The 95,516-nt window shown below is 35.4% G+C and carries 78 protein-coding genes, 2 tRNA genes, 1 pseudogene and 2 riboswitches (1 of these 83 running past the window's edge); of the genes and pseudogenes, 13 read left to right on the forward strand and 68 right to left on the reverse strand.

What is annotated here, in order from left to right:
• Window positions 1–701 carry the 5' portion of a helix-turn-helix domain-containing protein gene (locus JF76_RS07870; RefSeq protein WP_045928532.1) on the reverse strand. 130 nt of this gene lie to the left of the window's left edge, so the window shows 701 of its 831 coding nt (coding positions 1–701); its start codon is at window positions 699–701; the stop codon falls past the left edge of the window.
• 178 nt (window positions 702–879) lie between these two features.
• Between JF76_RS07870 and JF76_RS07875 the strand changes: the two genes are divergently transcribed.
• The gene (locus JF76_RS07875; RefSeq protein WP_045928533.1) at window positions 880–2,238 is read left to right on the forward strand and encodes an HD domain-containing protein; all 1,359 of its coding nucleotides are present in this window, start codon (window positions 880–882) and stop codon (window positions 2,236–2,238) included.
• A gap of 172 nt (window positions 2,239–2,410) precedes the next feature.
• On the opposite strand, the gene JF76_RS07880 is transcribed toward JF76_RS07875, so the two are convergent.
• The 5 genes from JF76_RS07880 to JF76_RS07900 are packed head-to-tail and all read right to left on the reverse strand — an operon-like array spanning window position 2,411 to window position 6,013.
• Window positions 2,411–3,238 carry a PTS system mannose/fructose/sorbose family transporter subunit IID gene (locus JF76_RS07880; protein ID WP_045928534.1) on the reverse strand — a complete coding sequence of 276 codons (828 nt, stop codon included), beginning with the start codon at window positions 3,236–3,238 and terminating at the stop codon, window positions 2,411–2,413.
• Complete coding sequence (locus tag JF76_RS07885) at window positions 3,228–4,031, reverse strand: PTS mannose/fructose/sorbose/N-acetylgalactosamine transporter subunit IIC (protein ID WP_045928535.1); 804 nt, start codon at window positions 4,029–4,031, stop codon at window positions 3,228–3,230. The genes JF76_RS07880 and JF76_RS07885 overlap by 11 nt, the downstream gene beginning before the upstream one ends.
• A 5-nt stretch (window positions 4,032–4,036) precedes the next feature.
• Entirely contained in the window at window positions 4,037–4,495 is a 459-nt protein-coding gene (locus JF76_RS07890) for a PTS sugar transporter subunit IIB (protein WP_045928536.1), read from the reverse strand.
• 22 nt (window positions 4,496–4,517) lie between these two features.
• Window positions 4,518–4,952: a PTS sugar transporter subunit IIA gene (locus JF76_RS07895; RefSeq protein ID WP_045928537.1), complete on the reverse strand. Its 435-nt coding sequence runs from the start codon at window positions 4,950–4,952 to the stop codon at window positions 4,518–4,520.
• A 2-nt stretch (window positions 4,953–4,954) separates the two neighbouring features.
• A complete protein-coding gene (locus tag JF76_RS07900) occupies window positions 4,955–6,013 on the reverse strand; it encodes an SIS domain-containing protein (protein WP_045928538.1) in 1,059 nt (352 codons plus the stop codon).
• Window positions 6,014–6,225: 212 nt separating this feature from the next.
• On the opposite strand from JF76_RS07900, the gene JF76_RS07905 reads away from it, so the two are divergent.
• Window positions 6,226–7,050: a MurR/RpiR family transcriptional regulator gene (locus JF76_RS07905; protein ID WP_052697105.1), complete on the forward strand. Its 825-nt coding sequence runs from the start codon at window positions 6,226–6,228 to the stop codon at window positions 7,048–7,050.
• 74 nt (window positions 7,051–7,124) lie between these two features.
• Here the strand turns inward: JF76_RS07905 and JF76_RS07910 are convergent, their stop codons facing one another.
• Genes JF76_RS07910 through JF76_RS07935 form a run of 6 tightly spaced genes read right to left on the reverse strand, consistent with a single transcriptional unit; the run spans window position 7,125 to window position 11,352 of the window.
• A complete protein-coding gene (locus JF76_RS07910; RefSeq protein WP_045928539.1) occupies window positions 7,125–8,222 on the reverse strand; it encodes an SIS domain-containing protein in 1,098 nt (365 codons plus the stop codon).
• Between the two features lie 3 nt (window positions 8,223–8,225).
• Complete coding sequence (locus JF76_RS07915) at window positions 8,226–8,858, reverse strand: hypothetical protein (RefSeq protein WP_045928540.1); 633 nt, start codon at window positions 8,856–8,858, stop codon at window positions 8,226–8,228.
• Window positions 8,859–8,867: 9 nt separating this feature from the next.
• Window positions 8,868–9,698: a PTS system mannose/fructose/sorbose family transporter subunit IID gene (locus JF76_RS07920; protein ID WP_045928541.1), complete on the reverse strand. Its 831-nt coding sequence runs from the start codon at window positions 9,696–9,698 to the stop codon at window positions 8,868–8,870.
• Complete coding sequence (locus JF76_RS07925; RefSeq protein ID WP_052697106.1) at window positions 9,698–10,444, reverse strand: PTS mannose/fructose/sorbose/N-acetylgalactosamine transporter subunit IIC; 747 nt, start codon at window positions 10,442–10,444, stop codon at window positions 9,698–9,700. Before JF76_RS07925 ends, JF76_RS07920 begins: the two co-directional genes overlap by 1 nt.
• A 19-nt stretch (window positions 10,445–10,463) precedes the next feature.
• On the reverse strand, window positions 10,464–10,952 hold the full coding sequence (locus JF76_RS07930) for a PTS sugar transporter subunit IIB (protein ID WP_045928542.1): 489 nt from the start codon (window positions 10,950–10,952) through the stop codon (window positions 10,464–10,466).
• A complete protein-coding gene (locus JF76_RS07935) occupies window positions 10,945–11,352 on the reverse strand; it encodes a PTS sugar transporter subunit IIA (protein WP_045928543.1) in 408 nt (135 codons plus the stop codon). The genes JF76_RS07930 and JF76_RS07935 overlap by 8 nt, the downstream gene beginning before the upstream one ends.
• A gap of 287 nt (window positions 11,353–11,639) precedes the next feature.
• On the opposite strand from JF76_RS07935, the gene JF76_RS07940 reads away from it, so the two are divergent.
• Window positions 11,640–12,353 carry a GntR family transcriptional regulator gene (locus JF76_RS07940; protein WP_045928544.1) on the forward strand — a complete coding sequence of 238 codons (714 nt, stop codon included), beginning with the start codon at window positions 11,640–11,642 and terminating at the stop codon, window positions 12,351–12,353.
• Window positions 12,354–12,415: 62 nt separating this feature from the next.
• Here JF76_RS07940 and JF76_RS07945 read toward each other — a convergent pair whose 3' ends face one another.
• The 10 genes from JF76_RS07945 to JF76_RS07990 form a co-directional block, all read right to left on the reverse strand.
• Window positions 12,416–13,228, reverse strand: coding sequence for a PTS system mannose/fructose/sorbose family transporter subunit IID (locus JF76_RS07945; protein WP_045928545.1), 813 nt, complete (start codon window positions 13,226–13,228; stop codon window positions 12,416–12,418).
• Window positions 13,228–14,034, reverse strand: coding sequence for a PTS mannose/fructose/sorbose/N-acetylgalactosamine transporter subunit IIC (locus tag JF76_RS07950; protein ID WP_045928546.1), 807 nt, complete (start codon window positions 14,032–14,034; stop codon window positions 13,228–13,230). The genes JF76_RS07945 and JF76_RS07950 overlap by 1 nt, the downstream gene beginning before the upstream one ends.
• Before the next feature lie 2 nt (window positions 14,035–14,036).
• Window positions 14,037–14,534: a PTS sugar transporter subunit IIB gene (locus JF76_RS07955; RefSeq protein ID WP_045928547.1), complete on the reverse strand. Its 498-nt coding sequence runs from the start codon at window positions 14,532–14,534 to the stop codon at window positions 14,037–14,039.
• A gap of 16 nt (window positions 14,535–14,550) precedes the next feature.
• Window positions 14,551–14,967, reverse strand: coding sequence for a PTS sugar transporter subunit IIA (locus JF76_RS07960; protein WP_045928548.1), 417 nt, complete (start codon window positions 14,965–14,967; stop codon window positions 14,551–14,553).
• Window positions 14,967–15,743, reverse strand: a complete 777-nt coding sequence (locus JF76_RS07965; RefSeq protein WP_045928549.1) for a ChbG/HpnK family deacetylase — start codon at window positions 15,741–15,743, stop codon at window positions 14,967–14,969. Before JF76_RS07965 ends, JF76_RS07960 begins: the two co-directional genes overlap by 1 nt.
• 135 nt (window positions 15,744–15,878) lie before the next feature.
• Complete coding sequence (locus JF76_RS07970; RefSeq protein ID WP_084600354.1) at window positions 15,879–18,452, reverse strand: sigma 54-interacting transcriptional regulator; 2,574 nt, start codon at window positions 18,450–18,452, stop codon at window positions 15,879–15,881.
• A gap of 123 nt (window positions 18,453–18,575) precedes the next feature.
• Window positions 18,576–20,180, reverse strand: a complete 1,605-nt coding sequence (locus JF76_RS07975; protein WP_045928551.1) for an ATP-binding cassette domain-containing protein — start codon at window positions 20,178–20,180, stop codon at window positions 18,576–18,578.
• A gap of 25 nt (window positions 20,181–20,205) precedes the next feature.
• Complete coding sequence (locus JF76_RS07980; RefSeq protein ID WP_045928552.1) at window positions 20,206–21,789, reverse strand: ATP-binding cassette domain-containing protein; 1,584 nt, start codon at window positions 21,787–21,789, stop codon at window positions 20,206–20,208.
• A complete protein-coding gene (locus JF76_RS07985; RefSeq protein WP_045928553.1) occupies window positions 21,779–23,380 on the reverse strand; it encodes an ATP-binding cassette domain-containing protein in 1,602 nt (533 codons plus the stop codon). The genes JF76_RS07980 and JF76_RS07985 overlap by 11 nt, the downstream gene beginning before the upstream one ends.
• A 164-nt stretch (window positions 23,381–23,544) precedes the next feature.
• A complete protein-coding gene (locus JF76_RS07990) occupies window positions 23,545–24,516 on the reverse strand; it encodes a ribose-phosphate diphosphokinase (protein ID WP_045928554.1) in 972 nt (323 codons plus the stop codon).
• Between the two features lie 362 nt (window positions 24,517–24,878).
• A riboswitch (purine riboswitch) is annotated at window positions 24,879–24,977 on the forward strand.
• A gap of 77 nt (window positions 24,978–25,054) precedes the next feature.
• Here JF76_RS07990 and JF76_RS07995 point away from each other — a divergent pair.
• Both JF76_RS07995 and JF76_RS08000 read left to right on the forward strand, forming a co-directional pair.
• Complete coding sequence (locus JF76_RS07995; protein WP_045928555.1) at window positions 25,055–26,443, forward strand: glycoside hydrolase family 1 protein; 1,389 nt, start codon at window positions 25,055–25,057, stop codon at window positions 26,441–26,443.
• A 15-nt stretch (window positions 26,444–26,458) separates the two neighbouring features.
• Window positions 26,459–27,745, forward strand: coding sequence for a PTS sugar transporter subunit IIC (locus JF76_RS08000; RefSeq protein ID WP_045928556.1), 1,287 nt, complete (start codon window positions 26,459–26,461; stop codon window positions 27,743–27,745).
• Window positions 27,746–27,960: 215 nt separating this feature from the next.
• Here the strand turns inward: JF76_RS08000 and murQ are convergent, their stop codons facing one another.
• The 13 genes from murQ to JF76_RS08060 all read right to left on the reverse strand — a co-directional run bounded on the left by murQ (window position 27,961) and on the right by JF76_RS08060 (window position 43,237).
• Complete coding sequence (gene murQ / locus JF76_RS08005) at window positions 27,961–28,860, reverse strand: N-acetylmuramic acid 6-phosphate etherase (RefSeq protein WP_045928557.1); 900 nt, start codon at window positions 28,858–28,860, stop codon at window positions 27,961–27,963.
• Window positions 28,861–28,874: 14 nt separating this feature from the next.
• Window positions 28,875–30,839 carry a glucose PTS transporter subunit IIA gene (locus JF76_RS08010; RefSeq protein WP_084600355.1) on the reverse strand — a complete coding sequence of 655 codons (1,965 nt, stop codon included), beginning with the start codon at window positions 30,837–30,839 and terminating at the stop codon, window positions 28,875–28,877.
• Window positions 30,840–31,001: 162 nt separating this feature from the next.
• Window positions 31,002–32,063: a DUF871 domain-containing protein gene (locus JF76_RS08015; protein ID WP_045928558.1), complete on the reverse strand. Its 1,062-nt coding sequence runs from the start codon at window positions 32,061–32,063 to the stop codon at window positions 31,002–31,004.
• A 125-nt stretch (window positions 32,064–32,188) separates the two neighbouring features.
• Window positions 32,189–33,286, reverse strand: coding sequence for a DUF871 domain-containing protein (locus tag JF76_RS08020; protein ID WP_045928559.1), 1,098 nt, complete (start codon window positions 33,284–33,286; stop codon window positions 32,189–32,191).
• 14 nt (window positions 33,287–33,300) lie between these two features.
• Window positions 33,301–34,665, reverse strand: a complete 1,365-nt coding sequence (locus JF76_RS08025; protein ID WP_045928560.1) for a PTS sugar transporter subunit IIC — start codon at window positions 34,663–34,665, stop codon at window positions 33,301–33,303.
• A 269-nt stretch (window positions 34,666–34,934) separates the two neighbouring features.
• On the reverse strand, window positions 34,935–35,333 hold the full coding sequence (locus tag JF76_RS08030) for a nuclear transport factor 2 family protein (RefSeq protein WP_045928561.1): 399 nt from the start codon (window positions 35,331–35,333) through the stop codon (window positions 34,935–34,937).
• Window positions 35,334–35,501: 168 nt separating this feature from the next.
• Entirely contained in the window at window positions 35,502–36,461 is a 960-nt protein-coding gene (locus JF76_RS08035; protein ID WP_244267935.1) for a PTS sugar transporter subunit IIC, read from the reverse strand.
• 86 nt (window positions 36,462–36,547) lie between these two features.
• The gene (locus JF76_RS10435) at window positions 36,548–36,826 is read right to left on the reverse strand and encodes a hypothetical protein (protein ID WP_244267936.1); all 279 of its coding nucleotides are present in this window, start codon (window positions 36,824–36,826) and stop codon (window positions 36,548–36,550) included.
• A 140-nt stretch (window positions 36,827–36,966) separates the two neighbouring features.
• On the reverse strand, window positions 36,967–38,289 hold the full coding sequence (locus JF76_RS08040) for an alpha-L-fucosidase (RefSeq protein WP_045928562.1): 1,323 nt from the start codon (window positions 38,287–38,289) through the stop codon (window positions 36,967–36,969).
• Entirely contained in the window at window positions 38,282–39,265 is a 984-nt protein-coding gene (locus JF76_RS08045) for a LacI family DNA-binding transcriptional regulator (protein WP_045928563.1), read from the reverse strand. The genes JF76_RS08040 and JF76_RS08045 overlap by 8 nt, the downstream gene beginning before the upstream one ends.
• Window positions 39,252–40,133, reverse strand: coding sequence for an ROK family protein (locus JF76_RS08050; protein ID WP_045928564.1), 882 nt, complete (start codon window positions 40,131–40,133; stop codon window positions 39,252–39,254). The genes JF76_RS08045 and JF76_RS08050 overlap by 14 nt, the downstream gene beginning before the upstream one ends.
• 15 nt (window positions 40,134–40,148) lie before the next feature.
• Complete coding sequence (locus tag JF76_RS08055) at window positions 40,149–41,525, reverse strand: glycoside hydrolase family 1 protein (RefSeq protein WP_045928565.1); 1,377 nt, start codon at window positions 41,523–41,525, stop codon at window positions 40,149–40,151.
• 152 nt (window positions 41,526–41,677) lie between these two features.
• On the reverse strand, window positions 41,678–43,237 hold the full coding sequence (locus JF76_RS08060) for an SLAP domain-containing protein (protein ID WP_045928566.1): 1,560 nt from the start codon (window positions 43,235–43,237) through the stop codon (window positions 41,678–41,680).
• Window positions 43,238–43,726: 489 nt separating this feature from the next.
• On the opposite strand from JF76_RS08060, the gene JF76_RS08065 reads away from it, so the two are divergent.
• On the forward strand, window positions 43,727–54,667 hold the full coding sequence (locus JF76_RS08065; RefSeq protein ID WP_045928567.1) for an SLAP domain-containing protein: 10,941 nt from the start codon (window positions 43,727–43,729) through the stop codon (window positions 54,665–54,667).
• Between the two features lie 105 nt (window positions 54,668–54,772).
• On the opposite strand, the gene glmU is transcribed toward JF76_RS08065, so the two are convergent.
• From glmU to trpS, 11 genes are all read right to left on the reverse strand, one after another.
• Window positions 54,773–56,158: a bifunctional UDP-N-acetylglucosamine diphosphorylase/glucosamine-1-phosphate N-acetyltransferase GlmU gene (gene glmU / locus JF76_RS08070; protein WP_045928568.1), complete on the reverse strand. Its 1,386-nt coding sequence runs from the start codon at window positions 56,156–56,158 to the stop codon at window positions 54,773–54,775.
• Window positions 56,159–56,219: 61 nt separating this feature from the next.
• Window positions 56,220–57,050 carry a pur operon repressor gene (gene purR, locus JF76_RS08075; RefSeq protein ID WP_045928569.1) on the reverse strand — a complete coding sequence of 277 codons (831 nt, stop codon included), beginning with the start codon at window positions 57,048–57,050 and terminating at the stop codon, window positions 56,220–56,222.
• Between the two features lie 122 nt (window positions 57,051–57,172).
• Entirely contained in the window at window positions 57,173–57,418 is a 246-nt protein-coding gene (locus JF76_RS08080) for a Veg family protein (RefSeq protein ID WP_034978009.1), read from the reverse strand.
• Window positions 57,419–57,502: 84 nt separating this feature from the next.
• On the reverse strand, window positions 57,503–58,396 hold the full coding sequence (gene rsmA / locus JF76_RS08085) for a 16S rRNA (adenine(1518)-N(6)/adenine(1519)-N(6))-dimethyltransferase RsmA (RefSeq protein WP_045928570.1): 894 nt from the start codon (window positions 58,394–58,396) through the stop codon (window positions 57,503–57,505).
• Window positions 58,386–58,952, reverse strand: coding sequence for a ribonuclease M5 (gene rnmV, locus JF76_RS08090; protein ID WP_045928571.1), 567 nt, complete (start codon window positions 58,950–58,952; stop codon window positions 58,386–58,388). The genes rsmA and rnmV overlap by 11 nt, the downstream gene beginning before the upstream one ends.
• Window positions 58,939–59,706 carry a TatD family hydrolase gene (locus JF76_RS08095; protein WP_045928572.1) on the reverse strand — a complete coding sequence of 256 codons (768 nt, stop codon included), beginning with the start codon at window positions 59,704–59,706 and terminating at the stop codon, window positions 58,939–58,941. The genes rnmV and JF76_RS08095 overlap by 14 nt, the downstream gene beginning before the upstream one ends.
• A complete protein-coding gene (gene metG / locus JF76_RS08100) occupies window positions 59,706–61,682 on the reverse strand; it encodes a methionine--tRNA ligase (protein WP_045928573.1) in 1,977 nt (658 codons plus the stop codon). Before metG ends, JF76_RS08095 begins: the two co-directional genes overlap by 1 nt.
• A 116-nt stretch (window positions 61,683–61,798) precedes the next feature.
• Window positions 61,799–64,489: a magnesium-translocating P-type ATPase gene (gene mgtA, locus JF76_RS08105; RefSeq protein WP_045928574.1), complete on the reverse strand. Its 2,691-nt coding sequence runs from the start codon at window positions 64,487–64,489 to the stop codon at window positions 61,799–61,801.
• Between the two features lie 88 nt (window positions 64,490–64,577).
• Window positions 64,578–64,743: riboswitch (M-box (ykoK) riboswitch) on the reverse strand.
• Between the two features lie 68 nt (window positions 64,744–64,811).
• Entirely contained in the window at window positions 64,812–65,474 is a 663-nt protein-coding gene (locus tag JF76_RS08110) for a TPM domain-containing protein (RefSeq protein ID WP_379854641.1), read from the reverse strand.
• Window positions 65,404–65,883, reverse strand: a complete 480-nt coding sequence (locus tag JF76_RS08115; protein ID WP_045928576.1) for a deoxycytidylate deaminase — start codon at window positions 65,881–65,883, stop codon at window positions 65,404–65,406. Before JF76_RS08115 ends, JF76_RS08110 begins: the two co-directional genes overlap by 71 nt.
• Window positions 65,884–65,887: 4 nt before the next feature.
• Window positions 65,888–66,907, reverse strand: a complete 1,020-nt coding sequence (gene trpS, locus JF76_RS08120; RefSeq protein WP_045928989.1) for a tryptophan--tRNA ligase — start codon at window positions 66,905–66,907, stop codon at window positions 65,888–65,890.
• Window positions 66,908–67,004: 97 nt separating this feature from the next.
• Here trpS and JF76_RS08125 point away from each other — a divergent pair, with 97 nt between their 5' ends.
• Both JF76_RS08125 and JF76_RS08130 read left to right on the forward strand, forming a co-directional pair.
• Complete coding sequence (locus tag JF76_RS08125) at window positions 67,005–67,610, forward strand: SOS response-associated peptidase family protein (protein ID WP_045928577.1); 606 nt, start codon at window positions 67,005–67,007, stop codon at window positions 67,608–67,610.
• A 187-nt stretch (window positions 67,611–67,797) separates the two neighbouring features.
• Window positions 67,798–67,868: transfer RNA gene (locus tag JF76_RS08130), tRNA-Gly, on the forward strand.
• Window positions 67,869–68,181: 313 nt separating this feature from the next.
• Here the strand turns inward: JF76_RS08130 and JF76_RS08135 are convergent.
• The 4 genes from JF76_RS08135 to greA form a co-directional block, all read right to left on the reverse strand.
• Complete coding sequence (locus JF76_RS08135) at window positions 68,182–68,844, reverse strand: CPBP family intramembrane glutamic endopeptidase (RefSeq protein ID WP_045928578.1); 663 nt, start codon at window positions 68,842–68,844, stop codon at window positions 68,182–68,184.
• Window positions 68,845–68,932: 88 nt separating this feature from the next.
• Window positions 68,933–69,304, reverse strand: coding sequence for a hypothetical protein (locus JF76_RS08140; protein WP_244267937.1), 372 nt, complete (start codon window positions 69,302–69,304; stop codon window positions 68,933–68,935).
• Entirely contained in the window at window positions 69,282–70,595 is a 1,314-nt protein-coding gene (locus JF76_RS08145) for a Y-family DNA polymerase (RefSeq protein ID WP_045928579.1), read from the reverse strand. The genes JF76_RS08140 and JF76_RS08145 overlap by 23 nt, the downstream gene beginning before the upstream one ends.
• Before the next feature lie 78 nt (window positions 70,596–70,673).
• Window positions 70,674–71,135 (reverse strand): transcription elongation factor GreA, encoded by a 462-nt coding sequence (gene greA, locus JF76_RS08150; protein ID WP_045928580.1) that lies wholly within the window; start codon window positions 71,133–71,135, stop codon window positions 70,674–70,676.
• 208 nt (window positions 71,136–71,343) lie between these two features.
• On the opposite strand from greA, the gene JF76_RS08155 reads away from it, so the two are divergent.
• From JF76_RS08155 to JF76_RS08165, 3 genes are all read left to right on the forward strand, one after another.
• The gene (locus tag JF76_RS08155; RefSeq protein WP_034978036.1) at window positions 71,344–71,766 is read left to right on the forward strand and encodes an Hsp20/alpha crystallin family protein; all 423 of its coding nucleotides are present in this window, start codon (window positions 71,344–71,346) and stop codon (window positions 71,764–71,766) included.
• Window positions 71,767–72,316: 550 nt separating this feature from the next.
• Window positions 72,317–72,928 (forward strand): PH domain-containing protein, encoded by a 612-nt coding sequence (locus tag JF76_RS08160; RefSeq protein ID WP_045928581.1) that lies wholly within the window; start codon window positions 72,317–72,319, stop codon window positions 72,926–72,928.
• Between the two features lie 92 nt (window positions 72,929–73,020).
• Window positions 73,021–74,337 (forward strand): C1 family peptidase, encoded by a 1,317-nt coding sequence (locus JF76_RS08165; RefSeq protein WP_045928582.1) that lies wholly within the window; start codon window positions 73,021–73,023, stop codon window positions 74,335–74,337.
• A 71-nt stretch (window positions 74,338–74,408) separates the two neighbouring features.
• Here the strand turns inward: JF76_RS08165 and JF76_RS08170 are convergent, their stop codons facing one another.
• The 6 genes from JF76_RS08170 to JF76_RS08195 form a co-directional block, all read right to left on the reverse strand.
• A complete protein-coding gene (locus tag JF76_RS08170) occupies window positions 74,409–75,347 on the reverse strand; it encodes a nucleoside hydrolase (RefSeq protein ID WP_045928583.1) in 939 nt (312 codons plus the stop codon).
• Between the two features lie 9 nt (window positions 75,348–75,356).
• The gene (locus tag JF76_RS08175; protein ID WP_045928584.1) at window positions 75,357–76,313 is read right to left on the reverse strand and encodes an ABC transporter permease; all 957 of its coding nucleotides are present in this window, start codon (window positions 76,311–76,313) and stop codon (window positions 75,357–75,359) included.
• Entirely contained in the window at window positions 76,310–77,458 is a 1,149-nt protein-coding gene (locus tag JF76_RS08180) for an ABC transporter permease (RefSeq protein ID WP_045928585.1), read from the reverse strand. Before JF76_RS08180 ends, JF76_RS08175 begins: the two co-directional genes overlap by 4 nt.
• Window positions 77,451–78,986, reverse strand: a complete 1,536-nt coding sequence (locus JF76_RS08185; protein WP_045928586.1) for an ABC transporter ATP-binding protein — start codon at window positions 78,984–78,986, stop codon at window positions 77,451–77,453. The genes JF76_RS08180 and JF76_RS08185 overlap by 8 nt, the downstream gene beginning before the upstream one ends.
• A gap of 74 nt (window positions 78,987–79,060) precedes the next feature.
• A complete protein-coding gene (locus tag JF76_RS08190; protein ID WP_045928587.1) occupies window positions 79,061–80,131 on the reverse strand; it encodes a BMP family lipoprotein in 1,071 nt (356 codons plus the stop codon).
• 120 nt (window positions 80,132–80,251) lie between these two features.
• Window positions 80,252–81,343 (reverse strand): BMP family lipoprotein, encoded by a 1,092-nt coding sequence (locus JF76_RS08195; RefSeq protein WP_045928588.1) that lies wholly within the window; start codon window positions 81,341–81,343, stop codon window positions 80,252–80,254.
• A gap of 294 nt (window positions 81,344–81,637) precedes the next feature.
• On the opposite strand from JF76_RS08195, the gene JF76_RS08200 reads away from it, so the two are divergent.
• Window positions 81,638–82,168, forward strand: coding sequence for a methylated-DNA--[protein]-cysteine S-methyltransferase (locus tag JF76_RS08200; protein ID WP_045928589.1), 531 nt, complete (start codon window positions 81,638–81,640; stop codon window positions 82,166–82,168).
• Between the two features lie 60 nt (window positions 82,169–82,228).
• Here JF76_RS08200 and JF76_RS08205 read toward each other — a convergent pair whose 3' ends face one another.
• From JF76_RS08205 to JF76_RS08260, 12 genes are all read right to left on the reverse strand, one after another.
• Entirely contained in the window at window positions 82,229–82,882 is a 654-nt protein-coding gene (locus tag JF76_RS08205; protein ID WP_045928590.1) for an HD domain-containing protein, read from the reverse strand.
• Window positions 82,883–83,184: 302 nt separating this feature from the next.
• Window positions 83,185–84,018, reverse strand: a complete 834-nt coding sequence (locus JF76_RS08210) for a hypothetical protein (protein ID WP_045928591.1) — start codon at window positions 84,016–84,018, stop codon at window positions 83,185–83,187.
• Between the two features lie 264 nt (window positions 84,019–84,282).
• Window positions 84,283–84,355 (reverse strand) — tRNA-Thr (locus JF76_RS08215).
• A gap of 63 nt (window positions 84,356–84,418) precedes the next feature.
• Window positions 84,419–84,742: a heavy metal-binding domain-containing protein gene (locus JF76_RS08220; protein ID WP_084600384.1), complete on the reverse strand. Its 324-nt coding sequence runs from the start codon at window positions 84,740–84,742 to the stop codon at window positions 84,419–84,421.
• A gap of 90 nt (window positions 84,743–84,832) precedes the next feature.
• On the reverse strand, window positions 84,833–85,228 hold the full coding sequence (locus JF76_RS08225) for an NUDIX domain-containing protein (RefSeq protein ID WP_045928593.1): 396 nt from the start codon (window positions 85,226–85,228) through the stop codon (window positions 84,833–84,835).
• Window positions 85,229–85,340: 112 nt separating this feature from the next.
• Window positions 85,341–86,606: a tyrosine--tRNA ligase gene (tyrS, locus tag JF76_RS08230; RefSeq protein ID WP_045928594.1), complete on the reverse strand. Its 1,266-nt coding sequence runs from the start codon at window positions 86,604–86,606 to the stop codon at window positions 85,341–85,343.
• Between the two features lie 270 nt (window positions 86,607–86,876).
• Window positions 86,877–89,849, reverse strand: a complete 2,973-nt coding sequence (locus JF76_RS08235) for an LTA synthase family protein (RefSeq protein ID WP_045928595.1) — start codon at window positions 89,847–89,849, stop codon at window positions 86,877–86,879.
• A 35-nt stretch (window positions 89,850–89,884) separates the two neighbouring features.
• Complete coding sequence (locus JF76_RS08240) at window positions 89,885–90,505, reverse strand: glycerol-3-phosphate acyltransferase (protein WP_156962796.1); 621 nt, start codon at window positions 90,503–90,505, stop codon at window positions 89,885–89,887.
• Window positions 90,505–91,626, reverse strand: a complete 1,122-nt coding sequence (locus JF76_RS08245; RefSeq protein ID WP_045928597.1) for an LCP family glycopolymer transferase — start codon at window positions 91,624–91,626, stop codon at window positions 90,505–90,507. Before JF76_RS08245 ends, JF76_RS08240 begins: the two co-directional genes overlap by 1 nt.
• A 103-nt stretch (window positions 91,627–91,729) precedes the next feature.
• Entirely contained in the window at window positions 91,730–92,296 is a 567-nt protein-coding gene (locus JF76_RS08250) for an aldose epimerase family protein (protein WP_045928598.1), read from the reverse strand.
• A gap of 346 nt (window positions 92,297–92,642) precedes the next feature.
• Complete coding sequence (locus JF76_RS08255; protein WP_045928599.1) at window positions 92,643–92,930, reverse strand: type II toxin-antitoxin system HicB family antitoxin; 288 nt, start codon at window positions 92,928–92,930, stop codon at window positions 92,643–92,645.
• 184 nt (window positions 92,931–93,114) lie between these two features.
• Window positions 93,115–94,548 (reverse strand): MFS transporter, encoded by a 1,434-nt coding sequence (locus tag JF76_RS08260; RefSeq protein WP_045928600.1) that lies wholly within the window; start codon window positions 94,546–94,548, stop codon window positions 93,115–93,117.
• 726 nt (window positions 94,549–95,274) lie between these two features.
• Between JF76_RS08260 and JF76_RS10250 the strand changes: the two are divergent.
• Window positions 95,275–95,516, forward strand: a pseudogene (locus JF76_RS10250) (HflX-like GTP-binding protein); the annotation flags it as partial.

Consider the following 95,516-nt stretch of genomic DNA (forward strand, 5'->3'; position numbering starts at 1 on the left):
AGTTCAATATCGTTTGGCAGTCTTTCTAAATATCTTAGCGGTTTATAACATAATTCAATTTTATTTCGTCTGTAACACCAATCTACATAATTTACAATTAACACACTTAAAGCTAACATTAATTTTTTATCAAGATTATCAATTTTTTGGTATCTTCTAAGAATGCTATTCATAAGAAAAGTTGCTTCTTCTAAACTATATATCTGAATAATATTAGCAATCAATATGATTCTATGATATTCATTTTCTTCAGTATCCTTTTGAAAAATGGCCCTCTTCAGTTCATTTTTTTGATTTTTGTTTAGGCTTTTAATTTTATTAATATTATTTGTATTTTTAATTAATTTTGCTTGCACTATAGAAAATTTTATAAAAGCTGTTCTGGGTTTTACTTGTTTTAATTCCACAATAATGTTATTTATTTCATTTTCGTCATTATTATAAGCAGCCCTGACAAATTTATGCATTAACATAGTTACTTTTCTCTTATTATCTTTTTCAAGTTTATAATCTCCAAAAAAATTTTGTGGACTCACATTATGCTTTTGCAAAATGTCTAAAAAGTCATTTACTCCAATATCATTTAGCCCTCTTTCGACCTTCGAGTAAAATGAAACAGAAATAACACCAGCTGCCATTTCTGTTTGGGTCAATCCTAATTCTTGACGTAAACTTTTTAATTTTTTACCTATATAGTTCATTTAATCTCCTATCTTTTTATGCTATATATGACTTCATAATTATGAGCACATTTGATAAAGCTGGCAAAACTTATTATTTAATTTTAATAAAATAAGCTAAAAGAACAAATGATGTTAAACTAAAGAGTCTAAGTTTGTTATAATTTAAGTTATTAATAACAGCTTTAGGGGATTCGACATGCCAAATTTTCATAACACTAAACTTAAAAAAGAAGTAGTTTTAAGAGATCCAGTTCACGAATACATCCACATTGAAGACAAAGTTATACTTGATATCCTGAAAACCAAGGAATTTCAAAGAATGCGCAGGATTAAGCAACTTGGTCCTATTGCCTATGTTTTTCCAGGTGCAACGCATACTAGATTCGAGCATAATCTAGGAGTTTATGAATTGACCCGCAGAATTTGTAATATTTTTGCAAAAAAATACCCATCGCAACGTTCAGGCGATGGACTTTGGGATGATAGCAACAGGCTTTTAGTAGAATGTGCTGGTCTCTTACATGATATTGGACATGGTCCGTATTCACATACCTTTGAACACCTTTTTGGCACTAATCATGAAAAAATTGGGCAAAAGATTATCACTGACGCCAGTACCGAAGTTAACCAAGTCTTGCAAACAGTTTCACCGAATTTTCCGAGTCTTGTAGCAAGTGTTATTGCCAAAACTTATCCCAATCCACAAGTAGTCAAAATGATCTCTAGTCAAGCAGACGCTGACAGAATGGACTACCTGCAGCGCGATGCCTATTTCACCGGGGTTACTTATGGGAAATTCGATTTATCCAGGATTTTGCAAGAAATTCGTCCATACAGTGAGGGAATTTGTTTTACTATGGCAGGAATGCATGCCGTTGAAGATTACATTGTTTCTCGTTATCAAATGTATCAACAGGTTTATTTCCACAGAGTCGGGCGCTCAATGGAAGTTATTTTGCAGCATTTACTTGAAAGAGCGAAAATCATTTACAAGCAAGGTAATTTGCCGGTAACTCCTAGTTTAGCAAAATTTCTGGCTAATGACTGGACACTTGATGATTACTTGAAGCTAGATGATGGCGTAATGGAAACCAATTTTTCAATGTGGACAAAAGCTAATGATCCGATTCTCTCCGATTTAGCAATGCGTTATCTCTTCAGAAAGCCTTTAGCCAGTGTGTGTATCAATCAAGAAACTAAAAATCTGTTGCCAAAATTAAAAGATTTAATCAAACAAGCTGGGTTTGATCCAAATTATTACACTGATACCAATTCAGCTTTCGATGAACCTTATGATGCTTATAAGCCAACTGGTAAAAATGCTAACAGTCAAATTGAAATCATGCAAGACGATGGACAATTAATCGAATTATCACATTTAAGCCCTCTTGTACGTTCATTGAATGGGACACTGCAAGGTGATGAACGCTTTTTCTTCCCTAAAATTATGATGTCAAATAGTGATGAGCCCCAAATTTTTGATCCGTTATATCAAAAATTTCAGCGCTATGTTAAAAATGGTACCTTAAGGTACTTGAGAAAGCCAAAAAAATAAAATAAATTATTAGACATGAAAACCCCGAATTGTTCAATTCGGGGTTTATATTGATTAAAAAAGGTTTCCAATTCTGATGTGCCCCCAAAAGTTGGACAACTCTTAGGGCACAGTACATAACTAATTTTTTACAATTCTATGACTCAATTTTTAAAATGATATCTTTTGTTAATCAGCCTAGAACTTTAAAATAAGCTCCTGCAATGCTGACTAACAGCATAATTAACATGATCCATAGGGGATTTAATTTCTTTTTTAGTAGCCAATAAGTTAAGCCAAAAACAATCAACACTGAAATACCAGGAAAAATGCCATCAAGTAGTGACTGAACAGTTGATCCACCAGCTTTAGTGCTACCTATTTTAGAAACAAACTTAACTTTTACCATATCCATGGTCATAGCGCCAACAACTATCATACCTACTATTGAAGCATATTTCGTAAGTTTTCCCATTAGACCAGATTGCTCAACTTCAGAAATTACGTTAGTTCCTAAACCATATCCTAAAAAAGTTCCATAGTATCTAAACAAGTAATGTACTGAATTAAAAATTAGAAAGAAGAGAATTGGTCCTAAAACATTTCCTTGTAAAGCCAAAGGTAAACTTATTCCAGTAGCTATAACACGAACTGTTCCCCAGAAAAAGCTGTCACCAATTCCACTAAGAGGACCCATTAATGCGGTTTTGACGTTTGAAATTGAGCTTTCATCAAAGTCTGAATTCAGTGAGTTTTCTTCTTCCATTGCTGCTGCAATTCCCATAGGAAAAGTTGATATATATTGCGTTACATTATATAGTTCCAGATGGCGTGTTAAAGCTTGAGAAAAATCCTTTTTCTTCGGGTATAATTTTTTCAATAGAGGCATTAGTGCCCATGCAAAGCCTACATTTGCCATTCTCTCATAATTCCAAGAATGGTTTAATGGTATACTTCTCCAAAAGATTTTTTGCAAATCATTCTTTTTAACTATTCTATTATATTGTGGTTTAAAATTCATCAAATCCGTCACCATCCGTTTCTGAACTGCTTACTTTACTAGATAGATTCTCTTCATTCTCTGGGATGTAAAATAACATGAATGCAACTATAATGAATGAAAATATTGCAACTTCCGTTACAGTAAACTTTGTAAAGGCAATAATGAAAAATCCAAAGAAGAAAAACAACAGATTTTTCTTGTTTACAATCATTTTCAGAAGCATTGCAAAACCTAATGCAGGTAGTATTCCTGCCGCTATATTCATACCTGATTGTACAAAATCAGGTATGAAATTCAGCATCTTCTCAACTGCGCCCGAACCAAAATAAAAAGCTAAAGGTATAAAAACCAGACCTGGCCAGCTTTGGGCCCATCCTGAAATTAACATGTCTACTGTAAATTTCCGCGTATTTGCCTGTGCCGCATCTCTATCACATTTGTGAATAAAAATCAGCATTACTGGTTGACCCAATGCTGTATTCAACGCCAACATCACGGTTGCAATTGGAATACCCATAGTTAGCGCGGCACCTACACTTGCATGACTTTGAATTGCCAGGGCAACTCCTAATACTGTACCGGCAACAGGATCTGGGGGATTATAAGCGCCAACTGAAATTGAACCAATCATAGCCAATTCAAGGGTTGCCCCCATAATTATTCCTGAAGTGAGATCTCCCATTGCTAATCCTACTAATGGACCAAGTACAATCGGTCTTTGAACATAACTAGTACCCAAAAACCATTCGCTATATCCCAAAAAGGTTAACAAAAAAATTAATATTGTTTTTACAATCAACTCTATCCCCATCCACTCTATTTAAATTGATGTTTTGTATCATCAGGTATCATTTGTGAAAAAATATTTGTTCCCTTATTCTTCATGTCTTTTAAGATTTTTGTTTCTTCATCATTTAAATAAACACTATTGCTAAACTTCATCGTGCCTTTTCTAAAAGGTACGTTTCCTAAATTCAAACTATTAAATCCAGTTGACTCAATAATTTTTTCCGCTATTTTAACAGTTTCACAAATAATTAATAGTGAATACTTATCCGTTTTTCCACTTTTCAGTTGAGCAATTGCTTCAGAAGTTGATTTAGCTACAACCTTTACCCCACTGGGTTTCGCTAAAGATATACTCTGCATTCTGATTTTATCTTTCTTCAAAGTTTCACTAACTAATAAAATTGCGTTTATACCTAGGCTTGATGTCCAAGAAACAGCCACCTGACCATGCAGTAAACGGTAATCTACTCTAACCATTTGTATCATTACATATCAGCTCCTTTGTGTTTCAAAATTCGTCTAGCTCATTTGAACCATTTTGGTTATCCAAAGCATTGCAATAAATTATTCCCTTTTGTGCTTCACTAACAGATATTTTTATTTCATTATCTATTTCTTTTCCTTTAACATTTACTATCAAAGACAAAATTAGTGGCAAATTGACACCGCAAATCAGGTGAATTCTGGCATCACTCTTAGTTAATTCTAAAAGATGGTTATTCACGCTGCCGCCAAAAATATCAGTAGTAATAATTATATAATCAGCCATAGAGTTTGAAATATAGTCATCAATCTTATTTTCAAAATCAAGGCAATGATTCACATAAGCAGTAAAGCAAGTTATATTTTTTTGCTTACCTGCAATAAATTCTATTGTAGATAATAAACCTGTAGCCAACTTGCTATGAGTAGCTATTACATATTCAATTTTGGGATCATTCATGTTTAATTACCCTGACTACCCATTTTTTGATGAAAATCTGGATCTTTTGGTATACAAGGATCAATGCCATTTTCCCCGGGTACTAAAGCAGCTATGACTTGAAACAGAATAGGATAAATAAATGTCTCAAATTGTCTTGGAACTTTAATATCATAACCAAACTTTTGCTGGTCACTAATATTAGAGCCATCAACAATGTATATTTTATTAGTCCACTCACTCAAAATTTTTATAATTCGGTTTAACTTGCCTTCTGAACCGTTATCAATGAAGAAAAGCGTTGATTGACTATTTATCGCATTGTAAACACCATGTATAAATTCATTAAATTCATATCCAGTTATTGGTAACCGACACGCCTCTAGAATTTTTAAAGTAGATTCTAATACATCCCCATATAATGATGCAGGACCACTAATTCTGATATCATGTGCATGTGCTAGATCCTTTTTATTTTCTTCTACCCAATTAATTGCTCTTTTCAATGAGTTTGGGAATTGCTTTAATGTAGTTTTCAGTTCCTTAACATCTTCATCAAAATCACTTCTAGATATATGACCATTATCTATGCCAATATATTCTGACAGTAAAAGCAAATTTAATTTTGTAGTGTAATAGCCTTTAGTTTTTGGACCTACGGTTTCCTTTCCCACTGCGACAGTTAGCTTTTCGTCGGCGACTTTATTGATATAAGCATCTTCGGTTCCTGACATTGACGCTATAATACAGCCATGTTTTTTAGCCATATTCATTGCATTAAAAGTTGTCAAGCTGCCTCCCTCTTGGGAAACTCCTATAAATAAAGTGTGTGAATTATCTTTTTGTGCATTAAATATTTCATCTGTTAACTTAAATGGGTAATATGCATCAACCGGCAGACCACTTTTTTGTCTCATTAATTGCTGCATTTGTTCTCCAGAATGATAACTGGTACCTGAGCCAGTAATCATTATCTTTTTTATTTTACGAGAAACGACATGTTCAAATAATTTTTGACTATCATCTAAAAGTTTTAATAATTGTTCTGGTGTTTCTTCTAAATTTTCAATAATACCATTCATACTTCTTATTCCTTTCGTAAAAACCGTAATGTTTTATAAGATCTTGAGTACTCATCATTAAAGTTTTCAGTTGCAACCTTCATGTTTACTTTATAATATAAGCTAAACGGTTGAAAGCGTTTTATGAAAATTGGAACTTTGTTTTCAATAATCTTTTGATACTGAAGCATTTATTGAAACTTTGTTACGTTGTTGAACGGAGGATTAATACTATGGAGTCTTTAGAAGATTTAGTTCGGATTAAAAATACAACTAATAATGAAGAAGAAATTATCAAATTTATAATTGAAAAGCCAGAACAAGTAATTAATATGTCCATTTACAATCTAGCCCAGGCAACACATACATCTACCTCATCAATTATCAGGTTCTGCAAAAAGTGCAATTACAAAGGCTTTAAGGACTTTAAAATTAGCCTAATTCAATGCATAGATAAAGAAATCAACGATATAAATAACATTGATGTTAATATGCCGTTTAGAAAAAATGATACTGACCTGGTAATAGCAAAAAAAATAAGCCAACTTTCTATTGAAACCATCAAAGCAACCTTTAATTTGCTCTCTTCTTCTAAATTACAAACTGCAGTTGATCAGATTATTAATGCAAACAGTGTTTTTGCAGTTGGTGTTGGTGATAACTATATTCGTTTGTGTGATTTTAAAACCAAGCTGCTGTTAATAAATTTTTATATCAAAATGACACAGTTAGAAGATGACCAAATTAGGCTAACAAATCTCTCAACTAAAAAAGACGTAGCTATCATATTATCGTATAGCGGCGAAACAAAAAAAGTTTTAGAATGTGCACAAAAATTTTTCCTTAACAGAACTCCAATTATAGCAATTACAAGTAATGAACATAGTCATTTGGCGTCCTTAGCCGATCAAATTTTTTTAATTCCTAATAAAGAGAATAGTAAAGTCAGCTTTTCCAATTTTTCTTCACATGTTTCAATCGAATACATTTTAAATACTATCTATTCCTGTATGTTCAGTAGAAATTATCTAGCTAACTGTAAATACACACAAAACTAAGCGAAATATAACACAATAAAAAAGGATTCAACTGAAGTTGAATCCTTTTATTAAGTGTTAAAAACACTTTATACCTAAACGTTCATGTGACCCGAAATTGAATTATCTGTTACTGGACTAACACTTGTATCTATCCCAACTTTCTCAGAAAGCTTAGCAGACAAAACTTGGAATGGCACTACATAAATGATTGGAGATAATAGTGGAGAAGTTTTAACGCTTAATTTTAAATCTCTCCTGGTAGTTTCAAAATCTTCACCTGAAACAACGAAGACATGCTTAGTATACGCACGGCGATAATACGCTGCTATATCAATCATCCGTTTAAATTCTGATCCCTTGTTACCTCCAATAAGAAAAATAAAGTTATCATCATGATAAGCACGAAGCGGACCATGAAGTTGTTCTTCCTGCTCATATGCACTTGTGGGACGACCAAAAGTTTCAAAAAACTTCAAGCGAGCCTCAAGCGCTGTCGGGAAGTTATAACCGAATCCTGCAATTGAAGCCTTTTGCATTTCAACAAGCTCTTCTTGCTGCTTTTCATACCAAGCTACACTTTCGTTAACAACAGTTGGAAAATTATTTACCAATTCCTGTGCGTCGTTAAAAAGTTGATCATATTTTTCTTTTCCAATTAAACGAGATTGGTATGCAATCTCAACAGCTAACATATAAAACTGAAGTAAAGTTTCTGTATAGCCTCTTGTTTCCGGTCCGATTTGTTCTTCTTCACAAACAAGATGAACGTAATGGTCAGCAATTTTTGTAATTGCTGATCCTAATTGTTCTGAAACTCCTAGTGTTGAAAAACCACATTTTTCTGCATGTTGTAATGCTCCGCAAGTAGAAATACTGTCACCGTGCTGAGACAATCCTACGACTAACACCTGATTATTTCTAAAAACACTGCTGGGATTTATACTTTCGGAATAAGTAAAAACTGTTGGTTCGACTGCTACGCCTTCAACTTTAAGAAGTTTAACAAAAATGTTGCGTATTACTCGCATAGCATTATATGAAGTACCAGAGCCAGTAAAGATGACTTTTTTAAAATTATTTTTTAGCCAAAAATCAATAAAGTCTTGACCATAATCTTTTCGTTCATCGATAGCTCTTTGTAAAACTCTCGCTGTATCTTTGATATGTCCCATCATTGTTAATTTAGTCATATTCTAAAATTCCTCCAATTTAATTGTTTTATTTGCAACCTTTTTCATTTCTAATAAATATTCTTTGACTTGCTTATTTAATCCCAGAGACTCACTTGCCTTAATTAAGCGATCATAAATTATTAACTTCTGTTGTGGTTCGTTAGCAACTTTGAGCTGATTATTTAATTCTGCCAGTAAATTTTGATCTGGTTCAAGGTAAACTCTATGTAATTGATCTATTTCTTTCTTTATTTCTGCTGTCTTACAATTTACTTTCAAATAGTTTTCCAATTTAAGTATGGATTCCTGATCGCTTTTTTCTAAGAAAAGAACATAACTGCGCATTAATCGAATTAATAAGTTATTATTCTTAGTTAAATCAGAAGGCTTTTTGATAAATTTTGATACAATCTTTTTAACATTTGCTATATCTCCATACGTCAAGAAATAATCTAACTTTAGAAGTTCACGTGATCTAGCGGATAAGCAAATTTTCGCTACTGGAGCTTCAAGCAATTGAAAATATTTGCTTTTTTGTCCTTTTCTTTCAAAAGACAATAACTTGGTAAACATTTTTTTACGTAATCTGGTTTCGGAAAGCCAGCCAAGTATAAAGACTGCAAATAGCAGCAATGCGATCAATATATTTTTCATGATTTGCTTTTATAATAAACCAACTGAAACTGCTAAAATTCCCAAGATAATTAACCCTATTAAGATCACTGTTCCGTTAACTTTCTTCTGCAATAATCCGTAGCAACCAAAGGTTAGCAATAATGGCAGTAAATCGGGCATTAGAGAATCTAAAGTTTTTTGTAAACCGATTTTAGTCCCGCCAAATTTCATAACTAACGGTACTTTGATAATTACCATTGAAGCAACCATCGCTCCAACAACCACTAGACCTAAAATTTTCGCTGCCTCTGTTAATTTTTGCAGGGTGCCACTTTCACTTGCTTCTGCAAGGAATTTGTTACCACCTTCATAAGCTAATTTAAATCCGAACCAGCGAAGCAATTCACTTGGTATTACGTTGATTAAGAAATAAAGAATTGGACCTAAAATACTCCCTTTAATTGCAAGAGGTGCTCCTACACCAACGGCAATTACCCGAAGAGTTCCCCAAAACATTGAGTCACCAATTCCGGCTAAAGGACCCATCAAAGCAGTTTTAACAGAATTAATTGAACTAGCGTCAAAATCTTCAGAATTGGCATTCTGTTCTTCCATAGCACAACTTATTCCCAAAATTAAGGGAGAAGTCGAAGTTGAGCAATTGAAAAATTCTAAGTGCCTTTTAAAACCTTTTTGCATTTCGTCTTCATTATCGCCATATAGTCTTTTAATAACTGGGGTCATTGCCCAAGCATAGCCCAGAGACATTTGCCTTTCATAATTAAAAGAACCAAGAAGCTGATAATGACGCCACATAACTTTGCGTAAATCCTTTTTAGTTAATTTCTTTTCTGGTTTTTGCGTTACTGAATTATCCATTACAGTAAGTCCTCCTCATTATTTTCACTAGGTTTGAATTGATAGTAAACATAGGCAATTATCAACCCGAATAAAGCTATACCAATCATTGGTACTTTCAAAAATGCTACCAAGCCAAATCCTAGGAAAAGAAATGGTGCATACTTTTTGTCATATGTAAGTTGCATTAACATAGCAATACCCAATGCTGGAAGTAAGTTCCCTGACTGAGTTAAACCGTCTTGAATTACTTTAGGAATTGAACGCACAATGACCTTAATAACCGGTGCACCAACTAAATAGCCAACAATTATTGGTACAAATTTAGATAAGAACAACATAGCTGTTCCTGACCATTGTCCAATTGCAATTCCTTTCCAATTTTTCTTTTCTATTTGTCTGTCAGCATAATGTGTGAAAATTGCATTAAAACTACCTATTGCAATGGCAATAATCTGTGCAATTAATGCAATTGGGATAGCCAGAGTCAATGTTGTTTGCCAGTTCGTACCTGTCTTTATTGCCAAAGCTGTAGCTAAAGCTGAACCAACTACAACATCCGGCGGAGTTGTAGTTCCAATTCCAACCAGTCCCATCCACACTAGCTCAAGTTGTCCTCCTAAAATTAAACCAGTGGTAAAGTCCCCCATAACTAATCCAACAATAGGACCTATTATGATTGGCCTATCCAACATATGCTGACCGCCAAGGCGACTCTCCATATAAACAGTTGCTCCTACCAGAGCAACTAAAAATGCTTGTATCATAATCTTCTTCCTCTTTAAATTATTTATTAAAAGCTTTTGCAATACCTGAGTAATTTAAACTCTCAGCAGTGGGAGTTACCTGTGCAAAAACTTCTACTCCTTGATCGTTCAATTGCTTGGCATATTTAAATTCTTCTGCAGTCATTTTTATCTGTGGCAAAACAGAAACTGCATTTTCATAGTGAATTCCAGCTGTTCCAATATTTACTTTATTGATTCCAGAAACCTGCTGTTTCAATTCAAATGCGTCTTGTACATTGATTGTTACAACAAAGATTTTTTTATTGGCGTATTTAGAACTATTTAAAATTTTGGCAGAAGTTTTTAAGTCTTTAATTCCTAAAGTAACACCAGCAGGTTTAGCAAGTTTCATTGTCATCTTGGTCATCGCATCATTTGCTGCATGGTCGTTAGCCACTAATAAAATATCTGGATGCAATTGATTCGTCCAAGATACTGCAACTAGACCATGAACAAGCCGATCATCAGCTCTCAACAAACTAATCATCTAGGTCATCCCCTTTTAATAAATCATTTATAAAGACAATTTGGTTACGTGCCTGATCCACAGCTGTTTTAATAGTCTCATCAGATATTTTATTATCTGTATTCATTACTAATTCCAACACTAGTGAAAGGTTAATGCCACTAACCACTTTACAGTCATAATCTTTTATTAAATTGAGCGCTTCTTTATTAACACTTCCTCCCAGCATATCAGTCAAAATTATTACTTGCTCTGATTTAAATTTATCCAATAAACTTTTTAATTCTTCTGCAAAATTTTTTTGTTCATCAACATATGCGTTAATAAAATGAACGTTAGTAATTGTGCTATTAAAGAAATTAATTGAATTCTTATAGCCATCAGCTAAATAACTATGAGTAGCTATGATAAATTGACTCATTTACATTCTTCCTTTCACTTTTTTGATTAAAATGTTAGCGTAAACATTAAAACTATGTTAAATATACTACTGTATATACATTTTTACAAGTACTTTTTTATAATTTTTGTTTATAAGCCTTTAAAAATAAGATTATTTCAAAGAAAAATATTTATACCTTTATTAGTTTATTTAAGGTATATACATTTAAGCAAAAATATTTTTTATTTTGCTAAAAACTATACAAATTATCTATAATTAATATTAGAAAAATAAATTCAAAAATATAAATTACTAAGGATAAACAAGTGAAATCTAAATATGAAAAAGTAGAAGACTACTTCATAGAAAAAATTAATAGGGGTACGCTTAAATCTGGAGACAAGTTGCCACCTGAAATACAAATTAGTAAGAAATACGGCTATAGCAGAATGACCGTTAACAAAGCAATGAAAAATTTAGAAAAACAGGGATACGTTACTCGAATCGCTGGACGAGGAACATTTGTAAAAGAAAAAAGTGTTTTACGTCTGCTTACGGATAACATCAGCCTTAGTGATATCATTAAGCAACAAAGAATGACTCCTGGTTCGACCCTGCTTTCTTATAGCTTAGCTGATGCTAGCGAAGTGCCTTCGGCAGGGGAATTTTCAACACCGATTGATAAATTTCATCATACTGAAAGATTAAGAACTGGTGATAACAAACCAATTGCTCTAACTCAGGATTTTATTTGTGCAAATCTCATTAAGAATATAGATTTAAATCTTATAACTGGTTCTCTATATTCATATTTAAAGAAATTAAAATTACCGGTAATCCAAAATTTTGTTGAAATCAAAGCTGTCAAGGCAACCAAAAAACAACAAAAATTACTGAATTTAGATGTTGATTTCTTATTAATGACATTGGCAAATACAGATACTATTACCTCACAAGATCAACGAGTACCGCTTGGAGTTTTTATTTCTTATTACAATCCAGATCTTTATACGTACCGCTTTAATGAAGCTCAACAATAAAAGTGCTTAACTTTACGACTATACGTAAAGCTAAGCACTTTTTATAAAAAGATATTGTAAAATTAAAAAATCCCTAAAAAGGCTAGAACAATTGATACCACTAGTAATCCCAAAACCAATGTCATTGGTTTAAAACCTTTTTTCATTAAATACATAATTGTAAAGAGAAGGATTAAAGACAATAATCCTGGCATAATTTGGTCAAAAATACTACTTAATTTTAGTGTTTCTTTGCCAAACTTAAATGACAAACTTAGTGGAACATTAACGGTGGTAGCCACCATTGCACCTACCATAGATAAGCCAAGCATTGATGAAGCAGTTGTAATTATTTTAAGCAATCCAGAATTAAATACTTTATCAATAAAAGTAGTACCATACTGGTAACCAGCTACTAATAAATACCAACGAATCATTAATTCCAATCCACCAAATAATACAATAAATAAAAGTGGTCCAAAGATCGATCCCGTTTTAGCAATACTAATTGCAATCCCGGCAATTATTACACGTAAGCAATTAAAAATGAATGAATCACCAACTGCTGCAGTTGGTCCCATTAATGATACTTTCAAGCTTTCGATTGTATCCGTTGTTACATTATTATTCTTGACTCGATCTTTCTCTAATGCATAAGTTAATCCGCCCAACAGACCAAACATTGTATTATTAGTATTAAATACACCATTGGCTCGCGCTAATGCCTCACCACGAGATTTAGCATCATCAGGAAATAAATCCTCAAGAGCAGGTCCCATAGTATTAGTAAAGCCATTACCTTGCATTTTAACAACATTAAATCCAGAAAAAGCGAGACCTGAACCCCAAAACATTTTTTTCAAAACTTTTTTATCATGTGCATTAATTTTACTCATCAGAAAAAGTCCTCCTCTTCATCTTCGTTTTTAGCATTAGGTTTAGTCTTGATAGTTTCGTTTTTGTCCGAAATAGTATTACTCATGACCAGGAAATAAACCATAGCAATTGTAGCTACTATGATTGCTATTGGCAGAGCTGGAAGTTTTAAGTACTTCGCTAAGACAAAGCCAAAAACTAAGAAAATACCAATTTTATTATCCCAAATCATATTAACTAAAATTGCAAAACCAATTGCTGTCATCATTCCAGCACCAGCAGTAAATCCTCTCATCACCCAATCTGGAAGCATTGCGAAAAGACTTTGCAGACCTTTCGTTCCAAAGGCAATACTAAAAAATAAAACAAAAAATATGGGTAAACGATCCCCAAAAACTGATTGCAGAATTGATAATCTTCTGAATTTTTTAACATTACCTGTTTTAGCTAGCTTTTCCCAGTAGGCTGACATAGAAGCTAAAACTGGAGCCCATAACGTTTTTACAGTCTGCATTAGAGCACCAATTGGTATTGATAAACCAATTGCCACACCCATTTTTGAACCTGTGGCAATCGTGTATGCAACACAAATCACAGCTGTGGGAAAAGGATCTGCTGGGATTGCTCCACCAATAGGTGACATCCCCATAAAAATAGCTTCTAATGAGGCTCCCATTAAAATTCCAGTTTCAAGATCGCCTAATAAAATACCAGTTAAAGTTCCAGCAACTATTGGCCGTTCAAACGTTTGCCAACCCATGCAACGATCGATCGCATTACCGATAAAATAAGAAAGCGTAGCTAATAATGCAATTGATACCTCCATAATTATTTTCCTCCCAAGATATCTTTTAAATCTTCTTTTTTATCTTCAGGTACAGTTTGAAAATATATAAATCTACCAGTTTCGACTAATTTTTTAAATTCTCGGCGTTCTTTACCATTTACATAAATATTTTTTGTCAATTGTTTACGCTCATCAGGTTCATGATTGATTGAGTTCCTGCCATAATTGCCAACGTTTATTTCCTTTATTTGGGGAATTTGTCTGATTAATTCTAAAGCATCCGCTGGATTATCTACAATTAACATTATGTTGGCATTATCTGCTTTAGGATTTTGCAACATCTTTGCAGTACCAGCAATGCTTTGAACAGCTACCTTAGTTCCTTCAGGAGCTGCCATTTTGAGCGTCTTTTTCATTAAGTTATCTTTTACTAGCGAGTCTTTTGCTACTATTACATGAGTAATATTAAACTGCTTAATCCACTTTACAGCTACTTGGCCATGAATTAATCTTTCATCCAATCTCACAAATTTAATCAATTTGATCTACCTCTTTCTAAAAAAAGCTGCCTTCATCGTCATCATCAGTACCATAGTCTTTGAACAATTTAATGGAATTTTTAGCTTCTTCAATAGCTTTCTTCAAATCATTTTCTGTTAATTCCGAGTTATCATTAAGTATTATTTGTAATAACAGTGGTAAGTTAACTCCAGTTATCAAAAATGTTTTTGGTCTGGACAAATACTTATAAAGTAGCTGATTTGCACTGCCATTTTCAATGTCGCTTAGCATTATCAATTGTTCATCATCTAGGAGTTGATCAAAATACTCTTTAACAGCTACAACAACATTTTTTGAATCTACATATGCATCTATTGCTGTCAATTTGGAACAATTTCCTGTTATAATTTCTAATGTACTTTTAACTCCAGTAGCCATATGTCCGTGTGTTACAAACAAAAACTTAGTCATTATTTCACCTCTTTCAATGCTCTATGGGAAAGAAGTTGCACTTGATGATCTTCAAACCATTTTTTAGTATTTTTTGATTTTATCATTGCTACATCATGAGTTCTGATTTGTGTAAATGAAGATTTAGCCATAACTATGTCATCCAAATATCCAGGATGAATTACGATATATGAAAATTTATTTTTCACCAATTCATTACTGATCAGATTAATATAATTATTTGGATTCCCACCTTGTTGATAAAAATTGGCAGAACTAGACAATCTTATAGGATTAGTAGACAAATTTGCACTAAATTTAGGATCAGTTGCTAAAAATATCATGTTGTATTCTTTAGCTAACTCCCTGACTACAGAATAAAGATGATCAGAATGCACTGCATGTGTATCTATATACTCAGGCAACTTTCCCGTTAATTGATAAAATCTGTCAATTTGTGCCTCGACTTCAATTCTGACAGCAGCTTCATCAGTAAAGACCTCCTTACCTTCCTTTAATAACCTGCGGTATGTCTTAGAGGTAATAAAATCACCATTTTCTTGTAATAAACTACCAACAATACTAGGATCAGCACTAGGTCTGCCAACCACCAAATTTGCATGAAGCCCAAGACATACTTCTGGGAATTTATTAATTATATGCAAAGCTTGTTTTGTTCCCGGCATATTAACCATTAAGCCTATGCTCTTGACTAATCCTGTTTTTAAGACAGCAAGCTCTCCATAATTAACTCCTTCAGAAAATCCAAAGTCATCTGCCCTAATAATTAATTTCATTTTTATAAAACACATCCTTCAAGTTGATAATATCAATGAACACTTAACTATTAGCAAAAATTATGCCATCTTTGATAGAAAGCCTTTTTTAGCATAAAAAAAGGATAGTGCTGAAATTATATTCAGCACTATCCTTTATATAAATGGTGACAATAATTGATAAATCAGGCTAATCTCATAATCTTCTATAATGATGTTGTACTTAATTTCTACACTCTTAAAAATATTTTTAGAAATTGAGAAAAATTCTTTTTCTTTATCAGTTTCAGAATTAATACTAACAAGATCTTTAGACTCTCTCTTTGTCAAAACCATTCTTTCAATCATTAATGAGATGTGAGTATATAAATTTAGTCTGGTTTTTTCATCAAGTTCAATATTATAATATTTTTCATAGCGTTTAGTAATAGACTGGACTTCTTCAATTACGACGTCTGGATTAAGAATTTGCAATCTTTCACGTATTCCCGCAATTGAAAAAAATCGTATGAATTGCTCAATCATAACTTTAATCTGGACTAATTTTTCACCACTATTTTCTAAAAGCGTTGTTAAATGTAAGGCACCACTTTTATCTAAAACGTCATATATGTCAATAATCTCAATGGGAATTTTATTTCTAATTTCTGTAGTTGTTAAGACGAATTCAGTATTGCTAAAGAAAAGCCTATCTTCTTGATCAAGCAGATGACGTAACTTTTTATAATCAACAGTAATTATTTTTAACTTACCAGACAATGTATTGTCCATGATTTTTTTGATTTCACGAGAAACGCCATCCCCAGACATACATGCAACAATAACATTTTTCTGATCTGAAAAACCTTGATAATATTGTGAACCTGTTGTTTCTCCATATTTTGTACTAGCCTTTGCAATCTCCTTAAACTTTTGTTTTTGCTGAATTCTCAAACCCACATCAAGAGCCATAGCAGTCGTAATATTATTTATAACCAAAAGTTCTTTGTTTGAAATTGATTTGATCTCTTTGAACATTTGATTCAAAGAACCCATATCAAATAAAACAATTGTTCCCACAGTGTTTTTTCCTTGTTGGTCTAAATATTCTTGAACTTTGCTATTAATTTGCTTAATTGAGCTGTCGATAGGCATATCAAAAGCCTCAAAAATATAATTACCACAAAGAGAATTCACAACTGCTTGGATACTTGTTGCGGTCTTTTTTCCATGTGCAAGCAAAATTGCATTATAATTAATTTCCTCTATTTTAGGAGAAATTGAACCAAATAAAGGAAAAAATAATATATAAGTAAAATCTTTTACTTTTTTATTTGGCAAAACAGATTGCATAAATTGGTTAAATAAGTAAATACTGCGTGGAAATTTTATACGTAGTAAATTAAACAAACTAGCATCTTGATCATCAAACTGATCGTAAACTAATGTGAACAATTCGAATATTTGCGAAACTTTTTGCCAATCAATTTTTGCAAAATCAACATTCACACCATATTTTGAACCTATTTTTTGGATAAAGCTTCGTTTCATGTTGTCCGCATTATTTACTGACTTTAATTTAAACCATTCATTTAGAATATCAAAAATCATAATATTTATTTCTGCAGCAGTTTTTTCTTGTTGCAAAAATAGTTTAATCTCCGAAGTTACCTTCTTAATTTTTGGTACAAAATTGACTATCTCTCGTCCAAAACTTATCACGTCTGAGTTAGAAGAAATTAAACGAAAAGTTTTGTTTGGTTGACCTATTATTATGGGGTCTTCAACAGGATTATCAGCAAAAGCCGAAGCACAAAGATGCTTAATTTCATTTTGAATTGAACCAATATTACCCGGAAGATCTTTTTGCAAAAGGTTATTTAATATATTTTGTTCAACTTTTAGTTGCCGATGTACTGTTTGAGCTTCTTTCACAAAAGCTTGTAACACAATCTGTAAACGTTCATTGAGTGGCCTGTCAATGTATTTAGGCAGACATATTTGTAAAGGGATTCTCCGTAGAAAAGTTTTTAAAAGAATATTATCTACATTTTCTGTAGTTGCAAATAAAAATCGAACTTGTACTCGATGAGGCTTTTTGTTCTCTCCTAAAGGATAAAACTGACCGGAATCCATCAAGGAAAATAATTTTTCTTGGCTTTCAAAATTTAAGCGATGCACTTCGTCTAAGAATAGATAGCCTTGATCAGCTTGATCAACTAACCCAAGACTATCGTGATCGGCACCTGTAAACGCACCTTTTTTATATCCGAAAAGAGCTGAAGATAATATCTCCGTATTATTGGCATAATCAGCGGCATTTAAAACCACAAATTTTGCTTTGGGTGAAATAACTTTCTGTCTTTTAGCTTCCTCAAAAATTAGTCGAGCTAGGAAAGATTTTCCTACTCCACTGGAACCAGTAATTAATAGTGGCATCCCATCAGGAGGATATAATATTGTTTCCTTACATTTGGCAATTAATTTTTTTAAACTGCCTTCAGCTCCTATCATTTTTTTGAATTTGCCACTATCATTTTTTGCTTGCCAATAAAATGGTCTGGTGCCAGTTTTATTAATTTTCCCTCTTTGAAATAATTTTGTCAGATAAGTACTAACATCTCCTCTTGTTAGTCCTAACTCTTGAGCAACTTGTGTTGTTGTATATTTTTTAGAAGTATTATTCGCTAATACCTGATAAACTTTGTCAATTGTTCTCATGTAACCACTCCTCAAATGTTTAACTACCATATACAGGTAATAATATTTATATTTTTGGAATGTTCATTGATATTGAATTCACTATTACACAGATACTAGAAAAAGGCAAATCAATATTGAAATAATAGATACTGATTTGCCATTTATAATAATCTACCTTTTGCTATTTGATTTAACTTTTTTGACCAAATGAATTTCTCTGTCGAAAAGCTGTTTCATTTGTTCATTAAAACTGTGAGCGATAAAAATAACCGTAGCAGGAGTAGACGTCACTTCATGCAAGATTTGCATAGTAGCTTGCTGATCGATTGCACTAGTTCCCTCATCAATCAAAATTATTTCACTTTGATGAACTAGAGCCCGCACCAGAACAATTTTTTGTCTTTGTCCTCCCGAGATATTTAACTTGTTCAAATCGATTTTTTGATTTAATCCTTCATCAAATTTGGCAATATCACCTGCTAATTGTACTTTTTCAACCAATGACGGTAAAGCGCTCTTTAATTTGTCTACAAACATCGTCATGTTGTCAGCAACGCTCACCGGAAAAAGCACAGGATCTTGGGGAATATAGCCAATTTTACTCATATCTGGGTTAACAACAGCACCATCCTTGTCTTTAAAAACAATCTGCCCTGAAGTTGGTTTGATTTGTCCGAGAATGAGTTTAAACAAAGTTGATTTCCCAGCTCCAGAATCACCAGTCAGAAGCACTTTTTCACCTGACTTAATATTAATGTCTGGAAAAATTATGCTTTCACCATTAGGAAATTGCAAACTAAGATCATGGGTACTAAGTGATGCTGGAGTTGCTACTTCTTCAGCTTGCTCTTTTTTAACTGGCGCAGCCGTTTGGGCAATCTCCTGATTTAAAGTTTTGGAGCCCTTTATTTGTCCATAACGACTAACTATGATTTGAATACTTTGCCTTAAGTAGAAATTACAATTGCCTACTCCAGTGATTGCACCAAATGCTACTATTTTAGCTTGGAACAAATAACCCGCTAGTAAGAATAAAATTAATGAAAAAGAAACTGATACCAATCCATTAATTATACTTAGTAATTGTGTAACCCCATTTTGCTTGACATAAGCATCTTCTAGCTCTTTAGCTGCATCATTAGTTACTTTAAATAGTTTTCCTCCGGCAAAATAACGTTGTAGTTCTTCAAGGCCATTAAGCCACTTTTCTAAGCAATCGAGATATTGATTATTACTCTTTGATATCTTGGTCATTGAATTTTGTAGTGGCTTTTCTAATAATTTTGGTAACACTAACGAAATAGCCACCATCAAAATAATTGTGAGAAGTAAACTCCAGTGTAATGAAATAAGCAGAACAACTACAGATACTAAATTAATAACTCCACCAATTAGACTAAAAAATGGTGCAAAATAATTTTCTTGGCTCTGATTCAGGTCATTTGTTAATCGATTTTGAATCTGGGCAACAGAATGCTCTTTTTGATCCGCATAAAAGTGAGATACAGATCTTTTTCTGATATGAAAATTAAATTCCTCTTGTTGTTTTGATAGAAGGAACGCATGCAGTCCTTGTATTATATATTGAAATAGGAAAGGCATAAATGAAATGACATTTATAATTAAAAACTGTTGGAATTTCTGTTGCTGAATTGCTGTGGTTTCAAGCATAATTAATTGTGTAGTTACAATTGGTAAAGTCCACTCTAAAACGGTAATCAAAATTAGTATCATGAAGCGTAAAGGGTTTTGCTTATAAAAGTCCTTAATTGTCATAATATCTTACCTCCTTTTTATTGCTTTATGTTTTCGTTAAGTGAATTTCTCTGTCAAACATTTCTTTCATTTGATCATTAAAGCTGTGTGCAATAAAGATTACTGTAGCAGAACTCGATGTGATTTCCCGCAAAATTTGCATTGTCGCTTGCTGGTCAATAGCACTGGTTCCTTCATCAATCAAAAAAATTTCACTTTGATGGACTAAAGCTCGTACTAGAACAATCTTTTGTCTTTGACCACCAGAAATATTCAATTTGTTTAAATCGATTTTTTGTTCTAAACCATCATCAAACTTGGCAATATCGCCAGCAAGTTGAACTTTTTCAACTAATTGTGGCAGTGCACTTTTTAATTTATCGGAAAACATAGTCATGTTATCAGCAATAGTTACCGGAAAAAGCACAGGGTCTTGCGGAATATAGCCAATTTTACTCATATCTGGATTAATCCTTGAACCATCTTTATCTTTAAATATGATTTGTCCAGAACTTGGCTTGATTTGTCCTAAAATAAGTTTAAACAATGTTGATTTGCCAGCTCCTGAATCTCCAGTCAACAGTATTTTTTCACCTTGTTCAATATTAATATCAGGAAACTGCAACCTTTCACCATTGGGAAATTTCAAATTAAGATTGTGAGTGCTAATAGCGACTGGTCTTACCTTTTTTGCAGTTTTCACCTTTTTTACTGGTGTCGCTGTTTTAGCAATTTCTTTATTTAGAGTTTCGGACCCCTTCATTTTCCCATAAGAGGTTACTATAATCTGAATTCCCTGTCTCAAATATGATTGGCAGTTGCCCACTCCGGTAATGGCACCAAACACAACTAGTTTTTGTTGAAACAAATAACCAACTAATGAAAATAAAATCAAAGAGAAAATAGCCGATACTAGGCCATTTATTACGGTTAGTAGTTGCATAGCACCATTCTGTTTAACATTAGCATCTTCTAAATTTTTAGCAGCTTTACTCGTTACCTTAAATAATTTTGCACCACTAAAATAGCGTTGTATTTCTGCAAGTCCATTAAGCCATTTCTCCAGGCAATCTAGATATTTTTGGTTGGTCTTAGAAACTTGAATCATTGAATTTTGCAAGGGCTTCTCCAACAGCTTTGGCAAAATTAAGGAGATTAGTACCATTATTGATATGGTAACAAGCAAACTCCAATGTAATGAAACCAATAATATAATGGTAGAAACTATAATGACTACTCCCCCAATTAAGCTAAAAAAAGGAGTAATATAATTTTGCTGACTTTGAACTATATCATTCGTTAACCGGTTTTGAACTTGTGCTACTGCATGGTCTCTTTGATCTGCATAAAAATGTTTAGTGGTTTTATCCCTGATTGCAACATTATATTGCTCTTCCTGCTGAGACAAAATATATTGTGACAGCCCTTGCAGTAGATAATCTGCCATTAAACATACAAAAGCACATACATTAACAATTAAAAATATTTTAAAATTGCCTTGTTGAATTGCCGTAGTTTCTATAATACTGAGTACAGTACCAAGAATTGGCAGTGCATATAAACCAATATTGATTAAAAGTAAAACAATAAAGCGTAAAGGATTTATCTTATAAAATTCTTTAATTGTCATTTTGATTACCTGATTTTTTACTTGATTTTAAATTGATTTGATAATCAAACTTGCTTTTTAGTTCCGGACTGAAGTTATGTGCAATCATTAAAAGTGTTTTATCGGTATCGAGCAAATTGCCAATAATTTCACTGGTAGATTTACTATCAACTGCACTAGTTGCTTCATCAAGTAACAAAAATGGTTCATCATGAATTTCGGCTCTGGCCAAAACTACTTTTTGTCTTTGTCCACCTGATAAATTGCCTTGATCTAAATCGACCGTTGTATTAATTTGATTTGGAAACTTGGCTAAATCTGGCACCAATTGAACTTTTTTAACAGCTTCTTTTAGTTTGCTAACCAGTTTACTGTTAAACATCGTAATATTATTTGCAATAGTATCAGGAAAGAGCGTTGCATCTTGTGCTATGTAACCTAGTCGAGCTTGCTGAGGCGATATTTTAGTCCCGTCTTGAGCAGTAAAGAAGACCTCACCAGTTTTGGGCTTAAGTTGTCCGAGCAGGACTTTGAATAGAGTTGACTTACCTGTGCCTGAATCTCCTGAAAGTAAGACCTTATCGCCTTTATTAATAGTAAAATCAGGATAAGATATACTTTCTCCATTTTGATATTGCACTTTCAAATTGTGACATTCAACACCATAAACAACCGTTCCAGGCTTTTTTTCAGGTATTGGTTTTGTTAAATCAGCAATTTCCTGACGTAACTTTTTGGTTGATCTCATTTGCGTCATTGCGTTGATAACTTCCCAGAGACCATTAAAAATGGTCGAAGCAAAGCTACCTGTTATAAACCAATCACCCAAAGTGATTATATGATTAAAAAATAGTAATCCACTGAATAAACTTGACCCAATTTGACCAATAGCATTACCTAAGCCGTTAATACTAATCGAGATCCCTTGTACTTTTTTTCTATAAACATTGGCTTCTGCCAGTTTCCGACTATCTTGACCAAGCGCTCTATCTAGTCGGCCACTTGCACTGTATCTGCGCAATTCACTTAAACCAGAAAACCAATTTTCAATTGTATTTAAAAGCTGTGCGTTTTTCTTGGCTGCTGCGGCTGTGGAATTAGATAACTTTTTTGTCATAATTTTAGGTAGAGTCAACACAATAATTGCCGCTACAGCAACAAATAAAATTAATGACCAGTGAAGAGTTATTAATGTACCAATTGCGAAGATAAGACTTAACAAGTTGGTCCAAATTTGAATCCAAGGCGTAGCATAATCGTCTGTTAAAATCTTGAGATTATTACCTAGCTCATTTTGTATTTCTGATACCTTATAACCGCCAGAATTGTAATACCGCCGCATTATTTGGGAACGAATATTATGTAAGCATTCTTGAACTTGCTTATTAAACAAAAATGTTCCCAATGGTAAGGACAAAACAGTAAAGATTGAGACAATAAAATCAATGACTAACCAAAATACAAATCTGTCCCAGTTGCCTCTTGTTAAATCATTGATTGCATATTTAAAAAGGTATGTTGCCAATGTTCCACAAATGGCATAACATAAGAAAATAATTAGAATGAAAATTCCTCGAAAAATATTGGTTTTAAAAAGATCTTTAAGTGACATTGCTCTTTTATCCTTTCATCTTTGGTATGTTTTTATTAAACTTTAATTTTATTTTTAATGCAATAGGATTTCACTAAGGGGTCAATAAAGCTGACTAAGTGGTAATTCTGTCAAACTAAAAGATCTGCTTAAGTTAAGCAGATCTTGGTAAATTTTATAATTTATTAATGTTTATCTTTTTCATATCTGGTGTTAAACAATGGACTAAGTGGTTCATGCTTCTGAATGCATTTAATTGCATCCCCAATAAGCGGACCAACAGATACCAGAAGAGTTTTTTCCAATTTCTTTTCTACTGGTTGATTAATAGAATCAGTTAGAACCAGATTTTTAATCGGAGAATCATTCAATCTTTGAATAGCAGGTCCTGATAAAACTGCGTGCGTAGCACTGGCATAAACTTCAGTTGCCCCAGCATCTATTAAAGCTTGGGCAGCTAGAGTAATCGTACCCGCAGTATCAATCATATCATCAATAATGATAGCGCGTTTACCTTTAACGTTGCCAATAATATTCATTACTTCTGAAACATTGGCTCGTGGACGGCGTTTATCGACAATTGCAATTGGTGTCTTTAAAAACTCTGCTAACTTGCGGGCACGCGTTACGCCACCATGATCAGGTGAAACGACAACAGCATCTTTTTGCAAATTGTTTCTCAAAAAGTAATCAGCAAGTAGTGGTGCACCCATTAAGTTGTCAACAGGGATATCAAAGAATCCTTGAATTTGTGGTGCATGTAAATCAAGTGACAAGACCCTGGTAGCTCCAGCTTCTTGCAACATGTCAGCAACTAACTTAGCAGTGATTGGTTCACGTGGTCTAGTCTTACGATCTTGGCGAGCATAACCATAATAAGGAATCACGATATTAATTGTTTGTGCACTTGCCCGACGCACAGCATCAATCATGATTAATAATTCCATTAGGTTATCATTAACCGGTACACTGGTTGACTGAATCAAATAGACATCTTTACCCCGGACAGATTCGTCAATGTTAATTTGAATTTCACCATCGCTAAAGCGTTGAACACTGGACTTACTCAGGAGTACCCCCACCCGCTGTGCAATTTTTTCCGCCAGCGGAACATTGGAATTGAGGGCAAACAACATCATATTGTCTTTATAAGACATAATTTCCTCCGTATTAAAATTGTTAACAACTTATTATTTTACCAAAAGTTGTCTGAAAAAGTTACTTCCTATATTATTATTCAACTTTAACGAACGACATTCAAGCCCTGAATCTTAGTTTATGTAGTAAATTACTGAAGTTTTAAACTAAACTCCAGTTAATACCAAAATAGCAGTTGATACTATTTGAAAAAATGACTGTCAAGTTTAAGTACTTCACATATTCAGTTTTTACTCTTGCAAAAAATATTTTCACCAGTTATTTTAGCTATATGAATATTGTTTTATTGCACATTTAGCCATTTTAGGATACTTTTGCTTGATCAAAAAGTCATTGAAGAAATACTTTTACTTTGCTAAAATTCAAAACATAAACAAATATCTATATAATGTCGAAATGAGGTCGGCAGTTTCTACACGTTAACCGTAAATTACGTACTATGGATAAAAGGTGAAGAGAACTTTTACGTTCTTCTGGTCTTTTTCTATGCACTAGAAAAAGATTTTTTTGTATTTTACTTTTGAAAGGGAGGCAAATATGAATAGTAATTTCCTTTGGGGCGGCGCTACAGCATCCTATCAGTGTGAGGGTGCCTGGAATGTTGATGATAAGGCTGAATCCATATGGGACCATTATTTACATGAAAATAATTTAGAAAACGGTGATGTAGCTAGCGATCATTATCATCATTTTGAAGAGGATATCAAAATGATGAAAGACGGTGGTCAAAATGCATACCGTTTTTCTTTGTCTTGGCCGCGCATTATCAAAAATCGTGCCGGTGACATTAATCCGAAAGGAATTGAGTTTTACAATAAACTAATTAATTGTTGCCTTAAAAATGGCATAACGCCTTTTGTGACACTTTATCACTGGGATCTGCCACAGTACTGGCAAGAGGTTGGTGGCTGGCTCAATCTTGATACCAGCCGTGCTTTTGCCCACTACGCTGAAGTCTGTTTTGAAGCTTTTGGTGACAAAGTTAAACTCTGGACAACTTTTAACGAACCCAAATGGTTTACTGTCAATGGCTATTTGATTGGCAACTATCCGCCGGCTGAACATGATTTGCAACACACGATCACTTGTGGTTTTAACGTGATGTATGCCAGTGCATTAGCTATTCAAAAATTTCGTCAGGGAAAATTTCAGGGACAAATAGGTATTGTTCATAGTTATTCACCAATTGATGGCATAGATGATACGATTGAAACTAAAATCGCTATGCGGAATGCTGATAATTATGCTAACAACTGGGTTTTAGATACCGCTGCACTAGGTAGTTTTCCCATTGATTTGATAGCTAAACTTAGTGAGACTAATGATATTTCTTTCATGAAGTCTGACCTTCTAAAAACAATAGCGGAAAATACAGTTGATTTTTTAGGTTTAAATTATTACGCCCGTACATTAGTAAAACCATATACGACCGGCGAAACGAAAATGGTATTTAATAATTCCGGTAAAAAAGGCTCGACTCAAATGAGAATCAAAAATTGGTTTGAACAGGTAATGGATCCAAATAGTGAATACACTGAATGGGACACTGAAATATATCCGAAAGGGTTAGAGGATGGCTTGATTCGTGCATACCAAAAATATCATTTACCTATCTTTGTGACAGAAAATGGTGTTGGTTTTCACGAAAACATTGATGTAAGTGAAGTCAAGGATGACTACCGCATTTCTTTTATGAATGATCATATAAATGCTTTGATGAATGCACAAGACAAAGGAGCTGATGTCAGAGGTTACTTTACCTGGTCCCCATTTGATCTGTATTCATGGATGAACGGGGTCGAAAAACGTTATGGCTTAGTGGCTGTCGATTTTTCAACATTAAAGCGTAAGCCAAAAGCTTCCTACTTTTGGTACAAAAAAATTATTAATTCAAATGGTAAATTGATTGAACGTAGGGAATACTAAAGTAGGAGATTAAACATGGAAACTACAAAAATTACTTCTTGGATGGATAAACACATTACACCATTTGCTAATAAAATGGCCAATCAACGTCATCTTGCAGCAATTAGAGATACTTTTATGACACTTCTGCCAATCACATTGTTTGGTTCAATTTTTGTCATAATCGGTGCTGCGCCACCTGTTACCAAACATAGTAATGGCTTATTAATAGCTTGGGCTCACTTTGCTCAAAAGAATGCTTTAACGCTTTCTTGGCTAAGTTCCGTTTCAATGAGCGCAATGTCTGTTTTTATTTGCGTTGGTATTACCTACTTTTTATGCCAGCATTACAAAGAAAATCCTTTATCACCTATCATGTTTTCTTTAGCAGGATTTTTTATGTTAGTTTTTGATCCTAAAAAACTCGGCTTCACTGGAAATTTTGCAGACATTAGTTATTGGGATGGCCGGGGAATTATCATTGCCATTTTGATTGCTATTCTAACAACGGAAGCGTACCACGCAATGCGTAAGCACGATTTTGGTCGTATTAAGATGCCTAAAGGAGTGCCATCAGCTTTATCAGAAAGTTTTGCTTCATTTGTTCCAGCACTAGTTATTTTAGCAGTAGACGCAATTATTTTTATAATCTGTCAAGCAAATCATACTACAGCAGTTAAAGCCATTTACAGTTTCTTATCACCAAGCTTTAAGGTTGCAGACAGTTTGCCAGCAACAATCTTTTTAACTATTTTAGTACAGCTCTTTTGGTTCTTTGGTATTCACGATGCTGCTCTCGCTGGTATTCTGGGACCAATTCGTGATGGTAATCTCTCTATCAATGCTAGTGCTAAGTTAGCAGGTAAAGCACTGCCAAGAATTTTCACTACTCCTTTTTGGGTTTACTTTGTTATTATCGGTGGCTGCGGTTCTGTCTTAGCTTTAGCGATTATAATGTCATTTTCGAAATCCAAACAACTAAAAACAGTAGGTAGAGTGGGGTTAATTCCAGCACTATTTGGAATTTCTGAGCCGATGATATTTGGTACCCCGTTAATGCTAAACCCAATCTTTTTCATTCCCTTTATTTTTACTTCCACGGTTAACGCTATTCTCAGTTACCTTTCAATGTCATTTGGACTAGTGAAAAAGACATTTGCACTATTTTCATGGCAAATGCCAGCCCCAATTGGAGCATTTTTATCAACTATGGATTGGCGGGCTCCGATATTAGTAATATTATTAATCCTAATTGATGGCCTAATGTATTATCCATTTATGAAGATTTATGAAAGAAGTTTATTAAAAGAAGAAAACAGTTAGTAACAGAGCTTTAATTAAATTTCTTATTCGATTAAAAAAATTAAATTCTATTGAGAACTAATTTCCAATATTCAAGCGAAATTAGTTCTTTTTATTTGAAACTTTTCTCTCCTTATAGTTAATAATAGAAATTTTCTTTTCTATATTATTTGGAATTAAAAAAGTGTTCCTTATAATTATAGCTTTTGCTATTAAGGAACACTTAACTAAAACTTTTAATTCAAACTATTTAAAACATCACTTACAATGCCATGATGTTTAGCCAACAATTGTTTGGCTACTATTTTATTTTTACCAGTTTTAGCCATTATTATTGCAAGAGCAACATCATTATCAGCTTTTCTTAAGAAACTCAGAGCCTTAGCAGGAGATATTGCTGCCGTTTCACTAATAATACGGCAAGCACGGTCGACTAACTTATCATTAGTCGGTTGCACATCAACCATCACATTTTGATAAACTTTGCCTTGTCTGATCATTACACCAGTTGAGATCATATTTAAAATCATTTTTTGAGCAGTACCGGCTTTCATACGAGTTGAGCCAGTTATCACTTCAGGGCCAACCACAGCATTAATTGCAATTTCAGCGATTTGACCTATCACTGAATTTGGCACACAAGCTACGGCTATAGTTAGAGCTTGAACTTTAGCGGCATATTTTAACCCACCAATAACATAAGGAGTTCGGCCACTGGCAGCTAAACCAATAACAATGTCATTTGCCATTAATTTAAGATTTTTCAGGTCGGTTTCTCCCATTGTGATGGAATCTTCTGCACCCTCTACAGCAGCAAACATAGCTTTTTTGCCACCTGCAATCAAGCCAATTGCTCTTTCTGGCTTAATACCGTAAGTCGGAACTAGTTCAGCTGCATCAAGCACACCTAATCGTCCACTAGTTCCAGCACCAATATAGATTAAGCGTCCTCCAGCAGAGTATCTTGTGGAAGCCTGATCAATTGCTTTAGCAATTTGATCGCTCTCTCCTGCTACAGCAAGAGCTACTTTTTGATCTTCAGCATTAATTGTTTTGACCATATCCGATGTAGACATCGTATCAATGTGCGTTGTTACTGGATTTCGCGCTTCGGTTTCTAAGTTTTTAATTTCCATATTTTATCCGTAAATTAATTTGTTTTTACAGTTGCAACAATCTGATTGGCAGTAACCTTGCCTGCAGAAATTGGAGAAATACTTGTGACATCTTCCATATTGTTAATCATGACCATCACGTCTGTTGGCTTTCCCGCAGCTTTGATAGCTGGAACATCCATTTGAGCAATAACGTCGCCGCGTTTAACATACTGTCCACTTTTTACTTTTATTTCAAATGGAGCACCCTTTAATTCAACAGTGTCAATTCCAAAATGCAAGACTAATTCCAATGGACCTTGATCTGATTCCATTGTAACTGCGTGTTTCGTATCCATAATTGTTAAAATACGTCCATCAACTGGAGCAACAATTTTACCATCATTATCAGGAATTACAGCAAAGCCGTCCCCCAGCATTTTTTGAGCAAAAACATCATCTTTTACAGCAGATAATTCTTCCAATTCACCATTCACAGGGCTGGCTAAATTAACTGCCACACTTTCGTGACTTGTTTCATTATCCTCGGGATTAACAAAAGAGCCATCCTCATTTTTAGCAACTACAGCGCTCTTAGGTACGCCAAAGAAATAAGTTAGAATAAAACCGCCAATATAAGCTGCTAATAGACCAATACAATAATTTAATGCTTTATTGTGGGCAATTAACGGAATTAAGGCAATACCAGATGTACCAATAGCAATTGAGCCAACATTGCCGAAGGCTCCTAAAACGGCACCACCAATACCACCACCTAAACATGCAGTAATGAAGGGACGGCCTAAAGGAAGAGAAACACCGTAAATTAGTGGTTCGCCCACTCCTAAAATTCCGACGGGCAAAGCCCCCTTAATTAGTTTAGTTAATTCTTTGTTCTTACGACATTTAACCCATAAAGCAATTGCAGTACCTACTTGTCCGGCACCCGCCATTGCTAAAATAGGCAAAAGCGGGGTATAACCCATCTTTTGAATCATTTGCACATGAATCGGCGTTAAAATTTGATGCAGGCCAAACATAACCATTGGTAGGAACACTGCACCTAAAATAAAGCCGGCAACAGGTCCACCAACCTTTAAGACCCAGTTAATTCCGCCAACGAGTGAGTTTGAAACCCAACCAGCAAAAGGCATAATGATAAAAATAGTAATTAATCCCATTATTAATAAAGTTAAAAATGGTGTGAAAATAATATCAACTGAATCAGCCATGTATTTGTGGAAAAATTTTTCAACATATGACAGAAGCCATACTGCAAGCAAAACTCCGATGATACCACCCTGTCCAGCAGCTAACGGCTGACCATTAAAAATATTTGGTATTACCATAGGAGCTACTACACCGGGTAGCATTACCACACCACCGATGATACCACCAAGTCCAGGTGTGGCATTAAATTCCTTAGCAGCATTAATACCAACATAAATATTTAAGTAGGCAAATAGTCCATTGGCAATCACACCTAAAACGGTGATGCCCAGGTTCCAGCTTGCCGGCAGCATTTTGGCTGTCAACATATTTCTTAAAATACCTGATACACCAGAAATTAAACCGGCACCAACAAATGCTGGAATTAAAGGTATGAAGATAGCCGAAATATGTTGTAAGACAACACGCCACCAAGTTTTCTTTAAGCTGGCTTTATGGGCTGCGTGAACTTCTTCAGCTTTCTCCATAACTTCGCTCTTGTCTTTTTGATAAGAGCTTTCCTCAGCTGTTACATCTGGAAAAGGATCATTTTCATTTACTCCAGCTGCATTAACCATGCTTTGAGCAACTTTAGCATTTACACCAGGACCTAAAACTACTTCCAGTGTTTCACCATCAACTACTCCCAAAATGTCTTTAACTTGTTTTAAACCAGCTAAATCCACTTTAGATTTATCCCTGACCGTAATTCTCACTCTGGTCATACAATGGTATAAAGATTTAACGTTTGCAATACCACCAATATGATCATAGATTTTTTGGCCTATTTCGGAATATTTATCTGTACTCATTTTTTCCTCCTTTTTTAAAGACAAAATAAGTATATTATTTATTAGACCAATTTGCAATCTATGATGTAATTTTGCTAAAATATATAGTTCATTGGATTATACCATTCTAAAAATAAGCAATTATAAATTTGTCATTATTTCTATTTTATATAATATAAAAAGTTATCCCAATTTATTCGTGACAGGTTTAAAAATAATTTTTTGTCCCGATCCTATTTGATCCAAAAGGGGTAAATCAAACGCTGTCACGTGTCCCAAAACATTAACTTTCTTATCTGCTGGTAAATCACGCTTAGTTATTTGTAATTCACCCTGATAACGTAAATATTTCGTATTGTCACAGGTAATTGTTCCTTTAGTCCGAGATCTAGAACTTTCCTGAGGTGTGACATCAAAAAGCTGCCGGCTGCGTCCTTCATTAAGCCTAACAACATCACGCGCTACGTCTGGTCTATTATGCCATTCATATTGAAACAACTGTGGTAATTTTTCCTTGACATGAAGGGTTATAATCTTCTTTTTAGTATAATTTTTGAAACTATCAATCATTTGCGGTGATAAAGAAGCATCACCGATAAAAATATGATCACAACCCATGTGTTTTAATTCCAGCATTGCTGCTAAAGGATTCTCTCCTCTTTGCTTTTCCAAAGTAGGTAATCCAGCATGAATTGGACCACGTAAAACAGCATCACCAGCGACAAATGCCATCGTTTCCAGATTCATGTGATGTAACCAATCATTTTTCTCTTTTAACCAATTCGAATCCAGACCGGTTTCTGGACGAGGATAAAAATTATGCCAAGCCTGCAAATTTTCGAAGTTAGCGCCGTGTTCACGTAAAGCTGTGAGGTCATCCTCATTTACAGTACTTGCGTTCAGAGCAATTGGCATTTTCTGCGAAAGTTTGGAAATAGTAGCTGGGGATACGCCATCGTCTATTCTAAGGCCAGTCAAGCCTAAGCTTTCAAGCTGTTCTTCATTTTCTAGTGAAAGCCCCAGCTTTGCCATACCACTCTCAGAAACATCAGCAATGACAGCAGTTTCTAAATTTTTACACCATTTAGTCAATTCTGTTAATCTTCTCACTACAATTTTAGGATCATCTTCAGGAATATGCAGTGAAGTAAAAATAGTTGTTAATCCCGCATTCCGCATTGCAAGTAAATAATTATAATCATCAGCCGTTAAATCACGGTTGAGATAAATTGAAAAACCTAACATAAATTTTTCTCCCCTTTACATGTGAAATCACTTACAGACATTATTATATTATATATACGGAGATTATGAGTAACTAAAAAAATCGTGAACTGTGTCCACGATTTTTAATAATCAAGTCAATGTAATTAACTTTTTTGTAATATAAACGTACTCCAAGGTTCAATAAATTTTAACAAGTCTAAATCATCGGGATGTAAGTGTCCTACAAGATTACGTCTGCCATCATTAACAAACGGTGTTAAAACAATTTGAAGCTCTCCTTTATACCTCGGGTATTTATCATTAACAACAACTATATCTCCTCTTGCAAAAGAAGCTTTGTCATTATTATGAGCTGGAATATCTTCCTTAGCATAAACAACTCGAGGCTGCGTGTCGCGTAACAGAAATGCAGAAGCATCACCGCGATACAAATGAGGCTCTTTTAAGCAAATCGTTTGCTCAATTGGTAAAATATCATCTTCAAAATCGATTCCTAAAGTAGGAAATGAACTGTTAAAAGCATTTGCTGCAGCAGCTAACTCATCTTCACTGGCAAAAGCGTTGCCCATAATAATATCATCAATCATTTTGCTCAAACGTAAGTGAGTAACCTGACTAAAAATGCTCCGTTTACGATCACTTTCAAGTGTAGGTAAGCCTTCATGAACAGGCCACGGACCAAATTTCGCATTTTTAGATGAAATAAACGCAGCAGTATGCAAACCATAGTCACGATACTTTTGTGAATATTCATTAAAAATCTTTTCACTTAAACCCGTATATTCTTGTGGATAAAAGTTATGACAACCAATTAGATTATCATTCTCAGGGTCATAAGCCATAATACTGTCAAGATAATTAGTACCCCGACTCATATTCAGTTCAATCTTGAGTCCATATTGATTACGAGTCATGGCAGCTTCTTCCATGCCACTAAAGCCTTCATCTAACCGCAAGCCCCAGACTCCGAGATCATGAAAGAAAACTAGATCATTATAATCAATTTTTAGGTCTTTAAACAAAACGGGATTAATATCGACTACAGTTTTAAAACCCAAATCGTTTGCATAAGCAACATCTTTTTTTAATTTTGCAAGTATATCTTCACCACTTGCACTTTTTAACTGCAAAAGTGAGGTGAAAATTCTCCTGTAACCATACTTATGAGCCAAATCCATATACTCTTTATCCCGCTCAAATGTACTTTGCTCAGGATAAAGTGAAATACCCAACTGTTTCATAAAATTATTGCTCCTTAAACTTTATTAACTTTTTGAGGGTCCACGTTATTAGAAGCAATTACAAATGGCACATAAATCAAGAAACCAACGACCATATTGACAATTTGTAAAATAACTGAACGCCAGTCAATAGTAGCAATGATAGCATTAAGAAATGGCGGCATTGCCCAGGTTGTCTGTACGGCAACTCTGTTTACCAAGCCAAGACTTAAGGCACCATATGCAATTGATACCATAACTAATGGAGCAAGAACAAATGGAATAATGTAAATTGGGTTTAAAACGATTGGCATACCAAACATCATAGGTTCATTAATGTTGAAGATCCCAGGTACAAGTGAAATCTTAGCAACGGCACGTTCATCTTCACGCTTTGAAAAAGCAAGAACGGCTAAAATAAGTAACAGAGTTGAACCTGCACCACCGATCCAAACATAAAGGTCAAAGTCACTTCTAGTCCACATATACGGTAATGCCTTTTGCATCTTATGGGCATTAGTATTGGCAATCAATGCGGTAGTCCAAATACTTTCTGTGACCGGAGCCAAAACATTGGTGCCATGAATACCAAAGAACCAAAATAGTTGAACTAAGAACACTATGAGTAATAATGAGCCATAACCTTGCCCCATCTTCATTAACGGCTCTTGAATTGTTTTAGCAATTAAATCAATCACCGTTGTATTTCTAAGACTGAATAAATAGTTAATAATACCAACAACGAACAAACCAGCGGTTGCAGGAATAATACCTGTAAAGGCATTAGAAACAGCTGGCGGAACACTGTCAGGCATTTTAATAGTAATATGTCTCTTAACTAAAGCAATGTAAACTGCAACAGAAATAGCACCCATAATCATTATGGTAAAGAAGCCGTAAGCTCCAAAGTACTTATTAAAATTGAACCAGCCCCAAGCACTAATATTCTTACCATTAACAGCCATTTGAGCATCAGTTAATGTTTTTATGTCTCCCTTGGTAAGAACATTTTTTAAGTCAGCTGAAAAGCTCTGAGGCAAGCTCATGATAAAGGTACCTAATGTCAGCAAGCCCCCTGCGATCGGTTCAACTTTATATTGAACACACATGTGATAGCCAAATGTAAAGGCAAACAGCAGGCCTAAAATTGCAGTAGAACCTGTCCATACCAACGCATTGATATTGATAAGCCATTGCATTGAGTTAACAACGCCCGTCCATCCTAGGTTAGTGGGAACATCCCTAAAGATAGCATTTAAGACACTAGCTACTGAACCAGCCAACATAATCGGCATAATTGAGATAAAGGCATCGCGCAATGCAACAAGCCAGCGAACAGAACCGATCTTAGCTGCAACAGGAACGAGATGCTTGTTTAGCCAGTTAATTATAGCATTCATAATAATTCCTCCTACTAATATTTCACTACACTTGCATTATACCATAGCAAATGGAAACGTTTACCATTTTAAAAGCGTAAATTGTTGTGGCTGTATGTTTTATGGTTTTGGTCTACACCAATATAGTTCAATATTCTCTAATCGATATTAGTCAGGTGATCAAAATGGTATATACCATATTTTTTTACTAATAAAATGCATCTTTTTAATTATTATTTAATAAAAAGATGCATCTATTGTTTGTCACCCTCAATGAGAAAGACTTTGATTTAGATTTTTTCTTTAAATGGACGAAAGGTTTCATGTTTAGTTGAATATTCCACAACCTTCTTTATCTTATTCCCAGTAAACTCTATTAGTGACACCCCATCGAAGCAATATTCTTCTTTTTCTACAGCATCAAAATACCAAGTAACAACAAATTTACCAGTATCAGTTTGTTCAATTTTAAAAATATCCCATTTTAAAACTGTCTGCTCTTTAGACTTCGAATTAATATAGGCTTTTAACTCATCTAACCCTTCATAAGTAGCGCCATAGCATTCACGGTAATAGACATCCTGGTTAAACCAGCTATCAAGAGCAGAAAAATCTTTTTTAAGCCAAGAGTTAAAGTAATCTCTGATAGTTTGTTCGTTTTCTATAGTTTGACTGGAATTTGATAACATAATATTCATCTCCTAATTTATAAGCAAAAGATCCTAATATTAAGTCTAAAATGACCACTTCTTATAATTTATTATCAATTAATATACATATCAAAGCAATAAAAAATAACGAACTTACCAAATAAGCTAGTTATTCTAGACTAAATTGAATTTTACTATACTAAAGTTTTACTTCTCAGACCTTACTTTAATTCCTTTATTACTTGCAATCACAAATGGCATGTAGAGGAATATATCTAAAATGAAAAGCAGTAAAGATAAAATTGTTGCAGGAATATCTCCAGCAGTTGTAACCCAGGTAGTTAAAATAGGAGGGATTGTCCAAGCTGGTATTACAACACTTTTGGCAACTAAGCCCATCATAGTCAAAGGATAAGCTATTGCTAAATTAATTAATGGTACAAAAATGAATGGAATTACAAAATATGGATTCATAACTACTGGAAGACCAAACATGATTGGTTCTGAAACATTAAAAAAGCTTGGTAACAAACCTAATTTAGCAACATCCCGGTAATCTTTTCGTTTAGATACAATAAAAATTGCTATTAAGAACGGTAATATTGCTCCAGTGCCACCGAACAAAGTATACATCCCGAGCCAAGGATTAGTAACAATATTAGGTACTGCTTTATGAGCCGCGAATGCAGCCATATTTTGTTGGATTGCAGCTAACATAGGAGGAGAGGTAACTGAAGCTACAATATTTTGTCCGTGTAAACCAAAGAACCATAAGAATTGAGTAACAAACTGAATGACAAAGCAGCCAATCCAAGATTCCATAGCAGCTTGCAGAGGCTTAGAAATAATTGTTTGAACCAAGTCAGTAACTCCTTGATGAAATATTTGAACATAGGCAAAACTAAAAACAGCAAAAACAATTACTACAAGAGATTCAGGAATCAAAGAATTAAATGATTGAGCCACTGCTGGTGGTACTCCATCTGGCATTTTTATTCTTAATTTCTTAGATTTATAAAAGAATAGTAATAATTCGGTACTCAAAATTGCAGCAATCAAGCCAACAAACATACCCCCAGAAGAAGTTAGCGCTTGGGTGTAGACCCCAGTTACCGTCACATTTTTCATTGAACCAGAAACAACAGCTTGATTATTTAAAGGAAACATTATCAAAGCGGTAGCTACACTTAATATTCCAGCATGAATAGGACTAATGTCATTATTACTGATCCTACCGTCTGCAATATAAGAATTTAGTAACCTATAATAAAAGTTACAAAAATGGTCATAAAACCCATGGTACCGTTATTTACCATAGTTCCCATTTGGGTCAAATTTGCAGCATACGGAAACACTTTTAAAACAGCAGGCTGATTTAAAACCAGGGAATTTAATAATATAAACAATGAGTTTACCATTATAATAGGTGTAATGTCGACAAAGGCATCACGTATAGCTACCAAATGCCGTTGATTACCAATCTTAGTAGCTAGCGGTAAAATCATTTTGCTAATTTTGTCAGAAATACTCATTTTCTCCCCTTCAACTTTTTACCTTAAAATATTAACTTTTGAAACGTTTCAACAACAATATTATAACTCTAAATTGGAAACGTTTCAACAAAAAATGTAAGTGATTTCAACAAAATTTGAATATTTTGAGAGGCTTTTTATCACTTTTTAATTTCTATTACACTATATGGAAAAGCAGTTTTCGGCAAATTAATAATACCGTTGTTAACAAAAACTGATTTTCCCGTTTCTAAGCTTAAAACTGTATTCGATTTTACTGGCAAATCATTGACTGAAATTTTGTGATTAACTTCTTCACTGTTATAAAATAAATAGTAGTCTGCGTTTTTCTTTGTCATAAAAATGTTCTTATTGACATATTCTGGACAGCCACGTGTATCATAGACGGCTTCACCAAAAACTTTTAACCAATCCCCTAGTTTTTTCATTAATTCTAAGGCAGGCTGTGGCAAAGTACCGTCTGGTTTAGGACCAATTCCTAAAATGACGTTGCCGCCCAATGAGATAATTTTGATAATATTATCTAGTATTTCTCTAAAACTTTTATATTGATCATTAGGTACATATCCCCAATTTTTAGCCAAAGTTAAGTTAGACTCCCAAACCTTTTGTGGAGGTATGGTAGGTATTTGTTGTTCTGGTGTAACATAATTTTCGTATTTTCCGCCAATTGTGCGGTCAACAATCAGGGTATCTGCTTTAATTTGCCAAATTTTTCTGGCAATTTGCTCCATAGGCAGGAATTCATGGTGACCGCCATTAACCCAGCCAGCATCAAGCCATAATATGTCAATTGGTCCATAATTTTGGCAAATTTCAACTAACTGATTTTCAACAAACTTTTGAAATTTTTGCCATAACTCTGGTTTTTGAACAGGATCATAGCTTGCATATCTTCCTCGGGGATCAGAGCCAGGTTCCCAATAAAAAGGACAGTGCCAGTCAGCCTTTGAATAATAAGCACCGGTAGCGATTCCTTCCTTGCGAAAAGCCTCGTTAACATATTTTAAGATATCAGCCAATGGATTATTATGAAAAGCAGAATCTTTACTGGTAATCTTATAGTCACTATATTTGGTATCGTACATGTTGAAACCATCATGGTGCTTTGTGGTAAAAATCATATACTTAAAGCCAGCATATTTTGCTGCTTTAGCCCAACTTTCTGGATTAAAATTCACCGGATTAAATTCATGGTTTAATGCCCAATAATCATGTCTTAATTCTTTTAGATCTTTGCGAAAAGCACCATGCATACGAGCCCAATCATCTTCTTTTGATAATTGCCATGATTCAACAATACCTGCTTGGGCATATAAGCCCCAATGAAAAATAATACCCAGTTTTTGATTTTGAAACCATTCTAATTTATCTCGGATTGCTTGCGGTAAATCTTGATAGCTTTCCTGTTGCGCTTTCTTATTCTCAACTATATCTTGTCTCTTCTCATTTTTTTCATTCATCTTGCAACTCCTTTTGCCAAAATATCTTGTCTTGAATAAAAACCTGCTTTTCAACTTTCTGATGGTCAAGCAGCTTTAATACTGTTTCTGCCACTTTTTCTGCTACCTTCTCTACTGGTTGCTTTATTAAAGTAACTGGTAATTTCATATTTTGTAATAAATGGGAATAGCCAAATCCAGCAACAGCGATATCTGTTCCTACCTTTTTACCACAATCACGAACCCCTTGAACGACTTGAATAGCATTAGTATAATTAGTGACAAAAATTGAGTCAAAACCTTTTTTATTCAATCCTGCAACTGCTTCGTAAGCTTCAGTCGTACCGTAGTTGACATAAATTACTTGATCAGGAGTAAGTGTTACCCGCATTGATTTGCATGCGGCGTTGATACCAGCTAGCCGCTGTTGCAGCACATAGTCACTTTCAGTTGGAATCAAAAAAGCAGGTTTATTTCTTTTTTGCAGTATTTTAGTGACAACCTTTTGCGAAGCCATCATATCAGCACTCATGATTTCTGGCACTTTTTTGTCTGGCAATGAGGCTTCAACTGAAACAACCGGTAATGGCAGTTGCCCAACTTTTTGAAAAGATTGCCACTTAGTTTCCGCTTTCAAAATGATTAAAGCATCAACAGATCGCTCAATTAATTTTGCTAGTTTGAATTCAAAAGTTTTTTCATTATTACGATGACTGGTTAATAGTAAAAAATAGCCGGCATGATCGAACAATTGCTCCAAAGCTGCTATTAATTGAGAGCTGTAAAAATTATCCATGTTATCAACCAGTATCCCAATTGAAAAAGACTTGTTCATTTTAAGAGATTTAGCGGTTTGATTTGGTATATAGTGTAATTCTTTGATAGCCTGCTTAATCTTTTCTTCATTCTCTTTTTTTAAATGAATACCATTTAAATAGCGAGAGATAGAACCAACTGATACACCTGACTTACTAGCAATATCTTTAATTGTTGCCATTTTTCACCTCTATAGCATAATCTGAGATAAAGTTATATGCAGCACCATATAAATTCGCATTATTGTGGTACTGGCACTCTTTGACTTCAGGCATTATCTCACCCACTTTATTTTTTACCAATTGTGCATATAAACGTTTAGATAATTCAGAACTAAAACCTTTATGAGCTGAAATACCACCACCAATTATTAAAGCATCGAAATCAAAAGCAACCTCAATATTGTATAAGCCAACAGCCAAAAAACTGTAAACTTTATCAATCAGATCTTGTGCTAATTTATCTCCTTGATCTGCTAACAGAAATAATTTTTCACCATTGATATTATCGACATGGGTTTGTTTTTCATATTCAGATGCAGCTTTAACAATTGTTGCCCGTGTACTCAGAGTTCCACCATCACTGGTTTGCATGAGACCAAATTCTCCACCAAATAAATGATTGCCTTTATATAATTTTTTATTGATAAAAACTGCACCCCCGATTCCTGTTCCAATCACAATGAAAGCTACATTCGTAAAATCTTTTCCGGCACCTATATTAATTTCACAAATACCAGCACAATTAGCATCATTTTCAATTGCAACAGGTAATGAAAACTCCTCTTGTAATTCTTTAAATATTGGTCTGTCATGAATATAAGGTACTGCACTGATGCCTTTAATTGTGCCACTTGACTTATCAACAGCACCAGGTGCGCTAATAGCTATGCCATTAAAAGCATGCTTATCAATGAATCGGTGCATTTGTATCTTCAAGCCTGCAAAAGTCTTGGGTGTGGCAAATTTTTCTATCTTAGTTATCTTATTATCCTGAAAACTACCACACTTGATATTAGTTCCACCAATATCAAAAACTGCTAATTTCATATTTGTGCCTTCTTTTTAATTCAGGCTTGCGCCATTACTTGATATTACCTTTTTAAACCACCAATAACTCTTCTTAGGAATGCGTTTAAGATCCAATAAGTCGGTATTAGTGCGATTAACATAAACCATGCCATAACGCTTAGCCATATCTCCGCCAGAGCTGGGTATATCAATTAACCCCCAGACTAAATAGCCTAGAACCTTAACACCATCATTATTCATTGCTTTTTCTAAAGCACGTAAATGTTCTTTGTGGTATTCAATTCTCTGATTATCCTGAATTTCTTTACCGTCATATTTTTCTCTTAATCCAATGCCGTTTTCGATAGGAAACAGAGGTACATGATACTGATTATAGGTTTTAGTCAAAACATCCCTAAAGCCGTCAGGATCAATCGACCAACCCCACTCATTTACTGGTAAAAATGGATTCTCTTTTCCACCAAATTTAAAGTAATAATTAGGAGCAGTTTTTTCGGGTACAAGAGTGCTGCTAATTGTCGAGCTCTGATAATAACTGAATGCGATAAAATCACTTTTCATTTTACTGACTTCTGCAAGATCGCTGGGTAGGACACCAGTTTGAATATCATTTTTTTGGACAAAATTAACTACTTCATTTGAATAATGTCCTAAAACAAAGGCATCGAGCAGGTTTTTATTAAGAAATTCGTCAATTTGACGAGCATATAAAATATCTTTAGGCATTGATGAAGCTGGATAAACTTCACTATATGCCAACATACCACCAATTTTATCATTCGTTGTTTCATGTAAGTAATTAGCAATTTGCGCATGAGCCAGCATCAGATTGTGACTAATAATATACAAATCATCGATTGTTTCATCACCTTTTATTTTGCCAGCAATTTTTGCTGCTCCAGGCATAAAATAAAGATTTTGTTCATTAAATGTTAGCCAGTATTTTACCCTTTTGCCAAAAATATCAATCATTTTTTTGCCATAACGAACAAAAGCATTAACTACATAGCGGCTGCTAAAACCATTATATTTTTGAGCCAAATTCAATGGCATATCAAAGTGGTAAAGACAAATCATTGGTTCGATATTTCTTGCAAGTAAACTATCGACTAAGTCTGAATAAAATTTAATTCCTTCAGGATTAAAATCTCCATCACCCAAAGGATTAACTCTACTCCAAGAGATTTGGAAACGGTAGCAATTGATCCCTAGATTAGCATATAAATCAAGATCTTCTGGATAGCGATGGTACTCATCGATTGCTGTATCCCAAATTGAACTGCCATCCTTTGCTCTATAAGTATCATAAACTGACTTACCCTTGCCTCCTTCTTTGACAGCTCCCTCAGTTTGCATACTAGATGTAGAGTTGCCCCACAGAAAGTTTTTCGGGAAAACCTTTTTTACCATTTCCTAACCTCATTTCATTTCTTTGAAACGTTTCAATAATATTATATAAAAATGACTTTATTAAGTAAAGTACATAGCTAATTCACTGCAAAATTACATAAAAATTAAAAACGACACCTCAAAGGATGTCGTCTTGTTTTAATATGTTATAACTACTTATTTGTTGTAGCATAGTCTGAAATATTTAAAGTTTGCTGGAAACCATTAGCACTTGTAACAGTCAAAACTGTATTATTGTTGCTAAACTGAACTGCACTTTTATCAACGCCGTTTACACTGGCAACCAAATCAACTATTTCATTAGATTCATTGATAGTCAAATTTTTCAAATCACTAACGACAACCTTTTTGCCATTTAGAGCAGCCTTCGCATTATTTATTTGGTTTACTGTATCACTAACTTGCGCTACAGTCGCAATAGCTGTATTAACTTGACTACCAGTTGAAATGGCCGAATCATAAGCACTACGCAAAGCTTTAGCAGAAAGTTTATAGGAATCACTTGCTTTAACTGCCGCATCTTGAGCTAACAAGTCTTGTAAGCTCTTTTTATCAGTTGAAGTAGCAGTAACCGTCTCATCTTTAGCTGTATCAGGAGTATTGACTGGAGTTAGTTTAACACCACTAACTTTACTAATATCGTCTTGCTTAATATAACCGTTCTTGTCACTTTGTAATTTGTAGAACAATTCAGCCTTATTATCATCCTTTACCCAAATGTACCTTAATTCGGTAACTCGTGCTCTGTGACCTTTAGCAAAAGTTTTGGTTGGTTGAGCCACACCTTTGCTGTTATAAACATTAGTAGTACGTGCCAAAGTAATTGTCGTGATGTCCGTATCATCTTCTGGCTTAGAATTTGTCGGCTGCAATTGTTTACCAGAAACTATACCGACGTTATTCTTCTTAACCCATTGATCTTCGCCAGGGAAGTTATCGTCTTTAATACGATAAAACAGCTTTTTGCCGATATATTTAAGTTGATCAACTGTAATCTTTTCGTCTTTTCTAATCAAAGTTTTAGTCGAATGACCATTGCCATCATAAATATAAGCATTATGACTTAATGTGATCACAGTAGGATCGTTCTGGTTGTCACTTGGTGAATTATCATCTTTACTTGGCTTTTTATTAACTGGCTTTAACTTAGCACCTGTCGTTTTTCCAACATTTGCTGCCTTAATAAACTGGTTGCTTTGACCGCTGATTCTGTAAAACAACTTTTTGCCGATATAAATAAGCTGGTCAACTGTAACTGTTTGCCCCTTTTTTATCTTCTTTTTCTCGGTTTTACCTTTTGCATCATAAATGTAGGCATTATGCTTTATCTTGGCTTTCGCTGTAGCTGCAGGTTTTACAACCTTCTTGCCATTAACATAGCCAACATTGGCTGCCTTAACGTAAGCATTGCCACCCAAATTATAATATTCCTTATTTTTAATTGTAACTTTCTCACTAAATGTCAAGGTGATGCCTTTACCAATTTTGGTATTCTTAGCACTACCCATATAAGTCTTTAATCTTTTACCATTTTTGTCATAAACATAAGCATTATGACTTAACTTAATCGTATTTTGCTTTGAATTGTTGTTTTTCTTAGTTGCAACCTTGTCAGCCGCTTGCACAACAGTAAATTGACCTGCTCCTATTACAGGGCTGACACCAATTAACGCAGCAGCCGATACCATCATAAATTTATGACTAAATTTCATTTTGCTTCTCTACCTCGTTATTTATAAAAATTCTATCAATACATAATATTGTATACTAAAAAATTGCTGATACAAATAAAGTAAAGCATTGCTAACCTTTTCTTAATACTCTTGCATAAATGTAAAAAAACTGCAAAATTTTTTAAAACTAAACTATAAGTTTTTTCATTCAATTAACTTTTATATTTTGCTTCTGTTTTTTAATAGATTTGAGCTTAAAAAATGCAATATACTTAAAATACTATATAAATATATTTTATATCAAATTTATTTTATGATATCAATTTCATCATTAACTTCTCTGATAGCATAAATTCATCACCTTGTTTGCGCTTATTTTTACACTATATAGCAATTTTTACTTAGTTAAACTTCCTTAAGTTTTTAATTTATAAACTAATGATATTATAATCGCAATAATTGACATTTATATAGGCATCTATTAAATTGATAATTGTATAGTAGTTGAAAATAAGAAAGGACATTTGTATGTTAGGAAAGAATAATAACAATGAACGGGTGAAAAAAATGGCAATGCAAGCTAAGCAAGACCATTTCTCAATTCGTAAATTGAGTATTGGCGCTGCCTCAGTATTGCTTGGCTTTACTTACCTAGGACTTAGCAGTAAAACAGTTAGTGCTGATACTGTTATTCCACCCCAACAAATAAGCAAAAAGTCAAAAGTAACAGCAAAAATTGACGCTCAGGCAACTCCCACTCCCACCCCTAGGGATGATGCTGCTCAAAATTCAACTACTGCTACTAATAATATAACCAAAACCACTAAGCCAGAAAGCGAACCCAATTTAGGAACGTTTTCTGGCTTAAGTTCTTTTTTAAGGGAAAATAGCAGCAACAATGAGCAAAGTAATGCAAAGGTCAAAACGGACGGCGAAGACACCAACGCGGTTAAAGATGACAAACAGAATTCTGTCACTGGCAATATGCAAAACGATAATGCGCAAAAAAGCCAAGATGAAATGGTTGATTCTACCGTAGTTAATATTTCGGATAGTGTTCAACCTGAGCAAAAGCAAGACAGTTTAACTGCTAAAATCACCAATAGAGATTTAAGAGATGTTGGCGAAAAAAGAAGAAGCGTGGGTAACTGGAAGGACTTTATTAACGCTCTAGCAGATAGTAATGTAAGCGAGATTGATATCACCAATAATATTAGTGCTGACAAAGAGACAGGTCATAATCGCTATACTTTACAGGGCAGAAATTTATTAATTAAGTCTGCAGGTAATGCTAAATATACCCTTGATTTCAAGAGCAACCACCCTACTCTTTCCAGTAACTCTTCTCTAGATATTACTTACGAGAACTTAATACTTAAAAGTACCGACTACTATGGTGTCATTAATGCCTCTAATATGAATAGAGGACAAACAGCTAAAATCACTTTTAGAAATATTGATTTTTATGGTTCACAATTAACATATACCAAAAATAATACTGACATTATTTTTGAAGGCAAAATTCACGCTGAAACTGTCAAAATTCCAAGCAATATTGGCGGTTGGTTTGACGGTAATAATCAGCAGCTTTTAGAATTCACCAATAGCAATAACAGCATTACTTTTAAAGCAGGCTGCCACTTTGACGGTTCAACATTTGGCGGGACTTTGATTGAAATGAGAGGAGAAGGCAATTCTCTTAATGTTGAACAAGGAGCAGTTGTTAACCTGACCCCACTTAAGACGTATGATGGCTCAAATGGTGCTAATAACAGTGAACACGGCAATCCAGTCAGTGCCATCTTCATTAGTGACGATGCGCAAGTAACTGTTCACGGTCAGGTGAACATTAACATCGGACAAAGTGAAGGAATTAATTATGTGGGCAGACAAAATAATGGTCAAGCCAGGGCTATTTACCTAGATAACGCCAAATCAAAGGTAAATATTAGCAAAAATGGTGCAATTACCGTTAACACGAATGGTAATATTTCAACTAAAAATAAGCAAAACCTGATTTATATTGGGGGCGATTTTGCTATTAACTCCGGTGGTGCTCTCAAGATTACCGGACAAAACATGGGCAATTATACTGGTTCGCTAGTCCAAATTGATGGTACAGCTAACGTGCAAAACGGTGGCTTTGAAATCCAATTAGTTGGTGATGCTGGTACTGGTGCAATAAAATTGGTTGATGTGGCCAATACCGGGCAACTGATTGTTAATAACCCTACTTCTCTTGTGTTGGACGCCCATCTGAATAACAATGACCGCACCAGCATTATCGGCGATAATAAAATCACGGTCACAAATGTTCGCCAGTACTTAAACCTTGGTGAACTGTTAAATGGATCCGCTCTTGGCAGCAACTTAGTCTTGCCGCCTTTTCATGTTTTACAAGTCGAAAAAACTGCTAAAACTGTCGCAGTTAACAAACTGGAAGTATTAAACGGTCAAAGGATCTTCGACTTAGAAAAAGTCAAAAAAGATAGCCCCCAGCTTAGCGCCATTCTCAAAGCACTTGAAAACTTTCAAAAATTGCTACAAAATTACAACCATCAAAGCTATGACCAGCTCTTTCGAGCCATCGTGGAAGCAGCATTTTCCAATAAAGACAACCCAGGCTACAATAACATCAGATTTACACCGGCTAATCAAAGCGGCTTCTTAGACATAGACCCAGAAGATGTGACGGTAACTAGTCAGGAAGATGGTTCCAAGCTGGTCAAAGGTCATGTATTATACTATGATCTTGCAAAAGATGGTCCTGATAGTGACGGCTTTTTCAAAAACATCTTACCTGGTGGTACCGAAGCCTATGTTTTAGCCAGGTTTAAAGATAGTGGTGTATACAGAAATGGTCAAGCTGTTATTGATTCCACAATCGCTAATCCCTACGCTGAAACTGTTGATACTTATCGCGGTGAAGCAAATGATTTGGCAGCATTACCTACCAAATTTGCCGCTAAAGTTGCTCCTGATGGCACCTTCACCATTACCATTCCTGCCGAAATTACTACCAGGATGGCTAAAGACGCCACAATTCAACTAACTCCACATGCAAACTTCATTGAATATAGTCCGTTAGACATTGCCAGTGGCGACCGACCTACTATAGTTAGTCTGGGAATTAAACCATTTAGTGCAATACAACAAGAAGCCGCTCAGGCAATTATAGCTGCTATTAATGCTGCTAAAACCAATAAGCCAAGTAGTTTGACTGCAGATCAGGAAAAAGCATTAACTGACGCACTGAATGAAGCCGCTAAGTATGCTGCAAATAGTAGGGACAGCAATTATGATTCCGGCAAATCAGTTTACGGGGTGCAACCTTCCAAGACTGCGATTAGCGAAGTAAATAATAGAAAAAATACGGTTTTAGACTTGGTTGAGAAGGCTATACAAACAGCCCAAAGTCAAGCAGAGTATGAAAATGCCAAAAAGGGTGCAAAAGATAAGTTAGCTAGCCAGGCTAATGAGCAAATTTCTAAGTTTCCTTCACAGACAGAAAAAATAAATGCAGCAAAAGATAAGGCAATAAGCACTGTTGATGCTCCGGAAACAAACGCTACCAATATCGATCAGGTTGTTAATGACGGTATTAATGCCATTAATCAAGCAGGAAAAGATTACCGAGATAATGTAAAAACTGATATTAACCAGGCAATTACAAAAGTCGAAAATGCTATTGACGCAGTCTCAAAGGATGAGAATGTTAAATCACCGGTAGACGAGTTAATTAACGGTATAAAAGATAAGCTCAAGCAGCCAAAAGAAATTGTTGCTCCTGACGGTGATCTTGATCAAGACGATAATGAAGCGGCTATTAATAACCATCAAAAAGAAGCCAAAGCTCTACTCCCAAGTGTGCAAGATACTATTGATGCAATTGCAGCATTAGAAGCTGCTGCTAAAAAGCAAATAGCACAGTATGGTGATGATCGACCTGAAATTCAAGATGCTTTAACTCAAGCTATCAAAGATATTATTAACAGCAATAATCCTAAAGATAATCTTAACAATGGTATTGATAAGATTAATGGCACACATACGGATAAAGTAAAAGACCAAGTAGCAAAAGATATTAAGGAGACAGCTGCTCAGGCTAAAGAACGGATTCAAAATTCTGATTTAACAGCGGATGAACAAAAACAATATCTTGATGAAATAGAGCAAGTGGTTGCTGATACGACAACTACAACTGGTGATACCAGTAAATCTATTTACGGCACTGATGATGACGAAATTATCAATAAGAGAAAAGCTGCTGCTGAAAGTTTAATCAATAAAGCTGCTGCTAAAGCTGAAATTGCCGACTATACTAAGGGCTACGAGAATGTCCTTGGTCAAGTTGGCCAAGCCGAAACCGCCATGACAGATGCCTTAGCGGCAATTGATAAAATTGAAGATAATGCTGCAAGTAGTCAAAATATTGTCCAAGAAGAAAAAACAGCTAAAGAAAATATCTTAAACGCATTTAAAGAAAATGCTAAAGCACAAGTTAAACAAGATGCAGATATTGCTAAGAGCAATTTAGGAGTAACTAAAGAAACTAATATTGATGATGCAGTCACCAATGCCGGTAACACGATTGACAGTCACAATTCTGCTACTGATATTAAACAGGACATTATTGATGGTAAAAAGAATGTTTTAAATTCCTATAAGGCTGCTGCTAAAAAGCAAATTGAGCAAGATGCAACTAAAGCTAAAAACAATTTAGGAGTTGAGCAAGAGTCTAATATTGATAACGCGGTCACTAATGCTACCAACACGATTGCTAGCCATGACTCACTTACCGCTATTAACCAGGATATTATTGACGGTAAGCAGAACGTTTTGAGTGCTTATAAGGCTGCTGCTAAAAAGCAACTGGAAACAGTTAAACAAGACATTGTTAACAAAATTCAGAATAATCCTAATTTAACGGCCAAGAATAAAGACGATGCTGCCAATAAAGCCAGTGAATTGCTTACCGGAAGTCAAGGCTATAATAGCCGCATTGATAATGCCGAAACTATAGCTGATATTAATACAGCTACTAAAGAAGGCACTGCCGCATTAAACAATTTACTTGATAAGCAAAACTTAAGTGGTCGACGTAATCAAGCTATTGCAGCAATTCAGGATGCAAAAGACAAAGCCATTGCTACGATTACAAATAATAAAAATCTGAGTGACGAGGAAAAAACCAAATATCAAGAACTAATTAATACTGCAACTGCTGCAAGTGTTGCTAAAATCACTCAAGACGAAGATGAAAATGCAATTGAAACAGATCGAGACAATGCTATTAAAAATATTACTGGTTATCAAGAAAATGCTGCTAATACCGGCTCTAATAATTTAAATAAGCAGCGTCAAGATGCAATCAAGGAAGTTGAAGAAGCAGCTAATAACGCTTTAAGTACAATTGACGACTTTGACGATACTGTTTTAAGTCCAGAAGATAAACAACATTATCAAGAAACTATTAATAAAGACTTAGCTAACGCCAAAGCAGCAATTAATGCAGCTAAAGACAATGATGGTGTTAATTCCGCTAGACAAGCTGGTAAAACCAGTATCAATGAGGATTTGGCGGCTAGTCAATTAATAGTCGCAAAATCTCAGGCAAATATAGCGTTGCAAGATGAGAAGAAAAAAGACTTAGATACTATTAATCAGGCTTTTACCGATAATAAAATTAATAGCGAGCAAAAAGACGCACTAACAGACAAAATTAATGGCTTCTATGAAACGGCAACCAGCAAAGTATACAACGACTTGACTGCTGAACAAGTGGCTAAAGATAGGGATAACGGCATTGCTGCTATGGCCAGCGTTGCTAGCAGTATTGCCAGTGAAGAAGCAAAATACTTAGAGCAACAAAAAGATGATGCTTTAACCAATAAAGATACTGGCTTAAATGCTCTAGCAGAGAAAATTCGGACAAGTATCGAAAAAGATCCTAACCTTTCCGGCAAAGAAAAAGGTGATTACTATGACGAAATTAGTTCTGCTTTAACTTCAGCCAAAACTGATATTCAAAATGCTCATTCTCAAGATGAAATTGCTACTGCAACAAACGCCGGTCGGGAAGCTTTAAATAAAATTCTTGCTAACGTTGTATTGCAATCAAGTAAAAGCGCTGCCCTTAAAGAATTGTTGAACACCTGCACCGATGTTTCTAATCAAATTACCAACTTACAAAATGTTAACAGCACTACTAAAGACGGATTAATTAAACAGTTAACTGATTACTATAATGATGCAGTTGCTAAAGTAAAGAATGTTCCTGCTGCTCAAGTCGATTCTGAAAAACAGCAAGGCATTGATAATATGAACACAGTTGTTAGGGATGCGCAAAGCCTTGATACCAATATTGATCATGCTAAGCAAGAAGTCGACAAGCAGGCTGATCAAGCAATTTCTACCATTAATCAATCTGCGATGTCTGACGCGGATAAAACTCAAACCATTGCAAAAATCAACGATGAAAGAACTAAAGCTAAGCAAAATATTGAATTGCAAAAAAATAATGATGCCGTAGACAAAGCCAAAAATGATGGTAAAGATGCTATTGGTCAGGTTGCAGCCACAGCTATGACAGCTGATTTGGAGAATGCTAAACATCACAGCGAAGAGGCTATTAACCAAGCTGCTCAAGAAGCAATTAGCAGATTAAAATCTTCATATGACACTCTAAGCGCTGAAGAAAAAGAAGAAGCTAGTTCCCAATATAATCAGGCAATCTCTGATATTAATCAGGCTGTTGCGGATGCCAAGAGTAAATTACAAAATGGCAAGACAAAAGATGGTATTAATAAAATCACTACTGATACCATTAATGCAATCAATAAAGCGGAAGCAAGTGGTAACTTAGCAATCACCAAAGCACAGGCCAGAAAAGCTATTAAAGATGTCGCAGACGAAATCAAAAACAACTTAAAAGATAAAAAGGATCAAGACAGTGTTGATTCTATTCTAGAGAATGCCGCTTCAGCCATTACTGCTGCTGAGGATAGTAGCACTGTTTTGAACATTAGAGATTCTGCCATTAATCACATCAAAGGAATTAAGACTACAGCAGATTCTAATGATGCTGCCAAAATAAAAAATGCTAAAGACGAAGCAATTAAAGCATTGACAGCGGAACTAAACGGTCAAACTAATAATCCTGGTGCTCCGGGAATTTTAGCTCAAATTGATCAAATTACAGGCTTAAGTGCTGAAGAAAAAGCTCAGTATACGAGTCAGGCAACTGCTGCCAAAAATAAAGCCGTCAGTCAGGTTAACGGTCAGCAAACAACAGACGACATTGCATCCGCTAAGACTACTGGTATTATCAACATTGACAAAGCTTTAAGCGCTGCTCAATTACAAGCTGCTAAGAATAATGCTAATAAATATTTAGAAAATATTGCCAAAACAGCTGCAACTGATATCCAGAAGATCGAACAGTCAGCTCTAAGTGATACTGAGAAAGCCCAGCAAATTGACTTAATCAATTCAAATAAAGAGACAGCTATCCAAAATATTAACAAGGCGCAAAGTCCAGACGAGGTAGAAAAAGTCAAACAAGGCGCTGAAAATGCCATTACTGGCATTGTACAAAATGCTAAAGAAAACGCAGCTTTACTGCAGGAACAAAATGCCGCTTACAACTCACTGGTTGAGCAGGCTAAAAAGCTGAGCCAGCGCTTAAACGATGACCGTTTGCATAACAAAATTGATCAAAATCAATATGATGACTTAAGTAAGGCTATTAGTGACGCTTTAAGTGCAGCTAAAGCCGAAATTTCTGCCGCCACTCATCTGGATAAAATCAATGATGCCAGAAGTAAAAGTGAGACTGCTCTTAACAACATTGGCAGTGATATTGATAAAGAAGAAGCCTTAACTAAAGCCCTAAACGATCTACAAACTGCTGCCATTAGCGCTAAGGCTAAAGCTGATAAAACTGAAGACAGCGCTGTCGCTGACAAAATGAAAGCCCAAATAGACCAAGAACAAAAGAAAGCTGCTGCTAATATTATTGCCGCTAGAAATAATAAACAAAACACTATTACGCAAATTCAAACAGCGGCAAGTGAGGGCATTGCCACAATTAGCAAATTAGGTGATGACTTTGATAATAAAAATCAAATAGTTAAGGGTCTGAAAGAATATGCTGCAAGTGCCAAAACTGATATTGATGGTTTAGACTTAGCCGGTAATGATGTCGCTAGCGGATATAAAGATATTGAACGAGTTTTAAATAACTTTATTAGTTTAATTTATGCCGGTACAAGAGATAAGCTGTCGCAGTTAGAACAAGATGCCAAAACAAATATTGATCAGGCCAAGTTGCCTAGTCAACTTACTGCGGAAAAAAACAATCTGATTAACAAGTTTAAGGAATACCTTAAAAATAAAGGTGAAATTGCCAGTGTGGCAACTAACCTAGAGCAAGACCAAATTGAAGGACTGCAAAAGCAACTTGATGAAGCCGTCAATAGAACTATAGATAAGATTGCGGGTGTTAAACTTGATAATACTTACGAAAATGCACTAGCACAAGCTCAAAATGCCCAACAAGGTAAAGCTCAACAGGATGAAATTCCTAATTTCGGTAAAAAAGAAATCGACCGTATTTTCCAAGTTGCGCAAGAAAAAGCCGAAATAGTCAAAGCTAAACAAGAGGCAATCTCTCAAGTCGAACAAGCTCAAAAAGAAGCAAATGATGCAATAGAAAAATCAGGTTTGTCGCCAGCAGACCAGCAAAAGCAGAAAGACCAAATAAAAACTATTGTTGAGCAAGCAAAAACTGACATTAATTCTGTTCAACAATCTGAAACAGAGGCTAAAGACCAAATAAATGGCAAACGAGATCAAGCAGTTGACAAGTTTAGTGTTATTAAAGATCAAGCTGCCCTAGCTGGTCAAAAGACAAAAGCTGAAGGTATTCTAAAGGATAAACAAACTAAGGCCCATAATATAATTGATCAGTCTCAGTTAACTGTCGAGCAGAAGAAGGCAGCTAAAGCTGCAATTGATGATGCTTATCAACAGAGTTTCCAAGATATAGAAAAGGCTACAGCAATTAGCGACATCCCAGATGAAGCAAACATTGGTCAAAATATTGATCGTCTGTTAACTAAACCTGAAACCGGCACTGAACCAGAATGGTTTAATGATGAACAAAAAAATGCTTTTGCAGGTGCTAATGGTGTGACTGGCATCAAAAACGCCTACAAGACATTAAAAGACAGATTAAAAGATAAACTGGCTCAAGAAGTGCTAGATCGTATTGATGAACAAATAAAAGCTATTGATGAAGCTCAAAATATCCAGACTGTCAGTGCTGCTTATGATGAGGCTATGACTATTATCAATAAGGAAAATGCTAAAGCTGACATTGACGAAGAAGCTGATAAGGTTACTAAAGAAATTGACGTTAATAATAAATTATCAACTGAATCAAAAGACAGGCTAAAAGAGCAAATTAAAAATGATAGCCAAAAGGCCAAGGATAAAATTGATGCAGTTAATGCTCCTAAAGGCGATACAACTGACAAAAAGAACCAAATTGATAAAATCACAAAAACTGCCAAAGATGATATTAACAGCGCCGGTAATGCTGCCAAAAATGAATCCATTAGTTTACTTAAAGTAGAGGCAAATAACGATTTGGCTGATAAACACCAAAAAGCAGTTGCTGAACTAAAAGACAAATTTGGTGAAAATGCCGATACCACCAGCGTTGATCAAGCCTACCAGGAGCATTCACGCGTCAATGGTGATTCACCTGCAGATATTGCAGCTGATAAGATTGCAGCTGAAAAAGAAATAGCTAAAGGTGCCGTAATTGACACCGTCACTAACGCTAAAAACCAAGTTGATAAATTAAAACATCAGGATGGCAACGATTATACTGATACTGAAAAACAGGCAATAAAAGACCGCATTGACCAAGAAGTAGCTAAAGCCAACTCGGATCAAACGGGCACTATTAGTCAAGCTCAAGATTCTACTGGAATAGAAACTGCCAGAAAGGATGCAGTTGACAGAATAAGCAGTATTATTGTAAGCGATAGTAAAGAACTTGATGATGTTTTAAACAACAATAGCGAAGTACAAGGAGAAAGACTGAAAGCTGCCTATGATTCTGCAGTTAAAGCTCTTACAGACAGGTTTAAGGATAAAGCAAACACTACTAGCGTTGATCAAGCATACGAAAATGCTAAAGATGCGCTCAATGATCCTGCCAACGCGGATAATCTTGCTGCAACAGAATTAGCTGGTGAAAAGGCAATCGCTGCTGGGGCTCTAGCGGAGGCACAAAAAGCAGCTATAAGTGAAATTCAGTCCTCTAGCAATTACACTGAGCAGAAAAAGAAAGCTATTATTAACCAAATTGATACTGATATGAATACTGCTAAAGATGCTATTAATCAGCCTGAAGTTAATGATAGTCAGACCATTACTAAACTCTGTGATGATGCAATTAATCAACTTTATCTCGATAGTACAGATTCTGATACAATTGACCATATTCTTGATAGTAACGACAACAGTCAAGAAAATGATGATAACCATAGCAATAACATTAATACTAGTAGCAGCTCTGCCCCTGCTCCATTCAACCCTAACCCGGTTAATACTGTCGACAAAGAAGAAAAAGAGGAGTCAAAACTTGATTTAAGTCACAGCGAAGAATTAGCTCTAATGCATAATGCATACCTATATGATGAAAATGGCAAGCGTGTAAATAAGGTTGTCCTTGGTGCCGGCTCAGTCATTACTTCGTACGGTACAAAAGTAATTAATGGGAAACACTATTACATTCTGGTTGATAGGGGCAATAAGAACCAAGTCTACTATGTTGCTACTAGCAACGTAGTTTCAACAAGCCGAAAATTAAAACATAATGCTTATGTTTACAATAAACATGGCAAACGGATTAAGAAAGCTGGTATGTTAAGAAAAGGCAATAATATTAATACGTATGGCAGTGCAGTAACCATTCGAGGCAAGAAGTACTTTATTATTGCTCAAAACCGTTTTGTTAAAGCCGCAAATATTGCAGTCCAAAAAGCATCTGTTGCTACTGTTACCACAGCACCGATTACCGAAAAACCACAACCAGTAGTCGAAAAAGAAATTATGCACAATTCATATTTGTATGATAAGCAAGGAAAACGTGCCAATAAGTTAGTAATTCTTGTTGGTTCAAGTGTAAATACCGCTAACAAGCAATTAATTAATGGCAGGTCATTCTACGAACTGGAAGATGGTCTATTCGTTTCGGCTGCTAATATCGATTCCAAAAAGATCAAATTAAAGCATAACGCTTATATTTATAGTCAACATGGCAATCGAATTAGTAAAAAAGGTTTGAAGAAAGGTAAAGCAGTTAAAACCTATGGCGATCCTGTCAAAATAAACAACAAGCAATACTATATTATTGCTAAAAATAAGTTTGTTAAAAAAGCTAATTTTAAATAATTAATTTTACATCAATAGCTCCAGAAGTTTAAAACTCTGGAGCTATTTTTTTAGTTATACTGTAAATAAAATGAGCTGGAAAAATCTTCCAGCTCATTTTTAATCTTATTTCCAATTCGGATCATCAGACAAAGGCAATTTATGCCAGTAATCAGGTTTATTTACCTGACGACCGCGAGCAATCGCCATATCATATTTGGCCACATCTTTGGTAATTGTTGAGTCTGCTGCCACAAAGGCATGGTCAGCAATATTAACTGGTGCAACTAAAGTAGCACCTGAGCCAATGAACGCACGATCACCCACGTTAGTATGATCTTTTTTCACGCCGTCATAATTAGCGAAAATAGTGCCACAGCCAACATTAACATCTTTACCCAAAGTAGCATCCCCGATATAAGTCAAATGACCTACTTTAGAATTTTCACCAATTTCAGCATTTTTAATTTCTACAAAGTTTCCGATATGGACACCCTTTCTTAGGATTGCTTTAGGGCGCAAATGAGAATTAGGGCCAACATCTGAAAATTCATCCATCTCAGCTTGTTCAACTGTTGAAGAAGTTACAGTAACATTGTTACCAACTTTGGAATCAATAATCCTGGAGCCAGAAGTTATTAAACAGTCGTTCCCAATTTCAGTATTGCCCTTAATCACGACATTGCCTTCAATCTGCGTATCACAGCCAATTTTAACATTCGCATCAATATAAGCCGTATCAGGATCAATGAAAGTTACACCATTTGCCATATGCATTTTATTAATCCTTTTTTGCATAATTTTGGTAGCTTGAGTCAAAGCTGATCGATCGTTAACTCCCAGGCTCTCGCTGAAATCTGGCATTTTGTATGCACCAATTCTTTGACCTTCATTACGCAAAATTTCTAGCACATCAGTTAAATAATATTCTCCTTGAGCATTTTGATTATCGACCTTTTTTAAGGCACTAAATAACAATTGATTGTCAAAGCAAAAAACACCGGTATTAATTTCGTTGATTTTTAATTCATCTGCTGTGGCGTCTTTTTGTTCAACAATCCTTAAAACATTATCTTGATCGTCTCGAATAATGCGACCGTAGCCATAAGGATTAGGAGCTTGAGCGGTCAAAACGGTAGCCGCATTGCCTTTGCTTTGATGGTAATTAAATAATTTTTGAAAAGTTTGGCTTGTAAATAATGGCGTATCACCTGTAATTACCAAAGTAGCACCTTTTTCTGCTGCTAACTCATCTGCAGCAGTTAAAACTGCATCGCCCGTACCAAGTTGCTTTTTTTGTAAAACAAACTCAGACTTAGCGGCAAGCACTTTTTTAACTTCTTCTGCACCATTACCCACAATTGTAACTATTTTATCTGGTTTTATTGCTTGCGCTGCTTCAACAACATATTCGACCATTGACTTGCCGCATACTTGGTGTAAGACCTTGTACAACTTTGATTTCATGCGGGTTCCTTTGCCCGCTGCCAGAACAATTACAAACTTTTTCATTAATTTTAGCCTCTTTTATTTTCCTAGATTATTATTATATTTTAGTATATCATCTTATAAACTAAAAGCGGTCAAAATCGGTGTGCGCAATTAACGAACCTGGCTCTGCCACAATGACTTTCTTTTTGTCGTCAATTCTTTTAATTTTTACTAAAGAAAGATGGCCCTCAATTAATTTAACATCATCAAAATCTGCTTCACATAAAACGCAAACACCAGCAATATTACCATTAAATTCTCTAACTAATTGCTGCATTCCTGTTAAAGTACCACCCGCCATCATATAGTCATCTATGAGCAAAACATTAGAATTTTCTTTTAACACTCTAGTTGGCAATTCCATTTTAGAAACACGATCAAGTGAAGAAGAAATATAGTTTACTGAAACCGTCGCACCTTCTGTTACTTTTGAACGTTTACGTGCAATGATAAATGGCACATTTAAATAGCGTGCAACTGCCTGTGCTAAAGCAATACCCTTAGTTTCAATAGTCATTACAACATTAATGTCAGAATATGCATACCTGGTGGCAATTAATTTGCCTATCTTGTCTAAGTCTTGCGGATTACCAATGATATCGGACAGGTAAACGAAACCTCCCGCTAAAATACGGTCAGGATCTTCAATACGACTAGCCAGTTCATTTAAATACTTCTGAGCATGCTTTTTACCCCAAAAAGGAATATAGCGCACACCACCAGCCGCACCTGCTACAGTTTCTAAAATACCATCTTGATTATTTGCTAAGGTGTGTTTCAAAATGGCAAGGTCTTCCGAGATCGAAGACTTTGCCGCACCATATCTTTTTGCAAAAAATGGCAGCGGAATTAAGTCATGTGGTCGTTCCATCAAATATTTAGTCATATCAACTAATCTCTCTGAACGTTTCATAGAATTACCCTCCTATTGTTTGTCTTTTGCCAGTTACTACTATACACTCAACCATAAAAAAAGGCACTAACATTTTACCAAATGTTAATGCCAAAAAGTATTATTTAGATATCGCTTTAGTTTTACTGCACAGCGTTATCAAATTTTAATGTAATGTTTTTGGTTAACAAATCCGTATAACTATAAGAAACATGTTCAAAATTGTTTGAATCTTGGTCTAAATCAACTACAAAAACTGCGGGAAAAGTATTCTTTAAAATTCCACGTCTTTTTGTAACTTTCTTACGTCCGGCTCTTGCAACTACAGTCAACGAATCACCCAAATGTGAATCCAGCTTACTCTTAATGGTCATAATAGATGTTGGCAATGAAAACAACTCCTTTGGAGTGAATTATACCACTTTATTATTATTTTTTCAATTCTTTTTAAAAACAACCACAGAATATTTTCGTCAATTTTTAACTGGGACACTTGCAGCAATTTGGACAAATTGCTTAAGAGTCAGCTGTTCAGGACGAACTCGGGAATCGACGCCTAACGACTTAATTAAATGTGTTCGATCTTCATTGTTCGGTATGAGTGCTTTCAAGTTGTTATTTAATGTTTTCCGCCTTTGTGCAAAGCACATCTTAACTACCCAATTAAAGTGCTTAGAATCAGCTATATCGATTTTACTTTCTGCGGGCAAAGGTGTTAAAACCACGACACTAGAGTCAACCTTTGGTCTGGGAATAAAGGAAGAACTTGTTACAGTCATAAATGTCTTAACGGCCATTTCTGTTTGAACGGCGATTGTTAAAGGCCCATATTCTTTTGTTCCTGAATGAGCACTTAAACGATCTGCCACTTCTTTTTGCATCATCAGCGTTAAACTAGCAAATTCTAATTCAGAATTATTAAGGAAGAAAATAATTGGCGTTGTGATGTAATAAGGCAAATTCGCTACAACTTTGACCGGTTTGCTTAAATCAAAAAAATCTTTCAAATCTTGCTTAAAATCAGCCTTCAGTATGTCCTCTATCTTTAATTTAAAACGTTGATCCAAAGGATAACCGTTTATTTTTTTCGGTAATTCATTTTGTAATACTTTTAAAAGATTTTCATCAACTTCATAAGCAAAAACCTTTGCGCCGGCATCCAGTAATTGCTCAGTTAAGGAGCCAATCCCAGGGCCAATTTCGATTACCTGGTCATCGGGTTTAATTGCTGCCGCTTTGACAATACCATGAAGAGCGTCCAGGTCTACTAAAAAATTCTGACCCAGGCTCTTTTTAGCTTTCATAAAATAGCGATTAATAATTGCCTGAGTTCTAACAGGGGAACCAATGGGAATCTCACTGCTCATCTTGTACCTCCTCAACTGCTTCTTTAAGTTCAGAAAGTGAAATACCAAAAGTTTGTAAACGGTGATAAAACTGCTTACCATTTCCATAACCAATGCGCAGTTTATTGCCAACTTTTTCACGTATTTTGCGTGAATTAGGGCCACTTGCTAAACCCAATTTTTGATACTTTTCTCTTGTTAAATCAGTATTTGGCACCTTTTTTTCATGTAAATCACTCAGAGCTTTTTTTAAAGCCTCTTTTGATGCATGTTCAACGCCAAGGGAACCTTTTTTATGAGGCTCTCCCTCTTTACGAGTAATAAAAGCCTGTTTAGCTGTTGGTACTGCCTGAGTCACCAGACGCCTTATTCTCTCACCATTTAAATCAGGATCAGTCAAAACAATAATTTCTCTTTTGCATGCCAATTCCTGCAGTTCCGCAAGTACAGTTTCAGGAACATCTGAACCATTGGTTTCAATTGTTTCAATACCTGGGAAAAATTGCTTAAGCCGAATTGTATCGTCTTTTCCCTCAACGACTACGACGGCATCAAAATGTTTTTTAGTTAAGTCCATAGACCCTCATTGTATTTGCATATGTTGCCTGAGCAACCTCATCTAGCGGAAGACCTTTTAATTCAGCAATTGCACGTGCCACATAATAAACATTACCCGGTTCATTTTGCCTGCCGCGGTATGGTTTAGGAGTGAGATAAGGTGCATCAGTTTCAACCAATAACCGTTCTAAAGGAGTTTTTTGAGCTGCTTCATGTACCTCCACCGCTTTAGTAAAGGAAACAACCCCAGAATAAGAAAAATATACATTCAAATCTAAGAATTTGGTCAGCCATGAAATGTCACCGTTAAAGCTATGCAAAATTGCACCATATTCCAAATTGCTGTTTTTTAGTATTTCGTAACAATCCCCAAACGCATCTCTAGTGTGGATATCAACTGGCTTTTTTAATTCATAGGCCAGTTCAACCTGCCTGGCAAAAACTTCTCTTTGTTTGTCACGCGGAGATTCATCCCAATAATAGTCAAGTCCTACTTCACCTACGGCCACAACCCCGGGAAGCTGCACTTGCTCGATCAGTAAATCTTCTGCTTTTTGGTCATAATCTTTGGCAACATCAGGACAATAGCCCACCATCGCATAGACTTGCGTAAAACGTTGACTTAAATCAATGGCACGCTTGTTAAAATCAGGATCCTGCCCTGCACAAATTATTTTAGTCACACCCAGTTTTTGCGCACGTTCAAGATAAAATTCTTCTTTACCGCGAAACGGCTCATCCTGTAAATGAGTATGGTTATCAATTAACTCCATTAACTTAGTTGTGCCCCGACTTCATGCTCGTCACCAACTAAAGCTAATTTTACTTTGCCATTTTTCTCACTGGACAAGAGCATACCCTGACTCAAATGACCCAGCATCTTGCGCGGCTTAAGATTAGTTACAGCCAAAACTTTTCTACCCAATAATTCACTGGCATTAGGATAATATTGCCGGATACCACTTAAAATCTGTCTTTCATCACCATTGCCAAAGTCCATTTGGAATTGCAACAGTTTCTTAGACCCTTGAACAGGCTCAACAGATAAAATTTTGCCAACTTGAATTTTTACCTTAGCGAAAGCGTCAATTGAAATTTCCTTATCTTTACCTTGTTCATTGCGGCTTTCTTTCTTTGGCTTAGCTTTAGCCATCTCATCTTGAATGTATTTAATTTCTTCTTTAGGCTCAACTCTTGGGAAAATCGGTTTTGGATCAGAAATAACATTAATACTCCAAGCACATGCACCAAATTCAAATTTCTTTTCTTCATCGTTCTTCCAGTCAAGACCTAATTGTCTGAACATTTCAACTGGAGTTCTGGTCATAATTGGAGCAATCAACAAAGCAATAATTCTCAAACTTTCTGCTAAGTTTGACATTACACGAGTTAAGTCAGCTGTTTTGCCTTCCTTATTCAAATTCCAAGGCATAGTTTCATCAATATACTTATTAGCACGATTAATAAACTTCCAAATATCCTCGATTGCCTGAGTAAAGTGCAGAGTATCCATTTCTTTTTTGTAGCTGGCAATGACGTCTGCTGCAGTTTGGGCTAAATCCTTACCCAAGTCATCCTGCTCTTGCGCAACGGGTTCAACTTTTCCATTTTGATACTGATTGATCATTGAAACAGTTCTGTTAAGCAAGTTGCCTAAATCATTGGCCAAGTCATAGTTAACCCGTTCAACAAAGTCCTCTGGAGTAAAGACACCATCAGAACCAAACGGCAAGGCCCGCATCAAGTAGTAACGCAGTGCGTCCACGCCATAACGGTTAATAATAGATTCAGGATAAACAGCGTTGCCCTTTGATTTGGACATCTTGCCGTCTTTCATTAAAACCCAGCCGTGACCAATAACATGCTTAGGTAATGGTAATCCCAAGGCCATCAGCATAATTGGCCAGTAAATAGTGTGGAAGCGCACAATTTCTTTACCTACCAGATGAACATCTGCAGGCCAGTATTTCTTAAATAGAGAATCATCATCCGAACCATATCCCAGAGCTGTAATATAGTTAGATAAGGCATCAATCCAAACATAAACAACGTGCTTAGGATCACTTGGAACAGGGATACCCCAGGAAACAGTGGTTCTAGTAACTGAAAGGTCTTCAAGACCTGGCTTTAAGAAGTTGTTGACCATTTCCTTTTCACGAGTGTGAGGAAGAATAAAATCAGGGTGATCTTGATAATATTGATAAAGTCTATCAGCATATTTACTCATCTTAAAAAAGTATGAAGGCTCTTTAACAAGCTGCACTTCATGACCTGATGGAGCCTTACCACCAATCACATTGCCATCATCGTCTTTATAAACTTCAGCCAATTGCGATTCTGTAAAGTACTCTTCGTCTTCTACGGAATACCAGCCAGTATACTCACCAAGGTAGATATCCCCCTGTTTTAGCAACTGTTCAAAAATTTTTTGGACGCCTTTTACATGCTCTTTGTCAGTAGTACGAATAAATTTATCATAAGAAATATCAAGGCTTTGCCACAACTTTTTATAAATAACTACCATTTTATCTACAAATTCTTGCGGTTTAACTCCCTGCTTCTCAGCTTTCTGCTCAATTTTTAACCCATGCTCATCAGTACCGGTTAAAAAGAAGGTGTCGTATCCTTGACTACGCTTGTAGCGCGCCATTACATCTGCAGCGATAGTAGTATACGCATTACCGATAGTCAATCGGCCAGATGGATAGTAAATTGGTGTTGTAATATAAAAAGTTTTTTTATCAGCCATATTCATTTTCTCCTTAATTTTTGTTTAATTATATTATATTATACTACACCAATAAAAAAGCGAATTCCTTACGGAGTCCTCTTTTTTAGTAGATATTTAGCATTTTAGGCTTATTTTTAGATTAAAAATTTTTCACTCTTTAAATAGAAATGCTTGATAACTGTAGTCAGTAAAATATATAGAACAAGTATACCAAATACTACCCACATGAATTCAATTGGCATCTTGCCAAAACCCAGTTTTGTTGCTAAAAATGAAAATGGGATCAATGTTCCAATTACTCCAGCTCCAAATGTAGCTAAAGTTACTCCAGGTGCAGCATGCTGTTTAATAAACGGCAAACGTGGATCACGCAAAGCATGAATCACCATTTCCTGAGTCCAAAGTGATTCAATAAACCAACCAGTATGGAAAAGTGCCACAAATGCCACTTTTTGTGTTGCTCCAAGTGCGCTGTAATTTCCACCTGTTAATTGGGGACAAATCACAAAGAATAATAAGGCAAATGTCAAAATATCAAAAACAGATGAAGTTGGGCCGAAATAAAACATGAATTTAGGCAGCTTTTTGGTTGACCAGGTACGTGGCTCTTTTAAAAACTTATCAGACATATCATCAAATGGCAGTGACAGACAACTAGTTCCATAGAGCAGGTCAAGAACTAACAGCTGCAATGGCAGCATTGGCAGGAACGGCAGGAAAGAAGAAGCTACCATAATTGACAGGATATTACCAAAATTGGAAGAAAGCGTGATCTTGATATATTTCATAGTGTTGCCAAATACTTTGCGCCCGATTCTCACGCCTTCTTCTAGTACATTCAAATCTTTATGCAGCAGAATAATATCAGCTGATTCCTTGGCAATATCCACAGCAGTATCAACAGAAATTGAGACATCAGCCGCTTTCATCGCTGGAGCATCATTGATGCCATCACCCATGTAGCCTACTGTATGACCGTTTTGCTTTAGCAGGTTAATAATTTTGGTTTTATCTTCTGGTGATAGTTTGACAAAAATGTTGCACTCTTCCACCATTTTAGCTAATTCTTCTGGTTTCTTACCCTCTAAATCTGCACCTGAATAAACTGTGTCAACATTCAAACCAACTTGCAGACCTACAGTTCTGGTAACAGCTTCATTGTCACCTGTTAAAATTTTAACGTTAATGCCGTCATATTTTAGACGAGCTAATGCATCTTTAGCGCTCTCTTTAGGAGGATCAAGAAAGGCCAGATAACCACATAAAATAAGGTCATTCTCATCTTTAACCGAAAATTCGCCAACAGGAGCAGGATTACGCTTATAGCCCAGCATGATAACGCGCAAGCCGTCATCATTCATGTCGTTAACCTTAGCCATTACTTTTTGTTTTCGCTCAGGAGTTAAAGGTAAAATTTGCCCGTCAACTTCAAGTTTAGTGGCCACAGCCATCATTTCTTCTGAAGCACCCTTAGTTACTAACAGGTGCTCACCATGTTGCTCATCAGAGTTTTCCACCACGACGCTCATGCGCCTTCTGGAAAAATCAAAGGGAATTTCATCAATTTTATTGTAATCACGCTGAATTTCACTGATATCTAGTTCATCGCCAGCTGCTTCAATAATTGCTTTATCAATCAGATTTTTCATTCCCGTTTGATAATTAGAATTAAGATAACCTAATTCCAAAATACGCGGATTTTCTCTTAAGTTGAGATCATAATGACGTTCCAAAACTACTTTATCCTGCGTTAATGTTCCCGTTTTATCCGTACACAAGATATCAGCAGAGCCAAAGTTTTGAATTGAATTCATCTTTTTAACAATTGTGCCTTTTTTGGACATCTCAATTGACCCCTTGACTAGATTGGTGGTCACAATTACAGGCAGCATCTCAGGGGTTAAGCCAACAGCTGTAGCAATTGAGAAAATTAAAGCATTGACCCAATCACCTTTGGTAATGCCATTAATGATAAGGACCAAAGGTGCAATGATCGCAGTCATGATAATCAATAATTTAGAAACATTTTTGATACCAATGTCAAAGGTAGTATTCTTAACATCATTATGTGAAATATCATGAGCCAGTTTGCCGAATATAGTTCTCTCACCAGTAGCAAAGACAATGCCCAAACCTGAGCCGGATACGATTGTCGTGCCCTCGTAGAGAATGTTGGGGTAATCAAGATAGTCGCGATCAGCACTAAGTTTAGGTTTTTCTGTAGCAATCTTTTCTACTGGATTTGATTCACCATTTAAAGAACTAGATGAACAAAAAAGGTCCTTACTAGTCAAAAGGCGCATATCGGCTGGTACCATATCTCCAGCAGCCAGGCGAATTACATCACCTACCACTACTTCACTGGTATCAATTTCCTGGTCTTTGCCATCACGAACAATATCTGTTGTGACAGAAACCATTTTTAATAGTGAATCTACCGCATTTGAGGACCTAACGTTTTGTACAAAACTGGTAATACCAGAAATTAAGACCATCGTTAGCATAATGGCAACGGTTGTCAGATCTTTTTCACCTGCTGGCACAAAGATATAATCAGTAAACAAAGACAAAGTTGCTAGAACTAGCAATACTAATGTAAAAGGAGTAATAAAAGCTTCAGCTAAAAAACGCAACTTAGAATTATGTTTATTTGAAGCAATAGTATTAGAACCATATTCCTCCCTATTTTCTTCAGCCTGCTTGCTGGTTAGTCCGTTACTGCTCGCATGTAGCCTCGCCAAAGTTTCTGATCTGCTTTCCTTGGCAATTGCCTTAACCAGTGCCAAATCTTTGTTGCTAGTTGTGCCATTTGGTTTTTTCAGCATTATCCCCACTCCTCATCACATAATTAATCCAAACAAACTAAAAAAGAGCCGCCCATGCTAACCGCTTGGCGTCCCTTTTCAATAGGTATTATTATACTCATCGTTCAGTTTTAACACTACGTGACGTAAGTCTTACAGCTAGCTATCTGGTTTTCGCCTTATATCGACGAAAACTATTTGACCCGTTGGCATCTCTGGATGTTTCCGGGCGATAGCATTTGTTCACGTAGGAGTCTCACCTAACAGTTTATTTGTTGTTTATTTAATTTGCATTGTGAGTGTAATACATAACACATGATAAAGTCAATATTTTTATCTTTTTTTATTTATCTTTTTTTAGGTTCAAATTATTTTTGAAGAAATAAATCAAACCGCCAATTAATAAAGCAAGCGCCAAGGCTATAGGCAAGGCCAACCTGTGAGGGTGAGAAAGCTGTGCCCGCTCATCACTGGTCAAATCATACTTATCCAGTGAATATTGGTAACGTTGATCAATAGTAGTGGCACATGCTCTAAATACAAAACGCAAGCCTTCATTAAATTTCTTTTTATTAGTGCTACGCAATTTATCTGATTGCGATCGAATGATATTGCCTCGCACATCGGCCGAAAATGCGCTGTGCAAGTCTTTACTGGAATAAATTTGCACGTTGCGCTTTTTATTTTTAGTGCCAACAACAATAAAAACCGTCCGCTTATACTTATTTAACTTTGCTGGTGTCAAGTGATCAGTGCGATTCACCGTTTTTACAATAATTTGTGGCTGCTCACTAGTCTGAAAATAACGATCATTTTTCGCTAAAATTAATTTGCTGGTTTCACGCTCAAGCAGATTGCTGTTATCTTTAATATTAGGACTTGAAAAACCGGTCATTGTTAGAAAAATACCAATTAAAGCAGTAAATAATACTAGTTTAGTTTTCAGCGTCTTCCAGTTTATGGGCCAGTTGCTCCACATATTGCCGATCGATCTTAATTTGTTCATAAGGAACCCCGCAGTCTTTAAAAAGTTTAATCGCAAGTGGGCTGTCATTGTAATCAAAGTAATAATTGATTTTTTTCACTCCAGCCTGCACTAATGCTTTAGCACAATTATAACAGGGAAAGTGTGTGACATAAATTTCTGTGTCATCGGTTGAAACGCCGTTACGCGCACATTGAATCAGTGAATTCATTTCAGAATGAATGGTGCGCACGCAGTGCCCATCAACCAGTTGGTGTCCAACATCATCGCAATGAGGTTGTCCCGTAACAGAACCGTTATAACCGGTGCCAATGATCCGATTCTTTTTTACCAAAACACTGCCTACTAATGCCCGATCACATGTTGAGCGCTGAGCAATTACTAAGGCCTGCATCATAAAGTACTGCTTCCAAGGAATTCGCTTACGCATTTTTTTACCTCTTAAAATAATTCAAACCGATTGCATCCCTTACCTCTTGTAAGGTCTGGTTTGCTACTTCGTTTGCTTTTTTAGAGCCCTCAATTAACATATCATAGACAGCAGATGTATCCTGTTCATATTTAGAGCGTCGCTCGCGTATTGGAGCCAATTCTTTTTCCAAGACTGTATTTAAATAACGCTTAATTTTGACATCACCCAAGCCGCCTTTTTGGTAATCTTCCTTCAATTGCGCTACCTTATTCTTGTCAGGATCAAAAATATCAAGGTAGGTAAAGACAGTATTGCCCTCTACTTTGCCTGGATCTTCAACATGGATGTGCTGGGGATCAGTATACATTGACATTACTTTTTGTTCAACGGTCTTGGCATCATCAGACAGATAAATAGCATTATTTAAGGATTTGGACATTTTGGCATTACCATCTAGACCAGGCAAGCGCCCCTCACCCTTTTCTGGGAAGTAGCCTTTAGGTTCTACTAAGACATTGCAGTTATAAACGCGGTTAAAAGTGCGCACAATTTCACGTGCTTGCTCTAGCATCGGCTCTTGGTCATCCCCAACGGGTACCAAAGTTGCCTTAAAGGCTGTGATATCAGCTGCCTGTGATACTGGATAATTTAAGAAGCCCACGGGAATGGAATCGTTAAAACCTTTTTGCTTGATCTCAGCTTTAACAGTTGGATTACGCTCTAAGCGGCTAACTGTAACTAAATCCATATAATAGGCTGTCAATTCAAACAAAGCCGGTATTTGTGATTGAATAAAAACTGTAGAAATTTCAGGATCGATGCCAACTGCTAAATAGTCCAACGCTACTTGAATTAAACTTTTTTGAATTTTTTCAGGATTACGGGCATTGTCAGTCAGTGCTTGCGTATCAGCAATCATAATATAAGGATGATATTCACCGGAATTTTGTAATTTGACCCTGTTTTTTAGTGAGCCAATATAGTGTCCTACGTGCAATTTTCCTGTTGGGCGGTCACCTGTAAGGATAACTTTCTTTTTCATCATAATCTGCCTTCCTTAAATAATTAAAATCTTTTTAATATAATAATTTATAATAATTCTACCAAAAATCACGTAATGATTAAACACGGAGGAAAAAATGTGCAATCAATTTCAGCTGCCAAGCCTGGCAGAAATTAAAAAATACTTAGCAAACGACTTAAATTTACCACTAATAGAACCAGCAAGTAATTTGCCCCAAAATCAAAATATTTTTCCTAAGGGAATTGCCCCGGTACTAGTCTACACAGATAATCAATTACAATTGTTGCCTAAATCTTGGGGTTATCCGAGTCCGTATGATCACAAAAAAGTAGTTTTTAATGCCCGTATTGAACGTTTTTTTGAAGAAAAACATTCCATGTGGGACTCTTCCTTTGCCAAGTCTCGCTGCATTATTATTGCCAGTCAATTCTTTGAATCTGGTCATGATACCTATGAAGCTGGAAATGAACACAGGTATCATGAACGCTTTAGTTTCAAGAATGCAAATGCTGCTCTGACACTAATTGCCGGGATTTACCAAAAGGATCATTTTTCAATGGTTACTACTCAGCCAAATAGGACTTACGCTGAAATTCATAATCGGATGCCTTTAGTTCTCCAAGCTGCTGAGTTGCGCCAATGGCTATTCCAGAACTTTTCATCTTTAGTTGATCGCAGCCAGTTAAGTCTTAATTCTGTTAAGTTACCACCTAAAAAGTGACAACTATATCTCCAACTTAATTCAAATAACTTCTTGCTCCTATTTATTATTACGCAAATTTAGACTGGAACTCTTAAAAAATGACGCTGCTTTAGGAAATTTTTCCTTCAGCTAGCAGCTTACTTGTAAAATTTTAAAAAACAAAACTTGGTTTCGAAAACGAAACATGGTAAACTGTTTGAGTAATGCGGGTATAGTTTAATGGTAAAATGTTAGCTTCCCAAGCTGAAGATGCGGGTTCGATTCACGCTATCCGCTTAATTAAAAAGCAATGGCCATCAAAGTCATTGCTTTTTAGCTGCCGAATTATTAGTTACCAGCAATAAATTTAACTTTTAATTATAAATTATTACAACTATCTTTTTAAAAGGTAATTGCACTTTTTCTTGTTAGCTGGGCATTAAAATGTGCAAATAAATAATCAAGATCTCCAATGCAATCATTAGGGTGCAAGATTAGTTCCCTTGTATTGCAAAAAATAATTTGTAGAACTTAACAGGGTGATAACAACTTTTGAATAAAAAATAAAAGCCAGGAAACATTATTTCCTGACTTTTTCTAATTTCGATTATTAAGTCATAATCAGTAAAATAATTCCATTTAGCACTGCTAAATAGATTGGCATCCATAAAGTTTGCGTATAGAGGTATGACCAAGCAAAAAGCGCTCCAAAAATCATGTTAATTAATAATAGTGGCAGTGAGCTTTGCCAATTAAGTAAACTAAACAGAATTCCCGAAGTCAATATTCCTAGAATTGCAGTTAAAACAGTATTGCTCCTAAAAGCATAATTGAATAAAAAGCCGGTAATTAAAAATTCTTGTAGTATTGGTAAAACGATACCAATTGCAACTACTAAAAACCAGTAAGTTATTGTTGTTTCATGATGCAAATATGCAATTTGAAAATTATATAATTTAAGTCTGCCGTAGGATTGCAACCAGGAAACACTGATACGCAATGCTGTTACCACAGCAGTCAAACCAACGATCAAGCCAAAATTGCTAAGCCAAGATCCCGCGAAACTACGGTCAAAAAAGCGTTGTTCCCTATTAAAGCGATAAATAAAAAACAGTGAAACCATTAATGAGATAGTTGCAAATAAAATTAGATCCCAAATATGAATTGGTGAATTAGCAGTAACTAACTTAATCACCCCGGCAACCATCAAATAGCTAATAAAATAAATAAGATAGCGTATTATGTTGCCCTGCCTTGATGCTGGTGTATTCACAAAAATTACCTCTATACTATTATGTACCTTACAAGTTCCATATTATAGCAAAAAAAGATATCTATATAAAATATCAAGGTAATTTTTCTTAATCTACACTGATATTATTTATATCTTCTAAAGCAATTTTTTGTCCGTCAACAATAATGCCGTCTTCACTATAACCATTGACAAAGCCGCAAATATCAGCTGGTAATTGATTATCGCTGTTCATAACTTTAACCTGCAGATGGACTATGCGGTGATTGCCATATGCTTTAAGCAGCAGCAAGCTTATGTCCTCTATATTCATAGTTTTTTTAACGGGATGCTGCACGCTGCGCTTTTGCTTATCTTTGTTAATTGCCATTGTATGATCGCTTAAAAAGAAGCCTTGCCACTTTTTCATTTTGCGATCTTGATAGTTTTTAAAAAAATCTTGGACAATTTTATCAAAATCATTCATATGCATTTCCGCCATTATGCCCGCCAACTAAACTGCTACGCCTGATTGCTGTTGCACCTTTAGCCAAGCTCGATGCTTTGACCAAACTGGTAAAGCCATATTTCTTTCTGATTCTATCAATAGTTATGTTTATAGTACGTTTTTTTATCTGCTCAGAAGCTGGAACAAAAAAAGTTAATTGCTGGCAATTATCAGGTTCTAAGCGACTACAATTGACTCCTAAGGCTCGGACCGTTTCTCCATGCCAGTTTTTACGGAAAAGAGCCAGTATTTCTTCAACTAATAAATCATTATCATTAGTAGGGCAAATTTTTTGCTGCACATTAAAGCCCTTACGACTGCCATCTTGTTCGTACTTAGAAAAGCCAACAAACAAGCTGATACAGCCTGCTTGTAAACGGTGTGCCCTTATTCTGGCACCCACCTGCTCGCCTATTTCACGTAAAACTATTTCTATTTCTCGCTGATTCGTATAATCACGGTTTAAAATCTGTGAATTGCCGTAATTTTTCATTATGGGAAAATATTTTTCACTAATAATGCTACGATCAACTCCCCAGCTAATCGCAAATAGCTGTTCGCCAATCACGCCAAACTCATTTTTTAAAATTGCTGGATCAGTATGAGCCAATTCATACATATTGTTAATATGCAGGCGGCGCAAACGTGCAGCTATTCTTTTGCCAATCCCCCAAACTTCTTCCATATCTTTAATTTGCCAAATTGTATCGGGTACATCAATATAATGCCAATAATCAATCATCGAACACCGATGTTTAGCAGAAATGTCCATAGCTAGTTTAGCTAGCAGTGGATTCTCTCCTATTCCGCAAGTAGTATAAAGACCAATCTTATTTTTTATTTCTACCTGAATTTTGCGAGCAACCAGATAAGGATCATCCCCAAACAAACGCCAAGACTTGGTCATATCAATCATACTTTCATCAATTGAGTAAACATGGATATCTTCATCTGATGCATATTTCTGAAAAATTTTCAATACCTGCATGCTACGTTTAATATACAAATTCATATGTGGGTCTGCCAAAATAAGGTCTGGCGCTTCTTTTTTCGTAGGTAAATCACGTACCCGCATAACATTAGTTAACCCATATTTTTTCTTTGCTAAAGGTGAGGCTGCCATAATTAGCCCCGAGCCATAATTTGTATGTGGCTGATGCGAAACAACTGCTAACACAGCTTTCATTGGGTTTAGACCTAATTGAAGTGCCTCACAACTGGCAAAAAATGATTTGTTATCAATCATAAAAATTAAACGATGGGGCTCATAACGATAATCATACATTGCTTTCACTTCCTAATGCAAACTCATGTTCGCTAAAATAAATTATACAAACACCAGTTCGAATAATCAAGTGAAAAATTATTCAATTGCTTCAATCGTTACCTGATATTCCCCTGCCGGAGCCTCCACTTTAACAGTTTTGCCAACTTTCTTTTTCATGATAGCCTGACCTAATGGCGAGTCGAAAGCTATTTTACCAGCACTGATATCTGCCTCCATTCGGCCAACAACTTGGTAAATCTCAGTTTCTGCATCATCACCAAATTTTAATGTAACCGTTTTGCCCAGATCTACCTTGCCGTCAGCTGTTTTTTCAACAATTTCTGCATATTTCAACTGCTTTTCCAAATAACGCAAACGACTCTGAAGGTGTCCTAAATCACGTTTTGCCTCTGTATATTCGGTATTTTCAGACAAGTCACCCAAGGAGCGTGCTTCCTGCAAAATTTTAATTCTTCTAGGTCTATCTTTTTTCAAACTAGTAATTTCATCTTTAATTTTTTGATAGCCTTGAGGCGTCATTTTTTGATAATAAACCAAAATATTCTCTCCTAATTTTTTCTTTTCAATATTATCCACAAGCTATAATTACTTTTATGGAGGTTCTAATTTTTATAAATTAGCACTCTAAAAATAATAGTGCTAAATATTTCCTTTTTATGAATCTGCATACTATAATAATAATTGTAAGGAAGAAATGAAAGTCTTCTGTTACAAATATATAAATTTTGAAAGGAAGTTTTTTACTATGGCAAATGATATGATGAATCGGCACAATGATTTATTCGATGCGATGAACGATTGGTTTGATCTTCCAAGAAAATTTTTCGATGATAACGAAGTAGCAAAATTAATGCAATCAGATGTTGTTGAAAACGACAAAGAATATGTAATCAAAGTTGACATGCCTGGAATGGACAAGGATAAAATTCACCTAAATTACAATAATGGTATTTTAAGTGTATCAGGTTCAAGAAAGTCATTTAAAGATATGTCCAAGGATAACAGCATTATTCACCGTGAAAGAAGTGAAGGTCACATTTCACGCAGCTTCAGATTACCAAACGTAGTTGCAAGTGATATTCATGCCAAATACGATAACGGTGTATTGACAATTACCCTGCCAAAGCAACAAGCTGGCGCAAGCGATAACTCAATCCAAATTGACTAATTGTCTTCAAATTATCAAAGTATATTAACTCACTGAAATAGCAGAAAGTCTATTTAAATTTGTCTGAACTGTTTTTAAAATAAAACATATCAGAAGCACCAAAATAAGCCATCCTGATCAAAGTCGGGATGGCTTATTTTGTTTCTAGCTACTTTTTAGATTTTTCTTTAGCAGCAGATTTAGTAGTAAAGTTTTGAGACTATGTTTCATTTAAAATTCCAGGATTATTAACAGAACCTGTTATTTTAAATATTATTTTTGCACGTACTTCCTTCTATAGATTCTTTTATGCAGTATTTAAAATTCGCAAAGACAATTGATATCTATTTGCAATAGTTTTAATCTAATAATATTAGTAAAATTTAATATTTAAAATTTTGCACCTTTGTCATTGTTAATACTAGGACTGCTAAAGTTTAGACTTAACTCTTTCTTCTCTTCTTTTCCCAATTTCAAGATTATTAGTTATTAACCTCAAATAATAGCTGCCCAGTCCACCACAGCCAGTGACGTTAAACCTAGGGCAAGTTTTCCTTAGGAGGAGTATAAATTGAGCAAAAATAATGACATATACATAGAAAATCGAGCTTCGAGTGCTGCTAAAAAAATAAATAAATTGAACATACCAGATGAAATTAAAAAACAATTAATTGATAAGAAAGTTTTTGATTTTTGGTTTAACAATAAAGAATTAAGAGCCCTGTCAGATAATATTGATATTGCAGGCGGTGAGAGTATCCAGTATGCAGCTAGTGGCAAATACGATAATCATACTGCACTGATAATTTGTACAAACATGCGTGTAATGATAATTAATAAGAACATGTTTATTGGGGGAGATTTTACAGATATACCACTTAATATGATTAATGGTGTATCAATAAAAACGCGACTTTTCTTATCTGACATTCAAATAACTAATGGAGCAACAAATATTTTTCTTAACGATTTAGATAAAACTGCGGCACCAATTTTAGCAGATACTATTAAAAGCATGTCACAGAATTACCAACAAAGTATTCAAAATGTTCCAGTACAAAATACAACAGATAATACTCAAGATATGATTGCAGAATTAAAGCAATTAAAAGAGTTAGTTGATGAGGGAATATTGACTGAAGAAGAATTTTCGGCTAAGAAGAAACAAGTTTTAGGATTATAAAACCAAAGCATGGTCAGCTATTGAACTCGTTTTTCTTTTAGATTAAAATATAAGGTAATTTAAAAATAGATTAAAAAAGGAGAATATATATTATGGCTCACAAACTAACTGTTCAAGAACTAGAAGAGTTTGCGAAAAACTTTAATGAAAAACCGCAAAATCAAGTTGTGGCACGAGCTGCTCAAAAAAGTGGTGTTTTTGCAGCATCTTACAATGAACGTGTTCAAGGCGAATTGACCCGTGTATTTTCAACAGAGCTGGATACTGAAAATGTTACTAACCAGCGCCAGTCAGGTCGTTGCTGGGAATTTGCCACCTTAAATATTTTACGGCATTATTTTGGCAAAAAATATCACTGCAAGAATTTTACTTTCTCGCAAAGTTACAACTTTTTCTGGGACAAAGTTGAACGGGCAAATATTTTTTATGACAATATTTTAGCTACTGCCGATGAACCGCTTGATTCCCGTACCGTAAAAGCATATTTAGACAGTGCTGGCGGAGACGGGGGTCAATTCCACATGGGTGCCGCTTTAATTGAAAAATACGGTGTTGTGCCTTCTAATGCAATGCCTGAAAGTTTTAATACCAATAACACTGCCGGCTTGGGTAAAGCTTTGGGCGATAAACTGAAAAAAGACGCTCTGGTTTTACGCAAGTTAAAGCAAGACGGTAAAGATGATGAAATAGAAAAAGCCCGTAAGAAGTTCTTAAGTCAAATTTACCAAATAACAGCAATTGCTGTTGGAGAACCACCTAAGAAATTTGACTTGGAATACCGTGATGATGACAAGAAATATCACTTGGATAAAGATTTAACCCCATTGGAATTTTTGCATAAATACATGGGCGATGTTGACTTTAATGATTACGTTGTACTGTCTAATGCACCGGATCATGAATATGATAAATTATATGGGCTGCCATTTGAAGATAACGTTGAAGGATCATACCGCATCAAATTCTTGAATGTCCCAATGGAATACTTGGAAACTGCAGCTGTTAACCAATTAAAAGATGGTGAAGCTGTGTGGTTTGGTAATGATGTTGGTGAACAGAGCGATCGTAAAAAGGGATATCTTGACAGCGACTTATATAAACTAAGTGATCTTTTTGGCGTTGACCTCAAGATGTCCAAAGCTGACCGCTTGCGTACCGGTGCTGGCGCTTCAACTCACGCTATGGCTTTTGTTGGTGTTGATGAAGATGGTGGCCATGTGCGTCAATGGAAAGTTGAAAATTCCTGGGGTGAAAAGAACGGTGACAAGGGTTTCTTTGTTATGAACAATGATTGGTTCAATGACTATGTTTATGAAGTTGTTGTCCACAAAAAGTACTTGACACCAGAACAAGTAGCTATTGCTGAAGGTCCAATTACAGACTTACCAGCTTGGGATTCACTAGCTTAAGCGAATTTATAACTAATAAAAAGACGAAATTCAAAAACGAATTTCGTCTTTTTTATATTACAAATAATTATTTACTTGCCACGTAATAATAGCTCATCAAATTTTTTAAAGAATAAATCTTTATTTGCTTTAGTTACCAAAGTAATTTCGCGTCCATTAGGATCATCTTCCATTCGTCCTGCAGCCAATCCCTGTGTAACCACCTTTACCCTGTGCTTTTCAGTGGCCAAAACGACTTCCGGATAAAGAGCACTAATTGTCGTTAATACATCCCAAAAATAAAGTTGCGAGCTTGGAATTGGGGGATTAACCAGCAGACAATAACCTTGCGCAACCAAATCTACAGCTGGATGTGCACGCATACTGGCCCAATGCATCCTTAATTCATCAGTTAATGGTAATTCTTCACTACTTTCAAGGCCGATAATTTGCATAGGAATATTTGATTTCAGAACTCTATCGACAGCAAACGGATCCCAAAAGGCATTCCATTCTTGCGTACCATCAACATTAACCTGAACAACATTACCATGACCATCAAGAGAGCCGCCCATCCAGTATAGTCGCTCAATTTTATCCGCAATTTGGGGATTAGTATCCAGCGCACGAGCCAAGTCGGTTAAGGGTCCCGTCATAACTAAAGTAACAGGTTGCTTTGCTGCCAAAATCTTTTCAACCATATCCAAATGAGCTGGTTTCGCTGCCATTTTAGTAATCATTTTTCCAGATTCGTTTAATAATGGCAGATAATTAAATGAATATGCCGCTTTACGCCAAGCTTCCGGAAACTGATTGACAGCTCTTGAATCTGATTTGGCGATTTCTAATTGATCACCCCTTAAGTTAAACCGGTCTGTCATCTTACGACAAACCTCAACAGCTGGGTCAACGTAACCATCCGCATCAATTGCGCCAACACCTAATAATTTAATCTCCGGTGCTTGCAAGAGTAACAAATATGATACTAAATCATCAATATTACCGTCATGATTAAAATAAATTTCTTTCATTATTCTTTCCTATTTTGACTTAATATAGTTCTGACCATCTGCTGCAGGAGCAACAGATTTTCCAAAGAACAAAACTAAAACTAAAATGGTAATTACGTAAGGAGCAATCTGCATGTAAACAGCAGGAATGTGACTAAAGAATGGTAGCTGATTGCCAATAATACTGATACTTTGAGCAAAGCCAAAGAAGAGCGAAGCCATCATTGCCCCTAGTGGGTTCCATTTACCAAAGATCATGGCTGCCAGCGCCATAAAACCTTGTCCAACAATAGTAGAAACTGAAAAATTGCCTGAAATTGCTTCCGCAAAAACTGCTCCGCCAATTCCGCCTAAAAAGCCGGATATTAGCACGCCAGCGTAACGCATACCATAAACATTGATCCCTAAAGTATCAGCAGCTTGAGGATTTTCACCACAGGAACGCAGACGCAAGCCAAAACGAGTTTTATACAAAATCCACCATAATAAGATTGATACAATTATTGCCAGCCAGGCAGGTGCAGAAGTATTTTGAAAGAAAACAGGCCCAATAACAGGAATATTAGCAAGGCCTGGAAAACTAAAATAACCAAAGCTCTGCGTAATGTTTTCAGTTTGACCTTTATCATATATAGCTTTGACTAAAAACACTCCTAATGGTGGAGCCATAAGATTGAGGACAGTTCCACTGATGATGTGATCGGCGTGAAAATTAATGGTTGCTACAGCATGGAGCAGTGAAAATAGCAAACCTACAACTCCCCCAACAAGAAGGCCAATCCAAGGAGTTGCTTTACCAAAAGTAGAAGCAAAAGTCAGGTTAAACACAATGGCAGAAAAAGCGCCCATTGTCATTATTCCTTCAAGGCCAATGTTGGTAATGCCTGAATTTTCACTATAAACACCGCCTAAAGCGGTAAAAATTAATGGTGCTGAATAGACAAAAGTCGATGACACAATTAACGCTAAAATCGTAACTAAATTCATGAATTTTGTCCTCCCTGGGTCTTTGTGGAACTCACTGTAACATTATTTGGTTCAGTTTCTTCAGTCGCTGTATCTTTTTGGATTTCTTTAGCCCTTTTAGTTTTAAACAATAATCCAATTACATATTGAATAGCAACAAAGAAAATGATAGCAGCAATTACTATTGAAACAATTTCATAAGGAATACCGGCAATGGTTTGCATCCCTAGACCGCCAATTTTTAAAATTGAAAATAATAGTGAAGCCAGTAAAATGCCAACAGCTGTCCCACCACCAAGAAGAGCAACGGACAGACCATCCCACCCGATATCTAAGCTGGTCGTTTGGGTGAAATAGTTTTGATATGTGCCAAGACCTTGAACAACACCGCCTAAGCCAGCAAATCCACCAGATAATAACATAGAAAGCATGATATTCTTTTTGGCTGACATTCCTGCATAACGACTCGCCTCAGCATTGGTACCAACTGAACGAATTTCAAAACCTGTAGTAGTTTTTCTCATTAAATACCAATATAAAAAAACTGCAACCAAAGCAATAAAAATACCTGCATTAATGCGTGAATCACCAAACATTGTGCTAAGCCATCCAATCTTCAAACTGCCGTTAGCAGTAATTGTTTTAGTAGTATCCGTATCAATGCGCAATTTTGCTGACATTACTTGCTGCATTAAATACTGACAGGAATAAAGCACAATATAGTTAATCATAATGGTTGTAATTACTTCGTTAGTACCAAATTGAGCACGCAGCCAGCCGGCAACACCGGCAACAAGTGCACCAGCAATAATACCGGTAATTACAGCCAGTGGCAGTAAAAATACTTTAGGCATGTTCGGATTAGCCAAAACTACCCAAATAGATGACAGCCAACCCGCTTGTGCCTGACCGGGCAAACCAATATTGAAAAAGCCAGCAGTAGAAGCAATGGCAAATCCAATAGCGGTAAAAATCAACGGCGTGGCTTCACGAATCGTTTCACCTATGCCGTTCATGTTTCCTAACGCACTGGAAAACATTGAAGCATACGCTTGAAACGGATTGTAGCTCCAAACCAGCATGATGATTGCCCCTACTAAAAAGCCTGCCAAAATAGAAATGATTGGTACTAAGATTTTCTTGGTTTTTAGTGTTACTTTAAGCAAATGCGCTGCCTTCTTTCTTAACGCCGGTCATTAACAAACCTAATTCTTCATCGCTAGTATTTTCTGGCTTGACTTCACCTGAAATTCTACCATCGTGAAGTACAATAATACGATCAGACAGTTGCATAATTTCATCAAGCTCATATGATATTAACAAAATTGCTTTGCCTTGAGCTCTTTCGTTTAAAAGCTGATTATGAATATATTCAATCGCACCAACATCAAGGCCACGGGTCGGCTGAAACGCAATAACTAAATTACTGTTGCGACTTAATTCACGGGCAATTATCACTTTTTGTTGATTACCTCCAGATAAATCACTTACAGGCATTCTTTCACTTGTAGTTCTGATATCAAATTGTTTAATTAATTTCTTGGCATGTTCATGAATTACATCATAATGCATCACGTTATGGCGAGAAAATGGTTCCTTATAATAAGTTTGTAAAGCCAAATTATCAGAAATCGAAAAAGGCAGAATCAAACCATATTTTTGCCGGTCTGCTGGAATATATGACACGCCCTTTTCGGTTATTTGCCGTACTTTATGATTAGTCATGTCTTCGCCGTCAATTATGATTTTGCCAGAGTCAACGTGTTGTAAACCGGTTAAGGCCCTGACAAGCTCATCCTGACCGTTGCCGTCAATACCAGCGACTCCCAAAATTTCGCCAGCATGCAAATTAAAAGATAGCCCTTTAACTACAGCAACATTTTGCTTGTTTTTTACATGCAGGTCTTCAACTTGCAACATTGTGCGTCCAACTTTTTCTGTGGGCTTATTAACCTGCATGTTAACGTGACGACCCACCATCAATTCTGCCAGACGATTGTTATCAACATTAGCAACGGCAAATGTGCCCACGCTTTGACCAGCACGAATCACAGTTACACGATCAGCTGCTCGTTCAATTTCTTCCAGCTTATGCGTGATTAAAATAATTGACTTACCCTCTTTTGCGAGTTCATGCAGAATTTGAATGAATTCAGTAATTTCCTGCGGAGTTAAAACGGCAGTAGGCTCATCAAAAATCATGATGTCAGCACCGCGGTATAGAACTTTCAATATTTCTACTCTCTGCTGTTGGGCCACTGTAATCTCACTAATCTTTTTCTGAGGATCAACGTTTAAGTTATAGCGCTCAGACAAGGCCATTATTTGCTTTTCCGCTTTTTTAAAATCCAGTTTAGGACCCTTGGTAGTTTCATGACCCAAAATGATATTTTCTAAAACAGTAAAGGAATCCATCAACATAAAATGCTGGTGTACCATGCCTATACCCAAATCTTTTGCGACAGTTGGATTTTTAATATTAACCTTTTTCCCCCGAACCAAAATTGAACCTGCGGTAGGGGTAATCAAGCCAGATAAAATACTCATTAAAGTTGATTTACCTGCACCATTTTCTCCCAAAAGAGCTAAAATTTCACCTTTCCTTAAAGTCAAATTAATATCATTATTGGCTTTAAAACCGTTAAAATCCTTCACAATATGGCGCATCTCTATTACGTTCGTCATATCTTTCATTTTATGTAAATTTCCTTTTTCTAAAAAAACTCTTTGCATAAATTTACACAAAGAGTTTTAAACGTTAATTTACTTTAATTCTGCGCTACTGTTATTTTTCCGGAAACTACTTGCTGCTTAGCCTTTTGTACTGCAATCCATGCCTTTGGTGCCAGATTGCCTTTAGTAATTGAAACACCATTGCCTTTTAATGAATAAACCAGGTGCTTTCCTCCAGGGAACTTACCTTTGGCTGCATCATCAGCTAAAGATTTGGTTGCAACATTTAGTCCCTTCAATACAGAAGTTAAAGTAAAGTTAGCCTTTTTACCATCCTTTGTTTTGTAGTTTCCCAGGTTTTCCTGATCAACATCAACACCAATTACCCAAACCTTTTTATTTTCCGGCTTAGTTTGATTAAGTGCTTTAGCTTCTTGGAAAACTCCACTACCGGCAGAACCGGCAGCTTGGAAGACTACATCACAGTTGTCAGCGTACATAGATTGTGCAATTGACTTAGCTTTATCATTTGAAGTAAAGTTTCCGATATATTGCGTGCTGACACTGATCTTTTTATGTTGAGCTTTGGCAGCGTCTTTTACACCCTGTTTGAAACCTGCTTCAAAAGTATCAATGATTGCAGATTTTGCTCCGCCGATAAAACCAACTTTATTAGTTTTAGTTGAATAAGCTGCAGCTACACCACCCAAATATGATGATTCGTTACTCTTAAAAGTAACAGAAGCTACATTTTTCTGACCAGTTATCACATCGTCAACAATTACAAAATTTTTCTTAGGATTCTTCTTGGCAGCAGCCTTAACTGAATCTTTTAGCATATAACCAATACCGAATATTGTTTGGTAGCCAGACTTGGCAGCCTGATTAAAATTAGGCGTATAGTCAGTAGCACTGCTAGATTGAAAATACTGGTAGCCTTTGCCTTGTTTAAAGTTATGTTCTTTACCATAATCTTTAAAACCGGCCCAAGCAGCCTGATTGAAGGACTGATCGTTAATACCGTTGCTATCCGTAATTAACGCAATACTGTCCTTCTTGTTTTGACTGCTTGTTCCCTGCTTTTTTCCCGAGCAAGCATTCAAAAACAAAGTAAATGAAGCCATTAAGATTCCTAATGACAAAAATTTCGTAAATTTCTTACCCATTTATATTACCCTCCACAAAATACGAACTTTTCATAACTAATATTATAATAAAATACGTATTAATTCAAGATAATTATTTTTTTGGTAAGATTTAGATAAAGAAATCGGATTATCAACGAACTATTTACTTGGGTGAATTGGCACTTTAATATTGCCCTTAATTATTTCATTACGTGCCTGACGTGAATATTGCCAAGCTTTAGCACTTATTTGTCCGCGTTTGATTGAGACACCATTGGTTTTTAGGCCATAAACCAATTGCTGGCCACCTGGGAATTTACCTTCATAAGCACGGTTAGAAATATCTCGGGTAGCAACATTGACACCAGTAATCACAGAAGTCAAAACGAAGTTATCTTTTTTACCATCTTTAGTTTTATAGTTGCCTAAATGTGATTGATCAGAGTCAACACCAATAGCCCAGACTTTTTTAGCACCTGTTCTAGTTTGATTAATAGATTTAGCTTCTTGGAACAGACCATTGCCTGCTAAACCAGAAGCATGAAAGATAATATCAGCTTTTTTAGCGTACATTGACTGAGCAATGGCTTTTTCTTTGTCTGCACTCTTAAAATCACCCACATACTGATTTAGCAGTGTAATTTTTTTATGCAGCTTTTTGGCTTGATCATTAACACCTTTAGTAAAACCAGCATCAAACAAGTCAATAATATTGCCATGAGCACCACCAATGAAACCAATGACGTTGGTCTTTGTTTCAGTTGCTGCTACAACACCCGCTAAGTAAGAAGCTTGCTCACTCTTAAAATTGGCGGAGGCCACATTCTTCTGCCCCTTAATTACTTCGTCAACAATAACGTAGTTCTTTTTAGGATTCTTTTTAGCAGCTGCTTTGACAGCGTCTTTTAAGCTATAGCCAATACCAAAAATTGTCTGATAGCCAGCTTTGCTTGCTTGATCAAAATTGGGTTCAAAATCTGCAGCACTGCCAGATTGAAAATACTGGTAGCCATTACGTCCACGACTAAGACTGTGATCTTTGCCGTATTCTTTAAATCCTTGCCATGCAGACTGATTGAAAGAATTATCATTGACCCCAGCAGTATCAGTAATTAGCGCAATGGAGTGCTTGGCACTGCTGCTCGAATTACTACTACCTCCCTGCTTTTTACCTGAGCATGCTGTAAGCGCTAATCCTGCAGCGACTACCACCGCACTAATGGAAAAGAATTTTCTAAATTTTGACTTCATCTTGTGACCTCCTATTTTTTACATTAATTAACATACCACATCTGGTACCATTGTCAAAAAATCACTACAAGATAAAGTGTTGATCTGATAGCATTTCTATTTTTTCATGAAAACGAAACTAAGCTTTATTCATAATGTTTTGTATACAACAATGAAAAAAGTTAAAATTTTCGTATAGAACTGGTTAAGCTTCTAAATCTTGAGTAAGCTTTAGTGCTAAAAATTGAAATCACCTATTGTTCAGGAATTAACGTATAATACAGTAAAAAATTTATTTATTACAGAAGAAATAAAATGAAGCTATATAAAGAATTTTTCGAATCAGAATTAGGAACATTAACGCTTTTAAGTAACGAAAATAATTTATTAGGATTATGGTTTAACGGTCAAAAATATTTTGGTGCCGGCTATGATTTGAATGTTGCCGAAGTTTTTGCAACTAGACCTATTAAACAAACTCTAAAATGGCTAACGAACTATTTTGCTGGCCAAACTCCGGATCCATTTGCTGTACCAATTAAACCCAATGGGTCTACTTTTAGTCAAAAAGTGCTTAAAGAACTACAAAAAGTACCTTATGGTGAACTAGTCACTTATAAAGAATTATCTAATCGCGTACAAAAAGCACAAAATAAGATAAATTTGGCGCGCGCTGTTGGCTATGCAGTCAAACATAATCCAATTAGTTTAATTATTCCCTGTCACCGTGTAATTGGCAGTGATGGATCTTTAACTGGTTATGCCGGTGGTCTTGAACGCAAGAGGGCACTGTTAAAAATGGAAAATTCCCAAATCAAATTTTCCAGTCAGTTAGACTTGCTGTGATTTTTAATGTTCGTGTTTTTAAAAAGAGCAAAATAAAAGCCACATAAGGCTATATGCAGCTTAAACATTCCATTCAGTCATAAATTCTTTCACATAATCACGCATAAATTCCGTTCTTTTTTGCGCTTCTTTTTTACCTCCAGCAGTATTCATTAAATCAGCCAAATGAAACAATTTTTCATAAAAATGGTTAATTGTTGTTTCTGTATGTTCACGATATTGATCATGACTTACAAGCTTCTGTGGTTTGATTCTGGGGTCATATATCACATTGCCATGAGCACCGCCATATGTAAACGCACGAGCGATGCCAATTGCACCCAAACTTTCAATGCGATCAGCATCTTGTACATATTCTCCTGATACTGGCAATTGATAATGATGCTCTATATTAGCGGAAAAAGACATATGTTGCATAGTGAATAAAATATCTTTGACTTCTAGGGAAGTAAAACCCACTTTAGGAAGCAGTTCTTTAATGTTGGCAAGAACTTGATCAGGGTCAGCACAGATTTTTTCATCAATAGTATCGTGTAAATATCCCGCAGTTTGAATAATAGCAACCATGCGGCTATCTTCATGTGCATCAGGATTATCCTGTAAATACATTTTGCTGGCCAGATGAGCTACTCGTTGTCCATGATAAAAATCATGCCCTGTTTTTTCATTTTTCAACTGCTCTTTAACAAAATCAGTTACTTTAGTTAAATCCAAGTTAATTTCCTTTCTAATTTGTAAAATACTTTTTCATAAAATAAGCAGTTCCAATAATGGCTTGGCTTTTACTTAGGCAATTTAAAGTCCCTTAGGCACCAAAATGCTCAGTTATTTTAATTTTTATGAGTACGACAACAGCTATTACTAGCTTTATTACCCTTTATATTATAAAAAAAGAGACTATTAACTTTAGTAATTTATACTACTAGTTTAATAGTCTATCTCTTTTTTTTAATTTGACCAAATTTATTTCATAACGAGCTAACAATACTGTTAAATTAATTCTCTTTTAACTCGTATTAAATATTTAGTTTTTTATGAGCAGGCTTGAATTTATGGCTCTTAGTAATTGTTCCGATGTGATCATAAGTCACTGTTGCTTGTTTAAATTGACTTAAATCTTTGGTTTTAATATAACTAACAATCAATTCACCATTTGCGACATAGTTATAAAGGGGGTAATAGTTTTCATAAGTATTTGTGTCATCAACTCTGAATTTAATCGGTGTACGCCCAATCCAAAAGCCTTTGTGTTTACCTTTAGTTTGACCATCTTGCTTCAAGGAAACAGTAAATGTGGCATCTTCCTTATTACTATAAATAATATTTTCTTTAGTTAATGTTTTACCATATTGATGATCAGTTTCACTATAACCATTATAAGCATTGGCTAAAGACCCATTGTAATCGTGAACTACGGCATGTCCTTTTTTAAGTTGGTATCCGTAAGGCACCTGACAATATGCTGCTGGAATTATATATTTCGTTTTGCCATCTTTTTCTTTAATATTGCTAATGAAATAACGAGTACCATTAATTGTTCCAGCACCTATAAAAATATCCCAATCATCAACTCCAGGATCGGATCTAGTTTCCAATAGTTTATTTGACGTTAAATGCCGATATGCTTGGACATTATCACCCGGGACAAAGCTGGCGTACCATTTCCTCTTTTTAATGTAATGAGCACCAGGCTTTTTAGAAAGCTTCTGCAACTTGTTATAATCCTTTGTCGTGGCAACTGGCAGAGATTTTGCCAAAATAGGCTGAGCGCTTACACCTAATGAAGCAGAACCGATAGTTAACATCGCTCCTGCAATTAACATTTTCTTAAATAATTTAATTTTCTTCATAGCAAATAAACTTCCTTACTTTAATATACATGTCAATAATTTTTCCTATTATAAATTTCACGTCTTATACTATTAGTTATATAATTAGCGCGTAATTTAGGCAACATAAAATTATAAGATTATTGATTTATTTCAACTTATTTAAGACAAAGTTTTATACATAAAGTGGTTTATAAATGTTATCATAACAGCTTTAAAAGCTGCTTTATGTTTTTGCATCACATACGAATAGAAACATAGCCATAATTATTTGCCAAAAAAATAAGCCACTTCCCAGATTTGAACTGAGGACCTCCTCCTTACCACGGCGGTGCTCTACCTTCTGAGCTAAAGTGGCAAATCAACAATAATAAAAAAGCATCCATCTCTTATAGAGCGAATACTTCAAATAATACTATATCTATTCGTTGTCTGCAATAAATCTCACAGCGGTACCGTAAGCAACCACTGACTGCATGTCGCCACTGATTGAACTAGAGTCAAAACGCATCATTACAATTGCGTCTGCTCCCTTATCCTCTGCAGCTTGACGCAGTCTTTCTAAAGCTTGACTGCGTGAATCTTCAAGCATTTTGGTATAACTATGAATTTCACCACCAACTACAGATTTTAATCCTGCACCAAAATTTTTAACAAAATTTTTGGACTGAGTCGTTAAACCAAACACTTCACCAATAATTTCATATTTTCTACCAGGTATATTTTCGGTAGTAGTTACTAACATTTCTCTGTCAGCCATTTTTTTTACTCTCCTATCTGAATATTCAGATAAATATTTTACTAACATAATAGTATGAAATCACCGCATTTTTTGTCAAATCAGAGTTACTATTTTAGCAGCAATTTCAGGAGGCATTAAATTAATCTTTGGCAGCTCTTTAACGGCCACCCATTCTGGTTGATAAACATTATTGCTGCTCGACCGCTCTCTTTCTTCACCACTGATTTTAGGAGCAACAATATATGGAATTTTAGCATAATAGAATTCCTCATACTCTTTTTCTTCATATTTAAAAAAATGCATCAGATCAGTTGGTTTTAAGTGAATACTTAACTCTTCATTTATTTCCCTGATTGCAGTATCTATTGGGGTTTCATTCTTCTCTGCACCACCACCAGGTATTACCCAGTAGTTACGACCATTTTTAAATCTGTGGATTAATAAAACAGCCTTATTTTCTTTATTATAAAGTATTACGCGTGCACGCATTTTTATCCTCCTCTTTAAATTCAGAACAGAAATTAAAGTGCTTTTTATTATACACTTTATAATTCACAACTAAAAACAGTCTATTGCCATCTTTGCAACAGACTGTTTTAGACTAATCTTTAATTGTAACTAAAGTATATTTTCTTTTACCTTTACGAATAATGACATATTTGCCGTCAAAAGCCTTAGAAGGTTCAACTTCAAAGTCGACTGACTGCTGGCGGTCACCATTCACATAAATTGCTCCGTTGGTAACATCTTCTCGAGCCTGGCGCTTAGAAGGTTCGATTTTGGTGTCAACCAAGAAGTCTACAATATTTTTGTTCTGAGATGTTGATTCGGCTGCAGGTGCACTCTTTAAGCCCTGCTTAATCTGCTTAACTGACAGATTTTTAATATCTCCGGAAAACAAAGCATCTGTAATCATTTCTGCTTCTTTTAAGCCTGCTTCTCCGTGAACGAATTTTGTTACTTCTCTAGCTAATGTTTTTTGCGCTGTCCGCTTCCACGGTTCAGCTTTTACTTGCTCCGCCAGATCATCAATTTCTTCATGACTAAGGAAAGTAAAGTACTTCAAGTACTTAACAACGTCACGATCATCCTGATTGATCCAGAATTGGTAAAATTCATAAGGACTGGTCTTTTCTGGGTCAAGCCAAACCGCTCCACCAGCAGATTTACCAAACTTGGTACCGTCAGCTTTCAACATTAATGGGATCGTTAAGCCAAATGCCTGTCTGTCTGAACCCATCAACTTGTGAATTAGGTCAATTCCTGCTGTAATATTGCCCCATTGGTCACTACCACCAATTTGCATTTGAACACCATAATTTTTATTTAACTGGTAGAAATCAATGGCCTGTAAAATCTGGTAAGAAAACTCGGTAAATGAAATACCATTTTCCAAGCGGCTGGCAACTACGTCTTTATTGATCATATTATTAACTTGGAAGTGCTTGCCGTATTCACGCAAGAATTCAATTAAACTTAATTTATCAAGCCACTCTGCGTTGTTAACAATTTGAAAGTTATCAGTGCCAAACAATTTTTCCATTTGCTTAGTCAGAGCAAGTTCATTTTCGTGTAATTTTTCTGCACTAAGGAGCACTCTCTCTGACTTACGTCCAGAGGGGTCACCAATTGTTCCTGTGCCGCCACCTATAACGATCACAGGGTGATATCCAGCCAGCTGAAACCTTTTTAAAATCATGAAGGGAATAAGATGACCGATATGCAGTGAATCACCAGTGGGATCAGTGCCGCAATAAAGGGCTAAGTCATCGTGGTCTTGTAAATATTTGGTCAGTCCTGCTTCATCAGTCTGCTGGTTAATCGCTCCACGCCATTTTAAGTCTGCTAAAATATCAAAGTTTGCCATCTTTTTTCCTCCAATAAAAAATCCCTAGATTCTTAAACGAATCTAGGGACGACTAAATACTTTTTCAGCCGTGGTACCACCCACGTTCGCACTTCAATGACAAGTGCCTTAATTATGGTCTTTATGGGAACCACCCAACTTGTATTTCGCTACGCTTGACCTGTCTAGCTCACACTAACCGCTAGTTCTCTGAACGCTGAATCAAGCTGCTACTTAAATTTGTTATAAATGATAATACTCATTTTTTCTTAATAAGTCAATATAATTTTATTACTTATAAAAGCCTTTAATCTTAAGACCATAGGCCTTCCCAGCTGTCATGTCATATTGAATAGCCTCATAATCGGCTAAAACTTCCTGCTGCTTCTTGGTCAAGTATTTCGGTTCTATTACTTGTCCTTGCCTTCCAATTAACTCGAAGCCTTTATCACCTTTAAAGTTAATAGTAATAGCTGGTAATTTCTTATGAACTTCTGTTAACAGAGCCTGGTAAGGAGTAACTTTCGAATCTGTCTGTTCAAGCATCATTGCAATAAAGTCACTTGAGCTGACGAAATTATTAGCCTTACGTGGCAGTCTCTTTTTAGCACCATGCTGACGGGCATATTTATTTGAATAGATAAAGTAGCGCGTTGAGTGCATTTGTACCGGGTATTTAGCAGTATAACTCTGAGAAAGGATGCTTGGATAGTGATCACCGTAAAAGACCAAAGTAATTGGCTTTTTAATTTTATCAATCTGCTCGATAAACTGTTTAACTGCCTTGTCAGTATATTGCGTACCCTTTACGTAGGTAGCCATTTGATCACGTACTGCTGGAGATTTGAATAATTCTCCAGAAATCTTGCCCATATATTCGTTATTTGGATACCAATTATTATATGGCATGTGATTTTGAATTGAAATCAAGTTGATAAACTGTCCGCCATCGCGGGAATTGATTTCTTTTAGACCATTAGCATAGGTAGTAAAGTCAGAGTTATAACCACTCTTACCCAATTTCTTCTGGTCAATAACCTTATATTTCGAACCAACATAGATAAACTTATCAAATTTAAACCTATGATAATCTTCCTGTCTTGAGTAATAAGTACCAATAAAAGGGTGGACAGCAGATTTATAATCGAAGTTCATCCCTATTGTTGGGTAAAAATCATAGTTTGGAACCACTTGAACATAAGGGGTCAAGGTGGATTTAAACATTCCCATGTTTAAACCAGTTAAAGTTTCCCATTCCATGTTGGCGGTTCCACCACCATAACCAGCACTGAGCATGTTGCCGTATGTTGAACGCGACTTCATTGATTGAATAAACTTAACTGGATTTGGAACATCACGGTCAAGCCTAAATGTAGGGAAAGTGCTTGGGTCAACAAAACTTTCACTCAAATTAAAGACAATAGTTTGATCTTTAAGAGTATTTTTGCGTTTCTTATTTATCCTAGCAGCAACTTTTTCATATTTATTATTTAACTGCTTGATACTTGTTTCTGAATATCCCTCAGGCTGATCCATAATTTGCAAATCAATATAATTCAAGAAATTAAGTACAGGACCATTTACCTGAATATCACGTTCGGGATTACGGAACCTTTGTTTATTATCAAAACCGCGATTGATATGATAGATAACTCCGCCGTCATGGTTAAAACGCAATGGTGTTACAAATAATAATAAGCTTAAAAGTGCCCAAATACCACGTCTCTTCCATGATCCACGCTTTTTAACAGGGAATTTTATCTCTAAGAAAATGTCAAGAGCAATAACTACAACGAGTGCAACTAAAATCACAATGACAGTAGTTTTACCGATCATTGGTATTAATGTTTTCCAATTAACAATTTCACTAAGTTCAGTTGGATAAATTGGCTCTCCACGTAAAATCAGCTTAATCTTATTAGCAACAGCCCAGCCGACCGCAATCAAACTGACTAAAATGTTTGAAGTCCAGTATCGTGTAGTTACAAAATAAAAGACGGAGAACAACGCATCAAGAAAGATAGTTGTCAAAATCATGGCAAAGAATTTAGTGCCTAGAAGATAAACTATCGCATTAATTGTAGAAGCTGTACTTATTTGAATTCGTAAATTATCAGATTCAATTAGGAAAGAACCAAAACTTAGAATGTAGAACCAGGCCCAAGTAAGCAAATTTACTCTATTAGTAACTATAAACTTGGTAAAGATTGCCCATACTTTTTCACATATCTTAGCTAAATTAGGTTCGTTATCTAAATAATTAATTATTTTTGCGAACGGATTGATTTGGAACAAATAGCGGTCAAGTAACTGATACCAAACAATCACAATTAATAGCATAATAACAAGCATAATCAACTTGTTAACTATTGAGGAGTCAGTGAACTGAAATGCTCTCATAAACCTCGGAGAAATGGGTGCATCCATGATCATGATTACCGGGATAAAATAGCGCATTTGCTTTTTATTAAAAGTCATAATAACTTTTTTGAATAATAAGAAAACCGCTACTACCAGTAAAAACATGAACGGAGATGAAGGATTGTTTAAGAACTCCCTGTTCCAGTCACCACCCCCGTTGCCAGAAATAATTTGTGACCAGTAAACAGCATCGAACCCAGAAACACCGATTATCACAATGAAGAAAGAAAGAAAACCGCTAATTAAAGATAAAGTTAACAATTTTTTGCCAATGTGGATATTAGCTAAAAACATGCCCCAGGCAAAAAATAAAACCAAGTAAAGACCATATAGCGAATATTGAAATGACAGGTTGCCGGCACTTAGGGCAAAGCCGAGTAGAGTTAATAAACTCAAAACCAGGAGGTTTTGCTTAATTGTCAATTTATGCAAAAAGTCATACAAATGTGGTTGAATCAACAAACAGAAAATCAAACCAGAAAACAAAACAGATGTACTGGTAATGATCGGAAACAACATGCCCCATACACGCCACATATTAAAGCGGGCAGGAACTATAAAGAAAAATAAAATGTAATAGACAATCAAAGTCACGCTGGCTAACAACCAGTATTTAAAACTTTCGCTAACACTTTGTTTTTTCTTACTATAAACAGCACCAAATATCATGGGAATAAGCATTAAAGTCGCATTATGCAACATATTTGGCATAAAACGGACAAATGAAAAATGTGCTCTGGCAGCAATTCCCTTCAAGTTGAACATTTGGATCAGCATGAACAGAGTTGCTACCAGAAGGCAGACTATCTGGATGGCTTTTAAAGATTTTTTGTTTTTATTCATATTTCTAGTTATTTTCCTCACTAAAAATGATGCTATTAATTATTACGCTTAATACCCAACTTTTTCTTAATTGAGTATAAAACATCAACCTTTTTTCCTTTCCCGGCAAAAAAGTCACGAAGATCATATCTAAATTTATAGACCATAATCAACGTCATAATCAATAATACGATTCCGGCTTCCTTAGTTGTTAAAAATTCATATAAACTGAACAATATTATAAAAATTATTGGTGGAACCGTCAAATTTTGTAAAATTATCAACAGGAAAAAAGCAATTAACAATGTAACTGCAGCTACCGGTGTATCATATAGTGCTGCTACTATAACAGCGACCGTTACACCTTTACCACCATGGAAATGTTCCCAAAAAGGAAAACAGTGGCCTAGCATTAATCCCAAGCCTGCATATAACAAAGCAATACTGTCTGAGAAAAAACAGTGTACTATTAAAAGACAAATGAGAGTTTTTAGTATATCGCCAATACAAGTTAATATACCCCATTTTTTCCCAAACACGGCTCCGACATTTGCAGTTCCCGGATTACCTGATCCCACCTTTGTAGGATCTTGATGCAAAGCAAAACGACAAATCAACACGGCAGTGAGTAGACAACCAAACCCATATCCAATAATGATTGACCACAAACGCATTATCAATAGTCACCTTCTTCCTGGTAACTTTGATCTTGATAATCCTCATATATGTGATATTCTTGACTATCAGGGTTTTTAAAACTGAAACCATCAATTTTATTGCGCTTATTCTGATAAGTTTCATTATTATTTACAGGCGCTTCGGGTAAACCAAGTTCTGCTCGCAGGTAATCTGATACTCGCTGTAATTCTTTAGTAGATTGCACCTGATAAGAAGAACCATCTATTGTAGCATTGTGTCCATGAAGATAATCATTTTTTACGTTTTTAGTAGAATCACGATAATTGAAGGCAATCTGACGCAATGCATCAAAGGGTAAATTGGTTTTAAGATTTCCAGAAACTGACGATAATACTGAATCCAAGCGAGTTAAAGTATTAATTGAAACTGCCTTTTTTATAATAGTAGTAATCACTTGGCGCTGACGCTTTTGACGACCATAATCACCTTCTGGATCATCATAACGCATTCGTGAATATGCCAAAGCACCACCGCCACCCATGTGGGTCAGCTGATTTTTCTTAAAAATATAACCACCATACTCAAAGCTCAGAGTAGGTCTGATATTAATACCGCCAACATAGCGGATGAGACGCATAATGCCCTTCATATTTACCAAAACATAATATTTAATTGGTACATTTATTAATTTGGACACGCTCGCCATCGACATGGCAGCCCCACCAACAGGATAAGCGGCATTTATTTTTTCAACCTGAAACTGGTCAGCACCAATCATTTGAGCCATAGTGTCTCGTGGAACTGACATTAAAGTGTAGCGTTTCTTTTGAGGATTAACAACGGCAATAATAATGGTGTCAGTGTTGCCTTTCTTCTCTTTACGGTCAAGCGCTCCAGTATCGCTGCCCATTAACAACACCGCAAATTTTTTCTTACCGTTGAACTCACCATTTTTAATCTGTACGCCGTTTTTAGCGTCATACGCATCGTCAACTGTATCTTTTGTACGAAAATAAATATATGCTGAATACACGCAGACCGCCAAGACTAAAAGTGCTATAAGACATGATAACCACGCCAAAATACGTCTTTTTTTATGGTAATCTTTTGCATGTAATTCAACTCGACTTTTATTCGGATGATTATCGTTGTGATCCATAACTTTTTATTTACCCAAATTTTAATTACAATGAGTACATTATAGCAAAAAAAACAAGCCATTGCCGGTTTGTCTATTTTATCTTATTAAAATCGTTAATTATTTAACTCAAGGCTAGGCTTAATCTCAGATCCTCATCACTGTCACTAGCCAGTGTAGCTGCATCATAAGCAACACTAATCTGATTGTTCTCAGCTGTTAATGTAAAATTAGGAGATGCTATGGTCAAATTAGTTTTATCTTTATTTAATACGATTTCGTTAGCATTAGTATTTACTTTCCATCCTGAAAAAACTGGTATCACGAATTTCAGCGAAAACGGCATATCTTTATGAGAATTATTTTTCAGGTAAAATTTAATATCTATTCCACTTCCCTCTAGTGCGTACGTTAATATTGCTTCAAAGTGGAACGGAAACTTTTTATAACTAGAATTGTCGTCAATCAAAGCCAAACTAACACGCGAATCCCCCTTGTCTACAACTGTCCAAGGCAGAATATCTGCTAGATTTTCCTTCTGTTCGGCTCCTCTAAAAATAACTTCTAATGCTTTTTGCGTAGCAACATCTTTAAAATAATCAATTTGACTATTTTGGGCAACAAAGTTAACCACTTTAGCTCCCTTTTCAGAAACAGCAACACGCAAAACAGAACTTTCAATTGTTTGCATAATTTACTCCCAAACTTTTTCTCTTTCAAAAATAGCACTCAAATAGTGCTATTGTCAATTTGAGCTCAAAATACAAGATTTTTTGCAATGCCTTCTTTTTATTCAATCAAATTATTGAAGAAAAATTATACTTAAATTTTCAAAAAATGATATAATACTGCGCTTTTCAGATAACATTTTAATCTAAAGGTTATTTTAAAGCATTTTTACTAAAAGAAACTAAATTTATTAGCAAAATTTACTTAGATATATTATAATTAACTTGTTCCCGAAGATTATAAAAAAGTTTTTGGAACAAGTTAATAAAAAGGGCATCCCAATTGATTGGGATGCTTTTTTTTGTATATTATATTTCGTAATTAATGCGATCACGAGAAGCTTCGGTAAGGTCTGCAGAAACAGGTGCAACAAATGAGCCATCATCTGGTAATTCAATATCACTAAGCTTGCTAGCCTTGGGCAATACTGACTTATTATAAAGACGACTGGCAAGGGTGTCAGCGGCCATTTTCATTGACTCGCGCAAACCTTGACCTTCAGTTATTCCACCTTTAACATCAGGGAAACTAATTACATAAATATCATTTTCCAGTGGCTTAAAAACAGCTGGATACGTCACAACTTTATGGTTCATCCTAGACCTCCTCATTTTGCTCTTTACTTCTACCATAATATACCCAAATTGACCAAAAGAAGAAATAATTATTAAAAATTATTTTTTAAAATAAAAAAGAGTTGATTTTTATAATTGATGTGACCCCCAAATTTGTCCTAAATTTGGGGGTCATATCAAATTTTCAACACTTTTTTATATTTAATTATTTATTATTTTTAAATAGTCTCCACCCACTCAGAAGAACAGTAATCATACAAATTATCATTGAAATAATAAAAACCACATGCATGCCATAAATAAAAATTTCAGGTTGTTTGGGCAGATAAGCGGTAACTCTTGCCCCCTTTGCTTTGCTCATCGCAGCAAACAATACAGTAGTAGCACTTGATATACCAATGACCATTCCAAGATTTCGAGAAAGTGAATTAATACTGCCTGCAATGCCTAAATCTTTTTGCTCGACTGAACTCATAACTAAAGAATTATTTGGGGAACTGAATATGCCACTGCCTAACCCCATAATTGCGATACTAATTATGAATAACCACATAGATGAATCTAAACTGCATAATGTATAACCAATCTGACTGATCAGCAATAACACCAGACCAATAAAAGTAATCAATTTAGGACCGATTTTATCAGATATAGAACCAGCAACTGGGGCAGCAAAAAGTTGAACTACTGGTAGTATCATTAAAATTAAACCGGTTTTCCCTGGTGACAAGTGACGGGCATTTTCAAAATAAAAGGGAGTGACCACATTAAAGAAAAAGTTAGTTATAAAAATTAATAATGCACAAAGCAGACTAACTGAAAAATCTGGATTTTTAAATAATTTAAATTGCAATAATGGATTTACTACATGATTCTCAACGTAAACAAACCCGATAAAACTGACCAGACCCACTAGCAACATAAGTAAAACGGGTAAAGAACTAAAGCCAAGCTGCTGCCCTAAAAAGATACCGCCAAATAATGTAATCATACCTAAAGCAAAGCTGAAAGAGCCGGCTTTATCTAGAGCAGATTTAGTAAAAGTAATATCCTTGGGCAAAAATATAGCCCCAATCATTGCAGCTATTAGGCCGACAGGAACATTTAGCAAAAAAATATAAGACCATGAAAGGTGACTTAAAATTAAGCCACCAAGTCCAGGACCGGCAATGGAACCCAGAGCAACAAAAGAGCCGATTGTACCTAATGCCTTTCCTCTTTCAGTAGCTGGAAAAATTTCAGTAATGATTCCATTATTAGTAGCCATGGTCATGGCAGCACCAAAAGCCTGCAGTGCCCTGGCCAGCAATAAAAATATTAAATTAATTCTAATTCCTGATAAAAGCGAACCGGCAATAAAGAATATGGCTCCTAAGCGAAAAACCTTTATTTTGCCGTATGTGTCACTTAATTTGCCAAAAAATAAAATAAAGCTGCAGACTACAATCAAATATAGTGAAACTACCCATTCAGATTGACTCATCGGAATATGTAAGTCCTTACTGATCACTGGCAAAGCAATATTAACAATCGTACCGTCTAGGGTTGACATAAATGTAAACAGCCCCACAGCAACTAATATCCACCAGCGATTTTTTTGTACCTTTTGATTAGATTGATAGCTTAATGTTTGTGCCATTTTAATATACTCTCCATTTCGAAATTAGTTAGGTACCTTAATAGATTGAATTATACACCTTTTTTTCTATCTGCCAAGTATAAAAGCGACCACATATTTATGTAGTCGCTTTTTCTGATTAGCAGGTGAATATTATGTAAGTAATCTAAATTGATAAAAGTAATTTACGAACTTCTTGTGGACTATGAGCATTTAACAAATGCTTGACATTGTCCGGATTTCTAACTATATCAACTAATTGTTCCAGCATTATTTTTCCTCTTTCCAGATGTAATCGTTCTCAACAAATATTCAAGCACGACAACAGAGTAAGCAAAAGTCAAGGTTATCTATTATTTCTGGTGCAATCAGTTAACTAGAGATTTTGACAACAAAAAAGCACATCTTTTAGAATGTGCTTTTTACTTTTGATTTAGCTTTTCTTTTTCTAAATAAAATATTGTTACCTTTAAGCAAAAACGCAGTACAAAAATATTAATTACATTTTTAAATGAGGCAGCTATTTATATTAATGATAAGTCCAGCAAAAGCAATAATTTGTAATATCATTATCAAAAGGCTAATTATTTATTTTTTAACTTTACTTCTTCTTTTTGGTAAACAAAGCGATTTGTATTAAAATTAAACTATCATAGATGCGAAAGAAGCACGAAACATGAGGATTAATAATTTTTAATTTTTTTGAGAAATACCACTTAATAAATTTATTTACAGAAAGAGAATTAAATGATTGAAAATACTCCACGTAAAACAAAAGCATTTATTGCTGGAGCCAATTTAAATGATCCTAATTTTGACTACTACATGAGTGAACTGGCTAACCTTACAGAAGCTGCAAACATGGAGGTTGTAGGACAAGCTCGACAAAATGAGGAACATATAATAGCTGGCACTTATTTTGGCTTAGGAAAAATCAATGAAATTAAGGATATGGCACATGGTTTAAAAGCAAAAGTTCTAGTACTTAA

The sequence above is a fragment of the Lactobacillus kullabergensis genome (assembly GCF_000967195.1).
In the GTDB taxonomy this organism is placed as follows: Bacteria; Bacillota; Bacilli; order Lactobacillales; family Lactobacillaceae; genus Lactobacillus; species Lactobacillus kullabergensis.

Excerpts from the sequence above, each read along its gene's own strand:
- JF76_RS08235 (WP_045928595.1), bottom strand. The coding sequence starts at position 89,849 with ATGAATAAAAACAAAAAATCTTTAAAAGCCATCCAGATAGTCTGCCTT.
- mgtA (WP_045928574.1), bottom strand. The coding sequence starts at position 64,489 with ATGCTGAAAAAACCAAATGGCACAACTAGCAACAAAGATTTGGCACTG.
- JF76_RS07875 (WP_045928533.1), top strand. The coding sequence starts at position 880 with ATGCCAAATTTTCATAACACTAAACTTAAAAAAGAAGTAGTTTTAAGA.
- JF76_RS08190 (WP_045928587.1), bottom strand. The coding sequence starts at position 80,131 with ATGGGTAAGAAATTTACGAAATTTTTGTCATTAGGAATCTTAATGGCT.
- JF76_RS08125 (WP_045928577.1), top strand. The coding sequence starts at position 67,005 with ATGTGCAATCAATTTCAGCTGCCAAGCCTGGCAGAAATTAAAAAATAC.
- JF76_RS08000 (WP_045928556.1), top strand. The coding sequence starts at position 26,459 with ATGGAAACTACAAAAATTACTTCTTGGATGGATAAACACATTACACCA.
- glmU (WP_045928568.1), bottom strand. The coding sequence starts at position 56,158 with ATGAAAAAGTTTGTAATTGTTCTGGCAGCGGGCAAAGGAACCCGCATG.
- JF76_RS08260 (WP_045928600.1), bottom strand. The coding sequence starts at position 94,548 with ATGGCACAAACATTAAGCTATCAATCTAATCAAAAGGTACAAAAAAAT.
- JF76_RS08065 (WP_045928567.1), top strand. The coding sequence starts at position 43,727 with ATGTTAGGAAAGAATAATAACAATGAACGGGTGAAAAAAATGGCAATG.
- JF76_RS08175 (WP_045928584.1), bottom strand. The coding sequence starts at position 76,313 with ATGAATTTAGTTACGATTTTAGCGTTAATTGTGTCATCGACTTTTGTC.
- JF76_RS07970 (WP_084600354.1), bottom strand. The coding sequence starts at position 18,452 with ATGGTAGTTAAACATTTGAGGAGTGGTTACATGAGAACAATTGACAAA.
- JF76_RS07900 (WP_045928538.1), bottom strand. The coding sequence starts at position 6,013 with ATGAATGGTATTATTGAAAATTTAGAAGAAACACCAGAACAATTATTA.
- JF76_RS08045 (WP_045928563.1), bottom strand. The coding sequence starts at position 39,265 with ATGGCAACAATTAAAGATATTGCTAGTAAGTCAGGTGTATCAGTTGGT.
- JF76_RS10435 (WP_244267936.1), bottom strand. The coding sequence starts at position 36,826 with ATGAGTATTTCTGACAAAATTAGCAAAATGATTTTACCGCTAGCTACT.
- JF76_RS07990 (WP_045928554.1), bottom strand. The coding sequence starts at position 24,516 with ATGTCTTATAAAGACAATATGATGTTGTTTGCCCTCAATTCCAATGTT.
- JF76_RS08250 (WP_045928598.1), bottom strand. The coding sequence starts at position 92,296 with ATGCAAACAATTGAAAGTTCTGTTTTGCGTGTTGCTGTTTCTGAAAAG.
- JF76_RS08195 (WP_045928588.1), bottom strand. The coding sequence starts at position 81,343 with ATGAAGTCAAAATTTAGAAAATTCTTTTCCATTAGTGCGGTGGTAGTC.
- JF76_RS07930 (WP_045928542.1), bottom strand. The coding sequence starts at position 10,952 with ATGATTAGTTTGTTGAGAGCTGATGATCGGCTTGTTCATGGTCTAGTT.
- JF76_RS08155 (WP_034978036.1), top strand. The coding sequence starts at position 71,344 with ATGGCAAATGATATGATGAATCGGCACAATGATTTATTCGATGCGATG.
- JF76_RS07890 (WP_045928536.1), bottom strand. The coding sequence starts at position 4,495 with ATGATACAAATGGTTAGAGTAGATTACCGTTTACTGCATGGTCAGGTG.
- JF76_RS07915 (WP_045928540.1), bottom strand. The coding sequence starts at position 8,858 with ATGAAAAATATATTGATCGCATTGCTGCTATTTGCAGTCTTTATACTT.
- JF76_RS08165 (WP_045928582.1), top strand. The coding sequence starts at position 73,021 with ATGGCTCACAAACTAACTGTTCAAGAACTAGAAGAGTTTGCGAAAAAC.
- JF76_RS08210 (WP_045928591.1), bottom strand. The coding sequence starts at position 84,018 with ATGAAGAAAATTAAATTATTTAAGAAAATGTTAATTGCAGGAGCGATG.
- JF76_RS07910 (WP_045928539.1), bottom strand. The coding sequence starts at position 8,222 with ATGACTAAATTAACAATGATGGGACATATCAAAGATACAGCGAGAGTT.
- JF76_RS07925 (WP_052697106.1), bottom strand. The coding sequence starts at position 10,444 with ATGATACAAGCATTTTTAGTTGCTCTGGTAGGAGCAACTGTTTATATG.
- JF76_RS08200 (WP_045928589.1), top strand. The coding sequence starts at position 81,638 with ATGAAGCTATATAAAGAATTTTTCGAATCAGAATTAGGAACATTAACG.
- JF76_RS07945 (WP_045928545.1), bottom strand. The coding sequence starts at position 13,228 with ATGAGTAAAATTAATGCACATGATAAAAAAGTTTTGAAAAAAATGTTT.
- JF76_RS07880 (WP_045928534.1), bottom strand. The coding sequence starts at position 3,238 with ATGAATTTTAAACCACAATATAATAGAATAGTTAAAAAGAATGATTTG.
- JF76_RS08245 (WP_045928597.1), bottom strand. The coding sequence starts at position 91,626 with ATGGATCACAACGATAATCATCCGAATAAAAGTCGAGTTGAATTACAT.
- JF76_RS08185 (WP_045928586.1), bottom strand. The coding sequence starts at position 78,986 with ATGAAAGATATGACGAACGTAATAGAGATGCGCCATATTGTGAAGGAT.
- JF76_RS08035 (WP_244267935.1), bottom strand. The coding sequence starts at position 36,461 with ATGTTTCCTTTAAATAATCAAGCTGTTGTTTCTGGTTCAATGAAAAAT.
- JF76_RS07905 (WP_052697105.1), top strand. The coding sequence starts at position 6,226 with ATGGAGTCTTTAGAAGATTTAGTTCGGATTAAAAATACAACTAATAAT.
- tyrS (WP_045928594.1), bottom strand. The coding sequence starts at position 86,606 with ATGGCAAACTTTGATATTTTAGCAGACTTAAAATGGCGTGGAGCGATT.
- murQ (WP_045928557.1), bottom strand. The coding sequence starts at position 28,860 with ATGGAAATTAAAAACTTAGAAACCGAAGCGCGAAATCCAGTAACAACG.
- JF76_RS08050 (WP_045928564.1), bottom strand. The coding sequence starts at position 40,133 with ATGAAATTAGCAGTTTTTGATATTGGTGGAACTAATATCAAGTGTGGT.
- JF76_RS07965 (WP_045928549.1), bottom strand. The coding sequence starts at position 15,743 with ATGAAATTAATTATTAGGGCAGATGACTTTGGATTTTCTGAAGGAGTT.
- JF76_RS08025 (WP_045928560.1), bottom strand. The coding sequence starts at position 34,665 with ATGAATGCTATAATTAACTGGCTAAACAAGCATCTCGTTCCTGTTGCA.
- JF76_RS08015 (WP_045928558.1), bottom strand. The coding sequence starts at position 32,063 with ATGTTAGGTTTTTCAATTTATCTCAACCGTGATTTAACGGCTGATGAT.
- JF76_RS08010 (WP_084600355.1), bottom strand. The coding sequence starts at position 30,839 with ATGAGTACAGATAAATATTCCGAAATAGGCCAAAAAATCTATGATCAT.
- purR (WP_045928569.1), bottom strand. The coding sequence starts at position 57,050 with ATGAAACGTTCAGAGAGATTAGTTGATATGACTAAATATTTGATGGAA.
- JF76_RS08095 (WP_045928572.1), bottom strand. The coding sequence starts at position 59,706 with ATGGAGTTAATTGATAACCATACTCATTTACAGGATGAGCCGTTTCGC.
- JF76_RS08030 (WP_045928561.1), bottom strand. The coding sequence starts at position 35,333 with ATGTTATCAAATTCCAGTCAAACTATAGAAAACGAACAAACTATCAGA.
- JF76_RS08145 (WP_045928579.1), bottom strand. The coding sequence starts at position 70,595 with ATGTATGATTATCGTTATGAGCCCCATCGTTTAATTTTTATGATTGAT.
- JF76_RS07975 (WP_045928551.1), bottom strand. The coding sequence starts at position 20,180 with ATGACAATTAAGGACTTTTATAAGCAAAACCCTTTACGCTTCATGATA.
- JF76_RS07995 (WP_045928555.1), top strand. The coding sequence starts at position 25,055 with ATGAATAGTAATTTCCTTTGGGGCGGCGCTACAGCATCCTATCAGTGT.
- JF76_RS08020 (WP_045928559.1), bottom strand. The coding sequence starts at position 33,286 with ATGAAACAGTTGGGTATTTCACTTTATCCTGAGCAAAGTACATTTGAG.
- JF76_RS08040 (WP_045928562.1), bottom strand. The coding sequence starts at position 38,289 with ATGAATGAAAAAAATGAGAAGAGACAAGATATAGTTGAGAATAAGAAA.
- JF76_RS07935 (WP_045928543.1), bottom strand. The coding sequence starts at position 11,352 with ATGAGTCAATTTATCATAGCTACTCATAGTTATTTAGCTGATGGCTAT.
- JF76_RS07885 (WP_045928535.1), bottom strand. The coding sequence starts at position 4,031 with ATGGGGATAGAGTTGATTGTAAAAACAATATTAATTTTTTTGTTAACC.
- JF76_RS07985 (WP_045928553.1), bottom strand. The coding sequence starts at position 23,380 with ATGTCACTTAAAGATCTTTTTAAAACCAATATTTTTCGAGGAATTTTC.
- JF76_RS08255 (WP_045928599.1), bottom strand. The coding sequence starts at position 92,930 with ATGAACCATAAAGTTGTGACGTATCCAGCTGTTTTTAAGCCACTGGAA.
- JF76_RS08060 (WP_045928566.1), bottom strand. The coding sequence starts at position 43,237 with ATGAAATTTAGTCATAAATTTATGATGGTATCGGCTGCTGCGTTAATT.
- trpS (WP_045928989.1), bottom strand. The coding sequence starts at position 66,907 with ATGAAAAAGAAAGTTATCCTTACAGGTGACCGCCCAACAGGAAAATTG.
- JF76_RS08220 (WP_084600384.1), bottom strand. The coding sequence starts at position 84,742 with ATGTTAGTAACTACTACCGAAAATATACCTGGTAGAAAATATGAAATT.
- JF76_RS08225 (WP_045928593.1), bottom strand. The coding sequence starts at position 85,228 with ATGCGTGCACGCGTAATACTTTATAATAAAGAAAATAAGGCTGTTTTA.
- rnmV (WP_045928571.1), bottom strand. The coding sequence starts at position 58,952 with ATGGACTTAACTAAAAAACATTTTGATGCCGTCGTAGTCGTTGAGGGA.
- JF76_RS08170 (WP_045928583.1), bottom strand. The coding sequence starts at position 75,347 with ATGAAAGAAATTTATTTTAATCATGACGGTAATATTGATGATTTAGTA.
- JF76_RS07920 (WP_045928541.1), bottom strand. The coding sequence starts at position 9,698 with ATGGATAATTCAGTAACGCAAAAACCAGAAAAGAAATTAACTAAAAAG.
- rsmA (WP_045928570.1), bottom strand. The coding sequence starts at position 58,396 with ATGAGCAGTGAGATTCCCATTGGTTCCCCTGTTAGAACTCAGGCAATT.
- JF76_RS08055 (WP_045928565.1), bottom strand. The coding sequence starts at position 41,525 with ATGGTAAAAAAGGTTTTCCCGAAAAACTTTCTGTGGGGCAACTCTACA.
- JF76_RS07950 (WP_045928546.1), bottom strand. The coding sequence starts at position 14,034 with ATGGAGGTATCAATTGCATTATTAGCTACGCTTTCTTATTTTATCGGT.
- JF76_RS08140 (WP_244267937.1), bottom strand. The coding sequence starts at position 69,304 with ATGGCGGAAATGCATATGAATGATTTTGATAAAATTGTCCAAGATTTT.
- JF76_RS07895 (WP_045928537.1), bottom strand. The coding sequence starts at position 4,952 with ATGAATGATCCCAAAATTGAATATGTAATAGCTACTCATAGCAAGTTG.
- JF76_RS08110 (WP_379854641.1), bottom strand. The coding sequence starts at position 65,474 with ATGAACAAATTAAGATCGATCGGCAATATGTGGAGCAACTGGCCCATA.
- JF76_RS08115 (WP_045928576.1), bottom strand. The coding sequence starts at position 65,883 with ATGCGTAAGCGAATTCCTTGGAAGCAGTACTTTATGATGCAGGCCTTA.
- metG (WP_045928573.1), bottom strand. The coding sequence starts at position 61,682 with ATGGCTGATAAAAAAACTTTTTATATTACAACACCAATTTACTATCCA.
- JF76_RS07960 (WP_045928548.1), bottom strand. The coding sequence starts at position 14,967 with ATGACTAAGTTTTTGTTTGTAACACACGGACATATGGCTACTGGAGTT.
- JF76_RS07980 (WP_045928552.1), bottom strand. The coding sequence starts at position 21,789 with ATGACAATTAAAGAATTTTATAAGATAAATCCTTTACGCTTTATTGTT.